General features: G+C 65.7%; 106 protein-coding genes and 2 pseudogenes (1 of these 108 only partly in view). 65 read left to right on the forward strand and 43 right to left on the reverse strand.

The window, feature by feature from the left end:
* Positions 1 to 1,059: DUF790 family protein (locus C441_RS02385; RefSeq protein WP_007273615.1), on the forward strand; the 1,059-nt coding region annotated here is incomplete at its 5' end.
* A gap of 24 nt (positions 1,060 to 1,083) precedes the next feature.
* Here the strand turns inward: C441_RS02385 and C441_RS02390 are convergent.
* Entirely contained in the window at positions 1,084 to 1,620 is a 537-nt protein-coding gene (locus C441_RS02390) for a DUF7122 family protein (RefSeq protein ID WP_007273616.1), read from the reverse strand.
* A complete protein-coding gene (locus tag C441_RS02395; RefSeq protein WP_007273617.1) occupies positions 1,617 to 2,558 on the reverse strand; it encodes an RsmB/NOP family class I SAM-dependent RNA methyltransferase in 942 nt (313 codons plus the stop codon). The genes C441_RS02390 and C441_RS02395 overlap by 4 nt, the downstream gene beginning before the upstream one ends.
* Positions 2,559 to 2,734: 176 nt before the next feature.
* Between C441_RS02395 and C441_RS02400 the strand changes: the two genes are divergently transcribed.
* The 8 genes from C441_RS02400 (at position 2,735) to C441_RS02435 (ending at position 11,214) form a co-directional block, all read left to right on the forward strand.
* Complete coding sequence (locus C441_RS02400; RefSeq protein WP_007273618.1) at positions 2,735 to 3,481, forward strand: proteasome assembly chaperone family protein; 747 nt, start codon at positions 2,735 to 2,737, stop codon at positions 3,479 to 3,481.
* A gap of 117 nt (positions 3,482 to 3,598) precedes the next feature.
* On the forward strand, positions 3,599 to 4,294 hold the full coding sequence (locus C441_RS02405; protein WP_007273619.1) for a nucleotide exchange factor GrpE: 696 nt from the start codon (positions 3,599 to 3,601) through the stop codon (positions 4,292 to 4,294).
* 127 nt (positions 4,295 to 4,421) lie between these two features.
* The gene (locus C441_RS02410) at positions 4,422 to 5,174 is read left to right on the forward strand and encodes an alpha/beta hydrolase (protein WP_007273620.1); all 753 of its coding nucleotides are present in this window, start codon (positions 4,422 to 4,424) and stop codon (positions 5,172 to 5,174) included.
* Between the two features lie 239 nt (positions 5,175 to 5,413).
* Positions 5,414 to 7,279 (forward strand): molecular chaperone DnaK, encoded by a 1,866-nt coding sequence (gene dnaK / locus C441_RS02415; RefSeq protein WP_007273622.1) that lies wholly within the window; start codon positions 5,414 to 5,416, stop codon positions 7,277 to 7,279.
* Positions 7,280 to 7,436: 157 nt separating this feature from the next.
* Entirely contained in the window at positions 7,437 to 8,594 is a 1,158-nt protein-coding gene (dnaJ, locus tag C441_RS02420; RefSeq protein WP_007273623.1) for a molecular chaperone DnaJ, read from the forward strand.
* A 52-nt stretch (positions 8,595 to 8,646) separates the two neighbouring features.
* Entirely contained in the window at positions 8,647 to 8,967 is a 321-nt protein-coding gene (locus tag C441_RS02425; protein WP_007273624.1) for a cupin domain-containing protein, read from the forward strand.
* A 94-nt stretch (positions 8,968 to 9,061) separates the two neighbouring features.
* The gene (locus C441_RS02430) at positions 9,062 to 9,769 is read left to right on the forward strand and encodes an AMP-binding protein (RefSeq protein ID WP_007273625.1); all 708 of its coding nucleotides are present in this window, start codon (positions 9,062 to 9,064) and stop codon (positions 9,767 to 9,769) included.
* Positions 9,770 to 9,906: 137 nt separating this feature from the next.
* On the forward strand, positions 9,907 to 11,214 hold the full coding sequence (locus C441_RS02435; RefSeq protein ID WP_049920380.1) for a dicarboxylate/amino acid:cation symporter: 1,308 nt from the start codon (positions 9,907 to 9,909) through the stop codon (positions 11,212 to 11,214).
* Between the two features lie 21 nt (positions 11,215 to 11,235).
* On the opposite strand, the gene C441_RS02440 is transcribed toward C441_RS02435, so the two are convergent.
* Positions 11,236 to 13,242, reverse strand: coding sequence for an AMP-binding protein (locus C441_RS02440; protein ID WP_049920381.1), 2,007 nt, complete (start codon positions 13,240 to 13,242; stop codon positions 11,236 to 11,238).
* A gap of 123 nt (positions 13,243 to 13,365) precedes the next feature.
* Here C441_RS02440 and C441_RS02445 point away from each other — a divergent pair, with 123 nt between their 5' ends.
* On the forward strand, positions 13,366 to 13,947 hold the full coding sequence (locus C441_RS02445; RefSeq protein WP_007273628.1) for a GNAT family N-acetyltransferase: 582 nt from the start codon (positions 13,366 to 13,368) through the stop codon (positions 13,945 to 13,947).
* A 31-nt stretch (positions 13,948 to 13,978) separates the two neighbouring features.
* Here C441_RS02445 and C441_RS02450 read toward each other — a convergent pair whose 3' ends face one another.
* Together C441_RS02450 and C441_RS02455 are read right to left on the reverse strand one after the other, a co-directional pair.
* Positions 13,979 to 14,254, reverse strand: coding sequence for a hypothetical protein (locus C441_RS02450; RefSeq protein ID WP_004970667.1), 276 nt, complete (start codon positions 14,252 to 14,254; stop codon positions 13,979 to 13,981).
* Between the two features lie 113 nt (positions 14,255 to 14,367).
* Positions 14,368 to 14,622: a DUF7520 family protein gene (locus C441_RS02455; RefSeq protein ID WP_004970668.1), complete on the reverse strand. Its 255-nt coding sequence runs from the start codon at positions 14,620 to 14,622 to the stop codon at positions 14,368 to 14,370.
* Positions 14,623 to 14,769: 147 nt separating this feature from the next.
* On the opposite strand from C441_RS02455, the gene cdd reads away from it, so the two are divergent.
* The 4 genes from cdd (at position 14,770) to C441_RS02475 (ending at position 18,597) form a co-directional block, all read left to right on the forward strand.
* On the forward strand, positions 14,770 to 15,198 hold the full coding sequence (gene cdd, locus C441_RS02460; RefSeq protein WP_007273629.1) for a cytidine deaminase: 429 nt from the start codon (positions 14,770 to 14,772) through the stop codon (positions 15,196 to 15,198).
* A gap of 1 nt (position 15,199) precedes the next feature.
* Positions 15,200 to 16,474, forward strand: a complete 1,275-nt coding sequence (locus C441_RS02465) for a hypothetical protein (RefSeq protein ID WP_007273630.1) — start codon at positions 15,200 to 15,202, stop codon at positions 16,472 to 16,474.
* The gene (locus tag C441_RS02470) at positions 16,471 to 17,289 is read left to right on the forward strand and encodes a nucleoside phosphorylase (protein ID WP_007273631.1); all 819 of its coding nucleotides are present in this window, start codon (positions 16,471 to 16,473) and stop codon (positions 17,287 to 17,289) included. Before C441_RS02465 ends, C441_RS02470 begins: the two co-directional genes overlap by 4 nt.
* Positions 17,290 to 17,403: 114 nt before the next feature.
* On the forward strand, positions 17,404 to 18,597 hold the full coding sequence (locus C441_RS02475) for an NAD(P)/FAD-dependent oxidoreductase (RefSeq protein WP_007273632.1): 1,194 nt from the start codon (positions 17,404 to 17,406) through the stop codon (positions 18,595 to 18,597).
* Positions 18,598 to 18,808: 211 nt separating this feature from the next.
* Here C441_RS02475 and C441_RS02480 read toward each other — a convergent pair whose 3' ends face one another.
* Positions 18,809 to 19,342, reverse strand: coding sequence for an Rrf2 family transcriptional regulator (locus C441_RS02480; protein ID WP_004063234.1), 534 nt, complete (start codon positions 19,340 to 19,342; stop codon positions 18,809 to 18,811).
* A gap of 165 nt (positions 19,343 to 19,507) precedes the next feature.
* On the opposite strand from C441_RS02480, the gene C441_RS02485 reads away from it, so the two are divergent.
* From C441_RS02485 to C441_RS02495, 3 genes are all read left to right on the forward strand, one after another.
* The gene (locus C441_RS02485) at positions 19,508 to 20,428 is read left to right on the forward strand and encodes an NAD-dependent epimerase/dehydratase family protein (RefSeq protein ID WP_007273633.1); all 921 of its coding nucleotides are present in this window, start codon (positions 19,508 to 19,510) and stop codon (positions 20,426 to 20,428) included.
* A 105-nt stretch (positions 20,429 to 20,533) separates the two neighbouring features.
* Positions 20,534 to 21,433, forward strand: a complete 900-nt coding sequence (gene rocF / locus C441_RS02490) for an arginase (protein ID WP_049920382.1) — start codon at positions 20,534 to 20,536, stop codon at positions 21,431 to 21,433.
* A complete protein-coding gene (locus tag C441_RS02495; RefSeq protein ID WP_004976857.1) occupies positions 21,433 to 21,903 on the forward strand; it encodes an NUDIX domain-containing protein in 471 nt (156 codons plus the stop codon). Before rocF ends, C441_RS02495 begins: the two co-directional genes overlap by 1 nt.
* Positions 21,904 to 21,909: 6 nt before the next feature.
* Here C441_RS02495 and C441_RS20210 read toward each other — a convergent pair.
* The 3 genes and pseudogenes from C441_RS20210 to gyrB form a co-directional block, all read right to left on the reverse strand.
* Positions 21,910 to 22,320 (reverse strand): annotated as a pseudogene (locus C441_RS20210) (hypothetical protein); the annotation flags it as partial.
* A 107-nt stretch (positions 22,321 to 22,427) separates the two neighbouring features.
* Positions 22,428 to 24,983, reverse strand: a complete 2,556-nt coding sequence (gyrA, locus tag C441_RS02505; RefSeq protein ID WP_007273636.1) for a DNA gyrase subunit A — start codon at positions 24,981 to 24,983, stop codon at positions 22,428 to 22,430.
* A gap of 1 nt (position 24,984) precedes the next feature.
* Positions 24,985 to 26,904, reverse strand: coding sequence for a DNA topoisomerase (ATP-hydrolyzing) subunit B (gene gyrB, locus C441_RS02510; RefSeq protein ID WP_007273637.1), 1,920 nt, complete (start codon positions 26,902 to 26,904; stop codon positions 24,985 to 24,987).
* A gap of 286 nt (positions 26,905 to 27,190) precedes the next feature.
* On the opposite strand from gyrB, the gene C441_RS02515 reads away from it, so the two are divergent.
* On the forward strand, positions 27,191 to 29,587 hold the full coding sequence (locus tag C441_RS02515) for a DNA topoisomerase VI subunit B (protein ID WP_007273638.1): 2,397 nt from the start codon (positions 27,191 to 27,193) through the stop codon (positions 29,585 to 29,587).
* Positions 29,587 to 30,687 carry a DNA topoisomerase IV subunit A gene (locus C441_RS02520; protein ID WP_007273639.1) on the forward strand — a complete coding sequence of 367 codons (1,101 nt, stop codon included), beginning with the start codon at positions 29,587 to 29,589 and terminating at the stop codon, positions 30,685 to 30,687. The genes C441_RS02515 and C441_RS02520 overlap by 1 nt, the downstream gene beginning before the upstream one ends.
* Positions 30,688 to 30,714: 27 nt before the next feature.
* Here the strand turns inward: C441_RS02520 and C441_RS02525 are convergent, their stop codons facing one another.
* The 5 genes from C441_RS02525 to ligA all read right to left on the reverse strand — a co-directional run bounded on the left by C441_RS02525 (position 30,715) and on the right by ligA (position 34,893).
* Positions 30,715 to 30,933 (reverse strand): hypothetical protein, encoded by a 219-nt coding sequence (locus tag C441_RS02525; protein ID WP_007273640.1) that lies wholly within the window; start codon positions 30,931 to 30,933, stop codon positions 30,715 to 30,717.
* Positions 30,934 to 31,010: 77 nt separating this feature from the next.
* On the reverse strand, positions 31,011 to 31,844 hold the full coding sequence (locus tag C441_RS02530) for an alpha/beta fold hydrolase (RefSeq protein WP_007273641.1): 834 nt from the start codon (positions 31,842 to 31,844) through the stop codon (positions 31,011 to 31,013).
* A 59-nt stretch (positions 31,845 to 31,903) separates the two neighbouring features.
* Positions 31,904 to 32,611, reverse strand: coding sequence for an MBL fold metallo-hydrolase (locus tag C441_RS02535; protein ID WP_007273642.1), 708 nt, complete (start codon positions 32,609 to 32,611; stop codon positions 31,904 to 31,906).
* A gap of 101 nt (positions 32,612 to 32,712) precedes the next feature.
* Positions 32,713 to 33,063 (reverse strand): hypothetical protein, encoded by a 351-nt coding sequence (locus C441_RS02540; protein WP_007273643.1) that lies wholly within the window; start codon positions 33,061 to 33,063, stop codon positions 32,713 to 32,715.
* A 72-nt stretch (positions 33,064 to 33,135) separates the two neighbouring features.
* Positions 33,136 to 34,893 (reverse strand): ATP-dependent DNA ligase LigA, encoded by a 1,758-nt coding sequence (gene ligA, locus C441_RS02545; protein WP_007273644.1) that lies wholly within the window; start codon positions 34,891 to 34,893, stop codon positions 33,136 to 33,138.
* Positions 34,894 to 35,011: 118 nt separating this feature from the next.
* On the opposite strand from ligA, the gene C441_RS02550 reads away from it, so the two are divergent.
* Both C441_RS02550 and C441_RS02555 read left to right on the forward strand, forming a co-directional pair.
* Positions 35,012 to 36,541, forward strand: coding sequence for a hypothetical protein (locus tag C441_RS02550; protein WP_007273645.1), 1,530 nt, complete (start codon positions 35,012 to 35,014; stop codon positions 36,539 to 36,541).
* Positions 36,542 to 36,661: 120 nt separating this feature from the next.
* Positions 36,662 to 37,039, forward strand: coding sequence for a hypothetical protein (locus C441_RS02555; protein ID WP_007273646.1), 378 nt, complete (start codon positions 36,662 to 36,664; stop codon positions 37,037 to 37,039).
* A gap of 109 nt (positions 37,040 to 37,148) precedes the next feature.
* Here the strand turns inward: C441_RS02555 and psmB are convergent, their stop codons facing one another.
* Together psmB and C441_RS19790 are read right to left on the reverse strand one after the other, a co-directional pair.
* Positions 37,149 to 37,880 (reverse strand): proteasome endopeptidase complex subunit beta, encoded by a 732-nt coding sequence (gene psmB, locus C441_RS02560; protein ID WP_004970694.1) that lies wholly within the window; start codon positions 37,878 to 37,880, stop codon positions 37,149 to 37,151.
* Positions 37,881 to 38,028: 148 nt separating this feature from the next.
* The gene (locus tag C441_RS19790) at positions 38,029 to 38,202 is read right to left on the reverse strand and encodes a hypothetical protein (RefSeq protein WP_004970695.1); all 174 of its coding nucleotides are present in this window, start codon (positions 38,200 to 38,202) and stop codon (positions 38,029 to 38,031) included.
* Positions 38,203 to 38,542: 340 nt separating this feature from the next.
* Between C441_RS19790 and C441_RS02570 the strand changes: the two genes are divergently transcribed.
* A complete protein-coding gene (locus C441_RS02570) occupies positions 38,543 to 38,902 on the forward strand; it encodes a DUF555 domain-containing protein (RefSeq protein WP_004970698.1) in 360 nt (119 codons plus the stop codon).
* Positions 38,903 to 39,057: 155 nt separating this feature from the next.
* A complete protein-coding gene (locus C441_RS02575; protein ID WP_004041437.1) occupies positions 39,058 to 39,597 on the forward strand; it encodes a CBS domain-containing protein in 540 nt (179 codons plus the stop codon).
* A 49-nt stretch (positions 39,598 to 39,646) separates the two neighbouring features.
* Here C441_RS02575 and C441_RS02580 read toward each other — a convergent pair whose 3' ends face one another.
* On the reverse strand, positions 39,647 to 40,951 hold the full coding sequence (locus tag C441_RS02580; RefSeq protein WP_083874840.1) for a cytochrome P450: 1,305 nt from the start codon (positions 40,949 to 40,951) through the stop codon (positions 39,647 to 39,649).
* A gap of 72 nt (positions 40,952 to 41,023) precedes the next feature.
* Positions 41,024 to 41,998, reverse strand: coding sequence for a phosphoribosylformylglycinamidine cyclo-ligase (gene purM, locus C441_RS02585; RefSeq protein ID WP_007273649.1), 975 nt, complete (start codon positions 41,996 to 41,998; stop codon positions 41,024 to 41,026).
* 415 nt (positions 41,999 to 42,413) lie between these two features.
* Between purM and C441_RS02590 the strand changes: the two genes are divergently transcribed.
* Positions 42,414 to 42,650, forward strand: a complete 237-nt coding sequence (locus C441_RS02590; RefSeq protein WP_007273650.1) for a hypothetical protein — start codon at positions 42,414 to 42,416, stop codon at positions 42,648 to 42,650.
* Positions 42,651 to 43,103: 453 nt separating this feature from the next.
* On the opposite strand, the gene C441_RS02595 is transcribed toward C441_RS02590, so the two are convergent.
* Both C441_RS02595 and C441_RS02600 read right to left on the reverse strand, forming a co-directional pair.
* Positions 43,104 to 43,727: a hypothetical protein gene (locus tag C441_RS02595; RefSeq protein WP_007273651.1), complete on the reverse strand. Its 624-nt coding sequence runs from the start codon at positions 43,725 to 43,727 to the stop codon at positions 43,104 to 43,106.
* Positions 43,724 to 45,403: a TraB/GumN family protein gene (locus tag C441_RS02600; RefSeq protein ID WP_007273652.1), complete on the reverse strand. Its 1,680-nt coding sequence runs from the start codon at positions 45,401 to 45,403 to the stop codon at positions 43,724 to 43,726. Before C441_RS02600 ends, C441_RS02595 begins: the two co-directional genes overlap by 4 nt.
* 53 nt (positions 45,404 to 45,456) lie before the next feature.
* On the opposite strand from C441_RS02600, the gene C441_RS02605 reads away from it, so the two are divergent.
* The 12 genes from C441_RS02605 to dhaM all read left to right on the forward strand — a co-directional run bounded on the left by C441_RS02605 (position 45,457) and on the right by dhaM (position 57,754).
* A complete protein-coding gene (locus C441_RS02605) occupies positions 45,457 to 46,785 on the forward strand; it encodes a glycerate kinase type-2 family protein (protein ID WP_007273653.1) in 1,329 nt (442 codons plus the stop codon).
* Positions 46,786 to 46,848: 63 nt separating this feature from the next.
* Complete coding sequence (locus C441_RS02610) at positions 46,849 to 47,466, forward strand: ArsR/SmtB family transcription factor (protein WP_007273654.1); 618 nt, start codon at positions 46,849 to 46,851, stop codon at positions 47,464 to 47,466.
* A gap of 81 nt (positions 47,467 to 47,547) precedes the next feature.
* The gene (locus C441_RS02615; protein ID WP_007273655.1) at positions 47,548 to 47,991 is read left to right on the forward strand and encodes a bifunctional nuclease family protein; all 444 of its coding nucleotides are present in this window, start codon (positions 47,548 to 47,550) and stop codon (positions 47,989 to 47,991) included.
* Positions 47,992 to 48,051: 60 nt separating this feature from the next.
* Entirely contained in the window at positions 48,052 to 48,534 is a 483-nt protein-coding gene (locus tag C441_RS02620) for an acyl-CoA thioesterase (RefSeq protein WP_007273656.1), read from the forward strand.
* 63 nt (positions 48,535 to 48,597) lie between these two features.
* Entirely contained in the window at positions 48,598 to 49,050 is a 453-nt protein-coding gene (locus C441_RS02625; RefSeq protein WP_007273657.1) for a hypothetical protein, read from the forward strand.
* Positions 49,051 to 49,237: 187 nt separating this feature from the next.
* On the forward strand, positions 49,238 to 50,647 hold the full coding sequence (locus C441_RS02630) for a DUF4397 domain-containing protein (RefSeq protein WP_007273658.1): 1,410 nt from the start codon (positions 49,238 to 49,240) through the stop codon (positions 50,645 to 50,647).
* Between the two features lie 133 nt (positions 50,648 to 50,780).
* Entirely contained in the window at positions 50,781 to 51,086 is a 306-nt protein-coding gene (locus C441_RS02635; RefSeq protein ID WP_007273659.1) for a hypothetical protein, read from the forward strand.
* A gap of 32 nt (positions 51,087 to 51,118) precedes the next feature.
* Positions 51,119 to 51,721, forward strand: coding sequence for a hypothetical protein (locus C441_RS02640; RefSeq protein WP_007273660.1), 603 nt, complete (start codon positions 51,119 to 51,121; stop codon positions 51,719 to 51,721).
* Positions 51,722 to 52,229: 508 nt separating this feature from the next.
* Complete coding sequence (gene ileS / locus C441_RS02645) at positions 52,230 to 55,361, forward strand: isoleucine--tRNA ligase (RefSeq protein ID WP_007273661.1); 3,132 nt, start codon at positions 52,230 to 52,232, stop codon at positions 55,359 to 55,361.
* A 176-nt stretch (positions 55,362 to 55,537) separates the two neighbouring features.
* On the forward strand, positions 55,538 to 56,536 hold the full coding sequence (gene dhaK, locus C441_RS02650; protein WP_007273662.1) for a dihydroxyacetone kinase subunit DhaK: 999 nt from the start codon (positions 55,538 to 55,540) through the stop codon (positions 56,534 to 56,536).
* A 136-nt stretch (positions 56,537 to 56,672) separates the two neighbouring features.
* Positions 56,673 to 57,371, forward strand: a complete 699-nt coding sequence (dhaL, locus tag C441_RS02655; RefSeq protein WP_007273663.1) for a dihydroxyacetone kinase subunit DhaL — start codon at positions 56,673 to 56,675, stop codon at positions 57,369 to 57,371.
* The gene (gene dhaM, locus C441_RS02660) at positions 57,368 to 57,754 is read left to right on the forward strand and encodes a dihydroxyacetone kinase phosphoryl donor subunit DhaM (RefSeq protein ID WP_004063261.1); all 387 of its coding nucleotides are present in this window, start codon (positions 57,368 to 57,370) and stop codon (positions 57,752 to 57,754) included. The genes dhaL and dhaM overlap by 4 nt, the downstream gene beginning before the upstream one ends.
* A gap of 107 nt (positions 57,755 to 57,861) precedes the next feature.
* Here dhaM and ptsH1 (C441_RS02665) read toward each other — a convergent pair whose 3' ends face one another.
* The 6 genes from ptsH1 (C441_RS02665) to glpA form a co-directional block, all read right to left on the reverse strand.
* Positions 57,862 to 58,137, reverse strand: coding sequence for a phosphocarrier protein HPr (gene ptsH1, locus C441_RS02665; RefSeq protein ID WP_007273664.1), 276 nt, complete (start codon positions 58,135 to 58,137; stop codon positions 57,862 to 57,864).
* A gap of 96 nt (positions 58,138 to 58,233) precedes the next feature.
* Positions 58,234 to 59,277, reverse strand: coding sequence for a hypothetical protein (locus tag C441_RS02670; RefSeq protein WP_004970733.1), 1,044 nt, complete (start codon positions 59,275 to 59,277; stop codon positions 58,234 to 58,236).
* A 3-nt stretch (positions 59,278 to 59,280) separates the two neighbouring features.
* Positions 59,281 to 60,813, reverse strand: coding sequence for a glycerol kinase GlpK (gene glpK / locus C441_RS02675; RefSeq protein WP_004970734.1), 1,533 nt, complete (start codon positions 60,811 to 60,813; stop codon positions 59,281 to 59,283).
* 363 nt (positions 60,814 to 61,176) lie between these two features.
* On the reverse strand, positions 61,177 to 62,487 hold the full coding sequence (locus C441_RS02680) for an anaerobic glycerol-3-phosphate dehydrogenase subunit C (RefSeq protein WP_007273665.1): 1,311 nt from the start codon (positions 62,485 to 62,487) through the stop codon (positions 61,177 to 61,179).
* Entirely contained in the window at positions 62,484 to 63,752 is a 1,269-nt protein-coding gene (glpB, locus tag C441_RS02685) for a glycerol-3-phosphate dehydrogenase subunit GlpB (protein WP_007273666.1), read from the reverse strand. The genes C441_RS02680 and glpB overlap by 4 nt, the downstream gene beginning before the upstream one ends.
* On the reverse strand, positions 63,739 to 65,526 hold the full coding sequence (gene glpA / locus C441_RS02690; protein ID WP_007273667.1) for an anaerobic glycerol-3-phosphate dehydrogenase subunit GlpA: 1,788 nt from the start codon (positions 65,524 to 65,526) through the stop codon (positions 63,739 to 63,741). Before glpA ends, glpB begins: the two co-directional genes overlap by 14 nt.
* 355 nt (positions 65,527 to 65,881) lie before the next feature.
* Between glpA and C441_RS02695 the strand changes: the two genes are divergently transcribed.
* Both C441_RS02695 and C441_RS02700 read left to right on the forward strand, forming a co-directional pair.
* Positions 65,882 to 67,084, forward strand: coding sequence for a Cdc6/Cdc18 family protein (locus tag C441_RS02695; protein ID WP_007273668.1), 1,203 nt, complete (start codon positions 65,882 to 65,884; stop codon positions 67,082 to 67,084).
* A gap of 99 nt (positions 67,085 to 67,183) precedes the next feature.
* The gene (locus C441_RS02700) at positions 67,184 to 67,864 is read left to right on the forward strand and encodes a phosphoglycolate phosphatase (RefSeq protein WP_007273669.1); all 681 of its coding nucleotides are present in this window, start codon (positions 67,184 to 67,186) and stop codon (positions 67,862 to 67,864) included.
* Between the two features lie 30 nt (positions 67,865 to 67,894).
* Here C441_RS02700 and C441_RS02705 read toward each other — a convergent pair whose 3' ends face one another.
* Positions 67,895 to 68,083 (reverse strand): HEWD family protein, encoded by a 189-nt coding sequence (locus C441_RS02705; RefSeq protein ID WP_042663830.1) that lies wholly within the window; start codon positions 68,081 to 68,083, stop codon positions 67,895 to 67,897.
* A gap of 200 nt (positions 68,084 to 68,283) precedes the next feature.
* On the opposite strand from C441_RS02705, the gene C441_RS02710 reads away from it, so the two are divergent.
* Both C441_RS02710 and C441_RS19425 read left to right on the forward strand, forming a co-directional pair.
* Positions 68,284 to 68,838 carry a class I SAM-dependent methyltransferase gene (locus C441_RS02710; protein WP_007273670.1) on the forward strand — a complete coding sequence of 185 codons (555 nt, stop codon included), beginning with the start codon at positions 68,284 to 68,286 and terminating at the stop codon, positions 68,836 to 68,838.
* Between the two features lie 173 nt (positions 68,839 to 69,011).
* Positions 69,012 to 69,167 (forward strand): rubrerythrin-like domain-containing protein, encoded by a 156-nt coding sequence (locus tag C441_RS19425; protein ID WP_007273671.1) that lies wholly within the window; start codon positions 69,012 to 69,014, stop codon positions 69,165 to 69,167.
* A gap of 162 nt (positions 69,168 to 69,329) precedes the next feature.
* On the opposite strand, the gene C441_RS02715 is transcribed toward C441_RS19425, so the two are convergent.
* Positions 69,330 to 70,298, reverse strand: a complete 969-nt coding sequence (locus C441_RS02715) for a DUF368 domain-containing protein (protein ID WP_049920384.1) — start codon at positions 70,296 to 70,298, stop codon at positions 69,330 to 69,332.
* Between the two features lie 117 nt (positions 70,299 to 70,415).
* On the opposite strand from C441_RS02715, the gene aglM reads away from it, so the two are divergent.
* On the forward strand, positions 70,416 to 71,708 hold the full coding sequence (gene aglM, locus C441_RS02720; protein ID WP_007273673.1) for a UDP-glucose 6-dehydrogenase AglM: 1,293 nt from the start codon (positions 70,416 to 70,418) through the stop codon (positions 71,706 to 71,708).
* Between the two features lie 185 nt (positions 71,709 to 71,893).
* Here aglM and C441_RS02725 read toward each other — a convergent pair whose 3' ends face one another.
* From C441_RS02725 to C441_RS02740, 4 genes are all read right to left on the reverse strand, one after another.
* Positions 71,894 to 75,040, reverse strand: a complete 3,147-nt coding sequence (locus C441_RS02725; protein ID WP_049920385.1) for an oligosaccharyl transferase, archaeosortase A system-associated — start codon at positions 75,038 to 75,040, stop codon at positions 71,894 to 71,896.
* Between the two features lie 120 nt (positions 75,041 to 75,160).
* On the reverse strand, positions 75,161 to 76,216 hold the full coding sequence (locus tag C441_RS02730) for an NAD-dependent epimerase/dehydratase family protein (RefSeq protein ID WP_007273675.1): 1,056 nt from the start codon (positions 76,214 to 76,216) through the stop codon (positions 75,161 to 75,163).
* Positions 76,217 to 76,391: 175 nt separating this feature from the next.
* A complete protein-coding gene (locus tag C441_RS02735) occupies positions 76,392 to 77,384 on the reverse strand; it encodes an NAD-dependent epimerase/dehydratase family protein (protein ID WP_049920386.1) in 993 nt (330 codons plus the stop codon).
* 3 nt (positions 77,385 to 77,387) lie between these two features.
* The gene (locus tag C441_RS02740; RefSeq protein ID WP_083874842.1) at positions 77,388 to 78,398 is read right to left on the reverse strand and encodes a sugar nucleotidyltransferase; all 1,011 of its coding nucleotides are present in this window, start codon (positions 78,396 to 78,398) and stop codon (positions 77,388 to 77,390) included.
* A gap of 1,094 nt (positions 78,399 to 79,492) precedes the next feature.
* On the opposite strand from C441_RS02740, the gene C441_RS18800 reads away from it, so the two are divergent.
* Complete coding sequence (locus C441_RS18800; RefSeq protein WP_083874844.1) at positions 79,493 to 80,620, forward strand: glycosyltransferase family 4 protein; 1,128 nt, start codon at positions 79,493 to 79,495, stop codon at positions 80,618 to 80,620.
* A 9-nt stretch (positions 80,621 to 80,629) separates the two neighbouring features.
* Here the strand turns inward: C441_RS18800 and C441_RS18805 are convergent, their stop codons facing one another.
* The gene (locus C441_RS18805) at positions 80,630 to 81,511 is read right to left on the reverse strand and encodes a glycosyltransferase (protein WP_007273680.1); all 882 of its coding nucleotides are present in this window, start codon (positions 81,509 to 81,511) and stop codon (positions 80,630 to 80,632) included.
* A 217-nt stretch (positions 81,512 to 81,728) separates the two neighbouring features.
* Here C441_RS18805 and C441_RS18810 point away from each other — a divergent pair, with 217 nt between their 5' ends.
* Positions 81,729 to 83,174 (forward strand): oligosaccharide flippase family protein, encoded by a 1,446-nt coding sequence (locus C441_RS18810; protein WP_083874849.1) that lies wholly within the window; start codon positions 81,729 to 81,731, stop codon positions 83,172 to 83,174.
* Positions 83,175 to 83,339: 165 nt separating this feature from the next.
* Here C441_RS18810 and C441_RS19430 read toward each other — a convergent pair whose 3' ends face one another.
* From C441_RS19430 to C441_RS02765, 4 genes and pseudogenes are all read right to left on the reverse strand, one after another.
* Complete coding sequence (locus tag C441_RS19430) at positions 83,340 to 84,395, reverse strand: hypothetical protein (protein WP_152420679.1); 1,056 nt, start codon at positions 84,393 to 84,395, stop codon at positions 83,340 to 83,342.
* Positions 84,396 to 84,475: 80 nt separating this feature from the next.
* A pseudogene (locus C441_RS18815) lies at positions 84,476 to 85,028 on the reverse strand (IS5 family transposase).
* Between the two features lie 466 nt (positions 85,029 to 85,494).
* Positions 85,495 to 86,538, reverse strand: coding sequence for a glycosyltransferase family 4 protein (locus tag C441_RS02760; protein WP_007273683.1), 1,044 nt, complete (start codon positions 86,536 to 86,538; stop codon positions 85,495 to 85,497).
* Positions 86,535 to 87,689, reverse strand: coding sequence for a glycosyltransferase (locus tag C441_RS02765; RefSeq protein ID WP_049920389.1), 1,155 nt, complete (start codon positions 87,687 to 87,689; stop codon positions 86,535 to 86,537). Before C441_RS02765 ends, C441_RS02760 begins: the two co-directional genes overlap by 4 nt.
* A 1,026-nt stretch (positions 87,690 to 88,715) precedes the next feature.
* Between C441_RS02765 and aglJ the strand changes: the two genes are divergently transcribed.
* Positions 88,716 to 89,627 carry an S-layer glycoprotein N-glycosyltransferase AglJ gene (gene aglJ / locus C441_RS02770; protein ID WP_007273685.1) on the forward strand — a complete coding sequence of 304 codons (912 nt, stop codon included), beginning with the start codon at positions 88,716 to 88,718 and terminating at the stop codon, positions 89,625 to 89,627.
* Positions 89,628 to 89,677: 50 nt separating this feature from the next.
* Here the strand turns inward: aglJ and C441_RS02775 are convergent, their stop codons facing one another.
* Entirely contained in the window at positions 89,678 to 90,004 is a 327-nt protein-coding gene (locus C441_RS02775; protein WP_007273686.1) for a hypothetical protein, read from the reverse strand.
* Between the two features lie 135 nt (positions 90,005 to 90,139).
* On the opposite strand from C441_RS02775, the gene C441_RS02780 reads away from it, so the two are divergent.
* Positions 90,140 to 90,352 (forward strand): ribbon-helix-helix domain-containing protein, encoded by a 213-nt coding sequence (locus tag C441_RS02780; protein ID WP_004063282.1) that lies wholly within the window; start codon positions 90,140 to 90,142, stop codon positions 90,350 to 90,352.
* Positions 90,353 to 90,371: 19 nt separating this feature from the next.
* Here the strand turns inward: C441_RS02780 and C441_RS02785 are convergent, their stop codons facing one another.
* The 3 genes from C441_RS02785 to C441_RS02795 form a co-directional block, all read right to left on the reverse strand.
* Positions 90,372 to 90,917, reverse strand: coding sequence for a hypothetical protein (locus C441_RS02785; protein ID WP_007273687.1), 546 nt, complete (start codon positions 90,915 to 90,917; stop codon positions 90,372 to 90,374).
* A complete protein-coding gene (locus C441_RS02790) occupies positions 90,917 to 91,603 on the reverse strand; it encodes a hypothetical protein (RefSeq protein WP_049920390.1) in 687 nt (228 codons plus the stop codon). Before C441_RS02790 ends, C441_RS02785 begins: the two co-directional genes overlap by 1 nt.
* A 117-nt stretch (positions 91,604 to 91,720) precedes the next feature.
* Positions 91,721 to 92,008, reverse strand: a complete 288-nt coding sequence (locus C441_RS02795) for a DUF5779 family protein (RefSeq protein ID WP_007273689.1) — start codon at positions 92,006 to 92,008, stop codon at positions 91,721 to 91,723.
* A gap of 359 nt (positions 92,009 to 92,367) precedes the next feature.
* Between C441_RS02795 and C441_RS02800 the strand changes: the two genes are divergently transcribed.
* The 17 genes from C441_RS02800 (at position 92,368) to C441_RS19795 (ending at position 108,285) form a co-directional block, all read left to right on the forward strand.
* The gene (locus tag C441_RS02800) at positions 92,368 to 93,612 is read left to right on the forward strand and encodes a LeuA family protein (protein ID WP_229722592.1); all 1,245 of its coding nucleotides are present in this window, start codon (positions 92,368 to 92,370) and stop codon (positions 93,610 to 93,612) included.
* 364 nt (positions 93,613 to 93,976) lie between these two features.
* Positions 93,977 to 95,740: a biosynthetic-type acetolactate synthase large subunit gene (gene ilvB, locus C441_RS02805; RefSeq protein WP_007273691.1), complete on the forward strand. Its 1,764-nt coding sequence runs from the start codon at positions 93,977 to 93,979 to the stop codon at positions 95,738 to 95,740.
* Positions 95,737 to 96,393 (forward strand): acetolactate synthase small subunit, encoded by a 657-nt coding sequence (ilvN, locus tag C441_RS02810; RefSeq protein ID WP_004970764.1) that lies wholly within the window; start codon positions 95,737 to 95,739, stop codon positions 96,391 to 96,393. The genes ilvB and ilvN overlap by 4 nt, the downstream gene beginning before the upstream one ends.
* Positions 96,390 to 97,436, forward strand: coding sequence for a ketol-acid reductoisomerase (gene ilvC, locus C441_RS02815; protein ID WP_007273692.1), 1,047 nt, complete (start codon positions 96,390 to 96,392; stop codon positions 97,434 to 97,436). Before ilvN ends, ilvC begins: the two co-directional genes overlap by 4 nt.
* Before the next feature lie 11 nt (positions 97,437 to 97,447).
* Entirely contained in the window at positions 97,448 to 97,717 is a 270-nt protein-coding gene (locus tag C441_RS02820) for a hypothetical protein (RefSeq protein WP_007273693.1), read from the forward strand.
* Entirely contained in the window at positions 97,710 to 99,131 is a 1,422-nt protein-coding gene (gene leuC / locus C441_RS02825; RefSeq protein WP_007273694.1) for a 3-isopropylmalate dehydratase large subunit, read from the forward strand. The genes C441_RS02820 and leuC overlap by 8 nt, the downstream gene beginning before the upstream one ends.
* Positions 99,128 to 99,736, forward strand: a complete 609-nt coding sequence (gene leuD / locus C441_RS02830; protein WP_007273695.1) for a 3-isopropylmalate dehydratase small subunit — start codon at positions 99,128 to 99,130, stop codon at positions 99,734 to 99,736. Before leuC ends, leuD begins: the two co-directional genes overlap by 4 nt.
* Complete coding sequence (gene leuB / locus C441_RS02835) at positions 99,729 to 100,703, forward strand: 3-isopropylmalate dehydrogenase (RefSeq protein WP_007273696.1); 975 nt, start codon at positions 99,729 to 99,731, stop codon at positions 100,701 to 100,703. Before leuD ends, leuB begins: the two co-directional genes overlap by 8 nt.
* 203 nt (positions 100,704 to 100,906) lie before the next feature.
* Complete coding sequence (glpR, locus tag C441_RS02840; protein WP_007273697.1) at positions 100,907 to 101,674, forward strand: HTH-type transcriptional regulator GlpR; 768 nt, start codon at positions 100,907 to 100,909, stop codon at positions 101,672 to 101,674.
* Positions 101,671 to 102,588 carry a 1-phosphofructokinase gene (pfkB, locus tag C441_RS02845; protein WP_007273698.1) on the forward strand — a complete coding sequence of 306 codons (918 nt, stop codon included), beginning with the start codon at positions 101,671 to 101,673 and terminating at the stop codon, positions 102,586 to 102,588. The genes glpR and pfkB overlap by 4 nt, the downstream gene beginning before the upstream one ends.
* 105 nt (positions 102,589 to 102,693) lie before the next feature.
* Positions 102,694 to 103,821 carry a fructose PTS transporter subunit IIC gene (ptfC, locus tag C441_RS02850; protein WP_007273699.1) on the forward strand — a complete coding sequence of 376 codons (1,128 nt, stop codon included), beginning with the start codon at positions 102,694 to 102,696 and terminating at the stop codon, positions 103,819 to 103,821.
* A gap of 45 nt (positions 103,822 to 103,866) precedes the next feature.
* Positions 103,867 to 104,331, forward strand: coding sequence for a fructose PTS transporter subunit IIA (ptfA, locus tag C441_RS02855; protein WP_004970773.1), 465 nt, complete (start codon positions 103,867 to 103,869; stop codon positions 104,329 to 104,331).
* Positions 104,331 to 104,600 carry a phosphocarrier protein HPr gene (gene ptsH1, locus C441_RS02860; RefSeq protein ID WP_004970774.1) on the forward strand — a complete coding sequence of 90 codons (270 nt, stop codon included), beginning with the start codon at positions 104,331 to 104,333 and terminating at the stop codon, positions 104,598 to 104,600. The genes ptfA and ptsH1 (C441_RS02860) overlap by 1 nt, the downstream gene beginning before the upstream one ends.
* Before the next feature lie 3 nt (positions 104,601 to 104,603).
* Positions 104,604 to 106,301: a phosphoenolpyruvate--protein phosphotransferase gene (gene ptsP, locus C441_RS02865; protein ID WP_007273700.1), complete on the forward strand. Its 1,698-nt coding sequence runs from the start codon at positions 104,604 to 104,606 to the stop codon at positions 106,299 to 106,301.
* Positions 106,298 to 106,774 carry a fructose PTS transporter subunit IIB gene (gene ptfB / locus C441_RS02870; protein ID WP_049920391.1) on the forward strand — a complete coding sequence of 159 codons (477 nt, stop codon included), beginning with the start codon at positions 106,298 to 106,300 and terminating at the stop codon, positions 106,772 to 106,774. The genes ptsP and ptfB overlap by 4 nt, the downstream gene beginning before the upstream one ends.
* A 165-nt stretch (positions 106,775 to 106,939) precedes the next feature.
* Complete coding sequence (gene fba / locus C441_RS02875; RefSeq protein WP_007273702.1) at positions 106,940 to 107,932, forward strand: class II fructose-bisphosphate aldolase; 993 nt, start codon at positions 106,940 to 106,942, stop codon at positions 107,930 to 107,932.
* A 203-nt stretch (positions 107,933 to 108,135) separates the two neighbouring features.
* Complete coding sequence (locus tag C441_RS19795) at positions 108,136 to 108,285, forward strand: DUF7557 family protein (RefSeq protein ID WP_004970780.1); 150 nt, start codon at positions 108,136 to 108,138, stop codon at positions 108,283 to 108,285.
* A 37-nt stretch (positions 108,286 to 108,322) separates the two neighbouring features.
* Here the strand turns inward: C441_RS19795 and C441_RS02880 are convergent, their stop codons facing one another.
* A complete protein-coding gene (locus C441_RS02880; protein ID WP_007273703.1) occupies positions 108,323 to 108,766 on the reverse strand; it encodes a DUF5799 family protein in 444 nt (147 codons plus the stop codon).
* Between the two features lie 138 nt (positions 108,767 to 108,904).
* Here C441_RS02880 and C441_RS02885 point away from each other — a divergent pair, with 138 nt between their 5' ends.
* On the forward strand, positions 108,905 to 110,125 hold the full coding sequence (locus C441_RS02885) for an HAD family hydrolase (protein ID WP_007273704.1): 1,221 nt from the start codon (positions 108,905 to 108,907) through the stop codon (positions 110,123 to 110,125).
* Between the two features lie 75 nt (positions 110,126 to 110,200).
* On the opposite strand, the gene C441_RS02890 is transcribed toward C441_RS02885, so the two are convergent.
* Positions 110,201 to 110,872 carry a hypothetical protein gene (locus tag C441_RS02890; protein ID WP_007273705.1) on the reverse strand — a complete coding sequence of 224 codons (672 nt, stop codon included), beginning with the start codon at positions 110,870 to 110,872 and terminating at the stop codon, positions 110,201 to 110,203.
* A 402-nt stretch (positions 110,873 to 111,274) separates the two neighbouring features.
* Here C441_RS02890 and C441_RS02895 point away from each other — a divergent pair, with 402 nt between their 5' ends.
* Positions 111,275 to 111,721 carry a luciferase domain-containing protein gene (locus C441_RS02895; RefSeq protein ID WP_007273706.1) on the forward strand — a complete coding sequence of 149 codons (447 nt, stop codon included), beginning with the start codon at positions 111,275 to 111,277 and terminating at the stop codon, positions 111,719 to 111,721.
* A gap of 83 nt (positions 111,722 to 111,804) precedes the next feature.
* Positions 111,805 to 112,821, forward strand: partial view of a mandelate racemase/muconate lactonizing enzyme family protein gene (locus tag C441_RS02900; RefSeq protein WP_007273707.1) — the 5' portion only. The gene runs 222 nt beyond the window's last position; 1,017 of the gene's 1,239 nt are visible here — the first part of the coding sequence; it begins with the start codon at positions 111,805 to 111,807; the stop codon falls past the right edge of the window.

Genomic DNA, 112,821 nt, shown 5'->3' on the forward strand with positions numbered 1-112,821 from the left:
CCCGACGAACTGCTCGCGCAGTACAACCTTTCGCTCGCCCAGACCGCCCTGTTCGACGCGACCGAGGTCCGGGTTCGAAGTTCCGACCCGAAAGCCGTCGTCTCGGCGGTCAAGCGCCTCCGGCTGATGTACGAGGTCCGGAAGACCGACGCCGGCCGCGAGGTCGTCGTCACCGGCCCCGACGCGCTGTTTCAGCGAACTCGCCGGTACGGGACCGCCTTCGCCCGCCTGCTCCGGTCGGTCGCCACCGCTGGCGACTGGCGACTCGTGGCGACCATCGACGACCGCGGGACCGACCGGGAGATGACGCTCACGAGCGACGACGTGTCGGTCCCCGGCGTCGATCCGATGGCCGAACCCGGCTTCGACAGCGGCGTGGAGGCCGACTTCGCCGCCCGCTTCCGCGGCCTCGACCTCGACTGGTCGCTCGTTCGGGAGCCGGAACCGCTCGAAACGGGCACGAGCGTGATGATTCCGGACTTCGCGTTCGACTACGTCCACGCCGACTTCCGCGTCTTCTTCGAGATTATGGGCTTTTGGACGCCCGAGTACGTCGAGAAGAAACTGGGCCAACTCGCCGACGTGGAGGACGTGGAACTCGTCGTCGCCGTCGACGAGTCGCTCGGCGTCGGCGAGGACATCGCCGCCCGCGACCACCGCGCCGTCCCGTACGCCGGCTCCGTGCGCGTGAAGGACGTGGTGGACGTGTTGCGCGACTACGAGTCCGACCTCGTCGCCGACGCGGCCTCGTCGCTCCCCGCCGAACTCGCGCCCGACGACGACGTGGTGACGCTGTCGGACCTCGCGGCCGCCCGCGGCGTCTCGGTCGACGCGCTCGACGACGTGGTCTTCCCGGACCACGAACTCGTCGGGCGGACGCTGGTCCGGCCGGGCGTCCTCGACGCGCTCGCCGAGGAGGTCGAGGCGGGGATGTCGCTGTCGGCGGCCGAGTCCGTCCTCGACGACCGCGGCCTCGACGACGCGAGCGCGGTCCTCTCGCGGCTCGGCTACCGGGTCGAGTGGGAGGGGCTGACCGGCGGGACGGTCAGAGAGAAGTAGCGTCGGGGTGCGACCCCGAACCGCTCAGTCGAGTTTGACGAGGTCTTCCTGCCGACCCTTCGGGACCGTCGAGCGGAGTTCCCCGTGGAGGTAGAGGCCGACGCCGAGGGGTTCGAGTTCGCCGGCGATTTCGTGGGCGGCGGTGAGATAGCCCCAGTCGCCCTCCCACCGGTCGAGCTGTTGGTCGTGGCCGTCGACGAACGCCTTCGCCTCGCCCGGACTCAGTTCGATGACGTTCTTCGTCGCGTCGCCGCAGAAGCGCTGGACCGCGTTGGTCGAGGGCTTCCAGTGGCGCTGGCGGGTCCGCAGAATGCGCATTCCGAGGCCCTCGACTTCGATGGGGTCGACGACCTCGCCGTGGAACGCCCAAATCTTGCCCGCGCCCTTCTCCCAGAACGTGTAGCCGTCGAAGACGGCGGGGGCGACGCCGAACCGCTCGTCCCACCAGTCGATGACCTCCTCGCGGGAGGGGCGACCGTCGACGACGCGGTCGTCGGCCGTCGGCGGCAGGCGGTCGAACTGCTGGCCCCAGTTCTCGTCGGGGGCGGTGTCGTCGCTCATGCGGTCACCTCCAGCTTGGCGGTGAAGAAGCCGCCCGTGTCGTTGTGGTGCGGGTAGACGCGGCGGGCCTTCGTCACCGACGGGTCGTACTCGTCGCCCTCCCACTCGGTGATGCCGGGCGCGGTCTCGAAGCCGTCGGGGACGTCCCACTCGACCACCTCGCAGTCCTCCCGTTCGAGGACGAAATCGAGGATGGCCTCGTTCTCCTCCGGCGCGAAGGTACACGTGGAGTAGACGACGTTCCCGCCGGCTTTCGTCACCTGCACGGCGCGCCGGAGGATGCCCTTCTGGATGCCGGCGACGCTCTTGACGTGGTTCATCGTCCACTCGTCGAGCACGTCGGGGTTCTTCCGGCAGGTGCCCTCGCAGGAACACGGCGCGTCCACGAGGACGCGGTCGAACTGCTCGAACGATTCGGACTTCTCCGGGGTCCGCTCCCCGTAGGGCTTCATCGAGAAGTTGCGGGCGTCCTGATTCGACACGACGAGGTTGGTCACGCCGAGGCGCTCGGCGTTGTGGCGGAGCGCCGACAGCCGGCCGAGGTTGTTGTCGTTGCCGATGAGGACGCCCTCGTCGTCCATCATGGCGGCTATCTGGGTCGTCTTCGACCCCGGCGCGGCGCAGGTGTCCCACACCCGCTCGCCCGGTTGCGGGTCGAGGGCGATAGCGGGAAGCGCCGACACTTCCTCTTGGCCGTGGAGCCAGCCGTGGAAGTACGGCCAGTTCGTCCCCGGACTGCTGTCTTCGAGCTTGAGGATGCCGGGGTGCCAGTCGGTCGGTTCGTAGGCGACGCCCTCGTCGTCGAGCGCCTCGCGGGCGCGCGCCACCGTCGTCTTGATGGTGTTGACGCGGACGACGGAGGGAAGCGGCCGCTCGCAGGCCGCGAAAAAGGCCTCCTCGTCGTCCACGAGCGGCGCGTACCGCTGGAGCGGGTTCATGACACTCGATTCCGCGCGGGCGCGTTTGTCGGTTTCGGAGTCGCCGGCGTCGTCGCCCGAGACCGGCACCGGTCGAACCAGTCGCGTCGGGACGGGGCGGGACGGGGCGGAGCCGGCGGCCGACGGCTACGCACTCGCCCGTCGGATTTACCTCGCCCCGGCGACCATGTTCACCTATGGCACGCATTCGCGTCCTCGCGGAGGAACTCACCGACGAACTGGAGTCGCCGACGCTGGTCGAGGGACTGCCGGGCGTGGGGTTGGTCGGCAAAATCGCGGCCGACCATCTCGTGGAGGCCTTCGACATGACCCACTACGCGGACGTGTTCTGCGAGGGCGTCCCGAAGGTCGCGGTCTACATGGAGGACGACCCGGCGTTGCACCCGCCGGTCAGGCTCTACGCCGACCCGGAACGGGACCTGCTCGTCCTCCAGAGCGACATCCCAATCCGTCCCGAGGCGGCGACCGAACTCGCGGCCTGTCTCGGCCCGTGGTTCGAGGAACTCGACGTGCTCCCCGTGTTCCTCTCGGGCATCGCCCACGAGAGGTCCGAGGACGTGCCGGCGCTCTACGGCGTCGGCACCGACGGCGCGCGGTCGCGGCTCGAAGCGGCCGGTATCGACAGCCCCACGGAGACCGGTCTCGTCTCGGGGCCGACGGGCGCGCTCCTGAGCAACGCCGTCTCGGTCGGCCGCCCGGCGCTCGCGCTGATAGTCGAGTCGGACCCGCAGTTCCCGGACCCCGAGGCCGCTCGCGTCATCATCAAACACGGCCTCGAACCCCTCGTCGGCATCGAGGTGCCCGTCGACGACCTCGTGAACAGCGCCACCGAGATACGGCAGGCCAAAGAGCAGTTGGCCCGGCGGATGCAACAGTCCGACGAGGAGAGCACGCAGGCCCGACCGCTCGGGATGTACCAGTAGGCGGCGCTGGCGGTCGGTCGCGGGGAGTTTCGCCCCGCGCGACCCCTCCGCCCTGAGAAGGGTTTCGGCCGACCCGCAGTCTACACGTTTAAGCCGCGTCGGACACTTCTCCCGCCCATGAGCGACGACCCTGCCGAGTCGGTCACGGACGCGAACGCAGACGCCGAGACTGACGCGGCATCCGACGTAGCGGCGCAGGCGGCCGAAGACGCGGCGACGGGCGCCGACGGCGAGGCGTCGAGCGCCGAGTCGGCGGCCGAGCAATCCGACGCGGCGGGCGACGGGCCGACCGTCGCCGACCGCGTCGCCGAGTACGACGACGACCTCGCGGCCGAGGTCGCGGCGCTCGAAGCCCGCGTCGCAGACCTCGAAGCCGAGCGCGACGAGGCAGAGGCGACGGCCGAGGAACTCCAGTCGCGTCTCAAGCGCACGCAGGCCGACTTCCAGAACTACAAGAAGCGCGCGAAGAAGCGACAGTCCCAGATAAAAGACCGCGCCACCGAGGACTTCGTCGAGCGCGTCGTCACCGTCCGCGACAACCTCGTTCGCGCGCTCGACCAGGACGACGACGCCGACATCCGCGGCGGCCTCGAATCGACGCTCAAGGAGTTCGACCGAATCCTCGAAGACGAGAACGTCGAAATCATCGACCCCGAACCGGGGACCGACGTGGACCCGAACCGCCACGAGGTGATGATGCGCGTCGACAGCGACGAACCGGCTGACACCGTCGCCGACGTGTTCCAACCCGGCTACGAGATGGCCGACAAGGTCATCCGCGCCGCGCAAATCACGGTCAGCAAGGGCGAATAGCGCGCTGTCGACCGGGCGCTCGCCGCCGTCGGGGGCGGTCTCGCCTCCCTCCGACCGGCGAGGACTTTTGTTCTCACCTCGCTATCACTACGCCATGCGACTTCGTTCCCGTCGGCGGCGGCCGACCGTGCGCGTCACCCAACACGGCGACCCCGGCGACGACGACCTGCTTTTCGTCCTCGGGTGGGGCAACGAGCCGGGTCACCGGAGCGTCGAGTGGCTCCTCGACCGCCTCACCTACGAGGGGTATCACGTCCACGCCGTCGAACTCCCGACGAACGGCTGGGAGTTCGAGCGCCAGTACGTGAGCCCGGTGCGGGCGTACGCGGTCGACCGCGACATCGACCTCGTCCTCAGCCACAGCACCGGCGGCCTCGTGGCCGCCCACCTCGACCTCTCGGTCCGGAACGTCTTTCTGAGCCCGTGGTGGGGGACGGCGGTTTCGGGGCTCGCCACGCTCTTTTTGCCCCTTGTCAGACGACTGCCGACGACCAAGGCCGTCGTCCCGTCCGGCATCTCCCGCGACGACCTCGGCGAGCTGAAGCTCGCGGCCGAGCTGGCCGACGCCCCGGGAAACGCCTCGCCCGCGTTCCTCCGCATGATCCACGGAGCTCAGGAGTCGTTGCCGCCGTTCAACCCCGACGACGTGGTGTTCGTCTCGCTTTCGGACCGCGTCGTCGACGTTCGCGCAATCGGCGACCGGACCCCGTCTGCGAACCTCGTCCCGTACGACGGCGGCCACGAGTTCTTCGCCAGCGAGGGCAGAGAGCGGACGCTCTCGGTGGTGCTCGACGCCCTCGACGGGGCCGACGCGCCGTCGCTCCGCTCGGACGGCGCTGATTCGCCCGACGGAACCGAGCGCCCGCGGCCGACGGACTGACCGCCTGCAGGGCCGCGCGGTCGGTCGCCGACTGGGTGCTGGGCCGCCGGCCCGGCGCTCGCCGCCGGGTGCTCTCGCTCGGAGCCGTCGCCGCGACGCGGTCGGCGGTTCTACATAAATCGACCGACCTGTTTCGACGCGAGAAGTAGAAATCGCAAGACGGCGTCGACCCCGATGCACACCGTGTGTCGCAGTATCTAGTAACCTTTAACCGGCAAAAGACGGTATTTGCGGGCAAGATGGCGAGCAACAAGATTCTGGGTATCGACCTCGGCACCACGAACAGCGCGTTCGCGGTGATGGAGGGCGGCGACCCGGAGATTATCGTGAACGCAGAAGGCGACCGAACCACCCCCTCCGTCGTCGCGTTCACCGACGACGGTGAGCGGTTGGTCGGCAAGCCGGCGAAGAACCAGGCCATCCAGAACCCAGAGCGCACGATTCGCTCTATCAAGCGCCACATGGGCGAGGACGGCTACACCGTCGACATCGAGGGCGAGGAGTACACGCCGGAGCAGATTTCGGCGATGATTCTCCAGAAGATCAAGCGCGACGCCGAGGACTACCTCGGCGACGAACTGCAGAAGGCCGTCATCACCGCCCCCGCGTACTTCAACGACAAACAGCGGCAGGCGACGAAGGACGCCGGCGAAATCGCGGGTCTCGACGTCGAGCGCATCGTCAACGAGCCGACCGCCGCGTCGATGGCCTACGGTCTCGACGACGAGTCGAACCAGACCGTGCTCGTCTACGACCTCGGCGGCGGCACGTTCGACGTGTCCGTCCTCGACCTCGGCGGCGGCGTCTACGAAGTGGTCGCCACGAACGGGGACAACGACCTCGGCGGCGACGACTGGGACGAGGCCATCATCGACTGGCTCGCCACCGAGTTCAAGAACGACCACGGAATCGACCTCCGCGAGGACCGACAGGCGCTCCAGCGTCTCAAGGATGCGGCCGAGGAAGCGAAAATCGAGCTCTCCTCGCGCAAGGAGACGACCATCAACCTCCCGTTCATCACGGCGACGGACTCCGGGCCGGTCCACCTCGAATACGACCTGACCCGCGCGAAGTTCGAGTCGCTCACCGCCGACCTCATCGACCGCACGGTCGAGCCGACCGAGCAGGCGCTCGAAGACGCCGGCTACGACAAGGGCGACATCGACGACGTCATCCTCGTCGGCGGTTCCACCCGGATGCCGCAGGTCCGCGACAAGGTCGAAGAACTGCTCGGCTCCGAGCCGAAGAAGTCCGTCAACCCCGACGAGGCCGTCGCGCTCGGCGCGGCTATCCAGGGCGGCGTCCTCGGCGGCGAGGTCGACGACATCGTCCTCCTCGACGTGACGCCGCTGTCGCTCGGTATCGAGGTCAAAGGCGGCCTCTTCGAGCGCCTCATCGAGAAGAACACGACGATTCCGACCGAGGAGTCGAAGATTTTCACCACCGCGGCCGACAACCAGACGACGGTGCAGGTCCGCGTCTTCCAGGGCGAACGCGAGATGGCCGAGGACAACGAACTCCTCGGCGAGTTCACGCTCTCCGGCATCCCGCCGGCCCCCGCGGGCACCCCGCAGATCGAAGTCGGCTTCAACATCGACGAGAACGGCATCGTCAACGTCTCCGCCGAGGACAAGGGCTCCGGCAACGCCGAGTCCATCACCATCGAGGGCGGCGCGGGCCTCTCCGACGACGAGATCGACCGCATGCAACAGGAGGCCGAACAGCACGCCGAAGAGGACAAAGAGCGCCGCCGCGCCGTCGAGGCCCGCAACGAGGCCGAGGGCGCGGTCCAGCGCGCGGAGACGCTCCTCGAAGAGAACGAAGAGAACGTCGACGACGAACTCCGCGCCGACATCGAGGCGGCCATCGAGGACGTCGAAGCCGTCCTCGAGGACGACGACGCCTCCACGGACGAACTCGAAGACGTGACCGAAGACCTCTCGAAGCAACTGCAGGAAATCGGCAAGCGCATGTACCAACAGCAGGCGCAGGCCGGCGGTGCCGGCGGCGCTGGTGCGGGCGCGGCCGGCGGCCCCGGCGGTGCCGACCCCGAGGACTTCGTCGACGCCGACGCGGACTTCGACGAGGACGAAGAGGACAACTGAGCGACTGAGCGACTGACTGACTGACTCTCGGGTCGCCGAGGGACCCGACGCCGGCGGTCGAATCCGGGCGAAACCCCCGGTTTGACCCCGCTCGCGCTCGCCGCGATACGAGAGACGGACTTTTCAAATACCTTCACCGGCTACAAGATAGCAACTGATGAGCGAGAACTTCTACGACGTACTCGGGGTCTCGCGGGACGCCTCGAAAGACGAAATCAAGAACGCGTACCGCAAGAAGGCCGCGAAGTACCACCCCGACGTTTCCGACGAGGACGACGCCGAGGAGAAGTTCAAGAAGGTCCAGAAGGCCAAGGAGGTGCTCACGGACGACGAAAAGCGGCAGATGTACGACCAGGTCGGCCACGAGCGCTTCCAGCAGTCCCAGAAACGCGGCGGCGGCGGTGGCGGCCGCGGCGGTGGCAACCCCTTCGGCGGCGGCGGTAACCCGTTCGGCGGCATGGGCGGCGGCGGTGGCGGCTTCGAGGACATCTTCAACAACCTGTTCAACGGCGGCGCGGGCGGCCAACAGCGCAACCGCCCCCAGCAGGGCCGCGACGTGGCCCAGCGCATCTCGATCGACCTCGAAGACGCCTACCACGGCATCGAGCGCGACGTGACGATTCGCCGCCGCGAGGTCTGTCCGGAGTGCGACGGCGAGGGCCACCCCGACGACGCAGAGGTGAACACCTGTTCGGAGTGTAACGGCTCGGGCCAGCAGACGACGGTCCAGCAGACTCCCTTCGGCCGCGTCCAGCAGACGACGACCTGTCGCGCCTGCGGCGGCGAGGGCGAGACCTACAGCGAGGACTGCTCGGAGTGCCGCGGGAGCGGTCGCGTCCGCCGCACCCGCGACGTGACCATCACCATCCCCGCCGGCTTCCGCGACGGCCAGCGCCTCCGCTACCGCGGCGAGGGCGAACCCGGCGAGAACGGCGGTCCCAACGGCGACCTGTTCGTCGAGGTCAACGTCCGCGACCACGAGGAGTTCGAGCGCGACGGCGACGACCTCCGCTACACCCACCCCATCTCCTTCCCGCAGGCCGTCTTCGGCGCGACCGTCGAGGTGCCGACGCTCGACGGCGAGGAGGAACTGAAGGTGCCCGCGGGCACCCAAAGCGGGTCGACGTTCACCGTCTCCGACGCGGGGATGCCCCACCTCGACGGTCGGGGCCACGGCGACCTGCACGTCGAGGTCCACGTCGTCACGCCCGAAGACCTCAACAAGGAACAGCGCGAGGCGCTCAAGGAGTTCGCCGAGGCCGGCGGCGAGGAGGTCAAAGAGGGCCTCTTCCAGAAACTGAAGAACTCGCTGTAACGGATTTCCGGCACCGCCACCCTCTCTTGTCCGGCGGCCGTCAGCTCAAGCGATGTCCTACACGAAAGCGAACTACGAGGACGTAGACGCGGTCGGCGGCGGGCTTCACTTCCTGCGGGACGAACTCGACTGCGTCGAACTCGGCTTCAGCGTGTTGGAGGCGGACCCCGACTGGTCCGGCAAGCCCCACGACCACGCCGAACAGGGCCACGAGGAAGTGTACTACCTCGTCTCCGGCGGGGCCACGCTCGTCGTCGAGGACAAGGAACTCGACCTCGAACCCGGCGACGCCGTGCGCGTCTCGCCGGAGGACACGCGGGAACTCCGAAACGGCCCCGAGGAGAGCACGTTCGTCATCGCTGGCGCGCCCTGACTCACATCGAGGGACGACGCCGGGTTCCCGTCGCGTTCTCGAACCGCGAGAGCGCCTCGGGGCCTTTTTTCGCACCGACTCCGTACGGTCGGCTATGGACGTTATCGGCGACCTCATGGCCCGCGACCGGCGGAGCGACCGACTCGCCCTCCGGGTCGACGGCCCCGGCCGGACCTACACGTACCACGACCTCATCACGACCTCGTACAAGGCCGGAAACGTCCTCCGCTACCTCGGCGTCCGCAAGGGCGCTCGCGTCGCGGTCGACCCGGTGTCGCTCCCCGAACCGCTGTTGACGTTCCTCGGGGCGGCCCAGCTCGGCGCGGTGACGGCGTTCGACCCCGCGGTCGAGGCGCGGGCGACCGTCGTCGCCGTCGCCCGCGAGTCCGAGTTCGACGACCTCCCGCCGGGGCAGAAACTCGCCGTGTTCGGCGGCCCGTCGAGTTCGCCCGCGACGACGCACTGGGAACAGGAGGTCTGGAGCGAGAACCCCGCGGTCCACCCGGAGGTCGTCGCGCCCCAGGACCCGGCGCTCGTCGCCGACGACCGCGAGTTCACCCACGGCGACCTGCTCGACGCGGCCCGCGAGGTCGTCGCCGACTTCGACCTCGAAACGGGCGACACGGTCGCGGTCCGGTCGTCGCTCTCCCGGCCCGGAACCGTCGTCGCCGGCGTGCTCGCCCCGCTTCTCGCCGGCGGGACGATTCGAATTCCCGAGACCGCCGAGGCCGTCGAGGCGGCGCTCTCGGTCGGCGACGGGGTCATCGAGTCGGTCGCGCTCGCGCCCGACGACGCGTACTGACGGCGGGCGTGGCGGCCTCTCGTCGGAGAGTCGAATATTCATTCGATTCTTGAGTTTAAATTCCACGACCGTGTTAAATTCCGATTTTCGACCGCTACATTTATGATTCGGCTGTAAGGTTAGTTCACACACGTTACATGTCACAGTCTGGCATCGTGTCACTCTGGAACCGGTATCGTTCGGTCGGCATCGTCTACCGAATCGGGGTCGCGTTCGTCCTCGGATCGCTCGTCGGCCTCGTCGTCGGCGAACCCGCGACGGCCCTGAAACCGGTCGGCGACCTGTTCGTCCGACTGCTGAAGATGCTCATCGTCCCCATCGTGGTGTTCACGCTCCTGATGGGCGTCCGACAGCTCTCGCCGTCGTCGCTCGGGCGGGTCGGATTACAGGTCGTGGGTCTGTACGCGCTCACGTCAGCGTTCGCGGTCGCCATCGGACTCGGTGTGAGTAACCTCGTCTCCCCCGGCTCTCGCGGGCTCGAAGAACTACTCGCCGGTGCCGAGGCACAGAGCGCCGAGGCCCCCGACGCCGTCGAAGTCGTCCTCAACATCGTCCCGACGAACCCCGTGGGCGCGATGGCCGACGGGAGCGTGTTGCCGACCATCTTCTTCGTCGTCGTGTTCGGTCTCGGCCTCACGCTGGCGTGGGAGGAGACCGACGACGAGCAGGTCAAACGCGGCATCGAGGCGTTCTTCGATCTCGCCGACGCGGGCGCGGAGGCGATGTACAAGGTCGTCTGGGGCGCGATGGAGTTCGGCGTTCTCGGCGTCTTCGCCCTCATGGCGAACGTCTTCGGCACCGCCGGCGTCGACGCCGTCCTCCCCTTCGCGCTCCTCATCGGGACGATGCTCCTCGCGGCCGTCGTCCACATCGGTCTCGTCTACCTCGGCGCGTTCGTCGTCGGGGTCGCGGGGCGGTCGCCGGTCGCGTTCCTCTCCGGTGCGCGCGACGCGATGGTGACCGCGCTGAGCATCCGGTCGTCGTCCGGGACGCTCCCGGTCACGATGTCGGACGCGGACGAGAACCTCGGCATCGAAGAGCGCATCTACGGCTTTACGCTCCCGCTCGGCGCGACCATCAACATGGACGGCACGGCGATGTACCAGGGCGTCGCGGCCATCTTCGCGGCGAACATCGTCGGCGTGAACCTCTCTTTGGCCGACCAGTTCGCCGTCGTCGCGGTGGCCGTGCTGGCGAGCATCGGCACCGCCGGCGTGCCCGGCTCGGGGCTCATCATGCTCACGCTCGTCTTGACGCAACTCGGCCTGCCGCTCGAAATCGTGGGGCTCGTCGCCGGCGTCGACCCCATCCTCGACCGGATTCGGACGATGGTGAACGTGACCGGCGACCTCGCGGTGACGACCGTCGTCGCCACGTGGAACGACGCGGTCGATTTCACCGCCGACGCGTGGAACGACGGCGTCGGCGCGGCGCTGTCCGACTGAACGAGGGGCGAAAAAACCGCCTCAGGACGCGTTCTCTATCTTTTCGAGCGACTCGGGGTTCTCGATACTGCTCATGTCGCCGAGGTCTTCGCCCGCGTAGATGGAGGCGATGGCGCGGCGGATTATCTTCCCCGACTGCGTCTTCGGGAACTCGTCGACGAACAGTATCTCGCGCGGACGGAACGGCTTGCCCAACTCCTCGCCGACGACGCCCCGAAGCTCCTCGCGGAGGTCGTCGCTCTCCTCGACGCCGTCTTCGAGGACGACGTAGGCGACGACGGCCGTCCCGGTGGTGTCGTCGGGGACGCCGACCGCGGCGGCCTGATTCACCGCGTCGTGTTCGATGAGCGCGCCTTCGACCTCGGCGGGGCCGACCTTGCGGCCGGCCACGTTGAGCGCGTCGTCGGCGCGGCCGTGTAAGAACCAGAAGCCGTCTTCGTCCTTCTGCGCCCAGTCGCCGTGGTCCCAGAGGTCGTCCCACGACGACCAGTAGGTGTCGAGGTAGCGCTCGTCGCCCTCCCAGAGGCTCTTGGTCATCGACGGGCAGGAGTCGCGGGCGACGAGGAAGCCCCGTTCGTGGGTGTCGGCGATGGACTCGCCCGACGAGTCCACGATGTCGATGTCCATCCCGAGGCCGGGGCCGCCGAGCGAGCAGGGCTTGAGCGGCTGGGTCGGCATCGGCATGAGGAAACAGCCGCAGATTTCGGTGCCGCCGGAGATGTTCATGATGGGCGCGTCGCCGCCGCCGACGTGTTCGTAGAACCACATCCACGACTCGGGGTCCCACGGCTCGCCGGTCGACCCCAGCAGGCGGAGGCTCGACAGGTCGTGTTTCTCGACTTCCTCGTCGCCGTACTTTCGCAGGGCGCGGATGGCCGTCGGCGAGATGCCGAAGGTGGTGATGCGGTGGCGCTCTATCATGTCCCAGAAGCGGTCCGGGTTCGGGTAGTCGGGCGCGCCCTCGTACATGAAGATGGTGCCGGCGAAGGTGTGGTTCCCGATGAGCGTCCACGGCCCCATCATCCAGCCGATGTCGGACACCCAGAAGAACCGGTCTTCGGGCTTCTGGTCGAAGCCGAAGTGAATCTCCTTCGCGGTCTGCATCTGGACGCCCGCGTGGGTGTGAACGATGCCCTTCGGCTTGCCGGTCGTCCCCGAGGAGTACAGCAACATCGACTCGGCGTCCGACGGGAGGGATTTGGTTTCGTACTCGGGGTCGGCCTCGCCGACGGTGTCTTCCCACCACTCGTCGCGGCCCTCTGTCCACGGCACGTCGTCGTCGCTATCCCCGCTTTCGTCGCCGAACCGCCGGTAGACGACGACGTTCTCGACGCAGTCCGCCTCCGCCATCGCCTCGTCGGCGGTCGGCTTCAGCCGGACTTCCGAGCCGCGGCGATAGAAGCCGTCAGCAGTAAAGAGGACTGAACACTCGGGGTCTGCGAGGCGGGTCGCGGTGGCGTCGACGCCGAACCCGGAGAAGATGGGGACGGCTATCGCGCCGACCTTGAAACAGCCGTAGAGGATGGAGATGACCTCGGGGACCATCGGCATGTACAGCCCCACCGTATCGCCGGTCTCGACGCCGTACGATTCGAGGACGTTGGCGACGCGGTTGGCCTCGCGGTAGAGGTCGTGGTAGGTCCGCTGGACGACCTCGCCGTCTTCGCCCTCCCAGATGCAGGCGACGCGGTTCCGGTTCCCGGAGTCGACCGCGGCGTGTCGGTCGAGGGTGTTGTGGGCGACGTTTAGCTCGCCGCCGGGGTACCAGCGGGAGAACTGCGGCCCCTCCGAGTCGTCGCGGACCGCGTCGTACTCCTCGTAGAAGTCGATGTCGAGGTAGTCGACGAGTTCGTCCCAGAACCACTCGACGCCCGAGGCACCGACGCCCGGAACCTCGGTCGTCGTCCGCTCGATGAGTTCGTCGTAGTCCTCGATGTCGTGTTCCCGCATGAAGCGGGTGACGTTGGCGTCCTCGACGAACGCCGGGTCCGGTTCGTGTACCACGGTGTCGGTGTCGGGCACGTCCATGAACCGTGGTTCCGCGACCGGAACCATGAATCTTTACTGTTCTTTCGTTGAGTTCGACCGACGCGGCGGGAATCGGTCGCCCGGCCCGAGGCGTTTTTGTCGGCCGGTGTGCTACTGATAGGCATGTACGTCCGAGACGCGAAGAACCGAGACGAGGTCTGGTTGCTCGACTCGCTTGAGGAACTCGGACTCGACGACGGCTCTTTCCGGTCCCGCGATTACGTGATTGCGCTCGACGAGGAGTCCGGCGAGAAGGCTGGATTCGGGCGCATCCGGGTCCACAAGACTGACGAGCCGTTCTGCGAGGTCACCTGCGTCGGCGTCTCGGAGCGGTGGCGCGGGCAAGGCGTCGGCGCGCACGTCGTCGAGCGACTGGTCGACCGCGCCGCGGCCGAGGCGTTCGACACCGTCTACGGGTTCACCTCGGACCACGGCTACTGCGCGCAGTTCGGCTTCGAGGCGGTCGACGCCGAGGACCTCCCGTCGGGGCCGCGGAAGCGACTCGACGGAGTGAGGGAAGCCGACGCGGACGCCATCGCGCTCCGGCTCGACCGCGAGTCGTTCTCGATGCCCGAGCGCCTCCGCGAGCGGTTCAAAGTCGCCGCGCCCGCGAGCGTCGGAGACGCCGAGCCCGAACTGACCGCCGAGGACTTCGGCTACGACGAGGAGACGCCGACGAAGTACTCCACGAACCTGCGACGCTGAATCGAATCCCCGGACCCGACTCGCGGTCGGCTCAGGTCCGGTCGTCGAGGAAGTCGGTGCTGAAGACGATCCAGGTCAGCACGCTACAGAACAGAATCGGCGGGAGGATGGCGAATCCCCAGAGCGGTTCGAGCCCCTGCAGGAGGATGAGTACCACGTCGGCCAGCCCGAGCGCGAGGAACGGCGCGGTCGCCAGCGCGGCGCGCTTTCGGTTCTTGCCGCCCGTGTCCTCCGGGAGCGGGCCGGGGGCGGCGTCGCCGGCCGAGGCGTCCGAGGTCGAGGTCGAGGTCGACGAGGGCGCGTCCATGCGGGTCCGTCGGGGCCGGACGAGCAAAAGCGGTCCGCCTTCCGGTCGCGGTTCCCCGACCGGGACGGGCGTTTCGACGCGGCGCGAGCCACCGTTACCGATGCGAACCCCCGTTACTGAGCGTTCTCCACGCGCGAGGCGTACTCGACGAGCGCGAACAGCACCGCGAGGATGACGGCCGAGAACGCCATCCCGTAGAGGCTGAACGCGAGCGGACTGGTCGGCAGTGAGAGGACGCCGAACAGCGATATCTCGGCGGCGACCTGACCGCCGTTCTCGCCGATGAAGACGCCGAGGATGCCCGAGATGACTACGACGCTCGCGCCAACGAGGAGCAGGATTCGTCGTCCGCCGGATGTGTCGTTCACGACGCCGCGTTAGGGCCGCGTCGTATAGTCGCTTGCGGGACGACGCGATGGGTGATGCCCCTCGGAGCCGCCGGCCGCGTCCGTCGGCCGAGGCGACAGTCTCGGGGAGCCGAACGAACTAAGCCACCCCACGCGAATGAGCGCCCAATGCCCGAATCACTCGTCGAACGCGCCCGCGAAGCGCTCGACAACGCGTACGTTCCCTACTCGGAGTACACCGTCGGAGCGGCGCTCAGGACCGCCGACGGCGAGGTCTACGTCGGCTGTAACATCGAGAACGCGAACTACTCGAACAGCCTCCACGCCGAGGAGGTCGCCATCGCGGAGGCCGTGAAAAACGGCCACACGGAGTTCGACCGTCTCGTCGTCACCTCGGGAGCGCGCGACGGCGTCACCCCCTGCGGGATGTGTCGCCAGACGCTCGCGGAGTTCTGCGACGAGGACCTGCCGGTCGTCTGCGACCTCGGGGGCGACGACGTCGCCGAGTACACCCTGGGCGAACTCCTCCCGAACACCATCTCGCTGGACACGCTGGAAGCCGCCGCGGCGAAGCGCGACGCCGGCGCCGACGAGTAACGTGTCGCTCGCCGCCGACCGCGGAATCGTCGCGCTCGCGCTCGCTTTTCTCGTCGCACTGTCGGGGTGTGCGTCGCTGTCGCCGTCCCCGCCGGTCGTGGACGCCGCCCTCGGTACCCCGTCGGCCGACGCGAGCGACGGCGACGACGGGGCCGTCTCTGTCGCCGTCGGTGGAACCGGGTCGTCGCCGGTGCCGGAGACGCGCCCCGCCGACAACCCGTGGGGCCGCGCGCCCGTCGTCGTCGGCATCGACGCGGCCGCGGACGGCCGCGACTACGCCGCGCTCGTGGAATCGGCGGTCGACTACTGGCGGGCGAACGCGTCGGCGGCCGCCTACGACCCGGCGTTCGTCGTGGTGCCGAACGCCTCGGAACCGGACGTGACCGTCTCGGTCGTCGAGCGAATCGACGCCTGCGGCGACTACGACGGCGCGGACGCGGTCGGCTGTGCGCCCCTCTTCGACGGCGACGAACCGACCGCGCCGACCGAACCCGTCTCGGTGGTCGTCGCCGCCGGCTACGACGACCGGACGACCGAGACGGTCCTGAAACACGAGTTCGGCCACCTGCTCGGGCTGACCCACGACGACGCCGCCGCGTTTCCCGCGCTGTCAGAGCGCATCGAGACGACGCGACTGCCGGAACCGGACGCCGACGAGCGGGAGTCGCCCTTCCGCGAGCGGACCGTCTCGGTCCACGTCGACCTCTCGAACGTCTCGCCCGGCGAGCGGGCGACCTACGAGGCCGAAATCGACCACGCGCTGTCGTACTACGAGTCCGGGGCCGACGGCGTCGCGCCCGCGAACCGTTCGTTCGAGCGCGTTTCCGCCCCCGAGATGGCCGACGTGACGCTCTCGGTGTCGGCGTTCCGCGACGGCGGCTCCGGCGTGCGCTGGCGGCGGACCGGCGTCGACGTCGACGACGACGCGGCGCTGGAGTGGTACACCGGCGGCGACCTCGTCGTGGACGCCGACCTCGACCCGTCGCTGGTCGACTGGTACGTCGGCGCGGGATTCGGCTACCTGCTTGCGGCCGACGAGCGGGCCGACCTCCCGCCGCCGTTCCGCGACGGCGACCCCGCCGACGACCCGGCGTGGCGCGGCGTCGCGGGCGAGCGGCGGTCGACGACGACTCCCCGCGCGACGACCTCGCCGGCCGCGACCGCGACCGCGAACAAGAACGAGAACGAGAACGGGACCGGGAACGTGACGACGCCCGCGAGGGTTCCCTCAGAGAACGCAAGAATTTCCACCGCCGGCGCGCGAGTAGTGCCATGAACGACAGTGAGGACCCGAACGACGAGGTTCAGTACCACCTCGAAGTCGGTCCCGCGGACCTCGCCGACGCGGTGTTGCTCCCCGGGAACCCCGAGCGCGTGGACAAGGTGACGGCGCTGTGGGACGACCACGAGGAGAAGGCCTACCACCGCGAGTACCGGACCGCCACGGGCAGTTACGACGGGACGCCGATTTCGGTCACTTCGACGGGTATCGGGAGCCCCTCGGCGGCCATCGCCGTCGAGGAACTCGCCCGCGCCGGCGCGGACACCTTCATCCGCGTCGGCTCCTGCGGCGCGATTCAGCCCGAGATGGAGGTGGGCGACCTCGTCATCACCTCTGGCGCGGTCCGACAGGAGGGAACCTCCAAGGAGTACGTCCGCGAGGACTACCCCGCCGTTTCCGACCACGAGGTCGTCTCGGCGCTCGTCGCGGCCGCCGAACGCCTCGGCTACGACTACCACGTCGGCCTCACGATGAGCGCCGACTCCTTCTACGCGGGGCAGGGCCGACCCGGCTTCGAGGGGTTCCGCGCCGCCGGCTCGGACTCGCTGGTCGAGGAACTGCGTGAAGCGAACGTGAAGAACATCGAGATGGAGGCCGCGGCGCTCCTGACCATCGCCAACGTCTACGGCCTCCGAGCGGGGGCCGTCTGCTCGGTGTACGCGAACCGCGTCACCGGCGAGTTCCGCACCGAAGGCGAGTCGCGCGCGGCAGAAACCGCCAGCCTCGCGGTCCACCTGCTCGCGAAGATGGACGAAGTCAAACGCGAGGCGGGCGTCGACCGCTGGCACGCGGGCCTCAGTCTCGACTAATCCGACAACCGTCGAATCCGGATTTCGACGCTCTGGGGGCGTAGCGGCCAAAATTACCCCGGCTGTAGAGACGGTTTCAAAGCCCCTTTATCGGATGACTGCACAGACGACGACATGAGCACGCAGGTCGTCGTTCTCGGCTCGGGGTACGCCGGGGCCGGCGCGGTCACAACCCTCGAAGAAGAGCTCGGTCACGACGCGCAACTCACGTGGGTCGCCGAACACGACTACCACCTCGTCCTCCACGAGGTCCACCGCTGTATCCGAGACCCGAGCGTCGAGTCCAGCATCACCATCCCCGTCGACGACATCAAGTCCGACTCGACCGACTTCGTCAAGGGTCGCGCGACCGACGTGAACGTCGACGAGCGCGTCGTCGAACTCGAAGGCGGCGACGACGTCGACTACGACTATCTGCTCGTCGCCATCGGCTCTTCGACCGCCTTCTTCGGCATCGAGGGCCTCGAGGAGTTCGCCCACCAGCTCAAGGGCCTCGACGACGCCCGCGAGATTCACCAGGACATCAAGGAGGCGGCCGCCGACGCCTCCCGCGACGACCCCGCGCAGGTCGTCATCGGCGGTGCGGGCCTCTCCGGCATCCAGACGGCCGCCGAGGTCGCCGAGTACCGCGACACCAACCGCGCGCCCATCGACATCAAGCTCGTCGAGGGGATGGACGAAATCTTCCCCGGCAACGACCCCGAACTGCAGGGCGCGCTCCGCCGCCGCGTCGAAGACCTCGACATCGACATCCTCACCGGCGACTTCATCTCGAAGGTCGACGAGGAGACCGTCTTCATCGGCGGCGGCGAGGACGAGGACCCCGAGGAACTCGACTACGACGTGCTCGTCTGGACCGGCGGTATCACCGGCCAGCCCGAGGCGTCCGACGTCGAACTCGAACAGGACGAGCGCTCCCACCGCTTTTTCGCCGAGGAGGACTTCCAGACCAGCGACGACCGCGTCTTCGCGGTCGGCGACTGCGCCCTCGTCGAGCAGGGTCCCGACAGCGTCGCGCCGCCGACGGCGCAGGCCGCCTGGGACGCCGCGGACGTCGCCGGCGAGAACATCGCCCGCGCCATCGCCGGCAAGCCGCTCAAGCGCTGGACGTTCACCGACAAGGGAACGGTCATCTCCATCGGCCACGACGCCGTCGCCCACGGCGTGAAGTTCCCCGTCGTCGGCGAGTTCCCCGTCAACGTCTTCGGCGGCCCGCTCGCGCGGACGCTGAAGAAGGGCATCGCCGCGAACTGGATTGCGGACGTCACGTCGCCGAAGCGCGCGCTCTCCGCCTGGAACGACCTCTAACTCGGCCGCCTCGAACGATCACCGGGCGACGCGACGCCCGACGACTCAGTTTCGGTTTCTTCGGCTCCGTTAGACGCTCCGAGCACTGCCGAGGTCAATCGGTGGCGCGGACCGCCTCGCCGGCGTCAGACGGACTGTCTCGCCCGAACGCCAAACCAGCCGGTCGGAGTGCGAGGAGAGTGCCCGGAAAAAGACGAAGAGATGTGCGTGGTTAGTGCTGGGGTTCGCCGACGGGTGCCTGCATGTCGTCGATGCGGAGGATGAGGATGTTGCTCGTGTCGTCCTTGCCGTCGAGCGTGCCGTCGATGACGAGCTTCGAGAGGGGCGTCGGACCGACGCGAATCTTGTCGCCCTCGTGGAACTCGCGGACGGAGCCCTGCACGTGAATCTCGGCGCGGCACAGCTCGGGGTGGTGAACGCTGGAGAGGTCGATTTCGTCGACGTTGACGCCCTCGACTTCCTCGTCGTTGTGGAACAGGGGGACGAACGCGGGCTCGTCCATCTTGTCCACGTCGAGCGCCTCGTAGGCGTTGGCGGTCGGCTTGTAGCCGCCCTTCGGACCGGGGACGCCCTCGACCAGCTGGAGCGCCTTCAGGCTCTGCATCTGGTTTCGGATGGTGCCGGGGTTTCGGTTGACCTCGGTCGCGATGTCCTCACCCTTTACGGCGTCTTCGGAGTCCCGATAGAGGTTGATGAGGGCAGTCAAGATAGTTTTCTGACTCGACGTGAGCTCGATTGATGACATGGAGAATGGTTCGCTACATACGTCCTTAAATCCGATGGATGGCGGCTCGAATCTGCCGTTCGTCTACTTTGTAACCATATCTCACACATGAATGTTCATTTTGAACCTCGATTCGGCCCCGATGCTGTCGATAGCACTATACGGCTCACGAGAGTCCGGTAGCGCATGCACGGGAAACGAGTCCTCGTCACCGGCGGTGCCGGATTCATCGGCTCGAACCTCGCGAACCACCTCGCCGACGACAACGAGGTCGTCGCGGTCGACGACCTCTATCTCGGAACGCCCGACAATCTGGATGACGATGTGGAGTTCCACGACGCGAGCGTCCTCGACGATGACCTTCCGACCGAGGGCGTCGACGTCGTGTTCCACCTCGCGGCGCTGTCGTCGTACAAGATGCACGAGGAGAACCCGGCGAAGGGCGCGCGCGTCAACGTCGAGGGCTTCGTCAACACGGTCGAACAGGCGCGGAAGGACGGGTGTGACACCGTCGTCTACGCCTCCACGTCCTCGATTTACGGCTCTCGAACCGAGCCCTCGTCGGAGGACATGCCCGTCGAGGCGCGCACGGGCTACGAGGCGTCGAAACTGGCGCGGGAGCGCTACGCGGAGTACTTCCACCACCACTACGGCGTGCGGACGGCCGGGCTCCGGTTTTTCTCGGTGTATCAGGGCTTCGGCGGCGCGGAGGAGCACAAAGGCGAGTTCGCCAACACGGTCGCGCAGTTCGCCGACAAAATCGCGGCCGGCGAGTCGCCGGAGCTGTTCGGCGACGGGTCGCAGACCCGCGACTTCACCCACGTCGACGACATCGTCCGCGGCATCGAACTCGCCGCCGACCACCGGCTACAGGGCATCTACAACCTCGGTACCGGCGAGAGCTACTCGTTCAACGAGATGGTCGAACTGATAAACGACGTGCTCGGCACCGACGTCGACCCGGTGTACATCGAAAACCCCCTCGACGTGTACGTCCACGACACGATGGCCGACTGCACGAAGATGCGCGAGGCGACCGGCTGGGAACCGAAGATCTCCTTCGAGGAGGGCGTCCGGCGCGTCTGCGAACCGTATCTCGACGAGTAGCCCTCTCGTTCGGCCACGCGGGTCCGCCCGACGACGCGACGGCGGGCATTATCAATAAGGGTGTTTTTCCGATGCCACTAAACGCCCCGAACGAGTGCATCATCTATGGAACGGAACGTCAGAATTCTGGGTGCGCCGACGGACTACGGTGCCAATCGACGCGGGGTGGACATGGGTCCCTCCGCGATTCGATACGCCGGGCTCGCGGAGGAACTCGAGTCCGCGGGCGTCTCGCCGACGGACGCGGGCGACCTCGCGGTCCCGCACCACGCGACGCGGGACGCGGACGCCGGGGCGGCGAACGCGAAGCACGTCCAAGAGGTCGAAGAGGTGACGACGAGCCTCGCCGACGCGGTCTCGACCGCGCTTGCCGAGGGGACGACTCCGCTCGCGCTCGGCGGCGACCACTCCATCGCCATCGGCTCGCTGGTCGGGAGCGCCCGCGACGCCGACATCGGCGTCATCTGGTTCGACGCCCACGGCGACTTCAACACCCCGAGCACCTCGCCGTCCGGCAACGTCCACGGCATGCCGCTGGCCGCCGCGCTCGGTATCGGCGACTTCGCGGGCGTCGAGTGGGCGAACGCCGCCGGTCTCAAGGAGGAAAACGTCGCCATCGTCGGTCTGCGCTCCGTCGACGGCGTGGAGGCCGAGGCGATTCGCGACAGCGACGTGACGGTGTACACGATGTCCGATATCGACGAGCGCGGCGTCACCGAGGTGACGAACGACGCCCTCGACGTGGCGACCGCCGGCACCGACGGCGTCCACGTCAGCCTCGACCTCGACTGGCTCGACCCCCGCGAGGCCCCCGGCGTCGGGACGCCCGTCCGCGGCGGCGTGACCTATCGAGAGGCTCACGCGGCGATGGAACTCGTCGCCCGCTCGGAGGCCATGCGCTCGTTCGAACTCGTGGAGGTCAACCCCATCCTCGACCAGCACAACGAGACCGCGACGCTCGCGACCGAACTCGCCGCAAGCGCCTTCGGCAAGCGCATCCTCTGATGTCGACGCCGAGAGAAGCCCCCGCCCCGCACGACTTGGCCGCCGGCGTCGTCGTCCTACAGGAGAACTCCGTGCTCGCGGTCTACGAGAAGGACCGCTGGGGACTGCCGAAAGGCGGCTCAGAGCCCGGCGAGTTCTTCTTCGAGACCGCCGCCCGCGAGGCCGCAGAGGAGACCGGCGTCGAAGTCGAAATCCAGTCGCTCGCGTTCACGAGCGAGATTCGCGCCCCGGACCACCGCATCTATCTCCAGCGGTTCTACCACGCGACGCCCGTCGCCGACGACCCGACGCCGTCGCCGAGCGACCCCGACGACGAAATCGAGGCGGCGAAGTTCCTCCCGCTGACCGCCCTCGGGTCGACGCTCACCTACCGGCCGCGGGTCGAACCGCTCCGCGACTGGCTCCGGGACCGCAAGCCGCGACACTACACGTACGACCTGACGAGAGAGCCGTCGGACGTGGAGAAATAGGAGCCACGACGCGCTGTCGCTGGTTTTTCTCGCTCTCACGACTCGAACGACGTACCCGACACCCGTTCCGAGACCGCCGAGCGCGAGTGAAAGCACCGCGCCGGCGACGAGCGGATACCCGAGCCACAGCGGCGACTCCATCGTCGATACCGGGGCGAACAGGTTGACCGCGAACGCGAAACACGGACCGAAGGCGAGCACGATACCCTCGCCGGCCCGTTCACCGACGCGCTCGCCTCGGGCGACGTGAGACGCGACGCCGGCGACGACGAGCACCGCGCCCGCGTCGACGACGAGCGACTGCACGTGCGTCGGCGGTTCGAGGTTCCACACCCGAAGCGCGGTCAGGCCGCCGAGAACGACGACGAAGGCGAGCGCCGAGACGGCGACGATTCTCGACCGCGGTCGCATTCTCATACCGTGACGACCCCTCGGCCGCGGTAAATGCCTTCGGGGAGCGATGGCCAGAGCCGCGGCTCTGCGGCGGGGTCAGCAAAAGAAAACCGTCGTCGGGGAGAGCCGACTTACCCGTCATCCGCGTCGGCGTCCGCGTCGCCTTCCACGTCGTCGAGTTCCTCGGCCTCGGTCGTCATCGCGGCCGGAATCACGTCGACGGAGGCGACGTCGTCGCCCTCGTCGAGGTCCATCACGATGACGCCCATCGTGTTGCGGCCGACCGTCGAGATGTCCTCGACGGGCGTCCGGAGAATCTGGCCCTCGTCGGACATGACGACGAGGTGGTCGCCCTCGCCGACGGTGTTGATGGCGCAGACCGGACCGTTCCGCTCGTTGGTCTTGATGTCGATGAGCCCCTTGCCGTTTCGGGACTGCTTGCGGTATGCGTCGAGGTCCGTGCGCTTCCCGTAGCCGTTCTCGGTGACGGTGAGCACCCAACTGTGGTGGGCCTCGTCGATGGCGGCCACGCCGGCGACCACGTCGTCGCCGGTCAGTTTGACGCCGCGGACGCCGCGGGCCGACCGGCCCATCGCGCGCACCTCGTCCTCGTCGAAGCGGATGGACATCCCCTGTTCGGTGCCGATGACGAGGTCGCTTTCGCCGTCGGTGACCTCCACGTCGACGAGTTCGTCGCCCTCGTCGAGTTTGGTGGCGATGATGCCCGTCGAGAGGATGTTCTGGAACCGGTCGGTGCCGGTCCGCTTGATGTAGCCGTTCTGCGTCACCATCGTCAGGTAGCCCTCGATATCTTCGAGGTCGTCGCAGTTGACGACGGCCGTAATCTCCTCGCCGTCGTCGAAGTCGAGGAGGTTGACCGCCGACTTCCCGCGGGCGGTCCGCGACATCTCGGGCACCTGGTAGGCCTTGAGCTGGTAGACCTGTCCGTGGTTGGTGAAACACAGCAGGTCGTCGTGGGTGTTCGTGACGAACACCGACGAGACGTTGTCTCCCTCCTTGAGGTCGGTGCCGATGATGCCCTTGCCGCCGCGGTGCTGGGCGCGGAACCGAGACACCGGCATGCGCTTTATGTAGTCGTCCTCGCTGACGACGACGACCACGTCCTCCTCGGGGATGAGGTCGGCGCGGGTGACCTCGCCGGTGTTGGCGACGAACGAGGTCCGCCGGTCGTCGGCGTACTCGTCTTTGATGTCGAGCAGTTCGGACTCGATGACCGCGTCGAGTTCCGACCGGTCGCCGAGGATGGTTTCGAGGCGCTCGATGGTCGCCTGTACGTCCTCGTACTCGTCTTCGATTTCGGCCGCCTCCATCGAGGTGAGCGAACCGAGTTGCATCGAGACGATGTGGTTCGCCTGCTCTTCGGAGAAGTCGAACGTCGGCAGGGGTTCGCCTTCGACTTCGACTTCGACCTCGCCGCGGAGCGCGGCCTTCGCGTCGTCTCGGCTCTCGGAGTGCCGGATGGTCTCGACCACGTCGTCGATGTTGTCGAGGGCCTTCAGGCGGCCTTCGAGGATGTGCGCGCGGTCTTCGGCCTCGGCGAGTTCGTACTCGGAGCGCCGGCGGACCACGTCGCGGCGGTGGTCGAGGTAGTGTTCGAGCGTCTCCTTGAGCGTCAGCACCTGCGGCTGGCCGTCGACGAGCGCGAGGTTGATGACGCCGAACGTGGATTCGAGGTGGTTGTCGAGAAGCTGGTTCTTGACGACCTCGGCCATCGCGCCGCGCTTGAGCTCGATGACGACGCGGATGCCGTCGCGGTCGGACTCGTCGCGGATGTCGCGGATGCCCTCGATTTTGCCCTCGTTCACGTCGTCGGCGATGCGCTCGATGAGGCGGGCCTTGTTCTCCTGATACGGGAGTTCGTTGATGACGATGCGCCCCTCCTCTTCGAACACGTCGTAGTCGGCGCGGACGCGGACGCGGCCGCGGCCCGTCTTGTACGCCTTGTGGACCGCGTTGCGGCCGACGATGTTCGCGCCGGTCGGGAAGTCGGGGCCCTTTATGTGTTCCATCAGGTCCGGGATGGTCGCCTCGGGGTTTTCGATGAGCTCGACCGTGGCGTCGATGACCTCGCCGAGGTTGTGCGGCGGGATGTTCGTGGACATCCCGACCGCGATGCCGGACGACCCGTTGACGAGCAGGTTCGGGAACGACGACGGGAGCACGGTCGGCTCCTGCTTGCGGTCGTCGTAGTTCGACTGGAAGTCGACGGTGTCCTTGTCGATGTCGTCGAGGAGTTCCTCGGCGATGGGGGACATCCGCGCTTCCGTGTAGCGCATCGCGGCCGGCGGGTCGCCGTCGACGGAGCCGAAGTTACCCTGCCCGTCGACGAGCGGGTAGCGCATGGAGAAGTCCTGCGCCATGCGCGCGAGGGTGTCGTAGATGGCGGAGTCGCCGTGGGGGTGGTAGTCACCCATCGTCTCGCCCACGATGGACGAGGACTTGCGGTGCGACGAGTTGGAGGTCACGCCTGCCTGATGCATCGCATACAGGATGCGCCGGTGGACCGGCTTCAGGCCGTCGCGAACGTCGGGCAACGCCCGACCCGCGATGACCGACATCGCGTAGTCGATGTACGACTGCTCCATCTCGTCTTCGATGCGCGCGTTCTTGACCTCGGCCGCGATACCCGCGCCCGGTTCGAAAGAATCTGGTGCGTCAGAACTCATATTAGATGTCTACCCATTCGGCGTCGTTCGCGTGGTCCTTGATGAACTGCTTTCGCGGCCCGACGGCGTCGCCCATCAGGATGTTGAACATCCGGTCGGCGGCGGCGGCGTCCTCGACGGTGATGCGCTTGAGGACGCGGTTTTCGGGGTTCATCGTCGTGTCCCACAGCTGGTCGGGGTTCATCTCGCCGAGCCCCTTGAACCGCTGGACCTGCGTGGGGTTGCCGTTGCATTCCTCCTCGATGATGCGGTCTCGCTCGGCCTCGTCCATCGCGTCGTAGGTGTTGCCGCGGTAGCGGACGCGGTACAGCGGCGGTTGGGCCGCGTACACGTAGCCGGCCTCGATGAGCGGGCGCATGTGGCGGTACAGGAGCGTGAGGAGGAGCGTCCGGATGTGCGCGCCGTCGACGTCGGCGTCGGTCATCAGGATGAGCCGCTGGTAGCGCGCCTTCTCGATGTCGAACTCGTCGCCGACGCCGCCGCCGATGGCGGTGATGAGCGCCCGTATCTCGTCGTTTTCGAGGATGCGGTCGAGGCGGTGTTTCTCGACGTTCAGAATCTTCCCCTTGAGGGGCAAAATCGCCTGGAACTTGCGGTCGCGGCCCTGCTTCGCCGAGCCGCCCGCGGAGTCGCCCTCCACGATGAACAGTTCGGACTTAGAGGGGTCGCGGCTCTGACAGTCCGCGAGCTTCCCCGGGAGCGAGGTGGATTCGAGCGCGGACTTGCGGCGGGTGAGCTCCTCGGCCTGCTTTGCGGCCTTGCGGGCGCGGGCGGCCTCGACGGCCTTCGAGATGATGGCCGTCGCCGTGTCCGGGTTCTCCTCGAAGAACGTCCCGAGCTGTTGGTGGGTGACGCTCTCGACGATGCCGCGGACCTCGGAGTTCCCGAGCTTCGTCTTCGTCTGGCCCTCGAACTGCGGGTCGGGGTGCTTGACGGAGATGACGGCGGTGAGACCCTCGCGGACGTCCTCGCCGCGGAGGTTGTCCCCGTCGAGGTCGTCCAGCATGTCGTGGGTGTTCGCGTAGTCGTTGACGACGCGGGTGAGCGCCGTCTTGAACCCGGTCAGATGCGTGCCGCCCTCGCGCGTGTTGATGTTGTTGGCGAAGGCGTGAATCGACCCCTGTAGCTCGTCGGTCGCCTGCATGGCGATTTCGACCTCGATGCCCTCCGACTCGTCGTCGTAGTAGATGATGTCGTCGTGAAGGGCCGTCTTGGTCTCGTTGAGGTACTCGACGAACTCGCGGATGCCGCCCTCGAAGCGGAACGAACTCGACTCGTCGGTTCGCTCGTCCGTGAGCGAAATCTCGACGCCGGAGTTGAGAAAGGCGAGCTCGCGCAGGCGGTTTTCGAGCGTCTTGAAGTCGAACTCGGTCGTCTCGAAGATACCGTCGTCCGGCCAGAATCGGATGGTCGTCCCGGTGTCTTCACCCGGTTCGAGGTCGCGGACGCGCTCGAACTGGTCGACCTGCGGCTCGCCGAACTCGAAGCGGTGTGTCCACACCGCGCCGTCGCGTTTGACCTCGACTTCGAGCTCGCTCGACAGCGCGTTGACGACGGAGACGCCGACGCCGTGGAGGCCGCCCGATACCTGGTAGGACTTGTTGTCGAACTTCCCGCCGGCGTGGAGGACGGTCATGATGACCTCCAGCGCGGGTCGGTCGTACTGTTCGTGCGTATCTACCGGAATCCCGCGGCCGTTGTCGGTGACGCTGACAGAGCCGTCCTCGTGGAGGGCGACCTCGATGGCGTCGCAGTGACCCGCGAGCGCCTCGTCGATGGAGTTGTCGACGACTTCGTAGACGAGGTGGTGGAGTCCGCGAGAATCGGTGGACCCGATGTACATCGCCGGACGCTTTCGAACGGCTTCGAGCCCTTCGAGGACCTGAATCTGTCCGGCCCCGTACTCGTTATCCTGAGACATCTGAACAGGCCTAGGATAGCCCGTCCCTTAAAGGCTCGCACGCGCGGGCGCGAACTACTTACTGGAGTCCCGCGTAGCGGTTTCCGCGTCCGGCGATTCCGACTAGCTACTGAAGTCCCCGCCCGGAAATTCCGACTGGTCGACTCTCGTTTCGTGGGTGGCTCTGTATAACACGATTCGGCGTTCGGTTGCGAACGGCCCTCGAAGCGCGTCAATGTCGGGATCTCACTTTCACTCCGTTGCCGGTGAGTACTTAACGCGGGACTGGGTAGATGCGCATCAGGAAATGACCTCGTTCCAGTCGACACTCGGTGACGAGCCGGGGATCGCAGAGGAGCTGGCGAAGGGCCAGCGGGAGATCTCCATCGCCGAGTTCTTCGAGAAGAACAAGCACATGTTGGGCTTCGACAGCGGAGCCCGCGGGTTGGTCACCGCCGTCAAGGAGGCGGTGGACAACGCGCTCGACGCCACGGAGGAGGCGGGCATCCAGCCCGACATCTACGTGGAAATCGCCGAGGCGGGCGACTACTACCGCCTCGTCATCGAGGACAACGGGCCGGGCATCACGAAAGAGCAGGTGCCCAAAGTGTTCGGGAAGCTCCTCTACGGCTCTCGCTTCCACGCGCGCGAACAGTCCCGCGGCCAGCAGGGTATCGGTATCTCCGCGGCGGTCCTCTACTCGCAGTTGACGAGCGGGAAGCCCGCCAAGGTGACGAGTCGGACGCAGGGCTCGGAGGACGCCGAGTACTTCGAACTCGTCATCAACACGGACCAGAACGAACCCGAGATTCGCACCGAGAAGACCACCTCGTGGGACCGCCCCCACGGCACGCGCATCGAGTTGGAGATGGAAGCCAACATGCGCGCCCGCCAACAGCTCCACGACTACATCCTCCACACGGCGGTCGTCAACCCCCACGCCCGACTCGAACTCCGGGAACCCGGCCTCGACGAGCCGATGAAGTTCGAGCGGGCGACCGACCAGCTTCCGAAGCAGACCAAGGAGATTCGCCCCCACCCCCACGGCGTCGAACTCGGGACGCTCCTGAAGATGCTCTCGGCGACCGAGTCGTACTCCGTCTCCGGTTTCCTCCAAGAGGAGTTCACCCGCGTCGGCGCGAAGACCTCCGACAAGGTTCACGACGCCTTCCGCGACCGGCACTTCGGCCGCGAGATGACGTGGCGGACGCCCGACGCGACCGAGGCGGCCGACCTCGTCGCCGTCGTCGAGGACGCCGTCGCCAACAAGGGTAGGGATGCGACCGCGGCGTTCGCCGAGGAACTGGTCGATATCGTCGTCGGCAAGGACCGAATCGCCCACGGCGAACTCGTCACCATCGTCGAAAACGTCGCCGAGACGGTCGGCGAGGAGACCGACACTTCGTTCGGCGAGACGGTCCGCGAGAACGTCGTCGAGGCGCTGTGGCCCGTCCTCACCGACGACCGCGAGGGCGACGTGTACGCCATCGTCGACGACGTGACGACCACGCAGAAAGACGACGCCGGCAAGCTGTCGATGGCGCGCTCCATCGCCACCCAGTTCGCCGAGACGACCGGCCCGGCCGACCGCGCCACCCGCGACGACGTGGCCGAGTTCGTCGCGTGGGCGGCCGAGCGAACGAAAGAACGCGAGGACGAGACGTACGGTGAGACGGCCCAAGAGAACATCGCCGACGCCGTCTGGTCGCGGATGCGCACCGTCTCCGACGACGTGCCGAAGGTCCGCGAGGTCGCCGACGACCGCGACGTGGCCCGCGACCTGCTCGACGCGATGCGCGAGACGGACATCCTCGCGCCGCCGACGGACTGTCTGTCTCCCATCTCGGCGGAACTCGTCGAGGCCGGCCTGAGAAAGGAGTTCGACGCCGACTTCTACGCCGCGGCGACCCGCGACGCCGAGGTCCACGGCGGCGACCCGTTCATCGTCGAGGCCGGTATCGCCTACGGCGGCGAACTGAAGTCCGAGGGGAAAATCGACCTGCTCCGCTTCGCCAACCGCGTGCCTCTCGTCTACCAGCAGGGCGCGTGTACCATCACCCACGTCGTCAAGGACATCGGCTGGCGGAACTACGGCCTCGACCAGCCGGGCGGTAGCGGTATGCCGAACGGCCCCGCGGTCCTCATGGTCCACGTCGCCTCCACGAACGTCCCCTTCACGAGCGAGTCGAAGGACGCGCTCGCGGACGTGCCGGCGATTCAAGACGAGGTCGAACTCGCCATCCGCGAGGCGGCCCGCGACCTCAAGTCCTACCTCTCGAAGCGGCGGTCGCTCCAGAAGCGCCGCGAGAAACAGGACGTGCTCGGTCGCATCCTCCCGCAGATGGCGACGAAGCTCTCGGAGGTCACCGGCCGACCCGAGCCGAACATCGACGGCGCGCTCGGCCGCATCATGAACAACCTGACCGTCGAGCGGGCGGTCGACGACGGCGAGGTGACGCTCACGGTGACGAACCACTCCAACACGAACGAGTCGCCGGACATCACGGACATCGTCTCGGCTGAGCCGACCGGCCTCGACGGCGAGGCGACGGTCGTCGACCTCGACGGGGAGTGGTTCGTCAAGTGGAACCCAGAGGTGTCGTCCGGTGACACGGCGACGCTCACGTACTCGGTCGCACAGGACGCGTCGTTCGACATCAACGTCGACGGCGTCGAGACGGAGAAACTCACGGTGAACGTATAATGGCATCCGAACGGCAGACATCCGAGGAACGCGCCCGCGAGCGTCTCATCGACCTCGCGGCGGAGTTCTACGACCAGTTCGACGCGGGGGAGATTCCGTACATGACGCTCCCGACGCGGACGAAAAGCAACATCGAGTACGACGAGGACGCCAACGTCTGGGTGTACGGCGACCGGACCTCGAAGCGCTCTGCGAACAGCGTTCGGGGGGCGCGAAAGCTCCTGAAGGCCGCCTACACCATCGAGTTCCTCGCGCGCCAACTCGACGAGGACCGCTCGTCCACCCTGCGTGAGCTGTACTACATCTCCGAGTCGTGGGACAACGAGGAGGCGCACTTCTCCGACCAAGACGAGTCCAACAAGCTCATCGAGGACTTGGAAATCGTCAGCGAGGTCAAGCGCGAGGACTTCCACATGCGCCCGGAGGAGTCCGGCGCGAAGCTCATGGGGCCCCTCAAAATCCGCGAGCAGACGAACCGCGGCGACCGCGAGATTCACTGCCAACTGGACGTGGGTCAGGGCGGCTACCAGATTCCGAACAACCCCGACACCATCGAGTTCCTCGAACACGACATCGACTTCGTCATGTGCGTCGAGACCGGCGGGATGCGCGACCGCCTCGTCGAAAACGGCTTCGACGACGACTACAACGCGCTCGTCGTCCACCTCGGCGGCCAGCCGGCGCGCGCCACCCGACGTATCACGAAACGCCTGCACGACGAACTCGACCTGCCGGTCGTGGTCTTCACCGACGGCGACCCGTGGTCCTACCGCATCTTCGGCTCGGTCGCCTACGGCTCTATCAAGTCCGCGCACCTCTCGGAGTATCTCGCAACGCCCGAGGCGAAGTTCGTCGGCATCCAGCCGCAGGACATCGTGGACTACGACCTCCCGACCGACCCGCTCGCGGACTCCGACATTAACGCGCTCCAGTCCGAACTGGAGGACCCGCGGTTCATGGGCGACTACTGGACCGAACAGATAGAGCTCCAACTCGACATCGGCAAGAAGGCCGAACAGCAGGCGCTGGCCTCCCGCGGTCTCGACTTCGTGACCGACGAGTACCTGCCGACGCGCCTCGACGAGATGGGCATCATCTAACGCCGGTCACACCCGGTCGGCGGTGTTCTAGCTCGTTTCGGTTAGACTGAACAGTGCCACGATAGTGAACCCGCCGTAGAAGCCGAGGGTGTGGATCGCCACTTCGGTCGCGAACTCCGCGGCGGTTCGGATGGGTTCGATGTGAAACAACAGCGCGTCGGTCGTCACGACGACGAGCGTGGCGGCAAGACAGACGAGGAGCCGACGAACACTGAAAAGCGGGCTCGACCGGAGGGCGTCGCGCATGGCGGGTCGACGGCCGCCCGCTGTATGAGCCTGTTGCCGCGAAGGAGTTCGAGGGTGTCGCGGCTCGTGATGCGCGCTTACGGATACAGCCCTTTCCCCCTGAAGCCGTCGAAGTAACGCCTGACGACGCCGTTGAGCGTTCGCGGCTCGCTCGTGGCGAGACTGTGGCCCGCCCCCGAAAACAGCGCGAGCGTCGCGTCCGCGACGCCGTCTTTGAGTTCCCGAACCCGCGGTTCGGGGAACAGTCGGTCCGATTTTCCGGCGGCGACGAGCGTCGGCGCGTCGACGTCGCCGAGTATCTCCCGGGAGTCGTGTTCGAGACAGGCCGTACAGGAGACGACGGCGTCGGCGGGGACGGCGGGTCGGAGGTCGACGACCCGGCCGGCCGCCTCGATGAGCGCCGGGGCGACCGTCGCTTCGAGGCCGGTCGCGGACTCCCGTTCCGCGTCGGCGACGACTTCTGCCCAGTTGCCCTTACCCGCCAGCGAGCGCCAGCGCGTCACGACGTTCTCGCCGTGGCCGCCGAGTCGCGTCCCGGCGGAGACGACCGCCAGCGAGTCAACGTAGTCGCCGTAGTCGGCGGCGAGGTACTGGGCGACGAGGCCGCCCATCGAGACGCCGATAACGTCCGCCGGCCAGAGGTCCTGTTCGTCGATGACGCCGGCGTAGCCCGCGGCGATGTCGCGCGTGGTCGACCCGACCGGGAGGTGTCGCGGTCGGCCGACCACCCACACGTCGCGGTCGTCGAACTCGCGGAACAGGCCGGCGAGCGCCGCCGCGGTCGCGCGGTTCGGGTCGGTGCGCTGGAAGGCGTCCGAGAGGCCGGGAAGCACCACGAGCGGGTCGGCGTCGGCGTCGCCGAAGCGGTAGTAGGGCCGCCGGCCGCCGAGCATGCCGTAGTCGAGGTCCATACCCGAACCGACGGCCCGCCGAGGCAAAATCGTTCGGTCCGTCTGTCCGCTTCGCCGTCTCAGACTTGGTCCGGGTCGTCGAGGACGACCGGGATGCCGCGGTTCGCCACGTCGACGACGAAGGCGTCCGGGTCGGTTTCGAGAAGCGGAATCGTGTTGTAGTGAATCGGGAGCACGAGGTCCGGGTCGAGCGTCTCCGCGAGGTCGGCGGCCTCGCGGCGGTCCATCACGACCGACCCGCCGATGTTGGCGAGGAACAGCGATACTTCGAGGTGTTCGTGGCCCGCCAGCACGTCGGAGTCGCCGGGCCAGAAGACGGTTCGGTCGGCGATTGAGATGTGGAAGCCACAGCCGAACCCGCGGGGGTGGACCACGTCGCCGTCGCGGAGGTGCGGGCCGTCGGGGTCGTTGAACGCCGGGAGTGACCACACGTCCGCTTCGCCGACGGTCAGGTGGTCCTCCTCGCCGACGCGGACCGTCTCGTAGGGGAGTTCCTCGACCGGCACCACGTCGCGGTCGATGGTCGCGGCGTCGACCCCCTCGAAGGCGACGACCGTCGCGTCGGCGTCGGCGACCTGCTCGATGGCGTCGGAGTCGTAGTGGTGGTTGTGCGTGACCAAAATCAGGTCGCCGTCGCGGGCGTAGTAGTCGTCGAGGACGCCGTAGCGGCCGGGGTCGAAGTAGACGACGAAGCCGTCGGGCGACTCGATTCTGACGGTCGCGTAGCCGAGCCACGACACGTCGAGGCCGTCGTGTTTGATGGTCATACGCGACACCTCGAACCGAGGGGTAAAAAGCGCGGCTCTCGGGGCGAGGCGGTCGATGCGGACGGAGACGAGTGTCGGGCGGCGGGTGCGCGACCCCCGACTCAGACGAGCGTGTCGCGCAGGACGCCGAACACGACGAGGCTCCACAGGAACAACCCGGCCCCGTAGAACAGGAGGGTGAGGCGGAGCGAGGTGTCCGTCTCCACGGGCGACCACAGCCCCGCGTTCGAGACGACTCTGTTCGTCCCGCCCTTCTCGCCCGCGTGTTCGACGTTACTTGGGCCCATCTGTCCCACGGCCCCGCCGCCGAGTACGACGAGGAGTACGCCGGCTCCCGTCAACCCGAGTATGTACAATCCCGAGTGCGTGGCGAGATACGCCGCGCCGACCGTGAGCAGACCGAGGAGGCCGGTGTAGAGGGCGACCGGCTTCCAGAGGGCGTCAAGATTCATGGAGGACCACCGTCCGAAGGTGTCGATTCACAGATACTATATCTCTTTGGGCGCGCCCCGCGGCGGCGTCGCTCACTGCGAGTCGGCCAGTCGCTCGACGCGCTCCAGCGAGTCGGCCGTCTCGGCGGTCTTGTCCTCGCGGACGGTGACGAACCGCGGGAACCGGAGCGCGTAGCCCGAGGAGTACGTCGGCGACGCCTGAATCTCCTCGTAGCCGACCTCGAAGACGACGGAGGGGCGGATGTCGACCTCCTTGCCCTCCTCGCGTTCGATTTCGGGTTCGAGGAGGTCGGTCAACTCGGCCAACTCCTCGTCGGTGATGCCCGTGGCGACCTTGCCGATGGTCTCGAAGGCGTCGTCGCCCGAGTCGGCTTCGACGCGGGCCGAAAGCAGGAACGTCCCGAGGAACTCCGCGCGGCGGCCCTCGCCCCACTCCGCGCCGGTGACGACGAGGTCCAGCGTCTCCACGTCGGGCTTGCGCTTCAGCCAGTTCTTCCCGCGGTCGCCCGGCGAGTACGGCGCGTCGGGGTTCTTCAGCATGATGCCCTCGTGGCCGGCGTCGAGGGCGTCGGCCTCGTAGGCGGCGATTTCCTCGGCGTCGTCCGAGAGGAGGAGGTCCGAGACGGCCGCCGAGTCGCCGCCGAGGACCGCGGTCAGTCGGTCGTGGCGGGCGGAAAGCGGGTCGGTGAGGAGGTCGTCGCCGCCGGCGTGCAGGCAGTCGAACGCCCGGAGTTCGACGCGGACCTCCTCGCGCATCCGGCCCACGTCGTGCTTGCGGCGAAAGCGCCGAAGAATCTCCTGAAACGGGAGGGGTTCGCCGTCGTCGTCCATCGCCACCACCTCGCCGTCGAGGATGACGGGCTCGTCGACCGCGTCCGCGACGAACTCGACCACCTCGGGGAGCGCGCCGGTCACGTCCTCCATGTTGCGCGAGAACAGCGAGACCTCGCCGTCGGCGTCGCGGTGGACCTGCACGCGCGCGCCGTCGAACTTGGTCTCGACCGCGGCGGTCTCCCACTCGTCGAGCGCGTCGGCGGCGGTGCCGGCCTGCGCCAGCATCGCCTGCACGGGGCGACCGACTTCGAGGCGAACCCCGTCGAGGCCGGCTTCGCCCTCGTCGCGGGCGAGTTCGGCGACCATGCCGTAGTCGTTCGACACCTGTAGGGCGCGGGCGACGGCGGCGACGGCCTCGTTCCGGCGCGTTCGGGCGGCGTCTTCGGTCTCCGAGTCCGCGTCGTCGTCGCGGATGGCGGCGGCGTCCGCGGGGTCGACCAGGAACGCCTCGGCGACGGCGTCGCGGACGGCCCCCTCGCCGACGCCGATGCGCATCTCGGAGAGGACGAGCCGCGCGAGGAAGCGCGCCTCGTCGGGGGCGGTCCGGTTGAACAGGCCGTAGAGCGTCTTGAGCTTCGTCTCCTCGCTCCCCGAACCGGAGGCGGCCGCGAGGTCGCGGAGCTCCGAGTCGACTTCGGCGACGGTCAGACCGTCCTGTCCGCCCGAGCCGAAGGCGGCGAGGCCGCGCTGGCCGCCGAAGTCGTAGCTCGCGGCGACCGCGCCGATTTCGCCGCGGTCGGCGAGGCGGTCTTCCACGTCGTCGGCCGAGACGTTCGGGCCGGCGGCGCGGGCGATAGCCTCGTGGCAGAGCCGTGGGCCGATGTCGAGCGTGGTCGAGTCCCACGCGGGGAAGACGCGACCCTGGACGAAGCGGGCGACCGTCGGGAGGTCGTCGCCGGCGTCGCGAAAGAGGTCTGAGAGGAGCGAGACGACCGCGAGGTCCGCTGGCTCGGCTTCTATCTCGGCGGCGCGGGCGGCGAACTCGGCGAACTGCATCGTCCGTGGGTATCGCCGCGCGGGGCAAAAGCGTCTCGACAGTCGTCGGGGGTGTGATTCGCTACCGAACGTCCGGAGTGCCGGGAAGTTGAAGGCGTTCGACGCCGGAACGCCGGGTATGAGCGACGACCTCGCAGAGCGCGTCGAAGACGTGCTCGCGGTCGACGCGGCCGAGTTCGAAGCGCAAGCGAAAGCCGACGCCGAGGTGCTCAAGCGCGAACTGCGCGAGGGGACCTTCGACAACCACCAGTCAATCGTCGGCTTGGAGTACGAGTTCTACGCCGTCTCCGACGGTCGCTGGTCCGCGAGCGAAGACGACGTGCACGCGCTCATGCGGGTCCCGCGCCGACTGCTCGGCCTCATGGGATTCGAGAAGGAGCTGGGGCTCCACAACGCCGAGATGACCACGAGCCCCCAGCCGCTGAACCCCCACGGCCTCCGCGCGCAGGAGTCCGAGGTCCGCGCCCGACTCGACGCCGCGCTCGACTGCGCCGCCGCCGAGGGGATGCGACTCGTCTCCGACGGGATGTGGAGCATCCCGCCGGCCGGCGAGAGCGCCCGCGAGTACCTGACCGACTCCGTCACCGACGGGGGCGTCCGCCTCGCGACGAACATGAGCAACTCCGTGCGGTATCACGCGATGGCCAACGGCCCGACCGCCCCGGCGTCGTTCACGCTCGACGCGCCGCACGTCTCGCTCGAAGCGGACACCGTGATGCCGGAGGCGCTCATCACGTCCATTCAGCCGCACTATCAGGTCCCGCACGCCGACGACCTGCCGTACCACTTCAACTACGCGCTCCGGGTCGCCGGCCCACTCCTCGCGCTCGGCGTCAACTCGCCGTTCTTCCCCGCCGACCTCTACGACGAGGACGCGACGGCCGACGAGATTCTCGCCGACGGCTGGGACGAGAACCGAATCGCGGTGTTCGAGTCGGTGCTCAACTCCGGCGACCACGAGAAGGTCGCCTTCCCCGGCGACCTCGACACTGTCGAAGACGCGGTCGACCGCGTCGTCGAGGACTCCACGATGGTCCCCATGTCGGTCGAGCGCGGCGACCGGTTCGACGACGACTTCGCCACGCTCCGCCGGAAACACGGCACCTACTGGCGGTGGGTCCGCCCGGTGTTCGACGGCGCGTCCCGGTCGTCGGCCAACGCCCGCATCGAGTTCCGCCCCATCGCGGGCCAGCCGACCGTCCGAGACTCCGTGGCGTTTCAGGCCGCCTTCGCGGGGCTCATGGAGCGGCTCCCCCGACTCGACCACCCCGTTATCGACCTCGACTGGGAGACCGCGGAGGAGAACTTCTACACCGCGATGCGCGAGGGCCCCCACGGCGACCTGCGCTGGATAGACGTCGACGGCGACGAGGCGACCGGCGCGGACCTCTACGAGGACCTGCTCGTCCACGCCCGCGACGGGCTTCGGCTCGCGGGCTGTTCCGAGGAGGAGGCCAACTACTACCTCGAACCCCTGCGAAAGCGCGTCGAGACGGGCGTCACGCCGGCCGACTGGAAGCGCGCCCGCGTCAGCGACGCGCTCGACGACGGCGGCGACTTCGAGGCGGCGCTCCGCGAGATGCAACGCGAGTACGTCGAACGGCAGTCCGACTCCCTCCTCGAAGGCGCGTTCTCAGACTGGCTCTGAGGGAGCTGTTCGCCCCCGTTCTCGGGTCAGCGACGGCGCTCGGGGCCGTTCTCGTCGGTCGCTGACGCTCTCGCGTTTTGTCGGAGCAATAACTATTGTCGCGTCCAGCGAAGACCGCGTATGGTCTCCCGTCGGACGAAAGCGGTCGCCGAGTTCGGTATCGCGCTTCTCACCGCGCTCTGGATGGTGTCGATGCGCCGTCTGCTCCGCTCCAGCGACGACGGGTCGCACGAACCGACGCCGCTGTCGCCGAGCGGGGTCGCCGTCGGCGGGGCGTGGGGAATCGGACAGGTGTGGGCGTACGACCGCGATAGCTGGGGGGTTCGCACGAACCGGCGTCGCGGGATGGCCGTCACCCTCGTCGGTATCGGGGTCCAGCGCCGACTGCTCCCCCGCACCGAGTCGTTCCGGTACAGTTTCGGGTTCGGGCGCGTCCTCGGCGTGGTCGTCTACCGGACGTGGTACGGACTGTTGCGGCCGCTTCCGGGCGACGACTGAGTGAGAACTGCGGCCGGGGGTGTTCCGTTGCCGGTGCCTCATGGGTGTCCGACCAGTCCCACCGGTCGCAAGTCGCGAAAACGAAGAGAAACCGCCGACTGCGGGCGACTTATTCGAGGCCTTCGAAGTTCTGGTGGCGCTGGATGTCGACGCCGTCCTCGGTGACGACGGCGATGTTGATACCGTTACCCGAGGCGAGGTCGCGCTCGACCGCAGAGCGGATAGCCTTCGTGGCGACCTGCTTCGCCTCGTCGATGCTGAGGCCGTCTTCGAACTCCTGTTCGAGCACACCGAGGGCGTACTGACTGCCGGAGCCGGTGACGGTGTACTCCTCTTCGAGGATGGAGCCGGCGGGGTCGATGCTGTAGATGTGCGGTCCGGTCTCGTCGACGCCGCCGAGGATGGGCTGGACGACGTAGAACCCGCCCGAGCGGAGGAAGTTGCCGACGAGCGTCGACAGCGCCTGCATGCTCATGTCCTCGCCGCGACGGGCCTCGTAGAGGCGGACCTCAGCGCGGAGGGAACTGATGAGCGACTGGGCGGCCGACACGGAACCGGCGATGGTCAGCGCGCCCGTCGGGTGAATCTCTTCGACCTTCTGGACGTCCTTCGAGGAGACCATGTAGCCCATGCTCGCGCGCATGTCGGTCGCGAGGACGACGCCGTCTTCGGTCTTGATACCGACGGTGGTCGTTCCGGTCTTCGTCTCTTTGTCTCCGAGCTCGTCGGCGCGACGCTCGGCGTGCGGGAACTCGCCGAGCTCGGGGCCGAACACGTTCGAGCGGTCGCCGTTCAGCGAGTCGAGACGGCCGGAGAACTCGTCGTGAGTCGGGGTACGCATTGTCAGCGATTGCACTTCGGCGCTGATAAATGCAACCCTTCACCTCGCCGTTGCCGGTGCCAAAGCGTCAGACGCGCGTCGTCGGCGGCCGCGCGGGGCGGTCGCTCGCGGCGAGCGGCGTCGGAAGGAGGGAGTCGCGCGAGTCGGCTTAGCGACCCGCGGCGCGTTCGTAGGCGGTTCCGGTCGTTTCCACGAGCCGGCGAATCGGGAGGGTCACACCCATCCGGCGAGCGGCGAGCGCGATGGGGAGGAGCGCGATACCCATCGCGACCGATAGCTGGTAGGCGGCAAACAGGACGTACTTGGTTAGGCGGGGAATCATCACCGTGTCCTCAGTGGAGGCTCGGGCGGTGCCCGTATATAAATCTTCTCTCAGACCGGCGCGCGACACCCCGCCGCTGTCTGCCGATTAAAGCGCAGTTGTCTCTACTCCAACTAGACCGACTATTCGGCGTGGGTCGCGCGTGACCCGCGGAGCGCTTCTCCATAAGTTATAGCGATTATCGCCGTGGCATGCGCGGGTCACGCGCGCTCCGGTCGAACGACGTGAGCGTCGCGGGTTCGAACGCGTCGCGGCCGGCGCGCGCGCCGGGCGTGTTAATCCCACGCGCCCCGGCGCTCGAACCACAAGACACGAAACCCCACCGGCGCGTAACGTGTGTATGAGCAACTATCTCGTCGCGATGGAGGCGGCCTGGTTGGTCCGGGACGTAGAAGACATCGACGACGCCATCGGCGTCGCGGTCAGCGAGGCCGGCAAGCGACTCAACCAGAAAGACAAGGAGTACGTCGAGGTCGAAGTCGGCGCGACGCCCTGTCCCGCCTGTGGCGAACCGTTCGACTCCGCGTTCATCGCGGCCAACACCGCCCTCGTCGGCCTGCTCCTCGAAATCAAGATTTTCAACGCGGACGGCGAGAAGCACGCCTCCCGCATCGCGAAAAGCGAGGTCGGCGGCGCGCTCCGCGACGTCCCCCTCGACGTTATCGACATCCGCGAGTTCGACTCCGACGAAGACCAGTAACGCCGCGCCGTCGCGCCCGGCCGCACCGCGTCGCGCCGACCACCGCACTCGGGGCGACCACCGACACGAGCGACCGATTTTCGCGACGCCCGCGACGCTCCACCCCCGGTGAGCGACCGGAACACTTTTTCATAACTACGGGTTATCACTCCGGCATGGAACTCCCCACGCCCCAAGACCTCAGGGAACGGCGGAACTCCCTCGAGTTGACGCAGAGCAAACTCGCCGACATGGCCGGCGTCTCCCAGCCGCTCATCGCCCGCATCGAGGGCGGCGACGTCGACCCGCGGCTCTCGACGCTCCGGCGCATCGTCGAGGCGCTGGACGAGGCCGAAGGGCGCATCGTTCGCGCGGAGGACATCATGAACACGACCGTCCGGAGCGTCGCCCCCGACAACTCCGTCCGCGAGGCGCGCGATATCATGCTCGACGCCGGCTTCTCGCAGTTGCCCGTCATCGAGAACGGCCGGCCGCTCGGCATCATCTCGAACGCCGACATCCGCCACGTTCAGGAGGACGACGTCACCGACCGCCCGGTCAACGAGGTCATGTCCGAGGGCGTCACGACCGTCGAACCCGAGACGACGCTGGACGAAATCGGCGTCTACCTCGACCACAACTCGGCTATCATCGTCGTCGAGAGCGGCGAGACGGTCGGCATCATCACCGAGGCCGACATCGCGGCCCACATCTGAGGCGGACCCCGACACCGGCGACGGCTCTCCGACGCACGCCGCTTCGGGCTCAGCGTCGCCGGACGACGAGCGGCGTCTCGCCCCTCGGCTGGGTCGTCATCTCGGGCGTGATTGCTAACCCACCGTCGCCGCCCCAGTCGAGTTCGAAGTCGCGGAGGACGGTCGCGAGCACGATTTTCGCCTCCGTGAGCGCGAACGCCCGACCGAGACAGCTCCGCGGCCCGGCCCCGAAAGGCAGGTAGGCGTAGGCGGGTCGGTCGCTGTTCTCGTCCCACCGCTCGGGGCGGAACGCGAGCGGGTCGTCGTACCACCGCTCGTCGCGGTGGATGCGGATGATAGAGAGGTGGATGTCCGTGCCCGCCGGGATGACTCGGTCGCCGGTCGGAAACGGTTTCGCCGTCTCCCGCGGGAGCGTGTGGACCGGCGGATAGAGCCGTATCGTCTCCTTGATGACGCGTTCGAGCACCGGGAGGTCTCGGGTCGCGTCGGCGGTCACGGGGCCGTCGCCGACGACGCGGTCGACCTCGTCGGCGGCGCGCTCGCGGGCGTCGGGGTGGGTCGCGAGCAGGTACAGCGCGAAGGTGAGCGCGAGCGCGGTCGTCTCGTGGCCGGCGAAAATCATGCCCACGAGCTGGTTCTCCAGCGACTCGACGGTCGCCGGGTAGTCTGAGTCGCTCCCGAGCGCGTCGGCGAGGCGGCGCGTGAGGCTCTCCTCGTCGGCGGTCTCGACCAGTTTTCGGACCTCCTCGCGGAGGACGCGGTCGGCCCGGTCGAACCGGCGTCGGCTCGGCGTCGGCACCCACGAGGGCAACACCCACGACGCGGGCGCGAAGCGGCCGTTGAGACCGTCGGCGGCCGACCGAACCCGCTCGTCGCCGTCGGGGTCGAGTTCCCGTCCGAGGATGGTGGCGAAGATGATGTCCAAGGTGACGGCCTTCATCTCGGCTTCGAGCGACAGCGTCCCCGAGTCGGGCCACGTCCGCAGGCGGCGCTCGACCTGCCGGCGCATCACGGGCGCGTAGTCGCCGACCCGCTCCCAGCGGAAGAAGGGCTCTAGCTCGTCGCGCTGTCGCCGCCACTCGTCTCCCTCGGCGGCGATGACGGCGTCGCCGAAGGCGGCCTCGAACTCGCCGCCCTTGACGATGGAGTCGCGGTCGGTCACGAACGCCCGCTCGAAGTGGTCGGGGTGTGCGAGGACGTACAGGTCGTCCATCCCCACCACGTCCAGTCCGACCGCGTCCTCGACGGCGTGGTCCGCGAGGAGGTCGGCGACGAAGCCGAACGGGTCGGCCGCGAAGCCCACTGTGTGGCCCACGAGCGGGAGGCCGCTCGGTGTCGGTGGCGGTGAAGTCACACCTCCACTATGGCGAACGTCGGTAAAATACTGCTTCTCATCGAACAGTTCGATTCGGCGCTCGGTCCGGCCTCAGAGGTCGAGCCCGCGAATCGAGACGCCGTCGCCCGCCTCGACGTGACCGATGACGCGGCCGTCGGTCGCCTCGACCAGCGCCTCGGCGTTCTCCTCGGGAACCGCGGCGACGAAGCCGGTGCCCATGTTGAACGTCGTGTGCATCTCCTCGTCGGAGACGCCGCCGCGTTCCTGGACGAACTCGAACACCGGTTGTGGGTCGAACGCGTCGTCGACGACGTAGCGGAACTCGCCCATGCGTTCGAGGTTGGTCCAGCCGCCGCCGGTGACGTGGGCCGCGGCGTTGGTCTCGGCCGCGCGCAGGTCGTCCAGCAGGTAGGTGTAGAGCCGCGTCGGTTCGAGGAGCGCCTCGCCGACGGTGTCGTAGTCGTCGCCGTCCCACGCGTCGTCGTAGTCGCCGTCGGCCGTCGCGGCCTTGCGGGCGAGCGTGAGGCCGTTCGAGTGGATGCCCGACGACGGGAAGCCGACGAGCGCGTCGCCCTCCTCGGCCTCGCCGGGGAAGATGGCGTCTTTCCGCGACAGTCCCGCGCAGGTGCCCGCGAGGTCGAGGCCGTTGATGACCTCCGGCATGACGGCGGTTTCGCCGCCGACGAGTTCGATGTCAGCCTCCTCGGCACCCGCGGCGAGGCCCTGACCGACCTGCTCGGCGAACGTCTCGTCGGGCGCGTCGACCGCGAGGTAGTCCACGAACGCGACGGGCCGGACGCCGGCCGCGACGAGGTCGTTGGCGTTCATGGCGATGCAGTCGATGCCGACCGTCGAGTAGTCGCCGAGCGCCTCGGCGACGAGCAGTTTCGTGCCGACGCCGTCGGTGGCGAGTCCGAGGTAGCGGTCGCCGATGTCGAGCAGGCCGGCGTAGTCGCCCGACCCGCCGCCGACCTGCGCGACGAGCGCCGCGGTCGCGGCCTCGCTCGCCTCGATGTCGACGCCCGCGTCGGCGTAGGTCATCCCGTCGGAGTCGTCGTTCGTCATGTTCGTGTACGAGATAGGCCGAAATATAAAATCACGGGGTACGAATCATACACGTTCTCGCATAGATGAGCGCTTGCCGGCGGCCCGGCCGACGACGGAGGGACGGGAGGCCGACGTCGCCCGCGGGGTTACCCACTTCCTGCCGGCCGCGCGCGCTCTGCGACGCCGCCCGCTACGACCCTCCTAATCGTCGGCTTCCGGGTCGTTGTTATCGAATAATCAACAACTATTGCAATATTTGCGAAAAAGCACGAGAAGAGAGAATAAACTTTCTCGGGCGATCTAATCGATTTGTAAAACGTTACGAAAGAAGAATGTCTTCCGTAACCCGGTCCTGAACGGTCGAAAAAGGACCCGAATTCACGGTAACGCTCGGCCCCTTATATTATGGCCCCCGTCGTATGCAGAAGTGACGATGTCCGGAATACCCTCCACGAACGACTCGGTCGCGCTCGACCTCGCATCGACCCTCGGCCGCCTCGCGTACGCCCCCCTCGAAACCGTCGCGTTCTGGTCGGCAGTCGCGTTGCCCCTCGCGTACCTGCCCGTCCTCAGCGGCGGTCTGAGCCCCGGCGAAATCCCCCTCTTCGCCGGGCTCATCGCCCTCCACGCCGTCGCGCTCGTCCTCGGGCGCGACCACGGCCGGCAGTAACCGCGGTCCCCGACGCGTACGACCAACCCGGATTCGTCTCGGTTCCCCGCCGACGGCCCGCTCCACAAAGCGCGCGTCAGCGTCACCCACGATTGCGACCCGCTCGCTGACCGGCCCACCTGACAGCGGCCCCCTCCCGAACACCGACCTCAGCCCAACTCCAACCCAAACACCGACCTCGCGTCCCGAACTGCACGCCACGACCGCACCCTGCCCCGAATCCCGACCTCCACGGCGACCGGTCCCCGTCGTACTCGTGCGGTCTCCTCCTTCCTCCATTCGTCCCTGCCGCGCCCCGAGTACCGTCTGTGCAGTCTGATCGAACCCTCCGAGCCCTCCGAATGCTCCGAGTGCTCTCTGCCGCGTCTCGACTCTAGCGGTCGCTTGAGACTTCGAGAACGGGGTGAACCGGAAATCGAGAGTCGAGGGTCGTCCGAACCCTCGCCGGTCGGGTCAGAACCCGACGAACAGGAACAGGCCGACCGTGAGGAGAACCGACAGGACGAGCACGCCGGCGAACACCGGCGTGCTCCACGACTGGACCGTCTTCCCGTCGAGCGAGCCGAACGGGAGCATGTTGAACGCCGCGAGGAAGGCGTTGATGATGAGCCCGCGCGCGCCGACGAGTTGGACCACGTCGGAACCGACGGCAACGCCGACGACGAGTACCGGCGCGAAGGCGACGAGGAGCAAGAGGTTCGTCACCGGCCCGGCGAGGGCGATGAGACCGTGTTCGCGCTCCGTGAGCACGCCGCGGTGGTAGACCGCGCCCGGCGCGGCGAAGATGAAGCCGACGAGCGCGCTCATGATGGCGATTGCGAGCATGCCGTAGTCGGCGCGGAACTCGGCGACCTGATTGAACTTGACGGCGACGACCTTGTGGGCGACTTCGTGGAGGAGAAAGCCCACGCCGGCCGTCAGGAGGCTCACGACGAGCGCGAGGCCGAACGACCCGCTCGTCAGCAGTTGGATGGTGCGATTGCCGCCGCCGGCGAAGAAGATAGCGAAGGCGAGACCGAGGGCGACCCACGCGACGAGCAGGTCGCGGAGTTCGCGCGAGGAAAACGAGACGTTCACGTCAGGGACCTCCAGATGAGGTCGGCGCTGTTGCGCGCGCCCTCCAGCATCAGGTTCGTCACGCCCGCGACGCCGCCGAGGTCGGAGGCGATGACGGGGATGACGTAGGTGACGAAGAGGAAGCTCGCGACGATGCTTCCGATGTTCGTCATGGCGACGACCATGATGAGTTTGAACAGCGGCACGTCGAACATCTGGCCGACGAGTTCGACGATGGGCGTCTCCTCGTCGGAGAGGAGCTCGTTCAGTTTGCCGATATCGCCGACGTTGACGGGCGTGTGGCGGAGTTCGACGTAGCCGGTGAACCAGCCGGGCGCGAGAAGCGGATTGATGGAGGTCATCCACGCGACGAGGCCGCCGACGACGGCGGAGGTCCACCGCGCGCCGGCGGCCTTGGCGAGCGCGGCGGCGAACACGCCGTTGATGAGGAACCACGCGCCGAAGATGGTCAGGAGTCGTTCGTTGCCGACGCCGGCCATCGCCAGAAGGACGAAGAAGGCGACGAACACGGCGGTGACGCCGAAGCCGAGCAGTTTGCCCCACGGGAAGCCGTCCTTTTCGGCGACGCCGACGAGCGACTCCATCGGCGGGAGCGTCTCGGGGTGTTCGAGGTAGTTCTCGATGCCCTCGCGGTGGCCCGCGCCGACGACGGCGACGACGTGCCGACCGGACTGCCGGAGCGCGACGAGCTGGTGGGCGATGTAGGCGTCGCGCTCGTCGATGAGCGCCTCCGCGCCGCCGGGGCTGAACCGGCGGAACTCCTCCATCATCGCCGAGACCACGTCGCCGTCGGTCAGTTCGGCCATGTCGAACTCCTCGTAGTCGGCATCGCCCTCGACGGGCGCGAACAGGCCGAAGGCGTTCAGGACCGCGCCGACGGTGACGCCCACGACGACGCCCGCGAGGACGCCGATGACGAGACTGCCGACGATGGCGATGCCGAGGCTCCCGAGGACTCCGGAGACGAGGCCAGTGCCGAGTCCGAGGCCGAAGCCGGCGACGATACCGATTGCCGCGCCGCCGCCGAGGCCGGCGAGGACCGCGTCGTCGCCGTCGAGGGAGAACGAGGCGATAGTGTAGAGCAGGTACGCGGCCGCGCCCCCGAGGACCGCGGCGGTGGCGGTGCGCGTCAACAGGAGGTCGGTGACGCCGACCGCACCCCCGAACAGGCCGACGAGCGGCCCGAGGACGACGCCGACAGCGATGCCGAACACCGCGCCGATGCCGCGGGCGTCGGCGACCCCGAACAGGAGGTCGCCGGCCATGCGCATCTTTTCGAGCGTGCCCATCCGCCGCCAGAAGCGCTGGATGGTCACCTGGATGTCGCGGTCGACGAGCGCCACGTCGAGGCCCTCGTCCTCGGCGGTCTCGACCGCCGCGAGCATGTCCGCGCCGGGCTTCACGTCGAACTTGTCTCCCATCCGCGACTGGACGTACGAGAGCATCCAGTAGGCGATAAACTGGAAGACGGTGTTGCCGCGAAGCAGGTCGCGCGCTTCGATGTCGTCGGGCGTTCCGCCCTTCAGCTGTCGGTAGCGCCCCTCGTCGAGTTCGACCGCGACGACGTCGGGACGCTCCTCTCTGACGGTCTCTTCGACCTCTCTGACGCTGTCGGCCGAGACGTGGGCCGTGCCGACGACGCGGACGTGACCCTCGCCGGGCGACGAATCGTTCATCGCCGGGTTTACCGCCCCACGGTTTTTATCCGTGTCGGCATCCCCCACGAACTATGCAGGAGTTCGACGCTCGAACCCCGACGCCCGCCCACGAGACGGCCATCGACTGCCTCCGCGCCGGCGTCGAGGCCGTGCTCCCCGACCGCGTCGTCCGCGAGTCGGTGTCGCTCGACGGCGACGCGCTGACCGTCGCGGACGCCACGTACGACCTGACCGCATACGACCGCATCCTCGTCGTCGGCGGGGGCAAGGCCGGCGACGGCGTCGCCGACGCCCTCGAAGCCGTCCTCGGCGACCGCATCGACGGCGGCGTCGTGGTGACGCCCGACCCGTCGCCTCGCCCCGACGGGCGAATCGAGCGACTCCCCGGCGACCACCCGGTTCCCTCCGCGCGCGGCGTCGAGAGCACCCGGCGACTCGCTGACCTCCTCTCGGACCTCGACGACCGGACGCTCGTCCTCGCCGCCGTCACGGGTGGCGCGAGCGCGGTCCTCCCGGCGCCCGCCGAGGGCGTCTCGCTCGCCGAGTTACAGGAGACGACCGACAGACTGCTCGAAAGCGGCGCGGAGATTCACGACCTCAACGCGGTCAGAAAGCACGTCTCGACGCTGAAAGGCGGCGGCCTCGCGCGACTCGCCGCGCCCGCGACGGTCGTCGGACTCGTCCTCTCGGACGTGGTCGGAAACGACCTCGGCGTCATCGCCTCCGGCCCGACCGCGCCCGACGAGACGACCTACGACGACGCCCTCGACGTGCTGGACCGCTTCGACCTCGACGTGCCGAAGTCGGTCCGCACGCGCCTCGCCCGCGGCTCGGCCGGCGACATCCCGGAGACGCCGAAGCCCGGTGACCCGGTGTTCGATCGGGTGACGAACCACATTCTCGCGGACACCTTCACCGCGCTCGACGCCGCCCGCGGGGTGGCCGACGAACGCGGGTACGACCCGCTCATCCTCTCCTCTCGCGTGCGCGGCGAGGCGCGCGAGGCGGCGAAGACCCACGTCGCCGTCGCGGAGGAGTCGCTGGCGACCGGAAATCCGATTTCCGCGCCCGCCGTGGTTCTCTCGGGCGGCGAGTGCACCGTGACGGTCCGCGGCGACGGCGACGGCGGGCCGAACCTCGAATTCTGCCTCGCGGCCGCCGCGGAACTCCCCGACGCGACCGTCCTCGCCAGCATCGATAGCGACGGGAAAGACGGCGGGACGGAGGTCGCGGGCGCGGTCGTGGACTCCTCGTCTGTCGCCGCCGGCGACGCCCGCGCCGCGCTGGCGAGAAACGACGCGCTCCCGGCCCTCCGGGAGGCCGGCGCGCTCGTCGAGTCCGGCGCGACGGGGACGAACGTCAACGACCTGCGCGTCCTCGTGGTCGGCGAGGGCGTCTGAGCGCCGGCGATTCTTCGGCTGGCGGGACAACAAGTTTGTATCCTCCGGCGGAGTACCCCCCGTATGGCCGGTTTGTTGCCCTCCACCCCCGACACCTCCGCCGCGGACGAGTCCTCGCCGCGGGTCATCGGACTCGAAGACGACGAGGCGTCGGACCTCCTGTCGGCGCTCTCGTCGGCGACGGCCCGCCGCGTGCTCGCCGCGCTCCACGAGGAGCCGACGAACGCCGCGGAACTCGCAGAGCGCGTCGACACGTCGCTCCAGAACGTCCAGTACCACCTCCGAAAGCTCGACGACGCGGGCCTCGTCGAGGTGGTCGACACCGTCTACTCCGAGAAGGGCCGCGAGATGAAGGTGTACGCGCCCGCCGACAGGCCGCTCGTCGTCGTCGCCGCCGGCGAGGAGACGCGGACGGGCCTCGCGTCCATGCTGACGAGTCTGCTCGGCGGCGTCGCCGTGTTGGGTCTGCTCTCGGCGCTCGTCCAGTGGGTCGCATCGCGCGGCCTCGGCGTCCTCGGCGGGGCTGGCGGGGCCGCCGAATCCGCCGACGCGACGGTTTCGACGATGGCCGCGGAGGCCGCGCCCGCGGCGGCGCAGGGAGTCCCGCCGGGACTGGCCTTCTTCGCCGGCGGTCTCGTCATCCTGCTCGTCGTCGCGGCCGTCCAGTTCGCCAGACGATGAGGCCCCGCGGGAGCCGACGGCGACCGGGGCGGCGACCCGCGCTGGGGTAACTATTCGTACTCCGCCCAACTACAGCATAGCATGAAACACCGTGCCGTGGTCCGCGGTATCGGGGTCGGCGTCGGCGAAGACGGCTCGAACGTCCCGGCGGTCGTCCTCGAAGCGCGCGACGAGTTCCTGCCCATCGTCATCACGTCGGACCAGGCTCAGGCCATCCAACTCGGTCTCTCAGGCGAGCAGTTCGAGCGCCCGCTGACCCACGACCTCCTGGTCGAGATGGTGACGGAGTTCGGCGGGGCCATCGACAGCATCCGCATCGACGACCTCTCGAACGGCACGTTCCTCGCCAAGGTCGACGCCGAGCGCTACCACGACGGCGAGGCGCGGTCGGTCGTCTTCGACGCGCGCCCGAGCGACGCCATCGCCCTCGCCATCCGCGTGGACTGCCCGATTCTCGTCTCCGACGACGTGCTCGACGCCGCCGGCCAGTCGCCCGAGGCGTTCGACGCCGACTTCGACGAGTGAACGCGGGGCGTCGCCGCCGCGCCCCACGATTTCAAGCCCCCTCAGCGTGACCCTGCTCGCATGAGCGAATCCACCGCGACGCTCGAAGAGTCGCGCACCGAGATGACCGAACTCCTCCTGCCGAACGACACCAACAACCTCGGCCGGGCCCTCGGTGGCGCGGTCCTCCACTGGATGGACATCTGCGGGGCCATCGCCGCGATGCGCTTTTCGAACCGCCAGTGCGTCACCGCGTCGATGGACCACGTCGACTTCATCAGCCCCATCGACCTCGGCGAAGTCGCCGTGATGGAGGCGTACGTGTTCAACGTCGGCCGGACCAGCGTGGACGTGAAAGTCGACGTGCACGCCGAGAACCCGAAGACCGACGAGCTACGGAAGACGACCACGTCGTTCCTGACGTTCGTCGCGCTCGACGACGACGGGAAGCCGACGCCCGTCCCCCGACTCGTCTGCGAGACCGACGAGGAAGAAGAGCTCCGCGCCGAGGCGGTCGCCGCCCGCGCCGACCAGCTCGAATCCGTCATCGAGCGCATGGAGTAGGGCAGAAGGCCCCACCGGCGACAGCGCCGAACCCTTTTCCCCGGCGGCGACCGACTGGCGACCATGCTCGACGTTCCCGTCCCGGACCCGCCGTCGCTCCCGACGGTCGACCCGAACCAGTACGACGACGCGCAGGTGGCGGCCGACGCCGACTTCAAGCGCGCCGAGTTGGAGGAGTTCCTCGAAGTCGGCGCGTGGGCCGACGCCTTCGAGGCGTGGGCCGCGGAGACGCCCGTCACCGAGGCGCAGTGGGAGATCGTCCTCGACCTCGACCTGCTCTCCCACTTCGACTTCTTCTGGGACGACTTCGCCGACCGCGTCGGCTACCACGCCCCCGGCATCCCCGAGGACTGGAAGGAGCGCGACCTCCACCCCGACCTGACCTCGTGGGGCGAGGTGTCGTCTATCAACGCCGGTCTCACCGAACTCGGACAGGAGGCGTGCGACGTGCTCAAAGACGACTACATCGACTGGGAGTCCGAGTACGAAGCCCCCGACGACCTGCCGGACTTCTGAGGTCGCAGTCGTTTCCCTCCCTGTCGTTTTCCTCTGTTCGACTGCTCACGAGTTTCGTCCGCAACGACTCTTTGAGAATATTCTCTTATTCGTGGTATTCTCGCGAGATATACTTATTTCTGGAATCATTGTGGTCAGATTTGGGAAAACGGTGATATTCCGACCGTCGCTCTCATCTCTCGTCGCTATGACGAACATGAAACGCCGCGACGTACTCCGTGGATTCGGTGGCGTCGCCATCGCGGGCGGACTCGCAGGTTGTATGGGCGGCGGCGGGACCGACGACGAGACGGAAACGACCACGACGGCGACCCCCACGCCGACTCCCACCCCGACGCCCACGCCGGAACCGGAGACGGCGATGCTCCGCGTGGCGCATCTCTCGCCGGACGCGCCGAACGTCGACGTGTACGTCGACGACGCGGTCGCGCTCTCTGACGTGCCGTTCGGCGCGGTCAGCGACTACCTCTCGGTGCCCGTCGGGACCCGGGCGGTGAAAGTGACCGCCGCCGGCGACGAGTCGACCGTCGCCTTCGAGGGCGACCTCGACGTCGCCGAGGCGACCTACACCGTCGCCGCGGTCGGCGAACTCGCCGAGGAGACGTTCGAACCGCTCGTCCTCGAAGACGACGTGTCGCTCCCGGCCGACGACACGGCTCGGGTCCGCGTGGTCCACGCCTCGCCCGACGCGCCCGCCGTCGACGTGACCGCCGGCGACACGGTACTCTTCGACGGCGTCGCCTTCACCGAGTCCGGGAGCGTCGAGGTGCCGGCCGACACCTACGCGCTTCAGGTCCGGGGCGACACGGACTCGAACGACGGCGACGCGGTCGCCGAGTTCGACGTGGAACTCGCCGGCGGCACCGTCTACACGGTGTTCGCGGCGGGCTACCTGACGCCCGACGACGAGCCCGCGGATGTGGCTTTCCGGCCAGTCGCGGTCGTCGACGCCGGCTCCGGCGGCGGCGGACTCGTCCAGCGCGACGTGTCGCTCCGCGCCGCGCACCTCTCGCCGGACGCGCCGAACGTCGACGTGCTCGTCGACGGCGCGGTCGCGCTCTCGGACGTGCCGTTCGGCGCGGTCAGCGATTACCTCGCGCTGACCGCCGGCTCGCACCAAGTCACGATTCGCGCGACCGGCGCGCCCGACACGGTCGTCTTCGACGAGACGCTCGACCTCGCGGCAGGCGCGTACACCGCCGCGGCGCTCGGCGAGCTCGACTCGGCGGCCGAAAACGGCTTCGCCGTCTCGCTCCTCGAAGACGACCGCTCGGCCCCCGCAGACGACATGGCCCGCGTCCGGGTGCTTCACGCCTCGCCCGACGCGCCCGCGGTCGACGTGACCGTCGCGGGCTCCGGGGACGCCCTCGTCGACGGCGCGGGCTTCGGCGACGCCGCCACCGTCGAGGTCCCCGCGGGCGAGTACACCCTCCAGATTCGGGGCGACACGGAGTCGAACGACGGCGACGTGGCCGCCGAGTTCGACGTCGCGGTCGAGGGCGGCCGCGCCTACACTGCCATCGCGCTCGGCTACCTGACGCCCGACGACGAGCCGGCCGACGCCGCGTTCGACCTCAGCGTCGTCGCGGACAACTGACCGCAGAGCGGCCCGACCGACCCCCGGTTTGCGAGCGCACCCCACTCGACCCGGCCCCGGGAGACAACCCACCCGAACGAATGACGCCGACGCGACCCCGACGACGTGAACCGCCCCGGGCACAGCGGCGGCCATGAGCGTCTGGGTCGACGCCGCGCGGCTCTCGCTCGGCGCGAGCGTCGTGTTCCTCGTCGTCATGCTCGGCGTCTGGGGGCGGAACTACCTGCTGTTCCGGTCGAAGCACGCGCTCGGCTTGGTCGTCTTCGGGACGTTCCTCCTCGCACAGAGTCTGTTCGCGCTCTACTACTACCTCGTCGACCCGACGCTGTCGGTCTGGTTCGCCACCGCCGTCCCCGCCGCGGCGTGGCGGGTGCTGATGGGCATCCACGTCCTCCAAGCGGTCGCGCTGGCGGTCCTCCTGTGGATTACGTGGGATTAAACGTTAACCCGGAGGCCCCCGAGGCTCCGTGCATGCACCGCCGAGCCCTCCTTTCGAGCGCCGCCGCGCTCTCGCTTGCCGGCCTCTCGGGCTGTCTCGCCGACGCCCGACGAACCGCCAGCGGTCGAATCCGCGCCGACACCGGTCACTCGAGACTCCACCCGGCAGACGAGCAGTACGTCAAAGGGACGTTCCCCGAGGACGCCGACTTCCGCGGGTGGCTGTTCGCCGACCCGCCGGACGACCAGACGGACGTGTTCACCGACCGCGCGATGCAGGGGCAGTACTCCAACGACCTGCAGGGGGCCGACGGCGACTCGTTCGTCCTCCTGTTCGAGGTCCGAATGGCCCGCGAAGACGCCGCGTTCTACAACATCGGATTGTCGCCGTCGTGGACCGGCTGGCGCGACGCCGACATCCCGATTCGACGGTCGGCGCCGGCCGACCTCGAACCGTTGGACGCCGACACGTTCGTCTGTACTCACCTCTCGACGTTCGACGTGGCGAGAGGTGCCGCGCCGACGAACGCCACGCTCCGGGTGTTCGAGCGCGACGGCGAGTCCGGAACCACGCACGGGACGGAACCCGAACAGACTGTGGCGACCTATCGCGTCGGTCGCTGGTCGGACCGGTAGCGTCCCTGTCGCCGTCGCCGTCGAACACCTGTCGCAGTCGGCCGCGGAGCAAGCGTTATACGCCCCGCGGGACTGCTCTGGGATAGGATGCGACGACACCGGACGCCGCCCCGCTCGCCCGCGGTCGGCCAGTCCCGACGCTCGGTCGTCGCTCAGTCGCCCATTATTGCGGGGCAGTAGCCTCGCACATCTCTCATCCTCGACTCCCGTCCGTACCGACTTCCGAGCGACAGCGGTCTCCCGTCCGGTGTGACCACGACCACCGGAACCCAAATGGATCGACACACCCACCACACCCGACAGGCGTATCGACAGCGACCAGCAGGCCATCGACAGCGGCCAGTAGATTCCCGACAGCGACTAGCAACCCGGCGACCGCACCCGCGAGCGCGGACGGTCGTCACCCGACCGCGGAGGGTCTCGCGTGACTGAGTCCGACCCGGCGGAACGCCCGGCCGACGCGGACCAGACCCGCCGTTTTGATATATATCCACGAGAAGGACGGGGTATGGAAGACATCGCAGACCAGTACACGCCGTCGGACGTGGAGTCCGTGGTCGGCGAGTACTGGGACGAACACGACGCGTACGAGGCGACGAAGGAGGCACACGCCGACGACCCGTCGTTCTTCTTCGTCGACGGCCCGCCGTACACCTCCGGCCAGATGCACCTCGGCACGGCGTGGAACAAGACGCTGAAGGACGCCGTCATCCGGCACAAGCGCATGACGGGCCATCAGGTCACGGACCGCCCCGGCTACGACATGCACGGCCTCCCCATCGAGGTCAAAGTCGAAGAGGAACTCGGCTTCACCTCGAAGCGCGACATCGAGGAGTTCGGCATGGAGCAGTTCATCCAGAAGTGCAAGGAGTTCGCCGTCCGCAACCGCGAGGCGATGGACGAGGACTTCCAGTCCATCGGCGCGTGGATGGACTGGGACAACCCCTACCAGACGCTGTCGCCCGAGTACATGGAGTCCGCGTGGTGGGCCTTCTCGAAGGTCGCCGAAAACGGACTCGTCGAACAGGGCAAGCGGAGCGTCAACTACTGCCCGCGCTGTCAGACCGCCATCGCGGCCAACGAGGTCGAGTACGACGAAATCACCTCGCCCTCTATCTACGTCAAGTTCCCGCTGAAGGGTCGCGAGGGCAACCTCGTCATCTGGACGACGACGCCGTGGACCATCCCCGCGAACACGTTCGTCGCCGTCGACGGCGAGATGACGTACCAGGAGGTCCGCGCCGAGAAGGACGGCGAGAGCGAGGTGCTGTACCTCGCCGAACCCTGCGTCGAGGAGGTCCTGAAGAAGGGCCGCTACGAGGACTACGAGGTCCTCTCGGAGGTCACGGGCGAGGAGATGGTCGGCTGGGAGTACGACCACCCGCTCGCCGGTGTCGTCGCCGAGTACGCCGACTTCGAGGGCGCGGGACAGGTGTACACCGCCGACTACGTCGAGGCCGACCGCACGGGTCTCGTCCACTCCGCGCCCGGCCACGGTCAGGAGGACTTCGCCCGCGGGCAGGAACTCGGACTCGACGTGTTCGTCCCCGTGGACGACAAAGGCGAGTTCACGGAGCAGGGCGGCGACTACGCGGGCACGTTCGTCCGCGACGCCAACCCGCAGGTCATCGAGGACCTCGACGAACTCGGCCACCTGCTCCACGCCGGCGAGCACGACCACCGCTACGGCCACTGCTGGCGCTGTGACACGGACATCATCTTCCTCGCCACCGACCAGTGGTTCATCACGGTCACCGACGTGAAAGAGCAACTCCTCGACAACATCGAGGACTCGGAGTGGCACCCGCAGTGGGCCCGCGACAACCGCTTCCGCGACTTCGTGAGCGACGCGCCCGACTGGAACGTCTCGCGCCAGCGCTACTGGGGCATCCCGCTTCCCATCTGGGTCCCGAACGACCCCGACGCCGAGGGCGCACAGGAGATGATTGTCGTCGGCACCCGCGAGGAACTCGCCGAGCGCGCCGACCAGGACGTCGACCCCGAGACGGTGGACCTCCACCGGCCCTCGGTCGACCCCATCACCATCACCGAAGACGGCGTGACCTACGAGCGCGTCCCCGACGTGTTCGACGTGTGGATCGACTCCTCGGTCGCCACGTGGGGCACCCTCGACTTCCCCGGCGAGACGGAGGCGTACGAGGAACTGTGGCCCGCCGACCTCATCATCGAGGCGCACGACCAGACCCGCGGGTGGTTCTGGTCGCAACTCGGCATGGGCACCGCCGCGACCGGCGAGTCGCCGTACAAGGAGGTCATCATGCACGGCTTCGCCAACGACAAGGACGGCCGCAAGATGTCGAAGTCCGTCGGCAACATCGTGACGCCCGAGGAGGCCATCGACCGCGCCGGCCGCGACCCGCTTCGAGCCTACCTCCTCAGCCACGACCAGCAGGGCGTGGACCTCTCGTTCGAGTGGGACGGCCTCGCCGACACCCAGTCGACGCTCAACATCTTCTGGAACGTCTTCCGGTTCCCGCTTCCGTACATGGACCTCGACGGCTACGACCCCGCCGAGGCCGACCTCTCTGCGGGCGAACTCACCGTCGTCGACGAGTGGGTGCTCTCGCGGCTCCAGACCGTCGAGGCCGAAATGGCCGACGCGTGGGACGACTACGAGGTCTCCACCGCGCTCAACGCCCTTCTCGACTTCATCACGAAGGACGTCTCGCGGTTCTACGTGAAGGCCATCCGCGAGCGCATGTGGGACGAGGAGGACTCGGCGTCGAAGCTCGGCGCGTACGCCACGCTCTCGACGGTGCTCTCGGAGTCCATCCGGCTCATCGCGCCCTACGCGCCCTACATGGCCGAGCGGATGTACCAGCGGCTCGACGGCTCTGCGACGTCCGTCCACATGCTGTCGTACCCCGAGGCCGACGAGGAGCGCCGCGACGAGGAGTTAGAGGCCAACATGGCCGTCCTCCGCGACGTGGAGGAAGCCGCGGCGCACGCCCGCCAACTCGGCGGCCGCAAGCTCCGCTGGCCCGTCTCGCGCATCGTCGTCGAGTCCGACGACGACGAGGTCGCCGACGCGGTCGACGCGCTCTCGGACCTCCTCGCCGAGCGCGTGAACACCCGCGACGTGCAGGTCGTCGAGGTCTTCGACGAACTCGTCGAGACGGCCGAACCGCAGATGAGCGTCATCGGGCCGGAGTTCGGCGCTGACGCCCAGAAAATCATGGAGGCCGTCGAAGGGCGCTCGCGCGCCGAGGTCGAGTCGGGCGTCGAGGTCGACGGCGAGACGTACGACCTCTCCGACGAGATGGTCTCGTACCGCGCGGAACCGCCGGGACACGTCAGCGGTGCCGACTTCGAGGGCGGCACGGTCTACGTGGACACCGAACTCACCGACGACATCGAGTCCGAGGGCTACGCCCGCGACGTCATCCGCCGGATTCAGGAGATGCGCAAACAGCTCGACCTCGACGTCGAGGCCGAAATCGACGTGTCGCTCGCGGTCGACGACGAGCGCGTCGCCGGCTTCGTCGCGGAGAACAGCGACCTCATCGCCGAGGAGGTCCGCGCCCGCGAGTTCGACCTCGGGTCGGCCGAGGGCGAGACGGTCGAGACGTGGGACGTCGAGGACGTGTCCGTGACCATCGCGGTCACCCAACTCGACTGAGGCGGTCGCGCGCCGGTCCGCACCGGCCCGCGGCGTCTCCGCCGGCCCGACGCTCGGCCGCCGCCGCGACCCGTGAAATGGAGGGCGCTTACCGCCGATTTTTCGCAGACGGCGACCGTCTCGACTTCCGACTGACCAACACTTTTGGCCTTATCGAACGTGAGGGACGGTGAGTCATGAAGAAACTCATCAACGAACCCGGAGCGGTCGTAGACGAGATGCTCGACGGGATGGTCGCGGCGCACCCCGAACTCCGCCGGCTCGACGGCACGAACGTCCTCGTCCGCGGCGACGCGCCGGTCGAGGGGAAGGTCGCGGTCGTCTCCGGCGGCGGGTCGGGCCACGAGCCGACGCACGCGGGCTATCTCGGCGAGGGGATGCTCGACGGCGCGGCGGCCGGTGAGGTCTTCACCTCGCCGACGGCCGACCAGTTGAACGAGATGATTCAGGCGACGGACGCGGGCGAGGGCGTCCTCTGCGTCGTCAAGAACTACGAGGGCGACGTGATGAACTTCGACACCGCCGCCGAGATGGCCGCGATGGAGGGCGTCGATGTCGAGCAGGTCGTCGTCAACGACGACGTGGCCGTCGAGGACTCGCTGTACACGTCGGGTCGTCGCGGCGTCGCGGGCACCATCTTCGTCCACAAATGCGCCGGCGCGAAGGCCGCCGCGGGCGGCGACCTCGCCGAGGTCAAAGCGGTCGCGGAGAAGGTCATCGACAACGTGCGCACGATGGGCATGGCGCTGACATCCTGTGTCACCCCGGAGAAGGGCGAACCGACGTTCGACCTCGGCGAGGACGAAATCGAACTCGGCATCGGCATCCACGGCGAGCCGGGCACCGAGCGCGCCGACGTCATGAGCGCCGACGAGATTACCGAGCACCTGACCGAGAACGTCCTCGACGACCTCGACCTCGGCGAGGGCGAGGAGGTCGTCACGATGGTCAACGGTATGGGCGGCACGCCGCTTTCGGAGCTGTACATCGTCAACCGCAAGCTCCAGTCCATCCTCAACGACCGCGGCGTCGAGACGTGGGACGCGTGGGTCGGCGACTACATGACCTCCCTCGACATGATGGGCTGTTCGGTCTCCGTGCTCCGCGTCGACGACGAACTGAAGGAACTCCTCGGCGCGCCCGCGGAGACGCCCGGCCTGACGGTCACCGAGTAAGTCGGACGCACCGCCGCCGAGCGCGCGACGACCTCCGCCGCGAACTCCCGGCGGCGACCCCCGACACGTCCCCGATTTTTGCGGCAGAACAGTCTCGCGGGACAAGGGATTAACCCCCGGCCGACGAAGGTCAGCCATGGCTGACTCAGAGACACAACGCGAAGCGGTGCTGGACGCGCTCGACAACGTCGCCGAGCGCCTCGCCGAGGAGAAGGAGTATCTCACGGACCTCGACTCCGCCATCGGCGACGCCGACCACGGCGCGAACATGGAGCGCGGCTTCGGCAAGGCCGCCGAAAAGCGCGAGGAGTTCGCCGAGATGGAGCCGAACGAGGTCGTCAAGAACGTCGGGACGACGCTCATCTCGAACGTCGGCGGGGCCTCCGGCCCCCTCTACGGCGGCTCTATCATGTTCGCCAGCCAGGAGTTCGAAGACGGCATCACCGCCGAGACTTCGGTGGCGTTCGCCGAGGCGTACCTCGACAAGGTCAAGGACCGCGGCGGCGCGCAGGTCGGCGCGAAGACGATGGTCGACGCGCTCGTCCCCGCCGTCCACACCTACAAGAAGTCCGTCGAGCAGGACGACCTCCCGCCGCTCGAAGCGCTCGCCAAGGCCGTCGACGCGGCCGAGCGCGGCGTCGCCTTCACCGTCCCCATCAAGGCGATGAAGGGCCGCGCGTCGTTCCTCGACTGGCGCTCGGTCGGCCACCAGGACCCCGGCGCGACGAGCACGCTGTTCATCCTCGAAGAACTGCTTGAGACCGCAGAAGAGTACCTCGATGGCGAGGTCGACCGCGACGCGCGGGCCGAAGACGCCGTCGGGAGGGACGAATGATCGGTCTCGTCGTCGTCTCGCACAGCGCGAAGGCGGCCGAGGGAATCGCGGAGGTCGCGGCGCAGATGGGCGGCGGCAACGCCCGCATCGTCCCCGCCGGCGGCGACGAAGACGGCATCGGCACCTCGCCGGACCGCATCCGCGAGGGCATCGAGGAGGCGGACGACGGCGACGGCGTCGTCGTCCTCGTGGACCTCGGGAGCGCCGTGATGAACGCGGAACTCGCCATCGAGATGGCGATGGACTCCGAGGCGGTCATCGCGGACGCGCCGGTGCTGGAGGGCACGCTCAACGCGGCCGTCGAGACGACGAGCAAGAAGGCGACGCTCGACTCGGTCGTCGAGCGCGCCGAGGACGCCCGCGACTACCGGAAGCTGAACTGAGTCGTCAGGGACGACCCGGGCGTCCGGGCCACCGACCGACCCGAAAAGAGACCGCCGCGCGACGCGGCGGCTCGCAGTTCCGTTTCGGTTCGTTTCGGTTCGTTTCCTTATTCTTCGTCGCCGGCTTCGGGCGTCGACAGCACTTCTTCGAGCGCGTCGAGCGCGGCCTCCGCGTCGTCGCCGTCGGCGACGAGGCGAACCTCCTCGCCGTGGCCGACGCCGAGGCCGGTGACGGCGAGCATGCTGGCGGCGGGGACGAGGTCGTCCTCGTCGGCGCGGCCGAGTTGGATGTCGGCGTCGAAGGAGTTCGCGGTCTCGACGAACTGGGAGGCGGGACGAGCGTGCAGGCCGTCTTTCGGGACGACGGCGACGATGCGTTCCATACGTCGGGTATCGACCGCGGAGCGTTATCGCTACCGGTTGCGGAACGCGGCGACAAAAAACCGTGAACGACGGGTGCGGGGCCGGGGCGTTCGGGTTTAGAGCCCGAGGTACGCCGCGTTGGGGATGACCCCGAGGAGGAACAGCACGCCGAGGATGAGCGAGTAGATGGTAATCGACATCGCCGGCGGGTCCACGTGGGTCCCGGAGTGGGAGTAGGCGACGCGCTGGGTGACCTCACCGAGGAGCGCGCCCACGAGACCGCCGACCGCGGCGGCCACGAGGATGAGCGGTTCGCTCCCGCCGACCATCGGCGCGGCGACCGCCGCGAACGACGAGCCGCCGAGCGTGATGTGGTGGGTGACGGGGAAGTTCTCGACGCCGAGCTGTAAGAACAGCAGGCTCGCCGCGGAGATGCCGTACCCGAGGAAGAAGCTCCCGGTGACGAGCCACGCCCATCCGCCGAGGACGCCGGCCGCGAGGCCGATGACGGAGACGTTGGCCCACTTGTACTGCTGGGGGAGCCACGGCTCGACCGCCAGTCGGTCGCTCCCGTCGCCGCGGAGCGTGCCCTTTTCGAACGGCGTCATGTCGAGGTAACCGTCGCCGGCGGGCGTGCCGATAAGCGGGTAGTCGAACGCGAGGCGGGCGATGAGCGCCGTCGTCATGACCGACAGCGCGACGCCGTCGAGCGGGAGGCCGATACCGCTGGAGATGCGGGCGATGAGCAGGCCGAGCACGCCGAAGACGCCGCCGATGGCGAGCACGTCGGGTCGAGTCCCGAACGCGTGCAGGATGTTCTTGCCGTCGACGTCGAACTCGGCGTTCTTGCCGGCGTAGGCGCTGGCCGCGACGCCGGCCGCGAACACGATGTGCGGGCCGACGAACGGGCCGAACCCGATACTACCGGTGATGCCCGTACCGAGCTCGCCGGCGGTGACGAGGTCCGCGCCTTCGAGCTGTCGGATGACCGTCCCCGCCGTCTCGCCGAGGAGCACGACGAAGCCGGTGAAGACGAACGAGGGGAGCGCCCCGACGGACGCGCCGAACATCCCGCCCGCGAACGCCGCGAGCAGGAGGACGACGAACCGCTCGGCGCTGACGCCGATGACCGGAATCTGGAGTGCGAATGTTTCGAACACGTGTTACTCCTCCCGTGCCCAGTCGAGCGAGCGGTCGACGGCCTCTTTCCAGCGGCCGTAGCGCGCTTCGACGTTCTGTGGGTCTTTCGGGGCGAACTCGCGGTCGACCTGCCAGTTCTCGCGGAGTTCGTCGAGCGTCTCCCAGTAGCCGACGGCGAGGCCGGCGGCGTAGGCCGCGCCGAGGGCGGTCGTCTCGTCGACCTGCGGGCGGACGATTTCCGTGTCGAGGATGTTCGACTGGAGCTGGCAGAGGAAGTTGTTCTTGACAGCGCCGCCGTCGACGCGGAGACTGGAGAGGTCGATGTCGCTGTCGGACTGCATCGCTTCGGCGACGTCGCGCGTCTGGAACGCGATGGATTCGAGCGTCGCGCGGACGATGTGCTCGCGGCGGGTGCCGCGGGTCATGCCGACGATGGTGCCGCGGGCGCGCTGGTCCCAGTGGGGCGCACCGAGGCCCGTGAACGCGGGGACGAAGTAGACGCCGTCGGTGGACTCGACCGACCGAGCAAGCTTCTCGGACTCGGCGGCGTTGTCGATGAGCGTCATGTCTTCGAGCCACTCGATAGCCGCGCCCGTGATGAAGATAGAGCCTTCGAGGGCGTACTGGACCGGCTCACCGGAGCGCTGGAAGCCGACGGTGGTGAGGAGGCCGTGTTCCGACATGACCGCCTCGTCGCCGGTGTTCATCAGCATGAACGAGCCGGTACCGTAGGTGTTCTTCGCGTCGCCCGCGTCGAAACACGTCTGGCCGAACAGCGCGGCCTGCTGGTCGCCGAGCGCGCCGGAGACGGGGACTTCCGCGCCGAGGAAGCCGTCCGCGTCGGTCTCGCCGTAGTGGTCGTCGTCGGACGACGGGCGGACCTCGGGGAGGAGCTCGCGCGGGACGTTGAACTCCTCGAGGAGTTCGTCGTCCCACTCCATGTCGTGGATGTTGAACAGCATGGTCCGCGACGCGTTCGTCACGTCCGTGATGTGGTTCCCCGTCAGGTTGTAGATGAGCCACGTGTCGATGGTCCCGACCGCGAGCTCGCCGTCGGCGGCACGGTCTCGGATGTCTTCGGGCCGAGAGCGCTGGAGCTTGATGGGGTCGGAGTTGTCGAGTAGCCACTCGGCTTTCGTCGCAGAGAAGTACGCGTCGGGTTCGAGCCCCGTCTTGGCGCGCACGTCGTCGGTCTTGCCGTCCGCTTCGAGCGTCTCGATGCGGTCGGTCGTCCGACGGTCCTGCCAGACGATTGCGTTGTGAATCGGCTGTCCGGTCTCACGGTCCCAGATGAGCGTCGTCTCGCGCTGGTTCGTGATACCGATAGCTTCCAACTGCTCGGCGTCGAGCCCGGCGCTCGAAAGCGCCGCGTCGATGACCTTCTTCGTGTTGTCCCAAATCTCGTTTGCGTCGTGTTCGACCCAACCGGGCTCTGGGTAGATCTGTTCGTGCTTCTCGTAAGCGTTGGCGACCACCTTGCCGTCGTGGTCGAACACCATGAACCGCGTGCCTGTGGTGCCTTGGTCGATGGCACCGACGTAAGTTTCTCCTGACATTTCTAACCAACCTCGATACGAACTCTCGGTGTGAGAGTCCTACCACTACAAACGTGTACAAATTATATGATAAATGTTTCTTTACTACTCCCTCGCATAATGTGACGACTAAAATTGGGTTAGAAGCCGTTAAACGCTTGAATTCGGGGAGTACTATTTCACACGGGCGCTTTTTCGGACGTTTTAATCAATGAGGGTGATCCGTGGACAGAACGGCCGCGGCCGCCGAGTAACGGGAAAAAACGGCGATTTAGGGGCAATATAGCCCGCAAAATCGCCGGCGACTCGGCGCGCGCGCTGAGCGCGACGACGTTTGAGTGGTCCGGCGCTCGAACGGAGCGGGTCGTCAGCCGTGCGCGCGTGTCAGACCAGCGCCTCTTCGAGGAGTTGGAGCGGGTGTTTGATGTCGTACCCCGTCCCGTGTTCCATCTGCATCGAGCAGGTCGGACACTCGGTCATGCCGACGCTCCCCTGTGCGTGCTCCATGTGGTCGAACATGTCCGCGCCTATCTGCATCGACTTGTCGTATTTTTCTTCCTTCCAGCCGTAAGTGCCGGAGATGCCGGAACAGGAGTCGCCGACGTCCTCGATTTCGACGCCGTCGAGCTGGCGGAACAGCTCGACCGCCTGCCGGTCGAGGCCCTGATTGCGGCCGTGACACGGCGCGTGGTACGCGAAGGCTTGGTCGTCGACCGAGGCCTCGCGAACCGCGCCTTCGAGGTCCTCGTGGATGCGGAGGTACTCCAGCGCCTCGTAGGTGTGCGCCGAGAGGTCCTCGATGCCGTCGATGTCGAACAGTTCGGGGTACTCCTGGCGGAGCGACATCGAACAGGAGGTACACGACGCGATAATGTCGTAGCCCTCGGGGATGAGCCCCGCGAAGTTGTCGACGTTGATGCCGGCGGCGCGCTTGGCGTCGTCGAGCATGCCGTTCGCGAACATCGGCGTCCCCGAACAGCGCTGTTTGGGGACGACGACCTCGTAGCCGAACGACTCGAAGACGCGGACCATCGCCTTGCCCACCTCGGGCGTGTTGTAGTTGGAGTAACAGCCGTGGAAGTAGGCGACGCGCTTTTCCTCGGAGCGGACCTGCGGGCCGCCGCGTTCGTTCCACCACTCGCGGAACGTCTGGGTGGCGAACTCGGGGAAGTCGCGCTCGGCCGTGACGCCGAGCACTTTCTCGTTTATCCGCTGGACGACCGAGTTGCCCATGACGGCGTTCGCCAGCCGCGGGAACATGGCTCCCAGCTGGGCGAGCGTGCCGTAGTTGGCGAGGATGCGGTTGCGGATGTACTCCCGCGAGAGCTTGTCCATCTCCTCGTCGACGTACTCGCCGCGGGCCGTGTTGTGCATCTGGCTGAGCGGGACGCCCGACGGACAGGCGTCGTCACAGCGCATGCAGTTCGAACACGACATGATGGAGTCGTCGACGGCCTCGTCTTCCTTGCGCTTGAGCCGCCACTGCTCGGGACCCTGGAACTTCGGCCCGGGGAACTCGTCGTCGACTTCGGCGACCGGGCAGGACACGTCGCAGGCGGTACACTTGTAACAGTTGTCCGCGCCGGGACGGAGGTCCATGTCGGTGCTGTCGGGGAACACCTCGACGGCCTCGAAGTCGTCTGTCTGTGCGTCGGGGGTCAGCGTTGGATTGCCTGGGGATTCTGCGTCGCTCATCTGGTTGCCTCCTCGCCCGCGAGGCGGCCGGCGACGGCACCCGTCGCCAAAGAGACGCCGCTCGCGGATTTCTCGCGCGCCACGTCGGCACCGCCGACGACGCCGCCCGCGGCGCGCAGGTTCTCGAAGTGCAGTTCGCCGTCTTCGTCGGTCGGCCGGAGTTCGTCGTCGGGGACGACGCCGAAGCGCGCGAACGCGTGGTCGCCGAACGCCTCGGGCTCGGACCAGTCGTAGCGGTCCTCGGGGTGCGGGACGTGACAGCCGAAGACGGGCTCCGTGACCGATTCGCGGTCGGAGTCGAGGCCCTTGCCGACGAGGCCGCCCGTCGCGAGGACGACCTGATCGGCCGAGTAGGGCGTCGGTCGGCTCTTCTGGTCGACGATGACGGTCTCGACGCGGCCGTCTTCGGCCTCGAAATCGACCGCCGGGTTGCCCGCCGAGATGCGGACGCCCGCCTCGTCGAGCGCGTCGAACAGGATGTCTTCGAGCTTGAGTCCGAGCAGGCTCGGCGGGCCGGTCGGCACCTCGAAGACGGGGACGCCGAGGCGGTCCGAAAGCTCCTCGCGGACCGCCTCGTCGTGGTCGTCGCCGAGCATCGCCGGGAAGCCGACGCGCGACTCGCCGTCCAGTTCCTCGGCGACGGTGTCGGCGAGGACGGAGCGGACCGTGCCGCCCGCGACTTCCTCGTCGCGGTCGAGGGCCTTGGCGAACCGCGTCACCTTCGCGTCGGCGCGGAACCGCTTGGGGAACTCGACGGTGACGCCGCGGGCCGAAAACGGCACGCCGGCGGCCGCGAGGTGGTCGGCCGCGACGGGGGCGTCGAAGTCCGTGAGGCCCGCGAAGCCCACCAGAAGCGTGTCGCCAGACGAACTGGCGAGGCCGGGCGCGACCGACTCGGGGTAGCGCGCGGTCGGCTTCACCGCGCCGCCGTGAGTCATCACGAGCGCGTTCGAGTCGGTGTGGCCGCCGCGGTAGGCGTCGCCGACCGCCTCGTCGAAGACGCGGAGCCCGGCGCGGACGCCGTCCTCGCCGACGACGCGGTAGGGGTGGCCCTCCGGGAGCGCGTCGAGGCCGGCGAAGGGGTCCGAAAGCGGACCGTCGCCGCCGGCGTGCCCGAGCACGTCGACGAGGCCGCTGGCCTGTCGGAGCGTGCTCTTCTTGTGGGCGAGCAGGCGCACGCGAGCGCCCGTCTCCGCGGCCGAGAGCGCGGCCGTGCAGGCGGCGATACCGCCGCCGATGACGAGCACGTCGTCAGTTATCGCCATCGGCACCTCCGAGCGCGTCGTCGCTCGCGCGGTCCGCGGCCCGTCTGCGACCGCCGTCCGCGACCGCGCCGCCGGACGCGACGCCCGAGGCGTCGTCCTCCGACGCGCCGCCGTCGTCGAAGGCGGCGAAGTCGATGTCGGCGTCGGCCGCCGCGGGGTCCTCGTCGCGGTTCATCGTCGCCGCGTGGAGCATGTGCTTCAGCGCGGTCTGGGAGAGCTGGGTCCCCCACATCGCGTGGCGCTCGCCCTTCCAGCGCTCCTGATAGAGGTCGTCGAGCGAGGCCCGGACGGTCTCCTCGTCGTACTCGGGGGCGAGTTCGTTCGCCATCCGGTGACAGCAGATTGCCCCCTGACAGTTGCCCATCGAGGCGCGCGTCTGGATGCGCACGGAGTTGAGTTCCGTGCCCGCGGTGTCGAGGGCGTCGTGAATCTCGGCGCGCGTGACGGCCTCGCACTCGCAGACGACCGGGTTAGGGTCGACGCTGTTGAGGACTTCGTCGGCGCGCGAGCCGAGCCGCTGGGCCGACCGGCGGCCGATGGGCGACCGCAGGCCGAAATCGTCCATGTAGTCGCGGAGGACGGTGAAGTCCTCGCTTCCCGGGAGCGGCACGTCGGCGGTGCGGCACTCGGCGTCGACGCCGAGCTTCTCGCAGACGTGGTCCGAAATCTGCTCGGCCATCATCCGATAGGTCGTGAGCTTGCCGCCGACGATGCTCGTCATGCCCGGCAGGTCGTCGCGGTCGGCGTGGTCCAACAGGAAGAACTCGCGGGTGATGTCCGTCGGGTCCTCCGTGCCGGTGCCCGGCGGCTCGTACAGCGGGCGGACGCCCCAGAAGGAGCGAATCGTCCGCGCGTCGGCCAACATGGGCACGAGCTCCGAGAGCGTCTCTATCATCAGGTCGACCTCCCAGCCCTCCTCGGGGTAGTCCTCCGGGTCCTCGACCTCCTCGTCCGTCGTCCCGAGGATGCACGTCGTCTCGTGGGGGACGATGATGTCGGCGTCGCCCTTCGGCCGACAGCGGTTGACGACCGTGTCCACCTGCCGGGTGTTCATGATGGTCATGACGCCCTTCGACGGCCGGACTTCGACGTCCACGCCCGCGAAGTCGCCGATTTGGCCGGCCCACGCGCCCGTCGCGTTGACGACGTAGTCGGCGCGGATTTCCTCGACCTCGCCGGGCTCGCCGTGGACGTACGGTCCGGTGCCGGTCTGGTGGGTGACCTCGACGCCGACGACCTCGCCGCCCTCGACGAGCACGTCGGTGACCTCGGAGTGCGTCTCGATGCGCGCGCCGTGCTCGACGGCGCTCGCGGCGTTCGCCACGCAGAGGCGGAACGGGTCGACCGCCCCGTCCGGGACCTTGATGGCGCGTTTGATGTCCTTCGCGAGGTACGGCTCTATCTCGCGCGCTTCCTCGGCGGACAGCACCTCGGCCGGAATGCCGCACTCGCGGCAACCCTCCAGTTTCTTCTCGAAGTACTCGTCTGAGTCCTCGGGGCGCTGGACGAACAGCCCGCCCGTCATCTCGACGCAGTGGCCCGCGATGCGCCGGAGGACGCGGTTCTCTTCGATACACTCCTTGGCGGACGCCTGGTCCGATACCGCGTACCGACCCCCGCTGTGGAGGAGTCCGTGCATCCGCCCCGTCGTCCCGTGTGTGAGGTTCCCCTTCTCGACGAGGGTCACGTCCAGCCCGCGCATCGCGAGGTCGCGCGCGATACCCGTGCCGGTCGACCCCCCGCCAATGACGAGGACGCTCGGCGATTTTTTCATCTGTCTTTCGTGAGGTAGGACCGACGGCACTTTATTTTACCTTCACTCGTCTCGCGTCCCGTTCGTCTCACGGAACAGACCACTTCGGTCGCGAGACTGCCATCGGAGCGCCCGTAGAATGCCGTAGCTCGGCGTTTCTACACCGAATCGAAACGACGGCGATAATTCAAAATTATTGTTCCAATTAGTTACGTACGACTCGATTAAGAAGGCGAACCCGAACCTCTCAACTGGCTTTGAGGCGGCCGTCACGGCCGATTTCAGTGTTTCGTGTTCTCACTTGTCAGGGACGTTGTCGGGAGTGGTCGGTTTTTAGGCGTGCGCCGGATACCGTCGGCCAGGGACTTACCACGCCATGCGCCTCGAAGACAGAATCACCAGGCGACGACGCCGCGGCGGGAAGCGGCCCCGGCTCGTTCGGGACCTGAGCGCGCTCGACCCGACGGCCCACCCCGAAGAGCCGACCGGCCGCGGCCCGACGCTCGAACGCATCCTCGACCATCTCGACCCCGTGTTCGACGGCGACCTGCCGCCCAACGCCCACGTCCACGGACCGAAGGGCGTCGGGAAGTCGGCGGTCGTCGCGTCGCTCTTCGAGCACCTCGCCAGCGCGCTCCCCGCCCGGCGGTCGGTCATCCACACCACCACGCGCACCGCCGCCACGCCGACGACCTCGTTCGCCTACGTCGACTCTCGCGACGCCTCGACCGAGTTCGCGCTTCTCCACGCGGCGCTCGACGCGCTCTGCGAGGAGCCGGTGCCGTCGCAGGGCGTCGGCGTCGAGGCGCTCCGCGAGCGGCTCGCGGAGTGGGTCGCTCACGACGAACACGCGGTCGTCGCCGTCGACCACGTGGGCGAGCCGGAGACCTACTCCGCGGCGACGGCAGTCGAGACGCTCGGGTCGGTGTCGCCGCACGTCTCGGTGCTCACCGTCGGCCGCGACCCCCGCGACGACGCGACTGCGGGCGGCGAGGCGGACGGCGACACCGCCGCGACGCCCGCGAGGTCAATCGCCGTCTCGGCCTACGAACGCCACAGTCTCGTCGACATCCTCGTCGCGCGCGCGTCCGACGGCGTCACCCGAAACGCGCTTCCCCACGAGGCGACGCGCGAGGTCGCCGAGTGGGCCGACGGCGACGCCCACGACGCGCTGTCGGCGCTCTACGGGGCGGCGACGCTCGCCGCCGCCGACGGCGCGGACACCGTCGATACCGAGTACGTCTGCGCCGGCATCGACGCCGTCCCCGACGACGGCTGTTCGCTCGGCCGCGTGTTCGCGCTCTCCGAGAGCCGTCGCCGCGTCCTTCGGGCGTTCGTCGCGCTCGACGACGGGGAGGCGGCTTCCGTCTCGGCGGCGACCGAGCACATCGCCGCGTCGCCGCGGGTGTCGCTGTCGCCCGCGACCATCCGGCGCGTCCTCTACGAGCTTTCGGACCTCGGCATCGTCCGGCGGGTCTCGGACTGTGACCCCACCGACGGCCCGGGGCGGCCGGCGACGCGGCCCGTCCCGAACTTCTCGGTGCTGGCGTTCCGCGGGCTGGACGACGGCGAGCGCTGAATCGCGGGGCCGACCAGCCGTCGGACCGACGACCCGCCGGACCGCGGCGCGCTTCTCCCCGACCGCTGAACCTTTTTCCCCCGTCTCCCAACTCCGGGTATGGTTCCGCCGCTCGTACTCGACATCGACGGGACGCTCACCGACGCGGAAGGCCACCTCGACCCCCGCGCGTTCGAGGTGCTCCCGACGTGGGACGCCCCCGTCATCCTCGCCACCGGCAAGGCGTTTCCTTATCCGGTCTCGCTGTGTCACTACCTCGGACTCCCGCAGACGGTCATCGCGGAGAACGGCGGGGTCGTTCTCGCCGACGGCGAGGTGACGTTCACCGGCGACCGCGAGGCCGCGCAGGCCGCCGCCGACGAGTTCGTCGCGCGCGGCGGCGACCTCGGGTGGGACGCCGCGGACACCGCGAACCGCTGGCGCGAGACCGAAATCATCGCCCGTCTCGACGCCGACGAGGCGCTCCTCCGCGAGGTCGCAGACGAGTTCGACCTCGAAGTCATCGACACCGGCTTCGCCTACCACATCAAGACGCCGGGAGTCGAGAAGGGCGTCGGCCTCGAACGCGTCTGCGAGACGATGGACTACGACCCCGAGGAGTTCGTCGCCGTCGGCGACAGCGTCAACGACGCCTCGACGTTCGGCGTCGCCGGGCGGTCGTTCGCCGTCGCCAACGCGGACGACGTGGCCAAGGGGGCCGCCGACACGGTGCTCGAACAGTCGTACATGGACGGCACGCTGTCCGTGCTCGAATCGCTCCGGGAAGAAGACGCGGCGTAATCGCCGGTCGTTCGCGTCGCTCTCGGCGTCTCAGGCCGGTTCCTCGAAGGGAGCGAAGCGCCCGTTGATGTCCCACTCGTGGATGCAGTAGGCGCTTCCGACCTGTTTTTCGCCGTCCGCTTCGGCGACGAGCCACGTCGCGGCGTCGTCGTCCCAGCGTTCCACCCGACCACAGCGCTCGCAGACGCGTCGCGTCGGCCGTCGAAGTTGGGGTTCCATACGTGTGTGACCGATTGCCGAGCAAAAAAGCCCATCGCCGTCGGCAGTTTCGCGGTCGGCCGCTCGGAGTCGGGCCGCCCCGCCAGCGGACCGACCCGCGTCGCCTTGCCACCGGACTGACCGCGGACGGCTGTGCACGCGTCGAACACGACTCGGGCCGGAACCGATGGGACTTACGGGCCGGGGTGCGGAGTGTGCGCATGGGCTTTCACACCTTCGACGCCGACAGGGCGGCGAAACTGGACGACCCCGCGCGGTTCCGATTCGTCTCCCGGGAGGAACTCCTCTCGCGCCTCGGCGTCGCCCCCGATAGCGTCGTCGCCGACCTCGGAAGCGGCACCGGCTTTTTCACCGACGAGGTCGCCCCGCACGTCGGGACGCTCTACGCCGTGGACGTACAGGAGGTCATGCACGACTTCTACCGCGAGAAGGGCGCGCCCGACACCGTCGAGTTCGTCACGGCCGACGTGGCGTCGCTCCCCTTCGACGACGACCACCTCGACGCCGCCTTCTCGACGATGACCTACCACGAGTTCGCAACCGACGACGCGCTCGCCGAACTCGCCCGCGTCGTCCGCCCCGGCGGCTCAGTGGTCGTGGTCGATTGGTCCACGTCCGGTTCGGGCGACGACGGACCGCCGCTCGACGAGCGGTTCGGCCTCGGCGACGCCGTCTCGGCGCTGGAATCGGTCGGCTTCACCGTCTCTCACGCCGAGACGCGACGCGAGACGTTCGTCTGCGTCGCCCGGCGCTGACGCGGACGGCGTCAGCCAAACACCGCCCGCTTCGGAAAACTGAACACTACGGCGGCGTCTGTCGGGTTTCCCCCGTCCTCAAGCACTAATTTCGGCGTCTAATATTAATATCCTAGAGTAATCTGGAGAATATCAGGACAACGCTTACGTCGAGGGATATGGTATTATATACCATGACATTGCATAACTCAGTCATCGACGGCTATCACCCCACCGAGGGGTATTACGAGTGTCGCTCCTGTCGCACGCGAACCGTCAGCGAGACCCACCTGTCGGAGTGTCCCGACTGCGGCGGGTCGGTTCGAAACATCGCCGTCGCCCGCGAGTGACCAGCGACTCGCGCGACTCGGCGGGTCATCGACTCCGAACAACCCCTCAACTTCCTTCTCACAGAGCGCACGGAGGGTCGTATCCCCCCGTCAGTCGCCCGCTGTCGGTCGCCCGCTGTGGTTGGTTGTGGTCCCGCGGCACCTGTGGCCACGACGCTCCGCTCACGACTCGATGACGCCGGTGTAGCGGTCGACGAGTAAGACGACCGCCGCGCCGACGACCGCGGCCACGACGAACGCGCCGTAGAGTTCGGTCGTCCACGACCGCCCCGATTCGACGAGCGCGGCGGTGCTCTCTACCACCGGGGCGCGGAGCGCGCCGACGATGAGGCTCACGAGGAACGCCAGCGTCGCCCGTCTGTAGTGTTCGAGCGCCCAGCGGACGACGTGCGCGATGGTGAACAGGCCGACGACGGCTCCGACCATGAACGTGACGACGACCGTGCCCGACTCGACGACGACCGACAGCGGCGCGCCGGCGGCGACGTCGAGGAGGCTGTCGATGAACGCGTTGAGCGTCGCGTTCATGTACTCGTACTGTCCGAGAATCAACAGGAGAAGCGACCCGGAGACGCCGGGGAGAATCATCGCGCTGACGGCGATTCCGCCGGCGACCGCAATCGCCGGCGGCGAGTGCCCGAACGCGCCGCCGCTCCCGCCCGAGGCGACGAACGCGAGGGCGAACCCGGCGACGGCCGCCGCGATTTGACGCGGGCCGTCGAGCGACACCTGGGCGTAGAGGACGACCGCCGACGCGGCGATGAGCCCGAAGAAGAAGCCGTAGGTGGGCACCGGTGCCTCGGTGAGCGCGATGTGGAGCACGCGCATCACGGTCACGATGGCGGTGGCGATACCCGCGCCGAGCGCGAGCAGGAAGCCGATGTCGATTTCGCGCATCGCCGCGACCGCGTCGGCTCGGCGGCCGGGGACGACGACGCCGAGGACGCGTTTGATGCGGCCGGGCGTGATGGCCGTCACCGCGCCGATGAGTCGTTCGTAGATGCCAGTGATGAGCGCGATAGTACCGCCCGAGACGCCCGGAACGGCGTCGGCGGCCCCCATACAGACGCCTTTCAGGTAGATGAGAAGCCACGAGAAACGGGCTGTCGACCCGTCTGAGTTCCTCGACATTTCGTTGTCGGATGCTCTCTCGGCGAGGATATCAGTCCACCGTTCGACGTTGCGGCGCGCTCGGGTGTGAGCCGGACTCGGAAAGAATCAAAGCTCACGGCGTGCACAACTCTGTCAATGAAGTTCAGCATCATCGGTAGCGGGTACGTCGGCACGACGGTCGCGGCCTGCTTCGCGGAGCTCGGCCACCGCGTCGTCAACGTCGACATCGACGACGATATCGTTCGGGCGTTGAACGAGGGCCGATGTCCGATTCACGAGCCCGGGCTGGCCGAACTCGTCGAACGGCACGCGGGAGACGGACTCCGAGCGACGACCGACTACGACGAGATTCTCGACACGGAGGCCACGTTCCTCGCCCTCCCGACCCCGTCGAACGACGACGGCAGTATCGACCTCGGCGCGATGAAGGCCGCCGCGACGTCGCTCGGCGAGACGCTCGCGCGGAAAGACGGTTCGCATCTCGTCGTCACCAAGAGCACGGTCGTCCCGACGACGACGGTCGACGTCATCGGGCCGCGAATCGAGGAGGCGTCGGGGAAACGCGTCGGCGAGGGGTTCGATATCGCGATGAACCCCGAGTTCCTCCGCGAGGGCACCGCAGTCGACGACTTCCTCGGCCCTGACAAAATCGTCCTCGGCGCACAGACCGAACGCGCGTACGAAACGCTAGACGAGATATTCGCCCCGCTCGTCGACCGCGCCGGAAACCCGCCGGTCGTCAAGACCGGCATCAGCGAGGCCGAGATGATAAAGTACGCCAACAACGCCTTCCTCGCGTCGAAAATCAGCCTCGCCAACGACCTCGCGAACATCTGCAAGGAGTTCGGCGTCGACTCCGACGAGGTGTTGGAGACTATCGGTCTCGACTCCCGCATCGGGTCGGCGTTCCTCGGTGCGGGGCTCGGGTGGGGCGGGTCGTGCTTCCCGAAGGACACGGCGGCGATTATCGCCGCCGCGCGCGGTCGGGGCTACGAACCGCGTCTGTTGCAGGCCGCCGTCGACGTCAACGACGGCCAACCGGAGCGAATGCTCGATCTCCTCCGCGAGCGAATCGACCTCGACGGCACGCGCGTCGCCGTTCTCGGGCTCGCGTTCAAGCCCGGCACCGACGACATCCGGAAGTCGCGGGCGACGTTACTCATCAACTCGCTCATCGACGCCGGGGCCGACGTCGTCGGCTACGACCCCGTCGCAACCGAAAACATGCGCGAGCGGTTCCCCGACATCGAGTACGCCGACTCGGCCGCAGACGCGCTCGCGGGCGCCGATGCGGCGCTCGTCGCGACCGACTGGGACGAGTTCGCGGCGCTCGACGACGAGTTCGACGCCATGCGCTCGCCCGTCGTCATCGACGGCCGCCGCATCGTCACTCGACGCGACGGCATCGACTACGAGTCGCTCGTCTGAATCAGCCTCACGAATCGCTCGTCTGCGTCGGTCTCACGAGTCGCCCGTCGCGTCGGCTCCGCAGACTGCTCCAGAGCGGATTTTTTCACTTTCTACCCGATAACCGCTGGTAAGTTCGAAAACGGGCAACTGGTCACCGGTGTCGCAGAAGACAAAAAAGGCCGTCGGCGTTGCCGTTCGCTTCGTTACGGAGCGACCGCGGCCGCGCCGGCGTCGACTGACGCCGAGACCGAGGCCGACGTCGACTCGTTCGTCTGCGAGTCGTCCGACGAGGAGCCGCCGGGCAGGTCGAGTTCCTGTTCGTTCCGTTCGAGGGTGACCTGCACGGCACCGTCTTCGGCACCGTTGACGAGGCCCTCCTCGACGGCGACGTTCTCCGCCTGATAGGTGACGATGGTGTTGTTCCCGGCGACCGAGGTCGGCCCGGTGAACGCGTAGCCGCCCGTCGAGCGGACGCTGACGTTCGTGTAGCCGTTGTCCGGTCCGTACTCGTCGTAGCCGGTCGTGGAGTACGGGAGCGTCATCGTGAACTCACCGTCGGCGTCGGTCTGCGCCTGCTGTGTGTAGGTGAAGTTCGTACCCGTGGTCAGGTCGCGCATCTGGACGCGCGCGGTCACCGTCGCGTTGGCCGGGGCACCGCTGCCTTCGACCGTCGCGCCGGGGACGCGCTCGAACGTCTTGACCCACGATGGGTTGTTGGGGACGAGCGCCTGTGGCTGGATGCCGTAGGTGTTGCCCTCCCTGACGATGGAGTTCTGGTAGGACCCCGAGCGGAGCGCCGAGCTGTTCGAGGACTTCACGAGACGGTAGTGTTCGAGTGCCGAAACGCGCTCCTCGGGGAACGTGCCGAGACCGCCGATCTGGGAGGTCGGGTCGTTCGCGACGTACTCCTCGGCGGCGCTCATGTTGTCGAACACTCTGACTGCCTGCCCGTCCGAGGGCGTCACTCTGAACGTCGCCGAGCCGTCGGCGGATGTGCGCTCTTCCCAATCGACGACGATCGGCGACGCCTCGCGAGCGCTGCCGTGGTACGCGTAGAGTCGGACCATCAGGCTCTCGTAGTAGCGCTGGTCTTTGACGTTCGATGCGGCGGCGACAGTCGTCTGCCCGTTCTGCTCTTGTAGGCGGTACATCGGACTGTAGAAGTCCGACGCCGAGACGTTCGACTCGTCGTAGAAGACGGTCGGCGCGGCGAACTTCGAGTCGGTCGAAGCCATCTGCCAGTCGACCATGACGTAGCGAGTCTGATCGCCTTCGCCGTCGTCACCCATCGAGGTGAGGACCGATTCAGCCTGCTGTTCGTCGTCGGCGAGGAGGAAGTTCGCTGCCCCGGTAGCACCTTCCTGGAACGGGTTCGCGTTCGGGATGCGTTCGCCGAGGACGGTGATCAAGTGACCGTAGTCCCACCAGGACATGACGCCGTAGGAGCCGTCCGGATAGTCGAAGTCGTCTGCGCGCTCGTACGTCCCGTAGTACTCCATCCGGTTCGATTCTCCGCCGAATTCGCCTTCCGCGGGTGTGTTGTTCTGCATCCAGGAGAGACTTCCGTCCCACTGAGTGACGGTCCCTGGACCGGTTTGAGACGCTTGCATAGCGGTCTGAGACACGCCGCCGTTACCGAGTTGGATCGGGATGATGAGGACGGGCGTGAGGATGAGGAGGACGGCAATCATGACCGCTGCGACCTGACCATACGAGACGTCGTCGAGGCGGTCGACGCTCGCGAAGCCGATGAAGTCGATTCTGAGGACTTCTCGAAGGAGGTAGGCGTTCATCACCGCGACGACGACCGCGAGGTAGTAGTTGAAACGAACCTGCGTGAAGGCGGCAGAGGTCATAATAGCTGCCCACACGAGGACGAACAGCTGCTCGCTCTCGTATTCAGCTTGCATCACTGCCCCCACGATGAGTGCGGTGACGATGGTCAGACTGACGAGCGACGATTCGACGCCGAGGGCACTACCGATCCCTGCCGGAAGCGCCGGTATCAAGAAGAGTACTCCGATGAGGGTGAGGCTCCCGGCGACGTATCCAATCCTCCGCGAGTTCCCACCCTTGACGAGTGGTTTCGCGACGAGCCAAACTGCTGCGAGAACACCTGTGAAGAAGGTAAACCCGTACTCGGACATGATACGGCCGACAGCAGTTTGACCGCTCGACTGGAGCGAGCTTGCAGCAATGAACGGCTGTGCCTCTCCGATGGTCCGAGTGGCTGCCCCGGCGCTGAACCCGACCGTGCGGAGGAAGTTAGTCGTAATCTGTCTGAAAGCGTCCGGGAGGATGACCGCTAGTAGCGCTATCGCGATGAGGCCGATGGCAGCGACGGCGATGGGGTATCCTCGGGCGTCGATATCGCTTGACTCCCACCAGCGAGCGAGTGCGGCGAGAAAGGCAGCACCGAGAGCGATACCGAACGAGAACAGCGGTTGAATGAGGCTGAACTGGGTGATACTGAACGAGGTGTCGGAGAGTGGGACGAACATCAAGACGCCGGTGACGAGCATCGAGACGACACCGACGAACGCGACGTGCTCGGGGGACCGCCCGCGTACGAAGTCAGAAACCATCGCAAGGACCAAAAAGAGCCCAACAATCCCGACGAGGAGGATGCCCGGCGGCCACGACCACATGTAGACCGCCATCGCGACGCCAGCGAGCACGGACCACTTGATGGGATTTCGGAGTGCATTGAAGTCTCCAGCCTCAACGAGCTCCCAGACGGGTTTTTCGCGGTCGGCGACACTGAGGGCAACCATCACCGCGAGGACCGCGAAACCTTGGAAGAACGGCTCGGCGATGTTGTGGTCGGCGAATCCGACGAGACCACGTTGAAGGAAGGTCCCGGGTAGGAGCATCAGGATGACGACGCCGAAAAGGCCACCGAGGCGTCCGCCAAGTCTGCGGCCGATCAAGAACGTTGGAATGGCGACGAGCGTACCAAAGACTGCCGGGGCGACGAGGAGCGTCTTCGCGATCAAATCCGTGGAGGGGCTCCCGAGTCCAACGATGAGTGCGACCGTCGCAATTATTTGGTCGTAGATAGTGCCGAACTGGCCGACACTCGTCCCGAACGGGAAGTTCGTCCACGGGTCGAACGGCATTGTGGAGGGCCAATTGCGAACCGTGTACGAAACTTCGCGGAGGTGGTACCACGCGTCGTTTCCCGAGAAAAGGACATCACCATCCCTGATGAAATTACTGTACGACCGGAGACGAATAGCCAACATAGTGACTAATATCACGAGGAGGGCGGGGACGTGATACCAGTCTTTGAACAGTTCGAGGACCGACTGAGAATCAAGGCCCTCTGTACGTTCAGAGTCTACGCTCATTGCTTCGATGGATTCGGAAAACGCGCATAAGTCTTGTGAAAGTCGGTCTTCAAAATTTCTCCTCTAGGCATGTTACTTACCCTCAAGAAATCCACGTTTCGTCACACGGTTACCCGACGATCACCGACTCTCGTACCAGTCGACGTACCGCTCGATTCCTTCCTCGAAGTCGACTCTTGGTTCCCAGTCGAGTTCATCCCGTGCTCGGGACGTGTCCGAGACGTACACCTTTTGGTCTCCTTCACGCCACTCGCCGAAGGAGATGTCGGTTCGCTTATCAGACTTTTCTTCGAGGAGGTCGAGGAATTCGAGGAGGCTTGTCGTGTTCTTCGTTCCACCACCCATGTTGTAGACCGCGGACTTGCCGTCAGGGTCTGAGAGAAATGCGTCATAGGCGCGAACGAGATCTTTCACATAGAGGACGTCACGAACTTGCTTTCCGTCTCCGAAGATGGTCAGCGGTTCGTCGTTGAGCGTACTAATTGCAAAGTGAGCGACCCATCCTTGATCTTCATTTCCGAACTGTCGTGTCCCATAGATACAACTCATGCGGAACGCTGCTGCTTGCACTTCGTTTCGCTTTGTATAGTCCTGCACGTAGATGTCAGCTGCGAGTTTCGAGACACCGTATGGTGTATGTTCGCACCCGTCGATAGAGAGGGACTCAGGGATTCCCTGATCGAAGTCTGGGTCATCGTACCAGTAGCGACTCTCTTGTTCGCGGACGGGGATGTTGTTGACGTTGTTTCCGTACACTTTGTTCGTCGAGGCGAGCACCACCGCAGGGTCGCTGTCTGCTTTCCGTGCAGCCTCGAGGACGTTGAACGTCCCTTCGGCGTTCACCTCGAAATCCGTGCGAGGGTCAGTAAGCGACGCCGTGACTGCGACTTGGCCGGCGGTGTGCACGATTGCGTCGTGCCCTTCGACGATGGATTCGAACGTATCAGCGGCGCGGATGTCAGCTTCGACGAGTTCGACCTCGGGGTAGTTCTCCTCGATGAAATTCCAGTTGTATGCCGCGGTGTTCCGACTCTCATCGGCATTTTCGAGCGTCTCAGTTCGACTGAGGTTGTCGAGTGCCGTGACGTCGGCACCCTGTTCTGCGTAGTACTCGACCGCGTGACTGCCGACGAAGCCCGCGCCACCAGTGACGAGGACGTTCTCCGGTTTGCTCATGTGTTAGGTCTGCGTGCATGTGGTGAAAATACATGAGGTGGATATAGTTATTGCTCGCAATTCGACTGTTGTGTATAAAATCACCACGTTAGATGACTCGGATTACTCTTCTCCAACGAGACCCATCTCTTCGAGTTCTGCGTGGACTTCCTCGAAGTTTTCACTGACTCCGCGATTAGTCGTCTGTTAGCCGCTGTTCGAAATACGGAATCGTTCTTTTGAGTCCCGTTCGGAGCGAGATCGAGGGCTTCCAATCGAGTTGCGACGTGATTTTGGAGATATCAGGGCGTCGAACTTCTGGGTCGTCTTGTGGAAGTGATTTGTACGTCACGCCGGAATCGGTATCGACGACATTGAGGATGACGTCAGTTAATTCTCGAATGGAAATCTCTTCCGTGTTCCCGATGTTGAACACATCGCCTGCAGCGACTTCAGCAGGGGCATCAGCAATCGTTCGGATTCCTGCGACCAGATCTGATACGTAACAAAAACTCCGGGTCTGACTACCATCACCGTAGACAGTCAAGTCCTCACCACGGAGCGCCTGCGTCAGGAAGTTTGGAACCACACGACCGTCGTTTGGATCCATTCGGGGACCATACGTGTTGAAGATTCTAGCGGTGCGAATGTCCATCTCGTATTTCCGTTCATACGCGACGGCGAGTGCCTCCGAGAAGCGCTTCGACTCGTCGTAGGGCGCTCGCGGGCCTCTGATGTTGACGTTGCCGTTGTACGTTTCCGACTGAGGGTGTTCGTTTGCATTCCCGTACACTTCACTCGTCGAGGCGATGAACACGCGAGCGTCGTGGTCACGAGCACATTCGAGTGCGCGCTTGGTCCCCTGACTGTTCGTCAGTGCGATTTCGACGGAGTGCGAGGTGAAATCTTCTGGACTCGCCCGTGACGCCATGTGATAGACGACATCGACAGTTTTGAATTCAGGGAACGGATCCCGGACATCGTGTTTCTGAACGGTAAGCCTTGGCGACTCAACATGCGCCAAGTTCTCCTGACGGCCACTCCCGTAGTTGTCGAGAACAGTGACACGGAACCCATCTTTAAGGAGGCTATCGACGAGGTGGCTCCCGAGAAATCCCGCACCGCCAGTCACGACTACGTGCGTTGTGATTTCTGTATCAGGCTGTAGTGAACTTTTGTCTTCCGACATCTGTTAGAAATAGATACTGCTGTTGTCGCCAACGTTGAGATTGTTCGCCTCACCGTGGACATCCGTGTTACTCCCGACGATGCTTTCGTTGATATTGACGCCCTGTAAGACCGCATTCTGTCCAACAATACTGTTGGCGACGATGCTCTGTTCTATCGTGGCCCTATCGTCAATACTCACGTACGGGCCAACGACACTCTCTTTGACGGTTATGTTCTCTCCAGCGTCAATGGGAGGGATGATGACAGATCCTCTAAGTTGCTCGTCTCCATTTGTTTTAGTTCGTTCGAGAAGAACACGGTTGGCTTCCAGAAGCGTCTCGGGACGACCACAGTCGTACCAGTCTTCGACTTCGAATGTTCGGAGGTTGCACCCCTGTTCGACCATCCTCTGGAGCGCGTCGGTTAATTGGAACTCGTTTCCAGCACCTCTGATGTCGTTGTCGACCAGATGCCCGAGCGCGTCAAAAAGTGCGTTCGAATTTTCGATAATGTACACGCCACTGATAGCTAAGTTCGATGGTGGGTCATCAGGTTTCTCGACGAGTCGGCTGACTGCGTTGTCCCCGCTCATCTCGACGACGCCATAATGGCTCGGTTCGGAAACCTCCTTCACGCCGATGCTTCCGTCGCTCTCCGGAAGTTCGTCATGAGCATCGAGGAATGTGTTGAATCTGTTTTCGAAGAGCATGTCCCCGAGTGCGATGAGTAACTCGTCGCCGCGGGCGATAGATTCGGCCTGATAGATACTGTGGCCGAGGCCTTTTGCGTTCTCTTGTTCAACGAAGTCGAACGCGAACCGTTCGGAGAATGCAGACCGAGCGTACTCAGTAATCTGGTCTTTCATAGTCCCTCCGACGACGACGACGACTTCTTCGACATTCGTCTCGGCAATATTTTGGAGGATATGTCCGAGAATCGGCTTTCCAGCTAGCCTTACCATTCCCTTTGGTTTCGTATGCGTCTGGGGGTAGAGCCGTGTCCCTTGACCGGCAGCTGGAATGATCGCTTTCATTAAAGACAGATTCCTTTCCCCTATCTAAAATCCACCGCTCCATGTGAACATGGGAGGAACGTCTCCCCGCAAATATCACACGACGAACTTTCTTTAAAAAGGCTCATACTTTGAGGGCCAATGATGGTCTCACTCGTCGTCCCCGTCCACAATGAGGTAGGGGGCTGGACGTGACTGACTGACTGCGTGAAATCGGTTCTCTCCTCTAAATTTTTTTCACGTGCTTGAAGTTGTCTATGTGGGAATACGAACTGTTTGGCCAAGCTGAACGTCTGCGAATCTCTCTACTCGTTGCAGTTGCCGGGTTTTATGGGTAACTCCCCGGTGTTGATAGTTGGAAGGGGCACAACTCGCAGACGGCGTTCATTAGTTAGATTCGCCCTCGAAACGGCTTGTGTCAGCACTCATCAGAAGTGTCATCCACTGGTCGTGGGTGTTCATCTACGTGCAGGCGTCTTCTACCGAACTCCTCAAAATCATCAGTACGACGCTGTCGCGCTCGCTCCCTCGATTACACTACTTGAGTTTTGAGGACTTGAAATCGCCTGGTAATGGCATTCTTACAATACGTTCTATATCGTAACCGTGGCGATTCTCGTCGGCGACTTGCTCTCTGGGTCAGTTGTCCTGTTCGAACTGTCCAGTGAGTATTCGTCGTGACCAACAGTGGTGATACGAACGCACAGGATGTCGAGACGTACCTCGAAATACCTGACACAGATAGTGCGACCGTCCTTGTGATTGACGAGTATCGGCTGCCCGTACAGTGGTATCTTCGTGCTACCGTCCCGGTTGAGTTGGTATAGAGTCTCCTCGTATACAGTCTCTCAAAGTTATTGTTGGCCTCCGACATCGAAGAAGCTTCTGAGATATTTATTATTGTCAGTAGTGGTAGATGTGAACTATAACTCCAAATAAACTTTGAGAAGTGTACCGTAGTGTTCCTTGGGTTGAGCGTAGCCTCAGAAACCCCATTCAGAAAGAGTGACACCACTTACGACTACAGTACAATCTTCCAACCCTATTTTTGACTGGCTGCTGAAGAAGGTAGTGTCTACCAAAGATTTTTATAATTCACGCTCACCGCTGATATCGTGCGTGTCGCCATCATCACACCCCGATATCCACCTAACGTTCACGGTGGGGGAGAAATCAGTGTCCAACTTCTTGCAAATGAACTATCACCTCAGGTAGATCGTGTTGAGGTGTTTAGTTTCGATGGCGCCGGTGCGCGATCAGTCGACGGAATCAAAGTCCACCGATTTAGAAGCCTCCCACACCAGATACTGGAGTGTTCGAATCTACTGGCATACCTCCCATTGAGAAGGAAACTCAAGCAGTTAGAATCATTCGACGTACTCCATTCGTACAACATCGTATTGAACCCTGTTGTTGGTCGTCTCTCCTCTCAGATGGACGTTCCAAGCGTAGCGACACTGAACTCGTATGACCTCCTACCTAAGTCGGCTTTCGGAATAAAAGCACCCCCGAAACGACGTTTGTACGAACTTCTCTCAATGGGCACTACTGGCCGAATTATCCGGAGCGAAACAAAACGGATCAACCGCTTTATCACACTGAGCGACGCTTCTAGAACTATCTACCGCGAAAACGGATTCCAGGACGTTCCGATCGATGTGGTCCCAAATATGCTTGATCCTTCATTTAAAATTCCTGAATCTGGAACAGACTCCAATAGCTATCAGTTACTCTTCGTTGGTAGCCTAATCAGAGAGAAGGGAGTCAAGTATCTTATTGAGTCTCTGTCTCATCTTTCTTCGGATATCTCTCTCAGAGTAGTTGGCACTGGAGACCAACGCCAACCCCTTGAGTCATTAGCTAATCGATTGGAAGTTAACTCTCGTATCGATTTCACGGGCCAGATTCCGTACGAGCAACTATGTCAGTACTACACAGATGCTGACTTATTCGTCCATCCTGGTGTATGGCCGGAACCGTTCGGGCGAACGTTGCTAGAGGCGATGCAAGCAGGCCTTCCAGTGGTTGCAACTAACCTAGGGGGGCCCGCAGAAATCGTCCAGCAAGACGAACTCCTCTGTCCGCCAAGAAACGCCAAAAAGCTCGCTGAGACAATTTCGCTAGCACGAGATCGATCAGGCGATGGAGTCCAGAACCAGGCGTATGTCTACAAACGGTACTCTCCCGAAACAGTCATCGACGAAATTTGTGATGTGTACCAGTTGGCAATGGACGGTTGGTAATCCGTCCACCTACGAATTAATCGTACTTTTCAGCTCCCCAACACGGTTTAACATACGTTCAAGAACATATAAGAAGGACACGTCCAGATTTTTGGATTGTTGTAGAGCCAAGGGGAGATAGGCTAACGAGCCAAACAGCCCAAACAATATCCGCGGTATTGTCCGAGATCCACCGTGTTTTTGATGGAAGTGGTGTGTTCCTTCTCCAGACCGGATTGCTCTACTAACGAATGACTCCCAACTGTAATCATCGTTGTGTTCTACAGATATTGGGATGTATTTCATATCGAATCCGGCTTCAACGACCCGGCGCTGTAGGTCTGCATCTTCTCCTGCTGCTAATGGGAACGATTCATCGAATCCGTCCATCTCGGAAAGCACAGACCGTAGGTATGCAACATTTGCCGTTCCGCCCACTGCCAAGTCACCTTCATCCCGAACTGGCTCGTCCGGTTCATCGTACGACATCTGGTCTCGAAATCTGTGCGCTTGAGCAAAGCGGTTGTTCCTCAATAGTTCCTCGAGTGGGACTAACGAGCCACCTACTGCTGCAACACCCGGTTCGAAACCAGCAACCAACGAATGTACCCAATCTCGCGGAACGATGCAGTCGTCGTCTGTGAACAGAATAAACTCACCTGCCGCACGTCGCCACCCCCGGTTACGTGCTGCCGCAGGTCCTGAATTTTCCTGTCGTAGTACCTGTACGTGTCCCTGCTCTTCGAAACGCCTGAGAACGTCGTGTTGGTTTTTGGATTCGGAGCCGTCGTCGACGACGATTATCTCATAATTGTCTGCGGTCTGGTCACAGACTGACCCTAATGTCTGCTCTAATTTCGACGGTCGCTCGTAGGTCGGGATAACAATAGACGCGCGTATCTTGGAGGTCACGTATTTATGACGTTGAGACAGTTCGTTCTAACACAGTTACCATTGCTGAACCGAAGTTCTGTGAATCAATCTCTGTATGGCCGTTCATGCAATATAATTTCTCTACCTACGTTTTGTTTCCTACGTATTCAAAATGCCTTAGCTGACGCGGCACTGGTAACTGGCTGTGAATCCGATACGAGAACTATTAATCCGATACACTTTGAACTGAGACAAGATGGATACTGCTCGTTCTGGTATCGGTTGGTTGATTGCCCAGATGGGTGCACTCGCTGTGGCCTGGATCGCGAGCATTTATTTTGCTCGAACACTTCCTGATCCTCAGACGTCCCTCGGCACGTTCTATGCGTTTGAGACTGTCGTCACATTCCTTGTTTTGCTTGGAAACGGCGGTCTGAACGAAGCAATCGTTAAACGAGTCAGTGAAGGGAGAGATCCCGAACAGTTTGCAACTGCTGGTTTGTTGCTATCTATATCACTTGTTGTCACTGTCTCGGCGGGCATCCTATTGTCATCACAACTACTGATAAATTTCTTTAATTTTGGGGGAATCTCAGTATTGGTGATTATTGTGACAGTCATTTCATATCAAATGAGGGATACTTTGGGTGCACTTCTAGCAAGCAAATTCCAAGTTGGACGCTCAGGAGCCATCAACTTCGCAAATTCGGTTGGGCAAGTCGCCGTTCAGGTCTCACTTGTCTCTATCGGTTTCGGTGCCATTGGACTCATGATAGGATATATGGCGGGTGCGGTGTTCGCATCGCTGATAGCGATCTGTCTCGTCTCAAATCGTTTCAACATCGCCTCACCCACGAAGCACCACATCTATAGTCTGGTTCGGTTCGCTCGGTACAGCTTCCTCAACAACTTCGTCCAGAAATTTTACGATAATATCGACATTATCATAATAACAATTTTACTTGGTACATCATCAACAGGCGTATACGGAATTGGCTTTCGATTCTCTCTCCTTGTCATGGTTATCTACAGCGCAATTACCCGCTCGGTCGCACCTGAGATTAGTCGGCTAGATATGGAAGGAAATAACGAGCGTATTCGGGAACTCCTCAACGATTCAATCGTTTTGGGACTGTTTTTTGGGATTCCTGCTCTGGCTGGGTTCGGTGTTCTCGCACAACCAATCATCGTCACGTTCTACACGGAGGAGTTCGCCTCGGCAGCAGTCATCGCATTCGGTGCCGTCGCAACAAGAATCCCGGAAGGACTTCGGTCGACTGCTAGCGCTGTACTGAGCGGCATGGACCGTCCAGACATCACCTTTCGGGGTGGTGCTATTCTCATGATTACAAATCTTGTTCTTGATCTTATTCTTGTCCCGACGATTGGAATCAAGGGTGCTGTAGTGGCGAGCTTTGCTGGAATGTCCCTGCAACTGTTGTATCTTACTTATTATCTCTTTTCGATTCTTGACCTCTCGTACGTTGATCTTCCTGGCCGAGAGGTCCTGGCCGAGGTCCTAGCCGCGCTCGTAATGGCCGGTGTCGTCTACGCTGTGAGAGTCAGGCTCCCCGGGATGTCTGCTGCATTACTTGTTGGATTAGTTCTGCTCGGTGTTATCACTTACTTCACGGTCATTATCGGTATCAGTGGAGGTGTCCGGCGCCGAGTATTCGGAATCGCACGAACGGTAATACCTTGATGTTGCAGCGATTAAGATACCGACTAATTGTCACTCTTATTCTCGACAACACCTGTAGTTCACCCAGAGCACCTGGATGTTGGAGTCGTTTTTGGCTACCATTGTCGACTTCGCATCTCCCATGAGTCCTACCGACTCTCTTTAGCAACTGATAACCACTTGGAACTAAAAATAACCGAGATCTTGGAGTCTCTGTGTCACCTCTTCAGAAGTGACATTTGAATTTGTGACACTCTCTGTGGGTGTGTGTGTTTTGTTGTCCGTTCCAGTAGTTTCGTACCACGGGACGGTAACGAGTGGGTCGATTGGCATCCAACGTGGATGGCCGTAAATCCCATACTCTCCAATCGCGTTTCCGTGGTCTGAGGTAACAACGGCAGTGTCGGCGTCAACATTTTCCAACAGTATTTTGACGTCCTCTAATACGTGGCGTAAGTTGTTCTTATACTCACGCCACACTGTTTCTTCGTCCACATCTCCGGTCCGTAACTGCTCCCATATCGTCCGTGACTGCTTCTTTCGCTCTTTATCGTTTGGACCGATATACGAGCCTTGGTCTAACTCTGGTGCGGGAATGAACGGATGATGCGGTTGCATATAATGGACAATCATCGAATCTATGTCCTGGTTCCTACTGGTCTCGATTGCTGTATCAGTGATTGGTCTGGGTTGAATCGTTCCGATATCGTTATCCCAACTCCTTCGCCAGACCTCCTTCAATATCTTCACAGGCACCTCTCGTTCTCCGGTGAGTTTTGTTTTACAGGATGAACATATTTCACACCCCTCATGGTACACGGCTTGGTGCGAAGGTTTGATCTCAGCCCCACAGTCACACTGATTAGAGAACGTATAAGGGAATGCATAGATCGAATTAGGATTTCCAGTAACATACGCTGCCTGTGCGAGTTTGCGTTTATACTGTGGGTCGAAAATCTTCTTTACCCAATCCGATGTCGAACTCGCAACTGACGTTAACGAGTTCTGGTTTGAGAGAAACTGGTATTCATCTGCGACAGATTGTAGTAAATCCAAACGACAAGCGTCAAGTACAATCAGAAGGTCCCAATCACGCTCCCAAACTGATGTTGGATTATAATTCAAATTGCTAATCCATCTGACACATCCTACTCGAAATTCGTACGATGACTCTTTAACACCATCTATCCCGTCTGTCCGGATTGACTGGACAGAACTGTTGAACCAGTCGAATAGACTCATGTATAGGTTCGTTCATCCCTGGGTCTAATAAGGTATTTCCCTTTTAATGGCTCTGGTGAATCGCCATACAGCGGTTGATTTCACTGTTTTGCGGCACACTTGATGTTGTGAACGACACACTTCACGACGAGTTCACGAAATTCTCGGTACCAGGTTCGCACTCGCACGGCGTCGCCGTGCGTGCGCTTGATCGACGAGAAGACGGTCTCACACATCGATCGTTGACGGCATCGAGGCCCATCGACCCGCGCGTTATGCGCGTGGTCAATGGGCCGGAAGATCCGGTGCTTAATCAGCGGTCTGACGTCCTCTTCTCGGAGTTTCTCGCGTGAATCCATCCGATTCGTAGCCTTTGTCAGCGGCGAGGCTGTGCATGTCGTCTGCGTTGCGGCAGGCGACCTGCCAGCCGAGCTGTGTGTCGTGCGTTTCGGTCGTACAGTGAACGTCAAGAATCGCTTGAGTCTCTGTATCCACGAGAGCCGTCGCTTTGAGCGTCTGAACGCGGTAATTCGTGCGGCGGCAGTAGTGCTTGCTGGCGTTCTCGCGGTCGAAAAACGTAGCGTCGATTGCGGCGTGACCCGAGGGGTCGTGCAGCTGCGCCGACAGGCGCAGCAGCACTCGCCAGATCTTCATTTCGAACCTGTCAAACGCTTTAACCAGCGTCGAGTGGTCAGGGAGATCGCCCTCTTCGAGGCCGATCTCCCCAAAATATGCGGCATCTCGCTCAGCAAATCGAGTGCCTTGCGGTACGATTCATCAAGGTAAACCCGAAGACAGTGCAGCGAGACGAGGACGTAGTCGGTGACAACATTTTTAGCCAACGTGACGACTTTTGTCGTGAAGCGGGAGATTTTCGACATAGGCATCAACAGTCTTCCGCTTCAACTCCTTTGAGTTAACGACCGAATCCGCCGCCATCTAGTGATTTACCAGAGCCGACAAATTCATTCTAGAAATATACAACTACCTATGTCCAACCAACCCTTCGTAGACCCAATCCCTTGTTTGTGGGTTTAATTAGCGCGAAAATCCGTCTTGTCCTCTTTGATTTGGGCGCTCGGTTGATCTGCTAACCCTTTGAGAGAAAAACGATGCTAGGTTATTGATTTTGATAGATGATCTGAGTAAACTCGGCCACTTCGCTCCACGTGATGCCAATATCAACATCGACATCAACGTGGTCCAAAGAGTGGACTGTACTGACTATCTCCGAGGATCTGGCATCTTGAATCGCGAAACTTCCTTCTCTTCTTGCCCAGTCCACTAATGCCCCCGCTTCCCTCACCACACACGGCGTCCCCGCCGCCAACGCCTCTGCCACCGTCATCCCGTAGGCCTCGAACTCGCTCATGGTCACGTAGACGTCGGCACCGGCGTAGAGACCGGGCAACGTCTCGCTATCAACGTATCCGAGGAACTCGACTCGGTCTTCGACACCAGCCTCTCGTGCGATTCGCTCCAACGCATCGCGATACGGCCCGCTCCCCGCGACGAGCAGGTCGAATTCGGGGAGGTCGGTCATCGCACGAATCACGTGCTGGACACCTTTGTATTCCTCTAACCGTCCAACTGTGAGGAGATACGGTCGTTCCCGATCGAACGGCGTGGCCGACGTGAACCGCTCGACATTGAGTCCGTTCGGTATCACCGTCGCATCGACGTCGAAGTCCCTTGCCAATTGTTCGCGTTCCCACTCGCTGACGGCGATGACAGCGTCGGCACGTCTGACTGCCCACCTGCCGAACGGCCTGTAAAGCGACAGCAGTCTCTCCCGAACCGAACTCGCGCTGCCACCGTGGTAGTGCGTCGTCACGACGAACCGTCGCTCACCGACACCCAGCGCCGCGAAAAACAGCGGGAACGAGTGATAATTGTGTGCGTGGACGATATCGGCGTCCGCGTTCCGAACTGCCCGCATGATCTGCGGGCAAATATGCATGGCACCGTCCGGTGCGACCCCGCGGTAGCGCTTAATACGAACGCCGTTTCGGCGCTCGCGTCGAAACCCATCCCCGCCAGCGTCAGCCGTGAGGACAGTAACCTCGTGCCCACGATCGACGAGTCGCTCCGAAAGCTCGCAGACGTGGGTTTCGACCCCTCCGGATTGCGGCGGATACCGCGGCGTCACCTGCAGTATCCTCATTCGTACTGGTCTCGCAGTTCTTCGTCGACTTCCCAAATCGCACTCCCTTCCCCGCGCAGCAGTTTCACACTCGCAAAGAGCAGCGACACCTGCGTATCGAAGAGTGCGTAGGCGGGCTGGAGCGACCCGAGTTCATCGTGTGACCCGAGAGCGACGAACGCGGCGGCGGCACCGGGTACAACGAGTCCAAGGGGGCCACCGAGGGCGAACCCGGCGAGCGTCGTCACCGAAACCGCGGCTGCGAGCAGCCACGGGGAGACTATCATAAACCACCAGTTGAACGGGAGAACGACAGCCCCGTACATTCCGTACCGACCCAATGCGTCGCGGTGCTGGGCGAGGAGTCGAATCAAGCCCATCGCACGCCGGTCTTTCTGCGTTCGCCGCTTGGAGAACGCAGAGTGCGACGCCTCCTTGTAGCGGATGTCAGGGTCGAAGACGACGCGCTTGCCGTTCCGCCGAATCAGCAGTGCCAGTTCGGTGTCGTCGGCGATGGAGTCCGGGTCGATGGGGACGATTTCGTCGTTTTCGAACGCGGAGAACGGCCCGTGGAAGATGAGTGTCGAATCGAGATGCGATTCGAGCGTTTGGATGGTCGCTTGGATTCCACGGTACCCCTCTTCGACGCCGCTGCCTCCCAGGACGTCTGCGTTTCGGCCGGTGACCGCGCCGACGTCGGGGTCGGCGAGGTTGGCGGCCGCGACACGGAGCGCATCGGATGCGACTTTCGAGTCGCAATCGGTCTTGACCACCATCTCGTTTTTTGCGGCGGCGTAGGCGTCGTTGAGCGCAGGGGCGAGGCCGCGACGCTCGTCTTCTTCGATGAGGTTCAGCGTCGGCGTGTCGCGGCGCTCGAACCAGTTACGGATGATGTCTCGCGTCGAGTCGTCGCTCGAATCCACGATGACGACTTCGACTTTCTCCATCGGGTAGTCGAGCGCATAGATGTCGTCGAGTTTGTTTTCGATGATTCGTTCCTCGTTGTACGTCGGCAGCACGATGCTGACCGTCGGTTCCGCGTCCTGCTTGTTCGCTGGGGAGCCCTCCGGGTCAACCACGTAGTAGAGCAATCCGTAGAGCAGGTACGGGATTCCCGTGAGCGAAAAAAGGAACACCGCCCCTTTCGCCAGACGGCGAGCGAGAGTGCGCATACCCCCGGTTGAACGAGGGTGATAAAAATAACACGGGTCTCACCCCTTTGCTACCGTCCTCCAGAGTTCATATCGGTAGCGACCACCTCTCTGGTTAGTTGCAACTCTGGCTGGCGCACACCCACACAATTTCCCGGAAAGACACCTTCGTTATGATCGTCCCGAGGCTCTGATTTGATTAGAGACCCCCCTAAGTGAGATCCATCGAATAGACCAACATTTCAGATCGAGGTATACTGGATACACAGGACATCAGCTTCGCAAATATGGTCGATTCAGCGATTGTTGAGTGAACGTGAACTTCGCTGGTCGAAGCAAGTGTGAGTGCCGACGATAGGCGAGGAGACTCTCTGCGAAGAAACGAAAACAGACAATACACCACCTGTACGATGAGGTGTACTGGTGATGAGAGAGAAAGTGACAGGCGTCGCGACTCGACGATCTAGTGAGTCCGTCGACGAGCACAGGCCTGTGAGGAAACGAAAAACCACAGTCAAGCGCGACGCTACGGCACGAAAACACGCGGGGGATTCGTAGACTGAGGTCAGTGGTCGACAGGACCTCAGCACCAAATTCACACCCCAGAGACGACGATACGAATACACCCTTGCGGAAAACGGGCGAGTGTGTACACCCCTGATATCGGTGGGTGTACCGGGGTGAGCCGAAGACACTTAAAAGCAAAAAGGGTGTAGAGGATGGGCAAAAAAGTACAAGGGTGTACGAGTACCAAGCAGCTGCGATCCATACCCACGAGATATTGGTGAGCTACGGCTCCAGTACTTCCCGCCCGAGTAACAGTCTCGAGGAGCCTCCTTGACCGAACCGAGTTGGTGGGGTGGCACAAACAGACTCCCGGTTGGAGATAAAACGTGGCTTTCGGGGCGTGATGTAGTACGGGTTAGCGACGTCAGTTCGCACAACGCCGACTGTCACCCGTGTAAACCGTTCAGGTGCACAACGAAGTCGTGTCCTTGATACTAAAGAGAAAACCCTTTTGAGAAGTCCTCAACCACCACTGTAACAATGCCCACCCCCGACGCCGTCTGTATCCTCGTCCCTACCTACAACGAGGCAGAAACAATCGCCGATGTCGTCTCAGACTACAGAGACGAGGGATTCGCTAACGTCCTCGTCATCGACGGCAATTCCACAGATGGGACACGGGAGCTGGCCGAAGACGCCGGTGCTCACGTCGTCGTTCAGTCGGGGACGGGGAAAGGCCAAGCAGTCAGAGAAGCCATCGAGGACCACGTCACAGCCGAGTACGTCCTGATGCTCGACGGCGACGGGACCTACGAAGCGACGGACGCCGCCAAGATGCTCGACCCGCTCACCGAGGGGTACGACCACGTCATCGGCGACCGATTCGCCGACATGCGGCCGGGCGCGATGACGCGGCTCAACAGGGTTGGAAACCGCATCATCAACCGGGCGTTCGCGTTCATTCACGGTCAGGACTTCCGCGATATTCTCAGCGGCTACCGGGCGTTCACTCGCGAGTCGTTTCTCGACATGACGCTCACCTCCGACGGGTTCGGTATCGAGACGGAGATGGCCGTCGAGTGCGCGAAGCGTGGTATCAAGACGACGGTCGTCCCCACGACCTACTATCCGCGGCCCGACGGCTCGGACACGAACCTCGACCCGATCCGCGACGGCGGTATCATCTTTCTCGAACTGTACCGCCGCGCCAAGACCAACAACCCGCTTTTCTACTTCGGAAGCGTCGGGTTCGCGTCGACTGCGACTGGGGTCGGCCTCGCCCTCTACGTCGCCTACGAGTGGGTCGTTCGCTCGGTCTCCCACGAGGTCATCGCCGTCGTTTCCATGGCGGGAATCCTCTTCGGGGTGCAGTTGCTGATGTTCGGCGTGCTGTCGGATCTCATCTTGTCGTTGCATCGCGAGCAGATGAAGCGCATCGAAGAACTGGAGTGAGCGTCGGCTCGCGCCGGCCGTCGAGACCGGGGATTCGACCGAGACCGCCGTTAGAACGGAACGAGCGAGCGAAGCCGACCCATCAGGCTCTTCGACGCTTTGGCGCGGAACTCCTCGAACACCGGGTGGAGCGTCTCCAAGAGGTCGCGGCGGGAGTCGAATCGGTCTTTGGGCGCGGCGGCGAGGGCGTCGCTTATGGCGACCGTATTGCCCGCGGCGTCAATCGGGACGGCGACGTCGTCGAGTGCTCGCACGATCTCGCTTGCGTCTGCCGGGTAGTCGATGTCTGCGGTGTCGACATCATCGGCGAGCGCGGCGATACCGAATTCGATTGAGTTCGGCTCCGACGTATCGTTCTGCGGCGGTCTCGCGGCCATCGAACGTACATAGGACGTCCCGCATGGAAAAACCCCCGACCTTCGGTGATATCGCCGGCGAACGCCGGGAAACCGCGACGAACGGTCGCGGTCGCCACCGTTGGGGTTAACCTCGCCCGGTGCCACGGTCGAGCCATGACCGAGTACACGACGGTCTCGATTCCGAAGGAGTTGGCCGCTCGCGTCGACGACACCATCGAGGGAACCACCTTCTCGAGCACGAGCGATCTCGTCCGGTTCCTCCTGCGCAGTATCGTCATCCAGCACGAGCGCTCCGGCGGCGACCTCTCGGAGGCGGAGTTCCAAGAGATAGCGGAACAGCTCACTGACCTCGGATACCTGCGGTAGTCGGCCGGAGGCGGGCGGCTCAGTCGAGTTCTTCTCGCGGCGGTTCGGCGTCGACGACGGCGAGTTCCAACTTCCGACCGGCGCGGTCGAAGGCCGCGAGCGTCCGCCGCTCCCACGGGGGGACGGCGAGGAGCACCACGGCCGCGAGGTCGTCGCGTTCCGTGAGCTCGAGCGGTCCCTGCGGGTGGGTGAGAAACCGGGCGCGGCCGCGCCCGGCGGGCGTTCCGAGGTCCATCCCGAAGACGGCGCTCACGGACTGGCCGGCCTCGGCCATGTAGAAGTGGGTGAGAACCGGGGTCTCCGGGTCGAGCCCGAGCTCCGCGTCGAACTCGCCCGCGGGCGTCGGCGCGAGGACGAGGTTCATCGACGACGGTTCGGCGTCTTCGGCCATGTCGAGAAGCAGGTCGACGAGTCCCCGGGTGACGTGAATCCGTCGCCGCTCGCCCTCGACTTCGACTTCGGAACCGGAATCGGAATCGACGGTTTCCCCGTCGGTCGTGCGGTCGGGTGTCGGCTCCGCGCCGGAGAGGTGCTCGTCGCCGGGGGCGGTCGTATCGTCGGGCATCAGTTCGAGAGCATCGAAGTGAACGCCCGGGCGTAGGCGCTCGGGAGGTTTCGCCGGGCGTTTCCGAGCGCGGTTCGAAGCTCGTCGCCCGCGTTCACGGGGACGCCAGCGCCGTGACCGACGAGTAGCCGTTCGGGGTCGTAGCGCGAGAGCACGCGCCGCGGCGGGAACGGCCGGAGCATCGGGTGGACGCCGAGGTGTTCGCCGCGGGCGCAGAAGTAGTCCACCGTGCCGACCGACTCGGGGACGACGAGCAGGTCGTACTCGTCGTGGTAGAAGCCGACTTCCTGCCACGGCGGGAGCGAGCGGTCGACGAGGCGGAACGCCTCGAAGCCCGAGTCGGCGAGGTCGGCCCCGAAGCGCTCGACGGCCGCGTCGAGTTCGTCAGCGACGCCCGTCATCCACGAGGCGACGTAGACTGGCACCTCGTGGCGGTTGGCGATGGCCGCCGCGTCGCGTTTGTGTCGGTCGAGGCCGACGACGACGCCGGCCACGTCGCCGAGCTCGGCGAACAGGTCGTCGATACCGGGGGCGTCGACGGGGTCGAACACCCACACGTCGCCGTCGACTTCGACGGCGTGGCTGGCGCGTTGCATGGTCTCGTCGGGGTGTGCGAGCCAGCCGACGCCGTGGTCCCATCGGTCGATTTCGCGGGGTTCGGAGGCACCGCGACCTTTCATCGGCATGCCAGTATCGTAGAGCGCGCGGTGCATAAGGACTCTCCCCGCGGCCCATGCCCCCGGTTCTCGCGCCTCACGTCGGCGGTCGCTCGCCGGGACGCGAGACCAACGCGGGTCGGCCTCTCAGAGGTCGTCCGTGTTGATGTCCACGCCCGGTGGGGAGACGACGAGGAACTTCCGGAAGTGCATCAGCTGGCCGCCCATGTCTTTGACGTCGCGTGCGAAGCCCGACGCGAGTTTGTTGAGGTCGCCTTCGATGGCGAGAAAGAGGACGTTGCCGCGGGCGACGGACTGGACCCACTCTTCGGGCGGGGTAGACCCGTCGAGGACGCCGAGGACGACATCGCCCTCGGCGTCGTCTTCGTTGAGGTGTTCTTCGGCCGTCTGCAAGTTGAGATTGAAATCGCCCATACCCGCCCGGTTGTCGAGCGACGAGAAAAGGGTTCGGTCGGGCCGCGAGCCCGCCGTCGAGCGTCGCGATTGGTTCATTGTTATCACGTTGCACGCGACAGTCGCGTTTCAATCCACGTTTGTCCAGTCCGCGGTGCGCGCATCGGCCACGAAATTTTGTTTCTAAACTCTATTCGATTGTATTATGTAGTACAGCGATTCGAACGCCAAGCGAGCATATCAAGTCAATATATGACATTAAATACTATAAGGTCGTTTAGGTAAGTCGATTAGGGTCGGTGCGGGTTGTCACGCGACACCCCCTGAACGTTCGTGATACTGTCGGGGAGAAACGTTTAAATAGGAGTTCGGGCACGTGACTGACACGATGTCTCACAAAGACACGGAGGATTCGTCGGGTTCCCCGGCGGGTCGAGTTCTTCCAGGGCACATTAGCCCAACAATCTGAAATCGAAGACGTACGAATCTTCGACACGACACTCCGCGACGGCGAACAGTCACCGCGAACCTCGTTCAGCTACGAGGAAAAGCGCGACATCGCCGAAACCCTCGACGACATGGGTACCCACGTCATCGAGGCCGGGTTCCCGGTGAACTCGGAGGCGGAGTTCGAAGCAGTCGCAGATATCGCTGCTTCGACGGACGCGACGACGTGCGGGTTGGCCCGCGTCGTCGACAAGGATATCGAAGCCGCGCTGGATTCCGGCGTGGACATGGTGCACACGTTCGTGAGCACCAGTGACGTCCAGTTGGCCGACTCGATGCACGCTTCCCGCGAGGAAGCCGTCGAGCGGGCCGTCCGCAGTGTCGAACACGTCCGCGACGCGGGCGTTGAAGTAATGTTCTCGCCGATGGACGCCACCCGGACGGACGAAGACTTCCTCATCGAAGTCGTCGAGGCCGTCTCCGAGGCGGGCGTCGATTGGATCAACCTGCCGGACACCTGCGGCGTAGCGACGCCGACTCGCTTCGCCCGCATGGTGGCGACGGTCCGAGAGCACACCGACGCGAGAATCGACGTGCACGCGCACGACGACTTCGGACTGGCGTCGGCGAACGCGATGGCCGGCTTCGAGGCCGGCGCGGCACAGGCGCAGGTGTCGGTCAACGGCATCGGCGAGCGCGCCGGCAACGCCGCCTACGAGGAGGTCGTCATGGCCGCCGAATCCCTCTACGGCGTCGACACCGGCATCGACACGACGAAGATAACCGAGCTGGCTCGCATCGTCGAGGCGGCGTCCGACATCCCGGTCCCGGCGAACAAGCCGGTCGTCGGCCGCAACGCCTTCTCTCACGAGAGCGGCATCCACGCCGCCGGCGTCATCGAGAACGCCGACACGTTCGAACCGGGCGTCATGACCCCGGAGATGGTCGGCGCGACCCGCGAGTTCGTACTCGGCAAGCACACGGGGACGCACTCGGTACGCAAACGCCTCGCAGATATCGGGTTCGACCCCTCGGACGCCGAGGTCCGGGAGGTCACCCGCCGCGTCAAAGACCACGGCGCGGAGAAAGAACGCGTCGACGACTCGACGCTCGAGGTGTTCGCTCGCGACGTGGGTATCACCCACGAGGACGACACGGAGGAGGAGGTCCGCGCCTGATGGCGCCGGGCTGTGGCCCTACGGGGCGACCGCCCTGCACGCGTTCGACCTCCCGACCGGCGTGCAATCGTTGCCCGCCGCGAAAGCATTATTACCGACGGGACGGACGTGTTGCATACGATGACCTCGCACGACGAACACGCGGTTCGCGCGACCCCGGTCGCCGGGGCCAGCGACGCCGCCGTCGGCGCGATTCGGTCGCTCATTATTGTAGGGGCATAGCCCCCTACCACACGATCTCTCCGTCCCGCGTATCCGCACCGTTTTCAGACACGTCCGAAGTCCCCACAATGGCGCACCAGCACCACACGCAGTCACCAGACAACTCGTATCGACGACCGACCACACACCACGGAGCCCACACATGAGCGAACGAACCGCAGCCACGACCGACCCCGACGCGACGGAAGCCGACGACGACTCGACCGAGACGCCGACCGAGGTTACCACGGGTTCGACGTCAGTCGTCCGCGCCCTCGAAAACGCCGGCGTCGAGACCGCCTTCGGCGTGCAGGGCGGGGCGATAATGCCCATCTACGACGCGCTGTACCACTCGGACATCCGTCACGTGACGATGGCCCACGAGCAGGGCGCGGCGCACGCCGCCGACGCGTACGGCGTCGTTCGCGGCGACCCCGGCGTCTGTCTCGCCACGTCCGGCCCGGGCGCGACGAACCTCGTGACCGGCATCGCCGACGCGAACATGGACTCCGACGCGGTGCTCGCGCTCACGGGGCAGGTCCCGTCCGACATGGTCGGCTCCGACGCGTTCCAGGAGACCGACACCACGGGCGTCACCGCGCCCATCACGAAGCACAACTACTTCGCCTCGTCGCCCGACACGGTCGGTGACACCGTCGGCGAAGCGTTCGCGCTCGCCGCCGAGGGCCGCCCCGGCCCGACGCTCGTCGACCTCCCGAAGGACGTCTCGCTCAACGAGACCGACAGCGAGCCGGGGGCGGCACAGCCGCCCGAGACGTGCCGCGCTCGCACCGACCCGGCCGACTCGCAGGTCGAGGCGGCCGCGCGCGCGATCGAGCGCGCCGAGAAGCCGCTCTTGCTGTTCGGCGGCGGCGTGGTCAAGGCCGACGCGACCGAGGTCGCCCGGCAGTTCGCGACCGAGCACCGGATTCCGGTCGTCACCACGATGCCCGGAATCGGCGCGATGCCGGAGGACCACGAACTCTGCCTGTCGTGGGCGGGGATGCACGGCACCGGCTACGCCAACATGGCCATCACGCACACCGACTGTCTCATCGCGGTCGGCACGCGGTTCGACGACCGCCTGACCGGCGGCATCGACACGTTCGCGCCCGAGGCCGAGGTCGTCCACATCGACATCGACCCGGCGGAAATCTCGAAGAACGTCCACGCGGACTACCCGGTCGTCGGCGACGCCGGCCGCGCCATCGAGCGCGTCGACGCCGAACTGGACGAGGGCCCCGACGCGCGCGAGTGGGTCGAACAGTGTCTCACGTGGAAAGACGAGTACCCGATGGACTACGCGGCCCCGGACAACGAGCCGCTGAAGCCGCAGTTCGTCGTCGAGGCGCTCGACGAGGCCACGCCCGACGAGACCATCGTCACGAGCGGCGTCGGCCAGCACCAGATGTGGGCCGCCCAGTACTGGACGTTCACCGAGCCGCGGCGGTGGGTCTCCTCTCACGGCCTCGGCACGATGGGCTACGGCCTGCCCGCCGCAATCGGCGCGCGGGTCGCGGCCGACGACGACGAGACGGTCGTCTGCGTCGACGGCGACGCCTCGTTCCTGATGACGATTCAGGAGCTTTCGGTCGCCGTCCGCGAGAACCTCGACATCACCGTCGCCATCCTGAACAACGAGTACATCGGGATGGTCCGTCAGTGGCAGGACGCCTTCTTCGAGGGCCGACGCATGGCCGCCGGCTACGAGTGGTGTCCCCAGTTCGACAAGCTCGCCGAGGCGTTCGGCGCGCGCGGCTGGACCGTCGACTCCTACGAGGAGGTTCCCGACGCCATCGAGGAAGCGCTCGCGTACGACGGCCCCTCGGTCATCGACTTCCACGTCGACCCGGCGGAGAACGTCTACCCGATGGTCTCCTCGGGCGGCGCGAACGGCAAATTCGCACTCTCGGAGGACCAGTTATGAGCGACAATCGGACAGGACTGCAGGGCCCCGCGCCCGACGAGCGGCCACACCCCGACGGCCGCCGCAACGCGCAGGGCATCCGCATCGACCCCGAAGCGGAATCGGAACACGAACCGCGGCGCGCGGTCTTTTCGGCCATCGTCGAGGACGAACCCGGCGTGCTCTCGCGCGTCGCCGGCCTCGCCGCCCGCCGCCAGTTCAACATCGAGAGCCTCACCGTCGGCCCGACGACGGTCGAGGACCACTCCCGCATCACGATGGTCGTCGAGGAGCCCGAACCGGGCATCGACCAGATAGAAAAACAGCTCGCGAAGCTCAAGCCCGTCATCTCCGTCGGCGAGCTGGACGACGACGCCGTTCGCGCGGAACTCGTCCTCCTGAAGGTCCGCGGCGAGGACCCCGATAAGGTCCACGCCATCACGGAGATGTACGACGGCCGCACGCTCGACGCCGGCCCCGAGACCATCACGGTCCAACTCTCCGGCGACGAGCGCAAGATAGACGACGCCGTGGACGCGTTCCGGCGGTTCGGCATCATCGAAATCGCCCGGACCGGCCAGACCGCGCTCGCCCACGGCTCGAAGAAGACCGTCCCCGGAGAGGAACCCGGAACCTCCGGCGAACCCACCAAACCCAACACCAACACGCAATGACAGAACTCACCACGGAAGTCTACTACGACGACGACGCCGACCGCTCGCAGATCGACGACAAGACCGTAGCCGTCATCGGCTACGGCAGTCAGGGCCACGCCCACGCCCAGAACCTCGCCGACAGCGGGGTCGACGTGGTCGTCGGCCTCCGCGCGAACTCCTCGTCCCGCGACGCCGCGGAAGCCGACGGCCTCCGCGTCAAGGAGCCGGCCGCGGCGGCCGCCGAGGGCGACATCGTCTCCGTGCTCGTCCCCGACACCGTCCAGCCGGCGGTGTTCGAGGAGATTCGCGACTCCCTCGACGCGGGCGACACGCTCCAGTTCGCCCACGGCTTCAACATTCACTACAACCAGATTCGACCCCCGGAAGACGTCGACGTGACGATGGTCGCGCCGAAGTCGCCGGGCCACCTCGTCCGCCGCAACTACGAGGCGAACGAGGGGACGCCGGGTCTCATCGCCGTCTATCAGGACGTGACGGGCGACGCCAAGGAAGAGGCGCTGGCGTACGCACACGGCCTCGGATGCACCCGCGCGGGCGTCATCGAGACGACGTTCCAAGAGGAGACCGAGACCGACCTGTTCGGCGAGCAGGCCGTCCTCTGCGGCGGCGTCACCTCGCTGGTCAAGCAGGGCTACGAGACGCTCGTCGACGCGGGCTACTCCCCCGAGATGGCCTACTTCGAGTGTCTGAACGAACTGAAGCTCATCGTCGACCTGATGTACGAAGGCGGGCTCGGCGAGATGTGGCACTCGGTCTCCGACACCGCCGAGTTCGGCGGGCTGACCCGCGGCGACCGCGTCGTCGACGAGCACGCCCGCGAGAACATGGAGGAGATTCTGGAGGAGGTCCAGGACGGCACCTTCGCCCGCGAGTGGATTCTGGAGAACCAGGCGGGCCGGCCGTCGTACTCCCAGCTCAAGGACGCAGAGGAGAACCACCACATCGAACAGGTCGGCGCGCCGCTTCGCGACCTGTTCGCGTGGGCCGACGAGGAAGACGAGGCGGACGCGGAGAAAGCCGAAGCGCCGGCGGACGACTGAACACGACACCAATGACACGCGACGACACGACAGACCGAATGCGAGACATCAGCCACACGAACCCCTATACGGGCGAGACGTTCACCACGGTCTACGAGCGCGGCCCGGCCGTCACCGACGGCGGTCGGAGCGACTCGACGCCCGCGGCGACGGACGGGGACGCGACCGAGACCCAAACGATGGGCGACGTCGACCACACGCCCCGCAACGGCGAGGGCGCGAACCAGGTCTGGGAACGCGGCCGCGACGACAGCGTCGTACCGGGTGACCGCCATGAGTGAGGGAACGCTGTACGACAAGGTCTGGGAGGAACACACGGTCTCGGAGCTTCCGACCGGCCAGACCCAGCTGTTCTGCGGCCTCCATCTCATCCACGAGGTGACGAGCCCGCAGGCGTTCGGCATGTTGCAGGAGCGCGACCTCGAAGTCGCCTACCCGAACCGGACGCACGCGACGGTCGACCACATCGTCCCCACGTCGGACCAGTCGCGGCCGTTCCGCGACGACGCCGCCGAAGAGATGATGGCCGAACTCGAACAGAACGTCCGCGACGCGGGAATCAACTTCTCGGACCCCACGTCGGGCGAGCAGGGTATCGTCCACGTCATCGGGCCCGAGAAGGGACTCACCCAGCCCGGCATGACTATCGTCTGCGGCGACAGCCACACCTCGACCCACGGCGCGTTCGGCGCGCTCGCGTTCGGTATCGGCACGAGCCAGATTCGCGACGTGCTTGCGACCCAGACGGTCGCGATGGAGAAAAAGAAGGTCCGGAAAATCGAGGTCACGGGCGAACTCGGCCCCGGCGTCGAGGCCAAGGACGTCATCCTCGAAATCATCCGTCGCCTCGGGACCGAAGGCGGCGTCGGCTACGTCTACGAGTACGCCGGCGAGGCCATCGAGAACCTCGACATGGAGGGTCGGATGAGCATCTGTAACATGTCCATCGAGGGCGGCGCTCGCGCGGGCTACGTCAACCCCGACGAGACCACCTACGACTGGCTGAAAGACACGGAGTACTTCCAGGAGAACCCCGAGCGGTTCGACGAACTCAAGCCGTACTGGGAGTCCATCCGCTCCGACGAGGACGCCGAGTACGACGACGTCGTCACCATCGACGGCTCCGAACTCGAACCCGTCGTGACGTGGGGGACCACGCCCGGACAGGGCGTCGGCATCACCCAGCCGATTCCGGCCCCGGAGGACCTGCCCGAAGAAAAGCAGGACACCGCCCGGATGGCCCAGGAGCACATGGGCGTCACGCCCGGCGAGACGATGCAGGGCTACGAAATCGACGTGGCGTTCCTCGGCTCGTGTACGAACGCCCGGATGCCCGACCTGCGCCGCGCGGCGGAGGTCGTGAAGGGCCGACAGGTCGCAGACAGCGTTCGCGCGATGGTCGTCCCCGGCAGTCAGCGCGTCAAGGCCGCCGCGGAGGCGGAGGGCCTCGACGAGATATTCAAGGACGCCGGCTTCGAGTGGCGCGAGGCGGGCTGTTCGATGTGTCTCGGCATGAACGAGGACCAACTGGAGGGCGACGAGGCCTCCGCGTCCTCGTCGAACCGCAACTTCATCGGTCGGCAGGGGTCGAAAGACGGCCGCACCGTCCTGATGAACCCGCGCATGGTCGCCGCGGCGGCCATCACCGGGGAAGTGACTGACGTGCGCGAACTGAAGGAGGTGACCACCGCATGACCGACGAGATTCCCGAAATCGACTCCGCGTTCGGCTCCGGCGTGCCCATCCGCGGCAACGACATCGACACGGACCAGATTATCCCGGCGCGGTTCATGAAGGTCGTCACGTTCGACGGCCTCGGCGAGTTCGCGTTCTTCGACCAGCGCTACGACGAGAACGACGAACCCAAAGAGCACCCGCTGAACGAGCCGCAGTTCCAGGACGCCTCCATCATGGTCGTCAACGCCAACTTCGGCTGTGGCTCCTCTCGGGAGCACGCCCCGCAGGCGCTCATGCGCTGGGGCATCGACGCTATCATCGGCGAGTCGTTCGCCGAGATTTTCGCGGGCAACTGCCTCGCGCTCGGCATTCCGACGGTCACCGCCGACCACGACACCATCACCGAACTGCAGGACTGGGTCGACGAGCACCCGGACGCTGACATCGACGTGGACGTGGAAAACGAGACGGTCACCTACGGCGACACCACCGTGGACGTGACCGTCGACGACGCACAAAGGAAGGCGCTCACCGAGGGCGTCTGGGACACGACGGCGCTCATGAAGTCGAACGCCGACGCGGTCGCCGAGAAAGCCGCCGCCCTGCCTTACGTCGATGACTGAGGAAATCGTCGTCATCCCCGGCGACGGCATCGGCGCGGAGGTCATCCCGGCGGCGGTTGACGTGCTGAAGGCCGTCGGCGACTTCGAGTTCGTCGAGGCCGACGCCGGCGACCACGTCAAAGAAGCCACGGGCGAGGCGCTCCCGCAGGAGACCTACGACCTCGCCGCCGAGGCGGACGCGACGCTGTTCGGCGCGGCCGGCGAGACCGCGGCGGACGTCATCCTGCCGCTTCGGACCGCGGTGGACTCCTTCGTCAACGTCCGCCCGGCGAAGGCCTACCCCGGCGTCGACGCCCTGCGTCCGGAGACGGACCTCGTCTTCCTCCGGGAGAACACCGAAGGCGTCTACTCGGGCCACGAGGACCGCCTCTCGGAGGACCTCTCGACGCTCACGCGCGTCGTCACCACCTCGGCGTCCGAGCGACTCGCCGAGTACGCCTGCGACTACGTCGGCGGCGAGGGCGGCAGTTTCCAGGTCGCCCACAAGGCGAACGTGATGCGCGAGACGGACGGTCGCTTCCGCGACGCCGTCGTCTCGGTCGCAGACGAGCGCGGCGTCGAGGCCGAAGAGGTCCTGATGGACGCCTTCGCGACGCGCGTCTGTCTGGACCCCACGCAGTTCGACACCGTCGTCTGTCCGAACCTCGCGGGCGACGTGCTTTCGGACCTCGCCGCCGGCCTCGTCGGCGGCCTCGGACTGCTCCCCTCGGCGAACATCGGCCCGGACGCCGCGCTGTTCGAGCCGGTTCACGGCTCCGCGCCCGACATCGCCGGCGAGGGCATCGCCAACCCGGCCGCGACGATTCTGTCCGCGGCGATGCTCCTCGACTACCTCGACTACGAGGACGAAGCCGACCGCGTTCGGTCGGCCGTCGAAGGCGTCCTCGCCGACGGGCCGCGCACACCGGACCTCGGCGGCGACGCCTCCACTGAGGACGTGACCGCCGCGGTTCTCGACCGTCTCTGAGCGCCGGCGACGCACCGAATCGGCGGTTCGACGTTCGTTTCGAACACGCTCGTTTTCGTTTCTGATCGTTTTCTCACCCACGAACACCCCGTTTTCGTTCCTGTGTGGAATCCGTCCGTTTCGAACAGATACGGGCGGAATCCAACATAAACAATTAACACTACTCCCCGACCTATCTTCCACCTAACGAGGAATCGCCACCGATGTTACCAGCAGAGCGCAAACGCCGCATCGTCGAACTCGTCTCCGACTCGGACGGTCGGTCGGTCGAGTCGCTGTCCGAACATCTCGGCTACTCGAAGGCGACGATACGGCGCGACCTGCGCGAACTCGAAGACCGTGGGCTCATCGAGCGGTCGCACGGCGGGGCCGTCCCCGTGACCTCCGTCGGGCGCGAGCAGACCTACGGCCAGAAGGAAGTACAGAATCTCGAAGGGAAACGCGCGATCGCGGACCGCGCGGTCGAAGAACTGGCCGAGGGGCAAGTCGTGTTCTTCGACGCCGGGACGACCACGATGGAGGTGGCCCGGAAAGTCCCCAAGGACGGGACGATACTCGGCGTCACCAACTCGCCGCGGCTCGCCATCGAACTGAACGAGGAGGACAACGAGGTCAAACTCACCGGTGGGACGCTCCGCCGGCGGACGAAGGCGCTCGTGGGGCCGACCGCGGAGTCGTTCATGGAGCGGACGAACTTCGATTTGCTGTTCCTCGGCACGAACGGGTTCGACGTCGAATCCGGCCTCACGACCCCGAACGAGGACGAAGCGCGGATGAAAGAGCTGATGGTCGAAAAGGCCGCGAAGGTCGTCCTCGTCGCCGACCTCTCGAAGCTCGGCCGACGGAGCTTCGTCCAGTTCGCATCACTCGAAGATATTGACCTGTTTATCACCGACGGGACGCTCGACGCCGACTCCCGAGAGGAGATAGAGAGCGCGGGCGTCACCGTCGTCGACGGAGTTGCACGATGATTCTCACAGTCACCCCGAACCCAGCAGTCGACCACACGATTCACTTCGACGAACCGCTTCAGACCGGCGTCGTCCACCGGACCGACGACGCGGTGTTCACCGCCGGCGGCAAGGGTATCAACGTCGCCAAGTACGTCTCGGCGCTCGACGCCGACGCGACCGCCTCGGGCTTTCTCGGCGGCCACTTCGGGAAGTTCGTCCGCGACCGACTCGACGCCGACGGCATCGCCTCGGACTTCGTCACCATCGACGCGGACACGCGGCTGAACACGACCGTGCTCGCGGAAGACGGCGAGTACAAACTCAATCACAACGGTCCGCAGATTCGGCCGGCCGACGTGGACGAACTCGTCGAAACCGCACAGGCGAACGAGCCGGACACGCTTCTGGTCGGCGGCAGTCTCCCGCCGGGGATGTCGCTTTCCGACGTCGACAGGCTCGCTCGCGCGGGCGACTGGCAAATCGCGGTGGACATGGGCGGCGAGTACCTCGCCGAACTGGACGCCGACTACTACGTCTGCAAACCCAATCGCTCCGAGCTCGCGGCGGCGACGGGCCGAACGGTCGAGACCGAAGCCGACGCCGTCGAGGCCGCCGAGGAGCTTCACGCGCGCGGGTTCGAGTACGTGTTGGCCTCGCTCGGCGCGGACGGCGCGCTCCTCGTCACCGACAGCGAGGTGCTCTCTGCGCCCGCGCTCGACGTGGAGGTCGTCGACACGGTCGGCGCGGGCGACGCGGTCATGTCGGGCTTCCTCGCCGCGCGCGAACACGGGCTGTCCGACGCTGACGCCCTCCGAATGGGCGTCCTGACGGCCGCGCGCGTCGTCGGCGTCGCCGGCACCCGCGTCCCGCACCTCGAAGACGTGCTGACGAACGAGATGCACGTCGAGGTGACGACCGTTCGGACTCGGTGATTCTCGTATAAACGTTTATTAACGACTAAAGCGCGCAGTAACGTTCATATTCGAAAGGGTTTTTGAGCACATTTGCGTACGTTCTTTCGTAGGGGTGGCAACACTATGGCAAACGACGCAGAAGACGCGGTTCGGTCCTACCTCACGTCGGTGAAGGAGGACCTGATGACCGGGGTATCGTTCATGATTCCGTTCGTGACCATCGGCGGAATCTTTCTCGCGCTGGGCTACGCGGTAGCCTCGCTTTCGAACAACGTACAAGACGTATTCAACAGCACGGGGACCGCCGGCTGGTTCCTCGCGCAGATCGGCGTCGCTGGGCTGACGCTGATGGTTCCGGTCCTCGGCGCGTACATCGCGTACGCCATCGCCGACCGACCGGGCCTCGCACCGGGCTTTATCCTGTCGTACATCATCCAGCAGGGCAACGTCCTGCAGGCGGCCGGTGACGTCATCGGCCTTCAGGGCGGCTCCGCCGGCGCGGGTTACCTCGGCGCAATCGTCGCCGGGTTCCTCGCCGGTATCGTCGCGCGCTGGTTCAAACAGCGCGACGTGCCGGAGTTCATCGCACCGATGATGCCCGTGCTCCTCATCCCGGTGGCGACCACCGCGGTGCTCACGCCCGTGATGCTGTTCGTGCTGGGCGTCCCGATTTCCATCGCCAACGCGGGACTCACCGCGTTCCTGAGCAACATGCAGGGCGGCGGACAGGCAATCGTTCTGGGGGCTCTCCTCGGGGCGATGATGGCGGCCGACATGGGCGGCCCCATCAACAAGGTCGCCTACGTGTTCTCCGTCGGCCTCATCTCCGAGGGCGTCACCGCACCGATGGCCGCGGTCATGATCGCGGGCATGGTCCCGCCCATCGGCCTCGCGCTGTCGAACTTCATCGCGCCGCAGAAGTACGCGGCCGAGATGTACGAGAACGCCAAGAGCGGCGTGCTCCTCGGGTTCTCCTTTATCACCGAGGGCGCGATTCCGTACGCGGCCGCCGACCCGGCCCGCGTCATTCCGAGCGTCGTCGCCGGGAGCGCCGTCGCCGGCGCGGCCTCGATGGCGCTCGGCGTGAACATGCCGGCACCGCACGGCGGCATCTTCGTGGTTCCGCTGTCGAACCAGCCGTTCATGTTCGTCGCGTGCATCCTCCTGGGCTCCATCGTCACGGCCGTCATCGCGACGGCCATCAAGCCGAACTTCGACGCCAAGGTCGCGGCCCAGAGCTCCGACGACTGACCACAACCGAACTAATCTTTCCGTACTCGAACGAAGCACAATACAATGGACGTCACTGACATCAGCACCATCACACCGCTCGAACTGATCTCGCTCGAAGAGCCGCCGGCGACGAAGGAGGGAGCCATCGAGTTCCTCCTCGACCTCGCGGTCGACGCCGGTCGCGTCGACGACCGCGACGCCGCGCTCGACGCCCTCCTCGAACGCGAGGAGGAGGCGACGACCGGCGTCGGCTTCGGCATCGGCATCCCCCACGCGAAGACCGACGCCGTCTCGAAGCCGACGGTCGCCTTCGCGCGCTCGACCGAGGGCATCGACTTCGACGCCATGGACGACAAGCCGGCGAAGCTCCTCTTTATGATTCTCGTCCCCGCGGCGGGCGGCGAGGACCACCTGCAGATTCTGAGCGCCCTCTCGCGGTCGCTCATGCACGAGGACGTCCGCGAGAAGCTCCTCGAAGCCGAGAGCAAACAGACCGTCCAGGACGTGCTCGCCGAGGTGGTCGAGTGATGGAGCGGACCGTCACGGTCGTCCCCGAAGACGGGCTTCACGCCCGGCCAGCCTCGCAGTTCGTCGAGACCGCAAACGAGTTCGACGCCGACGTACAGCTCGGCCGCGCCGACGAGGACGACCTCGTCCCCGCCGCCAGCATGCTGGCCGTCACCGGTCTCGGCGTCGGCCACGACGAGTCCGTGCGCCTCGTCGCCGAGGGTGACGACGCGGAAGCGGCACTCGACGCCCTAGAGGATATCCTTTCGACGCCCGAAGCCAAACAGTAAGCCATGACCGAACGAACCCTCTCCGGCATCGGCGTGACACCGCTTTCGGGCGTCGGCACTGTCGTCTGGTACCGACCGGACGCCGACCTCCCCGAGCCGCCGGCACCGGAAGACGTGGACGAAGACGCCGAACTGGCGCGCTTCGAGGACGCCCGCGCGGCCGCCGAGGACGAACTCGAAGCCGAGCGCGAGCGGACCGCCGAACGCGTCGGCGAGGAGGAGGCCGCGGTGTTCGACGCGCACGTGCAGTTCCTCAACGACCCGCAGATAACCGACGGCGTCACCGACGCCATCGAGGGCGGGCTCCCGGCCGAACACGCCGTGCAGGAGACGTTCTCCGAGTTCGTCGAGCAGTTCGAGAACATGGGCGGTCGCATGGGCGAGCGCGCCGACGACCTCCGCGACGTGCGCGACCGACTCGTGCGCGTCCTCTCGGACGGCGAGCGCGTCGACCTCTCGTCCCTGCCGGAGGGGAGCGTCGTCGTCGCCGAACGGCTCACGCCGAGCGACACAGCGCAACTCGACCCGGAGCGCGTCGCCGGCTTCGTCACGGTGACGGGCGGCCGCACCTCCCACGCGGCCATCTTCGCGCGCTCGCTCGCCCTGCCGGCCATCGTCGGCGTGGGCGAGGAACTCCAGTCCGTCGAGGACGGCGCGGAAGTCGTCGTCGACGGCGAGTCGGGCGACCTCGTGGTCGACCCGACCGACGAGCGCAAGGAGGCCGCCGCGGCCGCCGCCGACGTGGACGTCCGACACGAGTCGGTCGAGACCGCAGACGGCGTCGACATCGAGGTCGCCGCCAACATCGGCACGCTGGCGGACCTCGGGCCGGCCGTCGACCGCGGGGCCGACGGCGTCGGTCTGTTCCGCACCGAGTTCCTCTTTCTCGACCGCGAGTCGCCGCCGGACGAAGACGAGCAGTACGAGGCGTACGTCGAGGCGCTCGAATCGTTCGACGGCGGGCGCGTCGTCGTGCGGACGCTCGACATCGGCGGCGACAAGCCGGTGCCGTACCTCGACCTGCCGGACGAGGAGAACCCGTTCCTCGGCGAGCGCGGCATCCGCCGGTCGCTCGGCCCGGACGCGGACCTCTTCGAGACACAGGTGCGCGCGCTCCTGCGCGCGGCGGCCAGCGCCGACGGCGCGAACCTGTCGGTGATGCTCCCGCTCGTCTCGACGGTCGAGGAGCTTCGCGCCGGCCGCGAGCGGTTCGAGTCGGTCGCCGCGGACCTCGACGCCGACGGCGTCGCGAACGAACTGCCCGAGTTCGGAATCATGGTCGAGACGCCCGCCGCGGCGTTCATGGCCGACCAGTTCGCGCCGCACGTGGACTTTTTCAGCATCGGGACGAACGACCTCGCGCAGTACGTGATGGCCGCCGAGCGCGGCAACGAGCGCGTCTCCGAGCTCGGCGACTACCGACAGCCGGCGGTCCTCCGCGCCATCGACGCCACCGTCTCGGCGGCCGAGGGCGAGGACTGCTGGGTCGGCATGTGCGGCGAGATGGCCGGCGACCCGGACCTCACCGAACTGCTCGTCGGGCTCGGCCTCGACGAACTGAGCATGAGCGCCGTGACGGTGCCGCAGGTCAAGGCGGCCGTCACGGAGACCGACACCGCGGACGCCCGCGAACTCGCAGAGCGCGTCCTTCAGGCCGACACCAAGGCTGAAGTCGCGGAAATCCTTACACTAGAGCTATGAAACTCGTCGCAGTCACATCCTGTCCGACCGGAATCGCACACAGCCAGATGGCGGCCGAGAACCTCTTGCAGGCCGGCGAGCGCCTCGGCCACGACATCGACGTCGAGGTCCAGGGCGCGATGGGCACGCAGGACGAACTGTCTTCGGACGCCATCGCCGAGGCCGACGCGGTCATCATCACCTCGGACACCTCGGTCAGCCGCGACCGATTCGACGGCAAACTCGTCCTCAAGGGGACGGTCAAAGACGGCGTGAACAACGCCGAGGCAGTCGTGGAGAAGGCCGTCGAACTCGCCGAGGCCGGCAAGACCGGTTCGGTCACGTTCGGTAGCGGCGACGACGGCGAGGACGCCGAGGCCGGTGCCGACGCCGACGACTCGTCCGGCGACGCCGCGGACTCGGACGAACCCGTGCGCCGCGGCGGCGACCCCGAAAAGGGACTGTTCGCCCGGCTGAAGAAGCTGTTCTCGTAACTCCCGCCGACGGTTTCTCGTTTTTCCCCCGCCCGTCAGCGGCGGCGCTCCATCCCCCGATGAAAATTAACTCGAACGTGAACAAACGAAAACGTGCAGAATCGAAACTCACTTCCCATACATTATTAGTCTCGCAGTCGTTGACGAAACCGAGGTGAACGCATAATGCCGTTCTACGGCGGGGAGGAACTCGCCACAGTGTACGACGAGGCGCTCGACGAAGGATTCGGCCTCATCGCGAGTAACATCGCGGAGCCGAACATTATGATGGGTCTCATGGAGGGAGCCGACCGGATGGACTCGGACCTCCTGTTGCAGATGAGCGGCGGGGCCTGTCGGTTCGCGGGCGACGGCGACGCCGTCGCGGGCCTGAAAGCCATGGGGAACTACATCGAGACCATCGCCGAGCGGTACGACATCGGCGTCTTCCTCAACATGGACCACCAGACGGACCTCGAGTTCATCGAGAAACAGATCGAACTCGACATCCCGTCGTCCATCATGATCGACGCCTCCCACGAGCCGTTCGACGAGAACGTCGCGACGAGCCGCGAGGTCGTCGAGATGGTCGACGCCGCGGACTCCGACGTCCTCATCGAGGCCGAACTCGGCCAGATAAAGGGCGTCGAAGACGAAATCGAGGCCGAAGAGGCGTTCTACACGGACCCCGAGCAGGCCGTCGAGTTCGTCGAGAAGACGGGCGCGGACCTGCTCGCCATCTCCGTCGGCACGCAACACGGCGTCGCCAAGGGCAAGGACCTCGAACTCCGCCCGGACCTCGCCAACGACATCCGGCAGGCCCTGCGCGACCACGGCCTCGACACGCCGCTCGTCCTCCACGGCTCCTCGGGCGTCCAGCCCGACCAACTGCAGGAGATGCTCAAACACGGCATCTGCAAGGTCAACAAGGACACCCGCTACCAGTACGAGTACACGCGCACCGCCTACGACCGCTACACCGAGGAACCGAACGCCATCGTCCCGCCCGAGGGCGTCGCGGACGCCCGCGACACGTTCTTCAACGAGACCGACTGGTCGCCGAACAAGGACGTGTTCGACCCCCGCGTCGCCGGCCGCGACATCCGCGAGCGCATCGCCGACGTGCACGCCGACCTGACCGAGGTCTCCGGTAGCGCCGGCCAGTCGCTGTTCAAGTAACGCCGCGCGGGCGGTGGCACGTTCACCGTCGAGCGCTCGTCGCGTCCGCACTCGGACCGACACCGGCCGTCGTCTCCACCCGGCACACCGCCGGTTTTTCGTTTCGATACGTGTCCCGCCCAGCGGCGGCGCTCTCGGTGCTCGGTGGCAGTCGAATCCGCCGCCCCACGTCGCTTAAGGTGTCACGCGGCGTGGGTGTAGGTATGCCGCAGATTCACCTCGACGACGAGACGGTCGCCCGACTCGACGCGCTCCGCGAGGAAGACGAGGAGTACGACGAACTTATCAACGAACTGATGAACATCTACGAGGCGAGCGAGCGAACGCTGTTCCACGCCGGCGACGAGTACTGAGACGCCGGGCGCGAACGCAACCGCCGGAACGCCCCGGCTATTCGAGGTAGCTGACCCGGACCTGATTCCACTTGCCCTTCTTTTCGAGGTGGTCTTGGAGTTCGTCGGCGTACGCCTGCGTGAGTCGCTCTGCGGCCTCCAGTTTCTCCTGTTCGCCCTTCTTTCCGCCGCCGCTCATCCCGAGTGCGCCCTTGATGGAGTCGACGATGCCGCCGGCGGACGAGGAGTCGTCTCCGCCGCCGCCCATCCCGCCCATCTGACTGCGGATGTTGTCGAGTTCGGGGATAATCTGCGGGACCTTCTCCGTGTCGGCGACGATGCGCGCCGCCTCGGGGTCGTCCGCGTTCTCGATTTCGAACTCGGTCGCCGTCATGATGAGACCCCACTCCTGACTGTTGAACCGGGAGTTCATCACCTGCTCGTTGAACTCGCGGTCCACCGTCATCCGGTCGCCGACGATGCTGTCGGTCCAGTGTGCCATGTGCACACGTCGTCGGCGGGTCGGTATCAGAGTTGCGGGGCCGACCGACCGTCGGCGGCGCGTCTCTCCGCCGGCGAGACGCCGCGGGGGAACCGGCACCCATGCGGGTTTAATGCGGTTGGGTGACGACCCCGAGTCATGGAGCGGTACGACCTCCTGTACAGACTGTACGGGAACTTCGACGCGGACGCGGTCCGGGACGCACAGGACTTCGTCGACCTCTTGCCGCCGCTCGGCTCGCCGGTGGCGCTGTCGCACTGGCAGGCGGTCGACGACGAACTCACGGCGAAGAAAGACCGCATTCGCCGCGCGCTTTCGGACGGCGACCGCTACGCCGAACTCGCCGCGCGCGCGACGCGTGACCAGGCCTTCACGGCCCTCGACCTCTACACGAAGTACGGGCGAGAAGTGAACGCGCTCGTCCTCGACGTGGACGAGACGCTTCGCTCCGCGGGGCAGACGGACAACGAGATTCCTCGCGAGGTGCTCCACCTCCTCACCCGGTTCCACGAGCGGGACGTTCCCATCGTCATCTGCACCGGCCAGACCTTAGAGAACGTCAAGGGGTTCGCCATTCAGGGGCTGGGCAACGAACTCGTTCACTCGGGTGACGTGAGCATCGTCTACGAGGCCGGCACCGGCGTCTTCACGCCCGGTCACGGCTCGGACACGAAGCGCCTCCTCTACGAGACGCTCGACGACTCGGTGCAGTCGGTGTTCGAGTCGGTCCGCGGGCGCGTCATCCGCGACCTCCCCGACGCGCTCCGCGGTGGCGTTCACCTGCAGGGCAACGAGTTCAACGTCACGCTCAAACCGAACTTCGAGACCGGGAGCGACGACGCCGAGGCGGTCATCGACGGCGCGCTCGTCTACCTGCTTGACCTCCTCGGCGAGGCGCTCACCGACGACCCCGCCGGCCCCGACTGGGCGCGGGCGTACTTCGCGGCGCGCGACCCGGAGATACGCGACGTGCTCGACGACCGCGACGGGCTTCCCGAGTCGGAGGCGGAGATTCCCGAGGACGTCGAACGGACCCTCGAACGCGTGACGGTCGCGTACTACCACGCCGACGCCGCGGAACTCTCCGCGGTGGACCTGAACAAGGCGGCGGGGGTCCGCGCCGCGCTCGACGTGCTCGGGGTGGACGACCCGTTCGTCCTCGTGATGGGCGATTCGAAGTCCGACCTCGACGTGATGCAGTGGGCCGCGGAAAACGAGTGCGGGCTCGCGGCGGCTCCGGAACACTCCTCGCCGGGCGTGCTCGACCACGTCCGCGAGACCGACGAACTGGTGTTTCCCCGCGGCGATGCCGCGTCGGTGCTCCGGACGGCCTACGCCCTCAATCTCTTGGTCGACTGAGCGGGCCGCGTCGTCGCGGTGCCCGGTCGCTACAGCTGAGCAAGGCGAGTGTTTCGGGGGTGACTCCGAGGCGGCTCAGACCGTGCACATCCCGATGTCGTCACCCGAGTCGTCGCCGGTGTCGTCGGTGTTCGAGTCGTCCGAAGACGAGTCATCGGTGCTGTCGTCGGTCGAGTCGTCTGCACTATCGTCGGTCGAGTCGTCTGCACTATCGTCGGTCGAGTCGCCCGCGCTGTCGTCGGTCGAATCGTCCGAAGACGAGTCGTCCGCGCTGTTGTCAGTCGAGGAGTCGTCACTCGAATCATCTGAAGACGAGTCGTCCGCGCTGTTGTCAGTCGAGGAGTCGTCACTCGAATCGTCCGAAGACGAGTCGTCGTCATTGTAGTTCGAGACGCCGACCGGGCTCCCGCGCGGTCTGGTCGTCCTCGTCGCCGAGTCGGTGTCGTTGTCGCCGGTCTCGACCGTCTCGAACGTCCCGCTCTCGCTTTCGCTCTCGTTTGCGGTGCCGTCGTCGCCCGAGTCGTCGGCCCCGTCGTCGCCGGCGACGACGGGTTCGGCTTCGATTCCGGGGTCGGGGTCCTCGGGCGGCGCGTCGTCCGCGTCGGGGCCGGCCACGTCGGCGCCGATGCTTCTGTCGGCGTCGTCGACCGGCGCGGGCGTCTCGGGCGTATTCACGCCGCCGGAGAGGAGCGCGAACGCGACGATGATGAGGACGACGACGCCGACGCCGAGCTGGCCGAGATTCATCGCCTGACCTCCCGGTGGTCGGAGTCGGTTCTCGGGGTTGGTACATCGGTGGGGGTCAGAGACATGGTTCGACCTGTTATTTGCGTTCCGAGGGCTTCGTTACGAATCGTCTACCGCTCGGCGTCGCGCTCCGAAATTTCCCCGGTAGAGAGCGCCCCGGACCGCGGAGGAACTGCTCGAATCCATCACCGGATGCGAACATTCGCGTTCCTAACCCATGTTAATCCGCGAATACCACGCCAATCTGAGGGTCTATTTTCGACGGACACTCACCGTGAACAGAATGTCCGGAAATCCTGTGGTTATCGTCGGGCTACGTGGTGTCGAACTCGGGTCGAAAGACGCCGCGTCTCGGGGCCTCCGGCTCTGTAGTTATCTTCTCGGAGCGCGTACAGTCACTGAATGACCGCCTCCATCGACAGAATCATCTCGCGCGTCTCGCGCTGGCCCGGCGTCGAGACAGCGCCGCACCGCTTCGGAGGGACCGAGTTCGTCGTCGCCGGCAGGGAAATCGCCCACGTCCACGACGCCGGCGTCGTCGACCTCGCGCTCACGAGGCGCGTCCGCGACGTGCTTCTCACCGACGGGCTCGCGGACCCGCACCACGTCCTGCCCGACTCCGCGTGGGTGACCTACCGCGTCAGAAGCGGTGCCGACGTCCCCGACGCGATGCGTCTGCTCAGACTCGCGTATCTCTGGCGGCTCCTCGCGGTCCGCCGCCGCGGAATCGACCCCGACCCCGAGGCGGACCCCGACACCGACCTCCGCCGCCTCGGTCTCCCCGCCGACCTCGACGCGCTCGTCCGCGAGACGTTCCGCGACTCCCTCGACCGACGCGCGCCGGTCTGACTTCGCTCCCGGTCCCCCGAGTCCCGAGCGGAGACATGTCTCGGTCGGAAAAACTTTACTAACGTCCGAGTAAACCACTCTGCATGGGTAAGAACTACGCGGATTTACACGATCCGAACGCGGAGTACACGATGCGAGAGCTGTCGGCGGAGACGATGGGCGTGACGGCCAAGCGCGGCGGCGGCCGCGACGTCGAAATCACCGACGTGCAGACGACGATGATCGACGGCAACTTCCCGTGGACGCTCGTCCGCATCTACACCGACGCGGGCGTCGTCGGCACCGGCGAGGCCTACTGGGGCGCGGGCGTTCCCGAACTCATCGAGCGCATGAAGCCGTTCGTCATCGGCGAGAACCCCCTCGACATCGACCGCCTGTACGAGCATCTCATCCAAAAGATGTCCGGTGAGGGCTCCGTCGAGGGCGTCACGGTCACCGCCATCGCGGGCATCGAAATCGCGCTTCACGACCTCGCGGGCAAGATTCTCGACATCCCGGCCTACCAGCTTCTCGGCGGGAAGTACCGCGACAAGGTGCGAGTCTACTGCGACTGCCACACCGAAGAGGAGGCCGACCCCGAGGCGTGCGCCGACGAGGCAGAGCGCGTGGTCGACGAACTCGGCTACGACGCCCTCAAATTCGACCTCGACGTGCCGTCGGGCTTCGAGAAGGACCGCGCGAACCGCCACCTGCGGCCCGGCGAGATTCGGCACAAGGCCGAAATCGTCGAGAAGGTGACAGAGCGCGTCAAGGACAAGGCGGACGTGGCGTTCGACTGCCACTGGACGTTCTCGGGCGGGAGCGCAAAGCGCCTTGCGGCCGAGTTGGAAGACTACGACGTGTGGTGGCTCGAAGACCCCGTGCCGCCGGAGAACCTCGAGGTGCAGGAAGAGGTCACGAAGTCGACGCTCACGCCCATCACGGTCGGCGAGAACCGCTACCGCGTGACGGAGCTTCGCCGGCTCATCGAGAATCAGGCCGTGGACATCGTCGCGCCGGACATGCCGAAGGTCGGTGGGATGCGCGAGACGCAGAAGATCGCGGACGTGGCGAACCAGTACTACGTGCCGGTCGCGATGCACAACGTGTCGTCGCCGGTG

The sequence above is a fragment of the Haloferax sulfurifontis ATCC BAA-897 genome, assembly GCF_000337835.1.
GTDB classification, from domain to species: Archaea; Halobacteriota; Halobacteria; order Halobacteriales; family Haloferacaceae; genus Haloferax; species Haloferax denitrificans.

What these genes read in the sequence shown, in the direction of transcription:
- C441_RS02785 (WP_007273687.1), bottom strand. Translation starts at nt 90,917, where the DNA reads ATGCCCGACGATACGACCGCCCCCGGCGACGAGCACCTCTCCGGCGCG.
- glpK (WP_004970734.1), bottom strand. Translation starts at nt 60,813, where the DNA reads ATGTCAGGAGAAACTTACGTCGGTGCCATCGACCAAGGCACCACAGGC.
- C441_RS02555 (WP_007273646.1), top strand. Translation starts at nt 36,662, where the DNA reads ATGGTCTCCCGTCGGACGAAAGCGGTCGCCGAGTTCGGTATCGCGCTT.
- ptfC (WP_007273699.1), top strand. Translation starts at nt 102,694, where the DNA reads ATGGCAAACGACGCAGAAGACGCGGTTCGGTCCTACCTCACGTCGGTG.
- C441_RS02520 (WP_007273639.1), top strand. Translation starts at nt 29,587, where the DNA reads ATGGCATCCGAACGGCAGACATCCGAGGAACGCGCCCGCGAGCGTCTC.
- glpR (WP_007273697.1), top strand. Translation starts at nt 100,907, where the DNA reads ATGTTACCAGCAGAGCGCAAACGCCGCATCGTCGAACTCGTCTCCGAC.
- C441_RS02630 (WP_007273658.1), top strand. Translation starts at nt 49,238, where the DNA reads ATGACGAACATGAAACGCCGCGACGTACTCCGTGGATTCGGTGGCGTC.
- C441_RS02485 (WP_007273633.1), top strand. Translation starts at nt 19,508, where the DNA reads ATGCACGGGAAACGAGTCCTCGTCACCGGCGGTGCCGGATTCATCGGC.
- ilvB (WP_007273691.1), top strand. Translation starts at nt 93,977, where the DNA reads ATGAGCGAACGAACCGCAGCCACGACCGACCCCGACGCGACGGAAGCC.
- C441_RS02715 (WP_049920384.1), bottom strand. Translation starts at nt 70,298, where the DNA reads ATGTCGAGGAACTCAGACGGGTCGACAGCCCGTTTCTCGTGGCTTCTC.
- C441_RS02470 (WP_007273631.1), top strand. Translation starts at nt 16,471, where the DNA reads ATGAACGACAGTGAGGACCCGAACGACGAGGTTCAGTACCACCTCGAA.
- C441_RS02625 (WP_007273657.1), top strand. Translation starts at nt 48,598, where the DNA reads ATGCTCGACGTTCCCGTCCCGGACCCGCCGTCGCTCCCGACGGTCGAC.
- ptfA (WP_004970773.1), top strand. Translation starts at nt 103,867, where the DNA reads ATGGACGTCACTGACATCAGCACCATCACACCGCTCGAACTGATCTCG.
- C441_RS02475 (WP_007273632.1), top strand. Translation starts at nt 17,404, where the DNA reads ATGAGCACGCAGGTCGTCGTTCTCGGCTCGGGGTACGCCGGGGCCGGC.
- dhaK (WP_007273662.1), top strand. Translation starts at nt 55,538, where the DNA reads ATGAAGAAACTCATCAACGAACCCGGAGCGGTCGTAGACGAGATGCTC.
- C441_RS02890 (WP_007273705.1), bottom strand. Translation starts at nt 110,872, where the DNA reads ATGAATCTCGGCCAGCTCGGCGTCGGCGTCGTCGTCCTCATCATCGTC.
- C441_RS02450 (WP_004970667.1), bottom strand. Translation starts at nt 14,254, where the DNA reads ATGGACGCGCCCTCGTCGACCTCGACCTCGACCTCGGACGCCTCGGCC.
- leuD (WP_007273695.1), top strand. Translation starts at nt 99,128, where the DNA reads ATGACCGACGAGATTCCCGAAATCGACTCCGCGTTCGGCTCCGGCGTG.
- aglJ (WP_007273685.1), top strand. Translation starts at nt 88,716, where the DNA reads ATGCCCACCCCCGACGCCGTCTGTATCCTCGTCCCTACCTACAACGAG.
- C441_RS19425 (WP_007273671.1), top strand. Translation starts at nt 69,012, where the DNA reads ATGACATTGCATAACTCAGTCATCGACGGCTATCACCCCACCGAGGGG.
- ptsP (WP_007273700.1), top strand. Translation starts at nt 104,604, where the DNA reads ATGACCGAACGAACCCTCTCCGGCATCGGCGTGACACCGCTTTCGGGC.
- C441_RS02605 (WP_007273653.1), top strand. Translation starts at nt 45,457, where the DNA reads ATGCAGGAGTTCGACGCTCGAACCCCGACGCCCGCCCACGAGACGGCC.
- C441_RS02695 (WP_007273668.1), top strand. Translation starts at nt 65,882, where the DNA reads ATGCGCCTCGAAGACAGAATCACCAGGCGACGACGCCGCGGCGGGAAG.
- ilvN (WP_004970764.1), top strand. Translation starts at nt 95,737, where the DNA reads ATGAGCGACAATCGGACAGGACTGCAGGGCCCCGCGCCCGACGAGCGG.
- ptsH1 (WP_004970774.1), top strand. Translation starts at nt 104,331, where the DNA reads ATGGAGCGGACCGTCACGGTCGTCCCCGAAGACGGGCTTCACGCCCGG.
- glpB (WP_007273666.1), bottom strand. Translation starts at nt 63,752, where the DNA reads ATGGCGATAACTGACGACGTGCTCGTCATCGGCGGCGGTATCGCCGCC.
- C441_RS02575 (WP_004041437.1), top strand. Translation starts at nt 39,058, where the DNA reads ATGGAACTCCCCACGCCCCAAGACCTCAGGGAACGGCGGAACTCCCTC.
- C441_RS02615 (WP_007273655.1), top strand. Translation starts at nt 47,548, where the DNA reads ATGAAACACCGTGCCGTGGTCCGCGGTATCGGGGTCGGCGTCGGCGAA.
- gyrB (WP_007273637.1), bottom strand. Translation starts at nt 26,904, where the DNA reads ATGTCTCAGGATAACGAGTACGGGGCCGGACAGATTCAGGTCCTCGAA.
- ligA (WP_007273644.1), bottom strand. Translation starts at nt 34,893, where the DNA reads ATGCAGTTCGCCGAGTTCGCCGCCCGCGCCGCCGAGATAGAAGCCGAG.
- C441_RS02760 (WP_007273683.1), bottom strand. Translation starts at nt 86,538, where the DNA reads ATGAGGATACTGCAGGTGACGCCGCGGTATCCGCCGCAATCCGGAGGG.
- C441_RS02495 (WP_004976857.1), top strand. Translation starts at nt 21,433, where the DNA reads ATGTCGACGCCGAGAGAAGCCCCCGCCCCGCACGACTTGGCCGCCGGC.
- C441_RS02390 (WP_007273616.1), bottom strand. Translation starts at nt 1,620, where the DNA reads ATGAGCGACGACACCGCCCCCGACGAGAACTGGGGCCAGCAGTTCGAC.
- C441_RS02895 (WP_007273706.1), top strand. Translation starts at nt 111,275, where the DNA reads ATGACCGCCTCCATCGACAGAATCATCTCGCGCGTCTCGCGCTGGCCC.
- C441_RS02640 (WP_007273660.1), top strand. Translation starts at nt 51,119, where the DNA reads ATGCACCGCCGAGCCCTCCTTTCGAGCGCCGCCGCGCTCTCGCTTGCC.
- C441_RS02680 (WP_007273665.1), bottom strand. Translation starts at nt 62,487, where the DNA reads ATGAGCGACGCAGAATCCCCAGGCAATCCAACGCTGACCCCCGACGCA.
- C441_RS02525 (WP_007273640.1), bottom strand. Translation starts at nt 30,933, where the DNA reads ATGCGCGACGCCCTCCGGTCGAGCCCGCTTTTCAGTGTTCGTCGGCTC.
- C441_RS02740 (WP_083874842.1), bottom strand. Translation starts at nt 78,398, where the DNA reads ATGAAAGCGATCATTCCAGCTGCCGGTCAAGGGACACGGCTCTACCCC.
- C441_RS02435 (WP_049920380.1), top strand. Translation starts at nt 9,907, where the DNA reads ATGTCACAGTCTGGCATCGTGTCACTCTGGAACCGGTATCGTTCGGTC.
- glpA (WP_007273667.1), bottom strand. Translation starts at nt 65,526, where the DNA reads ATGAAAAAATCGCCGAGCGTCCTCGTCATTGGCGGGGGGTCGACCGGC.
- C441_RS02405 (WP_007273619.1), top strand. Translation starts at nt 3,599, where the DNA reads ATGAGCGACGACCCTGCCGAGTCGGTCACGGACGCGAACGCAGACGCC.
- C441_RS02795 (WP_007273689.1), bottom strand. Translation starts at nt 92,008, where the DNA reads ATGGGCGATTTCAATCTCAACTTGCAGACGGCCGAAGAACACCTCAAC.
- C441_RS02730 (WP_007273675.1), bottom strand. Translation starts at nt 76,216, where the DNA reads ATGAGCAAACCGGAGAACGTCCTCGTCACTGGTGGCGCGGGCTTCGTC.
- C441_RS19795 (WP_004970780.1), top strand. Translation starts at nt 108,136, where the DNA reads ATGCCGCAGATTCACCTCGACGACGAGACGGTCGCCCGACTCGACGCG.
- C441_RS02765 (WP_049920389.1), bottom strand. Translation starts at nt 87,689, where the DNA reads ATGCGCACTCTCGCTCGCCGTCTGGCGAAAGGGGCGGTGTTCCTTTTT.
- C441_RS02430 (WP_007273625.1), top strand. Translation starts at nt 9,062, where the DNA reads ATGGACGTTATCGGCGACCTCATGGCCCGCGACCGGCGGAGCGACCGA.
- C441_RS02445 (WP_007273628.1), top strand. Translation starts at nt 13,366, where the DNA reads ATGTACGTCCGAGACGCGAAGAACCGAGACGAGGTCTGGTTGCTCGAC.
- C441_RS02535 (WP_007273642.1), bottom strand. Translation starts at nt 32,611, where the DNA reads ATGACCATCAAACACGACGGCCTCGACGTGTCGTGGCTCGGCTACGCG.
- C441_RS02790 (WP_049920390.1), bottom strand. Translation starts at nt 91,603, where the DNA reads ATGCCGATGAAAGGTCGCGGTGCCTCCGAACCCCGCGAAATCGACCGA.
- C441_RS02705 (WP_042663830.1), bottom strand. Translation starts at nt 68,083, where the DNA reads ATGGAACCCCAACTTCGACGGCCGACGCGACGCGTCTGCGAGCGCTGT.
- aglM (WP_007273673.1), top strand. Translation starts at nt 70,416, where the DNA reads ATGAAGTTCAGCATCATCGGTAGCGGGTACGTCGGCACGACGGTCGCG.
- C441_RS18810 (WP_083874849.1), top strand. Translation starts at nt 81,729, where the DNA reads ATGGATACTGCTCGTTCTGGTATCGGTTGGTTGATTGCCCAGATGGGT.
- ilvC (WP_007273692.1), top strand. Translation starts at nt 96,390, where the DNA reads ATGACAGAACTCACCACGGAAGTCTACTACGACGACGACGCCGACCGC.
- pfkB (WP_007273698.1), top strand. Translation starts at nt 101,671, where the DNA reads ATGATTCTCACAGTCACCCCGAACCCAGCAGTCGACCACACGATTCAC.
- C441_RS02710 (WP_007273670.1), top strand. Translation starts at nt 68,284, where the DNA reads ATGGGCTTTCACACCTTCGACGCCGACAGGGCGGCGAAACTGGACGAC.
- C441_RS02780 (WP_004063282.1), top strand. Translation starts at nt 90,140, where the DNA reads ATGACCGAGTACACGACGGTCTCGATTCCGAAGGAGTTGGCCGCTCGC.
- C441_RS02570 (WP_004970698.1), top strand. Translation starts at nt 38,543, where the DNA reads ATGAGCAACTATCTCGTCGCGATGGAGGCGGCCTGGTTGGTCCGGGAC.
- rocF (WP_049920382.1), top strand. Translation starts at nt 20,534, where the DNA reads ATGGAACGGAACGTCAGAATTCTGGGTGCGCCGACGGACTACGGTGCC.
- C441_RS02885 (WP_007273704.1), top strand. Translation starts at nt 108,905, where the DNA reads ATGGAGCGGTACGACCTCCTGTACAGACTGTACGGGAACTTCGACGCG.
- C441_RS02600 (WP_007273652.1), bottom strand. Translation starts at nt 45,403, where the DNA reads ATGAACGATTCGTCGCCCGGCGAGGGTCACGTCCGCGTCGTCGGCACG.
- C441_RS02610 (WP_007273654.1), top strand. Translation starts at nt 46,849, where the DNA reads ATGGCCGGTTTGTTGCCCTCCACCCCCGACACCTCCGCCGCGGACGAG.
- dhaL (WP_007273663.1), top strand. Translation starts at nt 56,673, where the DNA reads ATGGCTGACTCAGAGACACAACGCGAAGCGGTGCTGGACGCGCTCGAC.
- C441_RS02395 (WP_007273617.1), bottom strand. Translation starts at nt 2,558, where the DNA reads ATGAACCCGCTCCAGCGGTACGCGCCGCTCGTGGACGACGAGGAGGCC.
- ptfB (WP_049920391.1), top strand. Translation starts at nt 106,298, where the DNA reads ATGAAACTCGTCGCAGTCACATCCTGTCCGACCGGAATCGCACACAGC.
- dnaJ (WP_007273623.1), top strand. Translation starts at nt 7,437, where the DNA reads ATGAGCGAGAACTTCTACGACGTACTCGGGGTCTCGCGGGACGCCTCG.
- C441_RS02540 (WP_007273643.1), bottom strand. Translation starts at nt 33,063, where the DNA reads ATGAATCTTGACGCCCTCTGGAAGCCGGTCGCCCTCTACACCGGCCTC.
- C441_RS02620 (WP_007273656.1), top strand. Translation starts at nt 48,052, where the DNA reads ATGAGCGAATCCACCGCGACGCTCGAAGAGTCGCGCACCGAGATGACC.
- ileS (WP_007273661.1), top strand. Translation starts at nt 52,230, where the DNA reads ATGGAAGACATCGCAGACCAGTACACGCCGTCGGACGTGGAGTCCGTG.
- C441_RS02425 (WP_007273624.1), top strand. Translation starts at nt 8,647, where the DNA reads ATGTCCTACACGAAAGCGAACTACGAGGACGTAGACGCGGTCGGCGGC.
- C441_RS02635 (WP_007273659.1), top strand. Translation starts at nt 50,781, where the DNA reads ATGAGCGTCTGGGTCGACGCCGCGCGGCTCTCGCTCGGCGCGAGCGTC.
- C441_RS02735 (WP_049920386.1), bottom strand. Translation starts at nt 77,384, where the DNA reads ATGTCGGAAGACAAAAGTTCACTACAGCCTGATACAGAAATCACAACG.
- C441_RS02880 (WP_007273703.1), bottom strand. Translation starts at nt 108,766, where the DNA reads ATGGCACACTGGACCGACAGCATCGTCGGCGACCGGATGACGGTGGAC.
- C441_RS02590 (WP_007273650.1), top strand. Translation starts at nt 42,414, where the DNA reads ATGTCCGGAATACCCTCCACGAACGACTCGGTCGCGCTCGACCTCGCA.
- C441_RS02440 (WP_049920381.1), bottom strand. Translation starts at nt 13,242, where the DNA reads ATGGACGTGCCCGACACCGACACCGTGGTACACGAACCGGACCCGGCG.
- cdd (WP_007273629.1), top strand. Translation starts at nt 14,770, where the DNA reads ATGCCCGAATCACTCGTCGAACGCGCCCGCGAAGCGCTCGACAACGCG.
- C441_RS02700 (WP_007273669.1), top strand. Translation starts at nt 67,184, where the DNA reads ATGGTTCCGCCGCTCGTACTCGACATCGACGGGACGCTCACCGACGCG.
- C441_RS19430 (WP_152420679.1), bottom strand. Translation starts at nt 84,395, where the DNA reads ATGAGTCTATTCGACTGGTTCAACAGTTCTGTCCAGTCAATCCGGACA.
- C441_RS19790 (WP_004970695.1), bottom strand. Translation starts at nt 38,202, where the DNA reads ATGATTCCCCGCCTAACCAAGTACGTCCTGTTTGCCGCCTACCAGCTA.
- purM (WP_007273649.1), bottom strand. Translation starts at nt 41,998, where the DNA reads ATGACGAACGACGACTCCGACGGGATGACCTACGCCGACGCGGGCGTC.
- leuC (WP_007273694.1), top strand. Translation starts at nt 97,710, where the DNA reads ATGAGTGAGGGAACGCTGTACGACAAGGTCTGGGAGGAACACACGGTC.
- dnaK (WP_007273622.1), top strand. Translation starts at nt 5,414, where the DNA reads ATGGCGAGCAACAAGATTCTGGGTATCGACCTCGGCACCACGAACAGC.
- C441_RS02725 (WP_049920385.1), bottom strand. Translation starts at nt 75,040, where the DNA reads ATGAGCGTAGACTCTGAACGTACAGAGGGCCTTGATTCTCAGTCGGTC.
- C441_RS02480 (WP_004063234.1), bottom strand. Translation starts at nt 19,342, where the DNA reads ATGTCATCAATCGAGCTCACGTCGAGTCAGAAAACTATCTTGACTGCC.
- leuB (WP_007273696.1), top strand. Translation starts at nt 99,729, where the DNA reads ATGACTGAGGAAATCGTCGTCATCCCCGGCGACGGCATCGGCGCGGAG.
- ptsH1 (WP_007273664.1), bottom strand. Translation starts at nt 58,137, where the DNA reads ATGGAACGCATCGTCGCCGTCGTCCCGAAAGACGGCCTGCACGCTCGT.
- C441_RS02820 (WP_007273693.1), top strand. Translation starts at nt 97,448, where the DNA reads ATGACACGCGACGACACGACAGACCGAATGCGAGACATCAGCCACACG.
- C441_RS02400 (WP_007273618.1), top strand. Translation starts at nt 2,735, where the DNA reads ATGGCACGCATTCGCGTCCTCGCGGAGGAACTCACCGACGAACTGGAG.
- C441_RS02530 (WP_007273641.1), bottom strand. Translation starts at nt 31,844, where the DNA reads ATGGACCTCGACTACGGCATGCTCGGCGGCCGGCGGCCCTACTACCGC.
- C441_RS02775 (WP_007273686.1), bottom strand. Translation starts at nt 90,004, where the DNA reads ATGGCCGCGAGACCGCCGCAGAACGATACGTCGGAGCCGAACTCAATC.
- dhaM (WP_004063261.1), top strand. Translation starts at nt 57,368, where the DNA reads ATGATCGGTCTCGTCGTCGTCTCGCACAGCGCGAAGGCGGCCGAGGGA.
- C441_RS02515 (WP_007273638.1), top strand. Translation starts at nt 27,191, where the DNA reads ATGACCTCGTTCCAGTCGACACTCGGTGACGAGCCGGGGATCGCAGAG.
- fba (WP_007273702.1), top strand. Translation starts at nt 106,940, where the DNA reads ATGCCGTTCTACGGCGGGGAGGAACTCGCCACAGTGTACGACGAGGCG.
- C441_RS02550 (WP_007273645.1), top strand. Translation starts at nt 35,012, where the DNA reads ATGAGCGACGACCTCGCAGAGCGCGTCGAAGACGTGCTCGCGGTCGAC.
- psmB (WP_004970694.1), bottom strand. Translation starts at nt 37,880, where the DNA reads ATGCGTACCCCGACTCACGACGAGTTCTCCGGCCGTCTCGACTCGCTG.
- gyrA (WP_007273636.1), bottom strand. Translation starts at nt 24,983, where the DNA reads ATGAGTTCTGACGCACCAGATTCTTTCGAACCGGGCGCGGGTATCGCG.